This is a genomic window from Zwartia vadi, assembly GCF_030410375.1.
Lineage (GTDB): Bacteria > Pseudomonadota > Gammaproteobacteria > Burkholderiales > Burkholderiaceae_B > Zwartia > Zwartia vadi.
Genome location: NZ_JAUHHE010000004.1, coordinates 1 through 114,301, shown reverse-complemented (window position 1 = coordinate 114,301; position 114,301 = coordinate 1). Strand labels below are relative to the sequence as shown.

Genomic DNA, 114,301 nt, shown 5'->3' with positions numbered 1-114,301 from the left:
ATATTGAAGGTATGGGCGGCTTTGAGGGTCGCTTCGTAAGCGGGCAAGGCGAGCGGAACTTCCATCAGGCGCTTTGCAAGGGTCTCGTAATCGCTGAAGTGGCGGAACAGCGTCTGCGCATCGGAGTGTTCGAAGTTGTAGGTGGACTGTTCGACTTCATTTTGATGAAAGACATCGCGGTAAAACACTCGTCCATTCGGGCCCTCTGTCCAGATGAGATCGTAGACGCTCTCAACGCCTTGCAAGTACATCGCCAGGCGTTCGAGTCCATATGTAATCTCACCGGTCGTCGGGGTGCAGTCCAGGCCGCCAACCTGCTGAAAATAGGTGAACTGAGTGACTTCCATGCCGTTGAGCCAGACTTCCCAGCCCAGACCCCAGGCTCCCAAAGTCGGATTTTCCCAATCATCTTCAACAAAGCGAATGTCGTGCTCGGTTGGGCGAATACCCAGTGCCTCAAGGGAGCCGATGTAGAGGTCCAGAATATTTGGAGGTGCGGGTTTCAGCACCACCTGGTACTGGTAGTAGTGCTGCAGGCGGTTAGGATTTTCACCGTAACGCCCGTCTTTGGGGCGCCTCGAGGGTTGCACGTACGCAGCCCGCCAGGGTTCGGGACCGATTGCCCGTAAAAAGGTGGCGGTGTGGGAGGTGCCGGCGCCAACCTCCATATCGTAGGGCTGGAGCAGGGCGCAACCTTGTTGATCCCAATACTCCTGCAGGCGCAGGATAATTTGCTGAAACGTGATCATGAAAATTTGTACGCATGAAAGGCGAAATAAGGGTTCATTTTAGCTTGGGGGCGAGATGTGTGCGCTCTGAAGAGGGGGGGCTGGAGACTGTTTGGCCATGAATCGCCTATGATTTGAAAAATACAGCCACTTTTATTGAATTTTCTGCCTTTTTCCTAAGGAGTACTCATGTCAAGTCTGGTCAGTGTGGATTTCACCGAAGGTATCCTGATCATCACGATCAATCGCCCTGAGGCGCGAAACGCCATCAGTTTCGACACGGCCCAGCAGCTTTCCGCGGCGTTCGATGAAATGGATGCCAGAGAGGACGTGAGAATTGGCATTTTGACCGGAGCGGGCGGCACATTTAGCTCGGGCATGGATCTCAAGGATTTCGCCAAGACGCGCAAGCGTTCGGCGGTCGAAGGCAAGGGGTTCGGCGGACTGAATGAAGCGCCTCCACAAAAGCCTTTGATTGCCGCCGTCGAGGGCTATGCCGTCGCGGGTGGTTTCGAGATGGTGTTGGCCTGTGATTTGATTGTGGCGGCCAACAACGCGAATTTTGGTTTGCCTGAGGTCAAGCGTGGACTTGTGGCGGGTGCGGGCGGTCTGGTGCGTTTACCGCGCCAAATTCCTTACCATATTGCAATGGAAGTTCTGCTCACTGGCGACATGTTGTCGGCACAACGCGCCCATCAGTTTGGACTCGTGAATGTGATGGCAGATCCTGGTCAGGCCTTGTCTGAAGCGATCGGTTTGGCTCGCCGAATCTGCGAAAATGGACCTTTGGCAATCCAGACAGTCAAACGTGTGGTGAATAAAGGACTGGATTTTCCAGCCGCCGACATGTTTGATTTGCAGCGTCCGTTGATCGAGCACATTTTTATGTCTGAAGACGCGAAAGAGGGCGCGACGGCATTTGCTGAGAAACGCAAGCCTGTCTGGAAGGGCAAGTAAGCGCGAAGTAATCGCGTTAAATGACAACAATTGATTCAAGACACTAAACGTTTTAAACATAGATAGGTATCTCCATGTCCATCACCATTCAAGAAGAAGATTTCGTCAATTCGATCGCCGATGCGATCCAGTTCATCAGCTATTACCATCCTGCGGATTACATCAAGCATCTGGCACGTGCGTATGAGCGCGAAGAAAGCCCGGCTGCCAAGGATGCGATTGCTCAGATCCTGACCAACTCGCGCATGAGCGCCGAAGGACGTCGACCGATTTGTCAGGATACCGGCATCGTCAATGTGTTTCTGAAAATCGGTATGGATGTGCGCTTCAACTCCAAAAAGAGTATTCAGGAGCTGTGTGACGAAGGTGTGCGTCGCGGCTATCTCAACCCTGACAATCCGCTGCGCGCCTCGGTGCTGGACGATCCAATTTTCTTGCGCAAAAACACTAAGGACAATACGCCCTGTATCGTCAACGTTGAGCTGGTTCAGGGCAACACCGTTGACGTTCAGGTGGCTGCAAAGGGCGGTGGTTCGGAAAATAAATCCAAGCTTGCGATGCTCAATCCCAATGATTCGATTGTCGACTGGGTATTGAAAACCGTACCAACAATGGGTGCCGGCTGGTGTCCGCCAGGGATGCTCGGAATTGGCGTGGGTGGCACAGCAGAAAAAGCGGTGCTGATGGCTAAGCACTCCCTGATGCAAGATCTGGATATGTATGAGCTGCTTGAGCGCGGGCCAAGCAACAAACTTGAAGAGTTGCGCATAGAGATTTATCAAAAGGTGAATGCGCTCGGAATCGGTGCGCAGGGCCTCGGTGGTTTGACGACCGTGCTCGATGTGAAAATCGAGACTTTCGCCACGCACGCTGCATCGTTCCCGGTTGCCATGATTCCAAATTGCGCCGCGACACGTCATGCGCACTTTGTGCTGGATGGCTCGGGTCCCGCTCATTTGCATCGGCCTTCTTTGTCAGACTGGCCCGATGTGCATTGGGCACCGGACTACAAGTCATCCAAGCAAGTTGATCTGAATAAGCTGACACGCGAAGAAGTTGCGAGCTGGAAGCCCGGTCAGACCTTGTTGCTGAATGGAAAAATGCTGACGGGTCGTGATGCGGCACACAAGCGCATTCAGGACATGCTGGCCAAAGGCGAGCCTCTCCCAGTGGATTTCCACGGCAAGATGATTTACTACGTCGGTCCCGTTGACCCCGTGGGCGACGAGGTGGTCGGACCGGCCGGCCCCACGACGTCCACGCGCATGGATAAGTTCACCGACATGATGCTGGAGAAAACAGGCTTGTTCGCCATGATCGGCAAGGCCGAGCGCGGTCCAGCTACGATCGACTCGATTCGCAAACACAAGTCGGCGTATCTGATGGCAGTGGGGGGAGCGGCCTACTTGGTGTCCAAGGCGATACGCGGCGCAAAGGTGATTGGCTTTGAGGATCTGGGCATGGAAGCCATCTACGAATTCGATGTCGTGGATATGCCTGTCACGGTTGCGGTGGACTCCAATGGCACGTCGGTCCATACTACCGGGCCCAAGGAGTGGTCGGCTAAGATTGCCGGGATTCCGGTTGTAGCAGGCTAATAGACTGGCGTACAGAGAGGCTCAGCGCGACGCGCCGAGTCTTTCTTGTGCCATCTCGCGTAATTTGACGCGCTGGAACTTGTCGCCATTCGCACTCGCTGTGGCGGGAAATGCGTCGATGAACCATAGATGTACCGGGACTTTGAAGGCTGCAAGTTGGCTCGAAAGCCTTGAGAGGATGCGAGCAGGCTCCGTTGTGACGGCCGTTTCATCTATATCTCGCGCTGTTGAAGCAATCACAAACGCAACGGGCCTGAGTTGTCCCTCTATCTCCACGCCAACGACTTGCGCGCTTTTAATTTCGGGCTGTTCTGCTAAAACCTGCTCAATTTCAGTCGGGTCGACCAAAAAGCCACCCAAACGCATGGTGTCACCCATTCTTGACTGATAGACAAAGCTGCCATCTGTCCTGACATACCCCAAATCACCTGTTTTAAAAAATCCATCCTCAGTAAAGACCTGTCGAGTTGCCTCTGGATTGTTGAAATAGCCTTTGAATAAAGTTGGCGAATGGATTTCAAGCTCGCCCGAGACGCCTGACGCACAGAGATCCCCCGAATCGGGGTCGCGTGCGCGCACGCTTGCGAGCGCCCCTGCTGCGGGACGTCCGCCACCGAGAGCCCGTTCTTCAATCGGGAGGTCGGGGTCTTGCAAAGAGAAGAGCGCTAGCACCTCACTCGAGCCATACAGCCCGCGCATTGGAATACCGCGAGGAATAAGAGTTTTAGCTAGGTCGATGAAACGCGGACTGAAGGCTGCAAAGCCGAATGTTTTAAGTGAGGGGAACGGCACGGGGTCGGCTTGTTCAATCAAGCGTCGCAACATTTCATCGCTGCCAAATACGTGCGTGATCTGTGTATGTTGAATCAATGCAGCCGCAGCGCGTCCCTCAAAGAAATCCATTAGGACAACCGGCATGCCTGCGGCAATGGCGGCGAGCGCACTGTTTAAACCAAAGACACCACAAAGCGGCAGAGCCGCAAGCAGTTTGTCACCGGACGCACCGAATGCATAACCAGACGCCACATGACGCGCATGTTCACTGAGCGTGCGTTGCGTGTGCATGACAAGCTTGGGACCTTTAGTAGTCCCGGAGGTCGTAAAGAACGCGATGTTTTGATCTGCGAGCGCAGGCGTTTCAACACGCTCTCGCTTGGCGGTTAAAGGAACGTCTGCATTTGACTGGTCAGGCTGCGTTCGGTGCGATCCGTAGGCGATCACAGGGCGATTCAGCAGGCGTGCGGGCGTTGTGTCATTCGCATCCAGCATGATGACTCGGCGCAGGTGTAAAAGGGCGTCTGGATCAACTCCTTCAACAACAGCTGCAAAGTCGATTTTCTTGAAATTGAGTTGCAAAATAAGCGTGGTCGCTTGAGAGTTGGTCAAGATATATTGCAACTCATGCGCACGGTATTTTGTGTTGACGGCGACAAGTGTCGCGCCGATTCTGGCAAGCGCAAAAAGCAGAACAAGCCATTCAACACGGTTGACCAGCCACACTGCGACATGATCACCCGGTTCAATTCCCTTTTCCCTGAGCCAGGCGCTTGTTGCCTGAACCTCTTGCTCAAACTGTCGATAGGTCGTCGTAAGACCTTCCTGAAGGAGCATGACGGCGTTTGGGTTGCGCTCTAGATGCTTCTGATAGATCGAATAAAGCGTACCCGAATGCGACATATCAATACAATTCCATCAGTTCAGTGTTGTTGCTGAATGCCTCTGGCGAGCCTTCACGAATGATTTGACCCGATTTCATGACGATGACACGATCTGAAATTTTCAGTGCTTCGCGGACATTTTGCTCAACAATCAGAATCGACATTTTGCGTTCTTGCTGCAGGGCGCGGATCGGACCAGCCAGATCTTGAAACAGTTTAGGTGCCAAGCCGATTGAAGGTTCGTCGAGTAACAAGCAGCGAGGCTGGCTTAACAGCGCGCGCCCAAGCGACACCATCTGCTGCTGACCACCCGAGAGGGTGCCGGCTCGTTGCGTATAAAAACGTTTGATCATGGGTAATACATTCATCACCCATTCGAGACGAGCGGTTTGTTCACCGGCGGGAATATTATTCGCCCAGAAGCCAAGCTTCATGATTTCGGCCACAGTCAGACCCGGAAAAATGCCGCGACCTTCAGGGACAAGTGCGATCCCCGCGGCGCTGAGTTCCCGGGGATCCGGTTTGTTGATTGCTTTGCCTTCAAGCGTCAGTGAGCCATGCTCGAGTGGCACGAGTCCAAACAAAGCTTTCAGCAGCGTGGATTTACCTGCGCCATTGTGACCAATCAGACACAAGACTTCGTTGTATTGAAGACTAACGCTGAAGTCTTCGAGAACAGGACGTCCGCCGTAGCCGACGCGCAGATTGTGTGCTTCGAGAAACGGGCCTTGGCTCATGAGCGGTCTCCAAAATAAATCGCCGCCAAATGCGGGTCTTTCAAGATGTCTTGCGAGCTGCCTTGCGCCAGCAACTTGCCTTGATCCAGAAAGGCCACACGGTCTGAGAGTTTGATCACGATGTCAAGATTGTGTTCGATGATGCAGATGGTGATGCCGCGTTTGGCGTAGTCGCGCAAGAGCGTGACAAATCGTTCGAAAGAGCGCGGGTCGAGCCCGGAAGCCGGTTCATCAAGCAACCACAACTTGGCTTCGCTTGCCATGATCCTCGCGAGACTGAGAAATTTACGCTCAGCATAAGCAAGGTCCACAGCACGCTCTTGACGTTTATCGCTAAGCTGGGTCTCTTCGAGAATCTCCGTCACGCGTTGTTCGGCGGCTGCTTGGCCGCCTTGCCAGAGCCAACTGCTGCGCTCCATCACGGTCATGATGTTTTCTTCGACCGTCATTTGATTAAAGAGCCGCAAGTCTTGAAACGTGCGCGCAATACCCATGCGCGCGATGCGCCAGGGCTCGATGCCCTTTAACGGTTTGCCAAGCCAGTGAACAGTACCGCTTGTGGGCACCAAGTGTCCAGTGATGAGGTTAAAGAGTGTTGTCTTGCCCGCGCCATTCGGACCGACTAGCGTCGTGATGACACCGGCGGGCAAATCCATCGTGACATCAGAGATGGCCTGCAGTCCGCCAAAGTTCTTATTCAACGCACGAATTTCAAGAAGGATTTCCTGGCCGGGTGCGTCAGTCATTTTTTCTTTCGCCGAGGCGTCCGAGAGAGGTGTTGCCGTCGCGTGCATCATGCTGCTTTCCCCTTGGTTCGACCGCCAACCAGACCACCCGGTCTATACATCATGAGCAAGACCATTGCCAGGCCGTAAATGATTTGCTGAATGGTGCCGAGTTCCGAAGGCGGTAGAAAGGGAAGGTAGGTCAATGCTGCGGGTAAAGACATCAGCAAAGCCGCACCTACAATCGGACCGAACAAGGTGCCTGTTCCTCCAATAATCACCATGGCCATCAACAGAATCGACATCTCCAGCATGAAGCTCTCAGGGTTGATAAAGCTCATATAAAAAGCATAGAGAGAGCCCGCGACGCCGGCGAGACCGGCAGACACCGCAACGGATAGAGTCTTGACTGCATTCACGTATTTGCCATAGGTTTGCGCAGCCGACTCGCTGTCTCGAATTGCCATCAGGCTGCGTCCAAAGCTTCCCCGGACCAAGAGTGCCGTGATGCCGAGGACGAGCAGCAAAATGACAAAGGCAAGAGCGAGAAAAGCAGTGTCATTATTGAAGACATAGCCAAACAAATTCGGACGAGGAATCCCAATCATGCCACCGAGTCCGCCCGTGACCGATTTCCATTCGGAAAAAATGGTGACACCGATCACTTGCAAACCAAGCGAGGCGGCAACGAAATACTCGCCTCTGACGCGCAGTGCCGGGAGTGCGAGCGCCATGGACAGCACTGCGGAAATCGTTGCTGAAGCCAGCAGGCAAAGCAACAGTGAATCGCTATAGTTCAGCGCAAGGTAGGCCGTCGCATAAGCGCCCACTCCAAAGAAGATTGCGTGCGCGAGGGAGAAAATTCCCGCATACCCCATGATGAAGTTCAAGGTCAGAGCGAGGATGCCGTTGATGCAAAAAAGGACCGCGATGTTTTGTAGATAGGCAATCATGAGGTGTCCTTCCTTAAGTAACCGTAGCTCGACCGTACACGCCACCGGGACGGAACAGGATGAACAGGAATAAAATCACGAACGTGACGGCTTCGCTCCATTGGGGATCGATAAAGGCGAGACAAAGATTCTCTGCCAGTCCGAGCAGCAGTCCCGCGACAGCGGCGCCCCTCAAACTACCGACTCCTCCGACAATGGTCGCGGCAATACTGATGAGCATGATGTGATGCCCCATCGCCGGGTTCAGTCCTGACGTGGCTGCCGTCAAGATCGCCGCGGGCACAACAAGAATGGAACCAATCAGAAAGACATATTGAGAAAGGCGTCGGGGGGTAAGACCGTAGACTTCGATCAGTGCGGGATTTTCACCCAGCGCACGCAGTGCGATACCAAGATTGGTCCGGGTCAGGAGCCATTGCAGCAAAGCGAAAGAGACGATTGCGCAGACAAACACCACACCCGCAATCGGCGCGATGAAGAGCCCTGGAACCAGCTCTATACTTTTGCTCAAGGGTGTGCTGACAGTCACCATGCCTCGCCCAAAGACGATCGAGATCACGTTTTGGACAACGATGGCTGCGCCAAACGAGGCGACGAAAACGGTAAAGAAAGAACCTTCATGGCGCTGGATGACTGCATAGACCCAGCGATCCAGGAGGATGCCGAACAAACCTGCTGCGGCGGCTGAGGCAAGCGCGGCGAGTGGCCAGGCCCAGCCGAGCACAGCGTAGCATTCATAAAAAACAAAGCCCGCGATCGTAAAGGTTGCGCCATGCGCGGCGTGAAAAATTCGGGTCATGCCGAAAATCAGCGAGAACCCCGCCGCAATCAGTGCATACAGTGCACCGGTTTGCAGCCCATTGGCGAGCAGTTGGGCAAACAGCATGGATCAGTTTCCTGGTAAGACAAAAAGGACGCGTGGGCGGATATCCCCCACGCGTTGACTGACTCGAGTCTTTATTTGCTCGTTGTGATCAGTTTGCTTGTGCCGTCACCTACGATTTCATTGATCTGGATCGGTGACTTGACGGTGCCATCATCAGCAAAGGAGACGGTTGCGCCCACGAACTGAAAGTTTTTGGTGGCTTTGCGCTGTGCAAGCAGATTTTCGCCTGTCACAGGCTTACCAGCTTTTTCAAGCGCGGCAGCCAACTCGGCAAAGGTCAACACGGCGTTGTAGTAATTGAGCACATACATGTTTGGCTCTTTGCCGTATTTCTTTTTATAGTCTTCTTCGACGCGCTTGGTCAGAGGATCATTTTTATCAAGCGAGACTTGCTGACTGGTGTAGACGAGACCTTTGGCTTCTGGAAGCTTCAGGATCGAGGGTAAAGACATGGCCGAATAGCTTGCCAGAGGTTGGCTAACGCCATTGTCACGCAGTTGCTTGACCAGTTGAACCTGCTGGTTGCCATAGGTTGCGATGTAAACGGCATCGGGTTTTGTGTCACGAATGCGGGCGGCAACACCAGAAAACTGTTGCGCGGTGGTTGGGATAGAAAAAGATCCGACCACTTCGCCGCCAGCTGCTTTGACTTCCTTGGTCAGGTCCTTCAACACAGCTTGACCGAGTGGATCGTCAACATATACGAGTGCAATCCGCTTGTAACCTTTTTCCTTGACCAGGTATGGCACCATCGCGGTGACTTCAAAGTTGGCCAGTGGAATGGTGTTCCAGAAGTAGTCGCCGAGCATGGCGAGGTCAGGACCGACGCCGCCACCATTGACCATGACGGTCTTGGTGCGCGCACCAATTGGAGCCATCGCCTTGGACACGCCTGTAAACGCTGACAAGACAAAAGGCACCTTGTTCACGTTGATCAGCTTGTTGGCTGCAATGACACCCTGAGCCGGCAGTGCCTGACTGTCCTCATATACGGCCGTGAGTTTTCCGGACAATTTTTTGTCGGCGTTGATGTGCTCGACAGCAAGGTCAACGGCTGAGCTAAAAACCTGACCGTACTCGGCGTTGGCTCCACTCAGGGGAAAGGCGGCTCCAATGACATAGTCTTTGGCAAGCGCGGGGGTGGCAAGTGCTGCGTGCAATAACGTTAAACCAACAAGTAGTTTTTTCATTCTTTTTGTCTCCGAGTTTATAAATAAACTAAATTGAATCGTGCGTTGTAGTTACTCATGCAGAGGTGTGTTTAGGGTGCACGCCCCAGCAATTCTTTTAGAATTTCATCGGTGTGCTGCCCTAAAAGAGGGGCTGCGCGTTTGTATTGAACGGGTGTTGCCGAAAAAATCATGGGGCTCGCTGTGGTCGGCGATGTACCGCCCGTGGGATGTGGAATGTTTTTCCAGATCTCACGCGCCTTGACTTGCGGATGATCAAACACTTGGTCAATTGTTTGGATGGGACCGCAAGGCACGCCGACGGCTTCGAGTTTGGCGATCCATTCATCGCGCTTTCCGGTCTCCATGATTTTCTCAAGGACAGGGATCAACTCGCTGCGATGAAGAATGCGCTGGCGATTGGTGACGAATCGCGGGTCTGTCGCATACTCCGGTATCCCGATCGCACCGCAAAAGGAGCGGTACTGGGAGTCGTTACCGACTGCAACAATCATGAAACCGTCAGAAGTTTTAAAGACCTGATAGGGGACGACGTTCTGATGGGCATTTCCTGCGCGTCCCGGCGCGACGCCTGACGTCATGTAATTCAGGTTCTGGTTCGCAAGCATTGAGATATGGCAGTCCAGCAACGCAATATCCAGGTGCTGTCCCAAGCCGCTGCGATTGCGCTCTTGCAGTGCAGCCAAGATTGCAACAGAGGCGTACATGCCTGTAATAATGTCTGTGACGGCGACACCGGCTTTTTGTGGTCCGCCGCCCGGCAAATCATCACGCTCCCCAGTAATGCTCATCAGGCCACCCATGCCCTGAATCATAAAGTCATAGCCAGGACGCTCGGCATAAGGTCCGGTCTGGCCAAAGCCCGTGATGGAGCAATAAATGAGCTGTGGAAACTCATCTTTCATGCTTTCGTAATCGAGGCCGTACTGTTTGAGGCCACCAACCTTGAAATTTTCAACCAGAATGTCGCAGTGCTTGGCAAGCTCTTTGACGAGCTTGATGCCCTCGGGGCTTGCCAAGTCGATTTCAATGGAGCGTTTGTTTCGATTCGTGCTGAGGTAATAGGCTGCTTCAGTCGTATCCTGACCGTTCTGGTCTTTAAGAAACGGCGGTCCCCATGCCCGCGTGTCATCACCAAGCTTTGGACGTTCGACCTTGATGACATCGGCTCCCAGATCGGCGAGATTTTGTGTGCACCATGGACCCGCCAATACTCGGGACAAGTCCAAGACTCGAATACCCTCGAGCGGAGCACGGCGCTGAGGGGTGTTCTGCTGTTTCACATCAGTGGTCATGCTTTGATTCCTGCGAAGCCATGGCTTAAAACGACTACATCGCGTTCGGCGACTTTCGCCCGAAAGCGTACAGCATCCTTGCCATCGCGCCAAATCTCGCAGACCAAGGTTTCGCCGGGAAAAACGGGAGATGAAAATCGGGTATGCAAGGCTGTGAGCTTTGAGGCATCGTTGTCGCAAGCTGCTTGAACGATCGCGCGCGCTGCCACCCCATATGTGCACAGGCCATGCAGGATGGGGCGCGGATAGCCCGCGCGTTCGGCAACCGCGGGATCTGCGTGCAACGGATTGTTGTCCGCGCACAAACGGTAAATCAACGCCGCTTGAGGCAAGGTGGGCAGTGAGCAGGTCATGTCGGGCACACGATCCGGGGTTGCTTCCAAGGGTGGCGGGCTGTCATCTGAATGGCTTAAGCCACCGTCACCCCGACAAAACGTAGTTTGTCCAAGTGTGACCAGATGATTACCCGCGCCATCGTGCAGGGTGCGTTCCGAGAGTACGAGCGCACCCTTGTCCGCACCTTTGTCGATGACATGCGTGATGCGTGTGCGACCAATGATGCGCCCGGCAGGGGGCAAAGGCTTATGAATAGTCAGGCGTTGCTCGCCATGCACCAGTTTGACCCAGTTAATGCCAGCCTTTGGATCTTTCATCCAGAATCCAGGATAGCCGAGAACTACTGCCATCGTAGGAAAAGCCTGCATGTTCTGTTCGTACACATACTTCAAATGATGCGGATTAGTAGGTTCTTGACCAAAGCCAATGCCCAAGGCGTACAAAATACTATCGTTTTCTGTATAGGTGCGATCGACTTCCGGGAACACCCAGTTTTTAATCAGCTGATAGTCCATGATTAGATGGGATCCCAGTCAATGGCATCAGGAGATCGTTCCAGCGCCATAAAGTGATGACGCATGGCGGGTGCTGCGATTTCAGCGATCGCTTCCGGCGTCCAGCCAGTGCTCATGTGAACGGAACGGATGGGGCGAGGCTGGCTAAATAACATGATTTCATTGGCGCGCACGCCGAAAATCTGACCCGTCACATCTTTAGCCTGTTCGCTGGCAAGATAAACAGCCATCGGGGCGATTTTGTGCGCTTCCATTTTCTGGAGTTTGGTGACGCGTGCCTTTTCCTCATCAGTATTAGCGGGAATCGAACTGGTCATACGGCTCCAGGCGAATGGCGCGATACAGTTTGAGCGAACATTGAAGCGCTGCATGTCGAGCGCAATTGACTTGGAGAGCGCGGCGATACCGAGTTTGGCGGCAGAGTAATTGGCCTGCCCAAGGTTGCCGATCAGACCGGATGTCGAAGTCATGTGCACGAAAGCGCCTGATTCTTGTTCACGATAATAGTTGGCGGCTGCACGGCTGACAAAGAACGTACCGTTGAGGTGGACATCAATGACCTGCCTCCATTCTTCCTCGCTCATCTTGTGAAAGAGACGATCGCGCAAGTTGCCCGCATTGTTGACAACGATGTCGATACGGCCAAACTTCTGAACAGCTGTTTCGATTATGTTGTGGGCGCTATCACGGGCGGCGACGCTGTCCGTGTTAGGGACGGCTTGTCCGCCAGCCTTGATGATTTCGTCGGCGACTTGTTGTGCTGGCCCTGCACCGGAACCCTCTCCAGCCAGGCTGGCGCCGATATCGTTGACAACAACCTTGGCACCGGCAGCAGCCATGGCCAACGCGATCCCACGTCCGATGCCACCACCCGCACCGGTGACGACTGCGACTTTACCTTCCAACATTCCAATCATAAAGCACTCCAATAATTGATTTCTAAATTTTTAAAATAGTCGCTTGATTTTTTTTAGTTGGGATAGATATTGCCCTTTGTGATGACGTCTTCCCACATTTTGTACTCGCTATCGATGCGAGCGCTCAAGGCCTTGGCATCACCCTTGTCGAGGGAATAGCCACCAGCTTCCACGGCTTTGATGAACTCGGGATTTTTCTTGACGGCATCGACTGCAGCAGTCAGTTTGGCCACGATAGGCTGGGGGATGTTCTTAGGGCCAATGACAGCAAACCAACCCAGGACTTCGTAGTCGGCAATGCCGGCCTCGATCATGGTTGGAATGTTGGGCATGCTTGGGTTGCGCTCTTTAGAGGTGACCGCGAGTCCGCGTGCTTTTCCACTATCGATAAAGGCCTTGCCGGTGCTTGTGATGTCAAACATGAACGTCACCTTGCCACCAATCACATCCACCATGGCGGGTGCATTGCCCTTGTAGGGGACATGCAGCATTTCGGTTTTGGTGGACTGTTTGAGAAGCTCGGCTGATAAATGATTGGAGCCTCCGAATCCGGCGGAACCAAAACTGACTTTTTGGGGATTCTTGCGTGCGTAGTCCACCAACTCACCAACAGTTTTGGCCGGAATTTGCGGGCCGATCAGCAACACGTTCGCATAGTTCACAATGGGACTGATGAGCGTAAAGTCAGTACGCGGGTTAAAGAGCTTGCTGCGCTGGACAATCGGCGAGATAGTCAGGCTCGGGCTCGCGACAAAGTTCAGCGTGTAGCCATCCGGAGTCGCTTTGGCAGTTGAGTCCGCGCCAATCATTCCGCTGGCGCCCGCTTTGTTTTCAACCACAACGGTTTGCTTGAGTTCGTCGCCTAGAAAGCGCGAGAAGATGCGTGCGGTGGTATCGACTGGGCCGCCGGGTGAGTAGCCGACGATTAGTTTAATCGGACGATCAGGCCAATTGGCTTGAGCAAGCGCTGATGTGGTGGCACCAAAGGTGAGCGTTAACCCACATGCGATTTGTAAGGCCTGGGTAATAGCTGATTTGAATAATTTGTGAGTCATAGTCGTTCCATTTCAAAATTAGTTTATTTTTGCACCAGAGTCTTTCACTGCTTTGTTCCACTTAACGAGTTCAACTTCAATATGTTTGCCAAATTCGGCGGGTGTTGATCCAACCATCTCGTATCCATTTGCATTGAGTTGTTCTTTGATTTTCGGATCGGCGGCGACTTCGGCAAAGGCTTTGCTCAAATTGTCGACAATCGCTGCAGGTGTTCCGGCAGGAGCCAAAATACCGTACCACACATTCACTTCAAAGCCTGGCAAGGTTTCCGCGACTGTTGGGACGTTTGGCAAAATCGACGCGCGCTGAGCGCCTGTGACAGCGATCGCCTTGAGCTTGCCGGTTTTGACCTGCTGGTAAGAAGTTGAAATACTGTCAAACATGAAATTGACTTCATTGCCGAGCATGGCGATGACAGCAGGACCACTACCCTTGTAGGGGATGTGTGTCATCTTGGTGCCAGTCTGAGATTTGAACAACTCCACAGCCAAGTGACTGGTGTTGCCGTTGCCCGCTGAGGCATAGGAAAGTTTGTCAGGGTTCTTCTTAGCGTACTCGATCAGTTCTGTGATCGTATTCGCAGGCGTCGCCAAGGGGGCGGCAACCAGTAAAGGCAGTGTGGCCACAAGAGATACCGGGGCGAAATCCTTGCGGGTATTGTAGGGAAGCGAGGGGTATAGGGCATCGTTGATCGCGTGGGCAGTCAACACCATTAGAATGGTGTTGCCATCAGGTTTGGCGCGAGCCAAAGCTTGGGTCGCAATCGTTCCGCCAGCGCCCGCTTTGTAATCGAGCACAACGGTACGACCGAGTTTCTTTTGCAACTCGGGCAGCATGGGGCGCGCAAGCATGTCGGCGCTGCCGCCGGGAGGGTAAGGAATAATCAGTGTGAGTGGTTGACTCGAGGAGCTCTGGGACAATGCCAGACTGTGTGCGACGAGGGTCACCGCGCCTAAAGCCAGACGCAGGCCAATTGAAAAACTTTTCTTCATGTGTTGTCTCCTGGTTGACTGAACCCAAATGGGACCCAGTGCAAATGAGCGTGTGCCCGCCCTTGATGTGTAGTTATTGTGAACCATACTCCATTGCGCGCTATTGATGACTACCCGTAGTACGGGTTGCCTTGTGCGTCGCGGCGAATTGTCGAAAGCTTGGCCGACGCTTTCAGCGGAGCACCTGTTTTTTTCTGCAAGGCATCCATTGAGAGCCCTTCCACGATTGCACGCACTTCGAAACCACCAGGCGTGACATCGATAATTGCCAAGTCAGTGTAGATCTGATCGACCACGCCCGCTCCGGTCAGCGGATAGGTGCACTGTTTCATCAGCTTGGGTGATTGATCTTTGAGTACATGTTCCATCATGACGATGACATTGCGCGCACCGATCGCGAGGTCCATTGCGCCGCCGATTGCTGCGATCGCATCGGGCCCTGAGGTGATCCAGTTCGCCAAATCGCCGTTCTCCGCCACTTGAAAACCACCCAGTACAGAGTAATCGAGGTGACCACCACGCATCATCGCGAAAGAGATCGTGTGCTCAGTGATGGACGCACCATCCAGTAGGGTGACGGGCGTCCGGCTGGCGTTGATCAGATCGGTGTCGATCTCGTCTCCAACTGCTGCGCGCCCCATCCCTAAAATTCCGTTTTCGCTATGAAGCAGTATTTCGCGGTCTTTTGGTAAAAAATCAGCGACCTGTGTGGGCATGCCAATGCCAAGATTGACGACCGAGCCATCGGGAAAGTCATGGGCGACAAGATAGGAAATTTCGGCGCGCGAAAGCGGTTTGAATGTATTGGCTGCGGCTGTGCTCATTGCTCGCCTCCGATTGAGACAACTGATTGAACAAAAATTCCGGGGGTCATGACGTGTTCCGGGGCCAGTTCACCAAGCGGCACAACGCGGTTGACTTGGGCGATGGTGTGTTTGGCTGCCATACACATGACCGGTCCAAAGTTGCGGGCGGCCCAGCGGTAGGTCAAATTGCCCCAACGATCGCCAAGATCGGCGCGCACAAGCGCGAAATCCGCTGAAAGAGGCTGCTCGAGTATGTAACCCTTGCCATCGATTACGCGTTGTTCTTTACCTTCGGCGATGAGTGTGCCGTAACCCGTTGGGGTGAAAAAGGGTCCGAGTCCTGCGCCCGCGGCACGTAAACGCTCTGCAAGAGTGCCTTGCGGCATGCACTCGAGCTCGACCTGGCCTGCTCTGTATGCGTTGGCAAACACATCCGAATTGGCTGGGCGGGGGTGCGAGCAAACGATCTTGCGTACGCGGCCGGCCTTGATCAGTCCTGCGATGCCAGTCTCGTGTGTGCCTGCATTGTTACTGATGATGGTGAGTTCGCGCAGTCCTTTATCGAGGACAGCTTTCATGAGTTCAAAAGGAATGCCCGCATCCCCAAAACCGCTCACCATGATGGCTGCGCCATCTTGAATAGGATCGATGGCTTCTTGCAGGGACGCTTTTATTTTATTGAGCATGCTGTCTCCATGTCAGGCATTTGGTTGAAAAGAACGCATAGACGTCTTGTATTAGGGTTTTCATCAATATGAATGCACTGAAGATAAAAAAGGGGCTTTCATGAATCTTTCGGATTGTAGGGGGATTTTTACAAGGCGGAGGCGGGCGGGCATTTTCACTTGCTGAATGCGGACTTCCAAAATGACAGACAAGTCCAAGGCTCGAGGGCGTTAACATATCGTGCACAGGAGAACACTCATGGACTTGACTTGGACCCCAGAAGAGCGCGCCTTTCGTGAAGAAGTGCGCGCGTTCGCACAGGCAAAATTACCCGCCGATTTACGCGCAAAGACTTTTGCCCATCATCGCATCAAGCGTGACGATTATTTACGCTGGCATCGTATCTTGGCTGAGAAAGGTTGGGGGGCACCAAGCTGGCCCAAGGAGTATGGCGGTACCGGCTGGAATGCCGTTCAACGTATGATTTTTGAAATCGAATGCTTTAAAGCAGGTGCGCCGCGTTTATTGCCTTTCGGTTTGGGAATGATTGGCCCTGTCCTGATCAAATATGGCAGTCAAGCGCAAAAAGACCGATTTTTGTCCCGCATCATCAACGTGGATGACTGGTGGTGTCAGGGTTACTCGGAACCGGGCTCTGGATCCGATTTGGCTTCGCTGAAAACTCGCGCCGAGCGCGTAGGGGATCGCTACATCATCAACGGCCAGAAAACCTGGACGACACTGGCGCATTATGCGGACTGGATGTTCTGTCTGGCGCGCACCGACCCTTCTGCCAAGGCGCAACGCGGCATCTCAATGATCCTGATTGATATGCGCCAACCCGGCGTGCAAGTCAGGCCGATCAAGACGCTTGATGGTGGCGCCGAAGTCAACGAGGTCTGGCTCGAAAATGTCGAGGCACCTCTGGAAAATCTGATTGGCGAGGAAAACAACGGTTGGACCTACGCAAAGTATTTGCTCGGACACGAGCGTAGCGGCATCGCCGGTATTGGACACTGTCATCGCGAGCTCGCCATCCTCAAGTCGCTCGCTGAACGAACGATGGCAAGTGGTGAGTCTCTGAGCCTGAATCCTCGTGTGCGCGACAGTATCAATCGTGTCGAGGCGCAAGTCCTCGCACTCGAGATGATGGTGTTGCGCGTAGCGGCCGATGAGTCAAGCGACCCGGGACCAAAAGCCTCCATTCTTAAAATCCGCGGCTCCGAGCTGCAGATGGAGTTGGCCAAGTTGCAAATGCAAGTCGCCGGTGCGGATGCCTGGCCTTACGATCCTGAATGGATGTTGGCCGAGTCTGATTTTCACGGTCCGGGACCGGAGTATTCGGCCGCTGCAGCCGCCGCTTATTTCGACATGCGCAAAACGGCCATTTATGGCGGAACCAACGAGGTTCAAAAAGGCATTATCGCCAAGCAAATTATTGGGGTCTAGGACACATCATGGATTTTTCATACTCAGAAGAGCAACGGATGTTGACGGACAGTCTGCGTCGTTTGATCGCGGACAACTGGACTCGACCTAAGCGCCGCGCGCGTCAAGAAGCAGGTAAGTTGGATGTCGCGGCGTGGAATAGTTTGGTTGAACTCGGCGTAGGTGGTTTGTTGGTACCCGAGGCGTTTGGCGGTTTTGGTGAAACACCTGCCACGATGCTGGCTGTTCATCAAGAACTCGGACGGGGTCTGGTGAGTGAGCCCGTGATTTCCAGCGCGGTGATGGGTGTCACGCTTCTTGCACAGAGTGAGAATCAGGCTCTCAAAGAGAAGTGGCTGACTGCGCACGCCGAGGGCGAGGCGATTCTCGCGTTGGCATGGCAAGAGGAAGGCGAGCGCGATGCGCAGCGCCCATTGTCGACGCGCGCTTCCGCCCATCAAGGCGGCTTCCAGTTGGATGGTAAAAAGATTTTGGTCTGGCATGCGGCGGGTTCTGATGCCTTGCTGGTCTCAGTTGTGCTGGATGGCGAAACGGCAGTGTTGTTAGTGCCGACAGACACCGCAGGCGTCACGGTGACGGACTTCCCCACTTTCGATGGTTCACGTGCAGCAACCGTTGTGTTCGAGCGGGTGGTCGTCCCCGCCGGGAATCTGGTTGTAAAAGGTTCCGCCGCCGAAGCGGATCTCAGAGCGGCCTTGGATTTCGGTATTGTCGCGCTTTGCGCGCAGGCGTGTGGCGCGATGGCTTATCTGACAGATAGCACTATTCAATACTTGAAAACGCGTAAGCAGTTCGGACAGCCTCTGGCGAATTTCCAGGTGCTCCAGCATCGTTTGGGTGACATGCTTATTCAGTCCGAAATGGGTTTGTCAATGACCTATGTGGCGGCGATTGGATTGAGCGAAACCGATGCGGACAAGCGCAGCCGCCTGGTGTCAATGGCCAAAGTCGAGGTGGCCGCTGCCGCACGCTTTGTAGGTGAAGCCTCTGTCCAGTCCCACGGTGGTATGGGCGTCACGGATGAGCTTGAGGTTGGCGATTACTTCAAGCGTTTGACCTACCTTGATCTGTTACTGGGCGACACCAACTTTCACTTGCAGCGCATGCAGGATCTGAGTGCTTAACAAGGAAAATGAGATGTCGACGACCGATTTAAATGCCTGGCTAGGCAAGTCCCAGACGGTAGTGGATCGTATGGATCCAGGTCATGCCGCTTGTATTGCCGCGACCCTGGGTGAACCGACCCCGCAAGTTGGCCAGCACGTGCCACACCTGTGGCATTGGGCTTTTTTCCTTGAGACGGTTCCGCTTGCTCAGACGGGTCTGGATGGTCACCCTGCGCGTGGGAGTTTTTTGCCTCCTGCCGACAATCGCAACAGGATGTGGGCGGGTGGACGCGTATCTTTTAATGAGGGACTGCGTGTTGGAATTGAGGCGCAAAAAACCTCAACTGTGTTGGCCATTAAAGAGAAGCAAGGCCGGACTGGTTCCTTGTTGTTTGTCACGGTCAAACACGATATCGTGCAGGAAGGCAAGCTTGTCGTGAGCGAGGAGCAGGATATCGTCTACCGCGAACCTAGCCCGCCAAAACTGCAGGGCACTGAGCCTGCTCCCGCAGCGCAATGGAAAGAGCCCGTCGATCCAAGCCCGGTTCTGCTGTTCAGATACTCTGCTGTCACGTTTAACAGCCATCGCATCCATTACGATCATCCCTATGTCACCCAGACTGAGGGCTATCCGGGCCTGGTTATTCATGGTCCTTTGATTGCGACGCTGATGTGTCGTGCATTTGTCAAAGCCAACCCCAAGATGCGGGTGCGCCATCTCGCTTATCGCGGATTGCGTCCGCTGATCGCACCGACGCCATTCTCTGTCGCCGGTATGATTGCTGGGCCTGGCGAAGCCAAACTCTGGGCTGAGCAAGATGGCACGCTCGCCCACCAAGCAGAACTGAGGTTTGAATCATGAACAAAGCAGGTCCTCGCCCACTCGATGGGATCACTGTTGTCAGTTTGGAACATGCGATTGCCGCGCCTTTCTGTACCCGGCAGCTCGCTGACAACGGTGCGCGTGTCATCAAGGTAGAGCGTCCCGGTGTCGGTGACTTTGCTCGCAAGTATGATGAGCGAACACGCGGAATGGCCTCGCATTTTGTCTGGACCAATCGGTCCAAAGAAAGTCTCACGCTGGATTTAAAACATGAGGACGCGGGTCCGATCTTAAATGAGTTGCTCGCCGAGGCGGATGTGCTCGTTCAAAACTTGGCGCCAGGTGCTGCGGCTCGGATGGGTTTGTCTTTTGAGGCGTTGCATGCGCGTTTCCCGAAGCTGATCGTGTGCGATATTTCCGGCTATGGTGAAGGTGGACCTTACGAAACTAAAAAAGCCTACGATTTGCTGATTCAGAGCGAGAGCGGCTTTATCTCAGTGACGGGCTCACCCGATGCGCCTGCAAAAGCAGGTTGTTCGATCGCGGATATCGCAGCAGGCTCCTATGCATATTCCAGTATTTTGAATGCTTTGTTGTTGCGTCACAAGACCGGTTTGGGGAGCCATCTTGATGTGTCAATGCTCGAGAGTATGGTCGAGTGGATGAGTTTCCCGCTTTACTACGCGTTCGAGGGTCAGCCACCTCCACCTCGTGCGGGTGCAGCCCATGCGACCATTTATCCGTATGGCCCTTTCCCTGTAGGCGATGGCAGCAACGTGATGCTCGGTTTGCAAAACGAGCGCGAGTGGCAAGTGTTTTGTGACAAGGTTTTAAATCAACCCGACTTGGCCAAGGATCCCCGTTATGACTCGACTTCCAAGCGCGTGGCCAATCGTGATGGCTTGCGTGGCTTGATTGTTGACGCTTTTTCAAAGATGACGATTGATCAAGTGATCGACGCCTTGGAAAAGGCGCAGATCGCCAATGCGCGTGTCAACGAAATGAAAGACGTTTGGGCGCATCCACAACTCAAGGCTCGCAATCGCTGGACAGAGGTGCAGACACCTGTTGGTGCTCTGCCGGCATTGTTACCTCCCGCCACGAGCAGCGCTTTCGATGCTCGCATGGATCCCATTCCGGCGATTGGCGAGCACACTTTGTCGATTCTCAAGTCTTTGGGCGTGAGCGATGAGGTGATTGCCAGGCTCGAGGCAGATAAAGCGATTTAAAGCGATAGCGGCCAGACTTTCTGGTCGCGACATTGCTCGAGCAGGTCTGGGATCGTCCCTTGCTCAAGCGCCAAATCAGTCGTGAGCTCACTCAGGGGCTTCAGTACAAAAGCCCTGTTGTGCATGCGAGGGTGGGGCAGTGTCAGTCTGGGTGTATCCATGCTGACACCTTCGTACCAGAGCAAATCCAGATCCAGGGTACGCGGGGCGTTGCGAAACGGGCGCTCGCGCCCGTGAGCCTGTTCAATCGCCTGAAGGACATCCAGTAACGCCAGCGGTTCCAGAGTGGTGGTGAGTCGAGCCACCGTATTGATGAAAGTCGGTCCTTGTGCCTCAACAGGATCACTGCAGTACATTCTTGCCTCAGTGACAGAGTCGATGCCCTGTGTGTGCCTGAGCGTCCCAAGAGCATGCTCGATTGTCTCGCGAGCCTTTCCCAGATTGGCTCCCAACCCCACGAATGCCTGCTTGGCCATCATTTAGTTGTCTGAGTGCGCATCAGAGGAAGAGGAGCGCTCTTTGCCTGCCGTATTCCCGCCACCAGAGCCAGAACTGCGTTTGCGACGACGACTTCTCGCGCGAGGACCTGTTGCGCTTGACTCACGGGGCAGCTTGCTTAGCTCTTCGAGCATGTCTCGGCGACCTTCCTCATCGGCATTCGCCAGATCCATCCACCACTGTGCTAATACACTGTCAAACTGATGGGCAGCCGCGCGCAACTGAAGAAAATCAACAGCTGCTCTAAAACGTGGTTGTTCAAACATTCGCCAGATCGATTTCGGCAGACGCTTTTCAAAACGGGGCTGCATGAACCAGATTTCACGCATGTCGGCACTAAAGCGTTTCTGGATGGCGAGTTTCTCTGTCTGCTCGTCGAGCACGGAGTCAGCAGCCTCCATCAGCGCCTGAATCGAAGGCTCGCCTGCGGCCACCCGCTTTTTCCATCTGATATCGACTTGATGCCAAAGAAGCGCCGCGAATAAAAAGCTTGGGCTGACGGTTTTTCCGCTGCGAACACGGTGATCGGTACGGTCCAACGCCAACTCAATGAAGGCCTCGCCGCCGGGTTGTTCGAGCACGACATCGAGCAAGGGCAAAATGCCTTGATGCAAACCGTCCTGTCGTAATTGCGTCAGGCACTCCATCGCCTGACCACAGGTCAGCAGTTTGAGCATTTCATCGAACAAGCGGGAAGCGGGGACGTTCTCGATGAGGTTGGCCATCGAAGAAAGCGGTTCTTTAGTATCAGGCTCAATTTTCCCCTTCAACTTGACGGCGAATCGCACGGCACGGAGCATCCGCACAGGGTCTTCGCGGTAGCGTGTCCGAGGATCGCCAATCATTCGCACGATGCGATGTTTCAGGTCGTCGACGCCATTGTGATAGTCGATGACTTCTTCGGTCGTGGGATCGTAGTAAAGGGCATTGATCGTGAAGTCACGACGCGCGGCGTCTTGCGCATGGGTGCCGAACTCATTGTCCCGCAAAATTCGACCATGCCCGTCGGTTGATTGCGATTCGGAAGCCGGCGCCCTGAAGGTGGAGGTTTCAATAATCTCCTGACCAAACACGACGTGGACAAGCTGAAAGCGTCTGCCGATAATCCGCGCACGCCTGAACAGCGGACGGATTTGCTCGGGAGTGGCATTGGTCGCCACATCAAAGTCTTTGGGCTCGAGTCCAACGATCAAATCCCGGACGGCACCTCCAACGATATAGGCTTGATAGCCTTCGTGCTGCAAGACTTCGCAGACTTTGATGGCATGGCGTGAGACAAAGCGGCGATCAATGCCGTGCTTGTCTTTACTGATTCGCTTTAAACCCTGTGATTTCTGGCCTAACAGTCGGCCAACAAAGCGTTTAATGGTGTCTGTAAGCATCAGGATTTATCGTCGTCTAGCTTGTTAAAAAGATTCAAAACCGGCCATTTGCGCTGTTGTGCAACTGCCAGCAGACTCTCGCTCGGGTTGGTCACGATTGGATGCGTGACGACCTCAAGCAAGGGTAGATCGTTGATCGAGTCACTGTAAAAATAAGACTCGTCGAAATCGTGCAGTCGCTTGCTTAAGCCTTCGAGCCAGCTGTTCACCCGCAGGACTTTGCCATGTTTGAAACTGGGCGTGCCTAAAATTTTTCCTGTGTAACGACCTGCGATATATTCGGGATCGGTCGCGATCAGAGTGGGGACGCCAAAGGCTCGCGCGATCGGAGCTGTCACAAAACTATTGGTGGCTGTCACGACCGCGCAGAGATCCCCTGCTGCCAGATGCTGTTGGACGAGGTCGATCGCCTGCTTTGTCATGGCGGGTCGAATCACCTTTTGCATGAACTCCTCATGCCAGGCAGCGAGCAAATGCGGAGGATGGGCGGCAAGTAAACCCAGCATGAATTCGGCGGCCTGTTCGGCGGTCAATTCACCCGCGTTGTAGCGGTCCATCAGTTCTTCGTTACGGCGCAAGGCTTCGACGGGATCGCCCGCACGACCGGATTGAGCCATAAAGACGGCCCATTGATAGTCACTGTCAAGCGGCAGCAGTGTGTGGTCAAGATCAAAAAGTGCAAGTCGTCTGGAAGTCATGATTGTAAGAATTCTCGGTCTGTCAGCATTTGGCGAACAAGCGGCACGGTGACGTTTCGGTGTTTGGAGAGTGAATATCGGTCCAATGCGTCCACAAGTGCGAAAAGTTGCCGAATGTCTCGTGTGTAATACGTCAACATCCAGTCAAGGACCTCTTCGGATAACGGCAGTCCGCGTCTGAAAGCGTAAGCCGTCAGGGCTTCGCGCTTTTCCGCATCCGACAGGGGTTCGAGGCGAAATACCAGGTCCCAGCCCAGACGGGTGCGCAAATCTTCGCGCAAGGGCATCATCATCGGCGCACGATCGCCCGCGACAACGAGTCCAAAAGCGTGTTGCGTCGCACCGAGTTCGCGCCAATGATTGTACAGGGCAAACACTGCCCCCTGTTGATCGGCGCTCATTTCCTGAATGTCGTCGACCGCGACGAATTCGGCTTGCCGGAGAGGGTCGATCGGGTCCAGTGGCCGCGTGGCAAGCAACATGATTTCATCGGCTGGGGTGTTCAGGTCGAAGAAATATGCCTGTTTGTCTTTTATGATGGCATGAAGAAGGTGGCTGCGCCCACAGCCGGGCGGTCCCCATAAATACAACGCACGCCCCGGTGACAAGCCCTTTGCCGCATCGATTGCCGCGGCATTTGCGCCCGCCACGGTGTTGTCCAAACTAGGACTTTGGGTGGGGGTGATTTCTAGAAGTAACTGTCGACTCATCGACTCATCGTAAAATTAGTAAAAATACGGACGAAAGTCCACAATTGTCACACAACCACGGCTTTTTCCCATGACTCAACCTCAAGCACCCCTCACTTACCGCGACGCTGGCGTCGATATCGATGCGGGCGACGCCCTTGTTGACCGTATTAAACCCTTGGCGGCACGCACGATGCGCGAGGGCGTTCTGGCCGGTATCGGTGGCTTTGGCGCGCTTTTCGAGGTGCCTAAGCGCTACAAAGAGCCTGTACTGGTCTCTGGTACAGATGGCGTTGGCACCAAGCTCAAACTGGCCTTTGACTGGCAACGTCATGACACGGTTGGTATTGATTTGGTGGCCATGAGTGTCAATGACATTCTCGTTCAGGGTGCCGAACCCCTCTTTTTCCTGGATTATTTCGCCTGCGGCAAGTTGTCGGTGGATGTTGCCGCGCAGGTCGTGGGCGGGATCGCCAAGGGGTGTGAGCTCTCTGGCTGCGCGTTGATTGGTGGTGAGACGGCTGAAATGCCCGGCATGTATCCAGACGGCGAATACGATTTGGCAGGTTTTGCCGTTGGCGCGGCTGAAAAGTCTGCGTTGATTGATGGCAAATCCATCCAGCCCGGAGATGTGGTGTTGGGACTGGCATCAAGTGGTGCGCACTCCAACGGTTACTCTTTGCTGCGTAAGATCTTGCAGCGTGCGAACGCCCGTCCCGAGCAGGACTTTCATGGCCAGCCCTTGGGCGACGTGGTCATGGCGCCCACCCATTTGTATGTCAAGCCGGTGTTGGCGGTATTAAAGGATTTTGGCAAGCAAATCAAAGGCTTGGCCCATATCACCGGTGGTGGCTTAGTCGATAATGTTCCGCGCATTCTGCAGCCGGGCTTGCAGGCGCGCCTGCACCGCGATGCCTGGCAGATGCCAAAGTTGTTTAGCTGGTTACAACAACAAGGTGGTGTGGCGGATGCTGAAATGTATCGGGTATTCAATTGCGGCATTGGTATGGTGGCAGTCGTACCTGCTGGACAAGCGCAAGTCATAAGCGAGGCGTTGCGGGCGCAAGGTGAGACGGTTTATCAGCTTGGCGAAATCGCAGAGTGCGCGCAAACCGATGCGCAAACAGTTGTTCTGTAATTTTTCTGACAGTGATGAATCAGGAAACAATCGTCCGGTCATCAATCAGCTGACCGACGATTGATAAAGCGTGTTCGCATGCCCCGGGCGCATCGGCCTTGACGGTTAGGCGGTTGGGCAGACTCCTTAACCAAGTCAGTTGCCTTTTAGCGAGCTGTCTGGTGGCAGCGATCGCTTGTTCTCTTGCCAGGGCGGGTGTGACTTCTCCTTCCAGCATGGACCACAATTGTCTATAGCCTACGCACCGAATCGAGGGCAAGTTTGTGTGTAAATCACCCCGAGCGTGCAGAGCCTCGACCTCGTGAAGGAAACCCTGTTTCAACATGTCATCAAAACGCTCAGCAATACGCTGGTGCAAGTGACGGCGCTCGACTGGCTCCAGACTCATTGTGATCGTTTGAAGAGGCTGATCAGTTTGCTCGGAAGCGTTCAGAAGTACTGACATGGGTTTGCCACTGATCCGCCAGATTTCTAGGGCACGTTGAATACGTTGACTGTCGTTTGGTGAGAGTCGAATGGCGGTTGCTGGATCGACCGCATGTAATTGGGCATGCATGGCGGGCCAGCCGATTTTTGCCGCCTGCGCTTCGAGTTCTTTTCTGATTTCAGGATCGGCTGTGGGCAGATCATGTAGTCCCTCGCGTAAGGCTTTGAAATAAAGCATCGTGCCACCAACTAGTATCGGGATACGCCCGCGTGCACGGATTTGAGCCACGCAGTCAAGGGCATCGCTTCTAAACGCTGCAGCCGAGTAGGACTCGAGTGGATCGAGAATATCTAAAAGATGGTGGGGGATTGAGGCACGCTCTTCACCAGATGGTTTTGCAGTCCCGATATCCATGCCGCGATAAATCGTGGCTGAATCCACATTGATGATTTCACAGGGCCATTTTTGGGCGATCGCACGGGCTATCGCGCTCTTGCCACTGGCTGTCGGGCCGGCAATGCACAATAGTGACGGTGCGTGTGACGATATCTCAGGAGCAGAGAGCGTTGTCATTGGCCGCGTAGAAACAACTTGTCCAAATCCGACACGCTCCAGTGAATCCAGGTTGGTCGACCATGATTGCACTGGTCCGCCCGTTCAGTTTGTTCCATTTGGCGCAGTAGTGCGTTCATTTCTTCAATTGTCAGTTGTCGATTGGCGCGCACAGCACCGTGACAGGCCATCGTGGCGAGCAGCGTGTTGCGTTGTTCTGTGAGCAGCTGGCTGGCGCCGATCTGCTCAAGGTCGCGAAGAATACCTCTTGCAAGCGCCTCGAGATCGCCGCGTACGAGCATCGCCGGGACAGCGCGCAGTGCCATCGCTTGAGGACCCACGGCAGCCATTTCAAAGCCCAGTTTGTTGATTGTCTCTTCATACTCTTGAACAAGAGCGAGTTCTTTTTCAGTGACTCGAAATACAACAGGCACAAGCAATGTTTGTTGAGGCAGTGACTGTGCGTCCAGAGCGTGTTTCAGTTGTTCGTAGACGACGCGCTCGTGGGCGGCGTGCATGTCGATCAAGGCGAGACCAGAGCTGGTTTGCGCGAGGATATAAATACCGTGCACTTGGGCCAATGCGCGCCCCAACGGCCAGTCGGGGACTGGCTCCTCGAGCGGAGCGTAGAGCGTCTTCCAGGCTTGGGCCGATATGGAGGAATTGGGCGCACCTGTCTCACGTAATGTAAAGGACTGCTGGACGGAGGTTTGCCGAGGTGAAACTGGAAAATCGGACGTAATGTAAGAGGCTTGGGGGGGCAGTGCCGAATCTGTGACTGTTTCGAGAACGCCTGCCGAGACTTGCTGCGCGCCCGCAACGCCGGCGAGTGCCTGAGTGACTGTCTGTTGAACAAAACGATGGACGGCACCAGAGTCTCGAAACCGAACTTCGTGTTTGGCCGGGTGCACGTTGACGTCGACTGCGGTAGGCTCGACTTGTAAAAATAAAACATAAGCGGGCTGGCGGTCGCCATGCAATACATCGGCATACGCGCTGCGCAATGCGTGCGAGACCGTACGATCACGCACGTGGCGACCGTTGACGAATAAGAACTGACGATCCGCACGGGCTCTTGCAGCAGTTGGCCGCGTGACAACGCCCATCAGCGAGATCAAGCCTGCCTGGGCGTTGACTTCAATGCCGTGTTCGTTGAATTCAGGGCCGAGCACATCGCTGATGCGTTTCAGGGCGGAGGTGGGGAGCCATTGTCGGACCGCGCGGTCATTATGAAAGACTCTGAATCCAACTTCCGGAAAGGCGAGGGCGATACGTTCGATCGCATCGATGCAATGACCGAATTCAGTCGCTTCGGCACGTAAAAATTTACGCCTTGCAGGCACGCGGTCAAACAAATACTTCACATCGACTGTTGTGCCCAGAGCGCCGGAGGCTGCGGTCGGTTTGTCAGCGCCCGGCTCCAGACACCAAGCATGCTCGGCTTCTTTCGGACGAGAGATTAATGTGAGCTGTGAGACGGCTGCAATCGAAGCGAGCGCTTCACCGCGAAAACCCATTGAATGCACCGACTCCAGTTCTTCGAGTGAACTGATTTTGCTAGTGGCGTGGCGAGTAAGCGCCAAGGCGAGCTCATCTTTGGCTATACCATTACCATCATCGATGACGGCGATGCGTCGGATACCGCCTGCTTCGAGGCGAATTTCAACAGTTTGCGCACCCGCGTCCACGGCGTTTTCCACCAGCTCTTTGAGCACGGAAGCGGGGCGTTCGATGACCTCGCCCGCTGCGATTTGACTCACAAGCAGGTCGGGTAGGGCACAGATGGGGCGACGGATCGACATAATGCACACGAACAAAAGAGAACCTCTATTCTAGAGGCTTGTCCGGGCAGATGTTCGTATTGTTGACTTAACCGACGTGTGCCAGATGGGGATTGGCTCTGAAAAACTGCTGAATCCCCGTGTGCATGGCCATCGCGAAGCGCTCTTGGGTTTGCGGGCTTCTTAGCATTTGTTCTTCGGTTGGGTTGCTGATAAAAGCAGTTTCAACCAAAACAGAAGGCATGTCAGGTGCGCGCAACACAGCGAAACCGGCATTCTCAACTTGAGGTTTATGCAGGCGATAGATCCCGCGTAGTTGATCCAGCATGGTCGAGGCCAGTTGGGTCGAGTCTTTGATCTGAGCTGAGGTTGACAGGTCGAGCAAGATTTTCGCGACTTGTTTGTTTTGTGCCTGAATATTGAGACCGCCAATCAGATCCGCTGAGTTTTCTTTTTCAGCCAGCCACTTTGCCGCGGTGCTGGAAGCGCCACGTTCAGACAGGACATACACGGAGCTGCCCCCAGCTGTGGGTCGGGGAAAGGCGTCTGCGTGAACAGAGACAAATAGGTCTGCTTTGACGCGTCGCGCTTTTTCCACGCGCACATGCAGAGGCACAAAATAGTCGCCGTCACGAGTCAGGTAGGCGCGCATCCCGGGCGTGGCGTCAATTCGGGCTTTGAGTTTTTGCGCGATCGCCAGAACGACATCTTTCTCACGCGTGCCACCTTTACCAATTGCGCCAGGATCTTCACCGCCATGTCCGGCATCAATCGCGATCGTTACCATGCGACGACGACCCAATGGTGTCGGGCTGGGACTCGGACTTGGCGCGCTTGAGCCAACTGGGGGCGCAACTGAATTCGGGATGACTGGCATCGCTGTCATGCCCGTGCCTTTGGGATTTTTACTGATATCGCTTAGCACACGCGCAAGCGGATCTTCATCCAGCTTTTTCTGAGGCATTTTTTTGAGCAAGGCAGCCAGAGGATCCTGCGCGACTTTTGGGTAGAGATCAAGCACCAAGCGGAACTTGTAGTCCCCGACAGGTTTGAGTGTAAAAACCTGAGGCGCGATGGCCTGTTTCAAGTCAAAGACGATGCGAATGACGTTAGCTCGATTCTGCGCAACCCGCAGTGAGCTAATGTATGGGTCATCGGGCCGGACTTTGCGGACCAATTCGTTCAGGGCGGGACTCATCTCCATGCCCTGAATATCCATCACTAGTCGATGAGGATTTTCCAGTGTGAAGTGTTCCGCACGCAATTCGCTGTCGAGCTCGAGCGTGACACGCGTGTAATCTTCGGCCGGCCACGTACGCACCGCGAGCAGCTTTGCTGCCATCGCGACGTTTGGGAAAACAGGTAAAAGTAAAAGTGTGGCGGCGCCCAACAGACGACGACGAGCAGGCGCTTTCAGTCCGGCTGAGCGTCCATCATTGTCTGAGGTAAAGCGTCGATCCATTGAAGCCCTTTAACTGTATATGCACTGAGTGTTGCGATCCGACCATGCTCCGCATAAGCCAGCTGAATAAGCAGATCCGGATGTCCTAATAAATCACCTGCCCGCTCAGGCCATTCAATCAATACAAGCGCCTGATCGTTGAGTAAATCCCTGAACCCTGCCTCTAGCCATTCTGCTGGATCGCTAAATCTATAGAAATCAAGATGATACAAGTATAAGTTAGAAACTTCATAAGATTCAAGTAGTGCGTAGCTTGGACTCTTAATTCGACCGGAAACGCCACACTGTCGTAAAAAAGCCCTGGCTAAGGAAGTCTTTCCTGCTCCCAGGTCTCCTTGCAAATGAATACGTCCTCCAGCCAAGGGTCCGGGAACGTATCCAGACGGGCTTGCACGCAGGTCGGCTGCCAGCCGGGCAAGAGATTGCCCCAGCCTGTTGGTTTGGGCTTCGTCAGGCAAATTTAGAGAAATTGATTTCAAAACTGGCGTGGACATGTGTGGTGAACTTTCTCGCAAATAAACGAATGGCAATCCGTAAACTGCATGGGTGGCCAATGCTACTATTATTTTCTCTTATCGCGTTGTTGCCTTTTCATGAGTGTTCAGGAATCAAGCGCAGTCAGTGCCTTCATCGATGCCGTCTGGCTCGAAGACGGATTGGCCGCCAATACACTTTCGGCATATCGACGTGATTTGTGCGCTTTTGAGCAATGGCTGCGTGCCGAACGAGGCATCGAAATCGATGCGGCCACGCACACCGACATCGAATCATGGTTTGCCGCGCTGCATGCCCAGACCAAGCCCAGCACCGCGAACCGGAGATTGGCGACGCTCAGGCGCTATTATCTCTGGGCGATTCGTCACCAGCGTGTATCGGCCGATCCTTGCCTGCAGTTGACGGCTGCGCGACAGCCTTTGCGCATCCCCAAGACCTTATCTGAAGCTCAGGTCGAGGCACTGCTCAAGCAGCCTCCTGTGCATACTCCGCGAGGCTTGCGCGATCGCGCCATGCTCGAGGTCTTATATGCAACAGGTTTGCGGGTATCCGAACTTGTCAACATTGGTGTGTTAGAAATCAGCATGTCCGACGCCGTGATCCGGGTGGTTCAAGGCAAGGGTGGAAAGGATCGCCTGGTTCCACTTGGGGCCGAGGCGGCACATTGGATTGCAACCTACATGCAAGAAGCAAGGCCCGTCTTGCTCGGGCCACGCACGAGCCCCGCCATGTTCGTGACCGCCCGTGGCACTCCCATGACCAGACAGTCATTTTGGTTGCTGATTAAAAAATATGCTGTACTTGCGGGTGTGCGTGCACCCTTGTCGCCCCACGTGCTGCGTCACGCGTTTGCTACCCATTTACTCAACCACGGCGCAGATCTGCGGGTGGTTCAAATGCTTCTTGGTCATGCTGATATTTCGACCACCCAAATCTATACTCATGTGGCGCGCGAGCGCCTGAAAAGCCTGCACGCGCAGCATCATCCGCGAGGTTAAGGGCCTGCGCAGTGCGACACCCGCATACTTGCTAAACTAGCAAATACGCCGCCGTAACTCAGTGGATAGAGTACCTTCCTCCTAAGAAGGGAGTCGGACGTTCGATTCGTCTCGGCGGCGCCAAACTACTCACTTTCTTTTGCCTGAGTCTTTCATGACGCAAACGCACAGCACAGCCACAGACCCCGGAAAGCTTCTGGACAATCCGCTGGCTTTCCGAACGATCTTGATTGGCACGTTTATCGTGCTGTTGGCCATGGGCATCCGCGCCACGATTGGTTTGTTCATCCAGCCGATGGGTCTTGAGCGAGGTTGGGGACGCGAAGTATTTTCGCTCGCGTTTGCCGTACAAAACCTGGTGTGGGGCTTTGGTGCGATTGGTGCGGGCATGATGGCGGATCGTTACGGATCAGGCCGCACCATCGCATTGTCGATTGTCTTTTACGCCTTGGGTTTAGTGGGGACTCGCTTGGCGAGTAGCGAGATGGAGTTTTATCTCGCTGCAGGTGTATTCATTGGTTTGGGACAGGCTGGAACAACCTTTGCGGTGGTTCTGCCCGTGATCGCCCGCACAGTGCCTCTGGCGCATCGCAGTACGGCTATGGGCATTGCGAGTGCAGGCGGCTCCCTTGGTCAGTTCCTCGTCGTGCCTGCTGGTCAAGTGTTGATCGACACGCTCGACTGGACAGGCGCTTACTGGGTCATGTCGGCCGTTTTCGCCGCGACGCTGCCACTCGTTTGGTTTTTACGCGGCAAACCAAGTGCGACGTCGGGCCCGCAACAATCCATGCTTTCAGCGATCTCGCAAGCCTTACATCATCCGACCTTTCACTTTTTGTTTTGGGGTTACTTTGTATGCGGGTTTCACACGGCCTTTATTACCCTTCATCTACCGGCTTTTGTGGTTGATAAGGGACTCAACGCCGGTACGGGAGCCATTGCGATTGGCTTGATCGGGTTATTCAACGTATTCGGCTCCTTTACGGCTGGCAAGCTAGGTGGTATCTACAGTAAAAAGAATTTACTGGCGGGTATTTACGCCATGCGCTCGGTCGGACTCATCTGGATTTTGTTGATGCCAACGACGCCGTTGGTCCTGTATGTATTCGCCGCCTGGATGGGGGTATTTTGGCTGGGTACCGTACCACTGACTCAGGGTCTGATTGCGCAAATTTATGGTTTACGTTTCGCTGCGACACTCTCAGGCATGGTGTTTCTGGGGCATCAGCTAGGCAGTTTTATTGGTGTTTGGCTGGGTGGCAAGGTACAGTCCACTACAGGTAGCTATGATCTGGTCTGGTGGATGGCGATTGCTCTGTCACTTGTCGCAGCCGCGCTCTGCCTGCCCGTTCGAGAAAAACCCATCGCCATCAAGCTGCCCGGCATGGCGAGTCCACAAGCGAGCGCATGATGAGCACACAGACGTCTCAGAGCCCATTGTCCCAGCCTCCGCAGCGGCGCAACAAATGGCTGCGTGTCTCGCTTGCCGTGGCGTTTGTCGTGGTACTCGCCGTGGGTTTCATGGGCTATCTGACGCCAGCGATGCGAGTCAGCTGGGAGGCCGTTGCATCGATGTGCGGCTTTTAAATCTAAAAGCCTGGATTCATGACCACTCTTGATGAACGACCCCGAGTCTCTTTCGTCACATTGACACAACGACCGGCTGGTGGGGTGACTGTTCTCACGGTCAATAACCGCCTGGCCAGGCGGCTGGTTCAAGAGTACGCACAGCAAACCCGGGCGCTGTGCTCGGTTGGTGAGATGCCTCAGATTGTGCCCTGGTCGGGTTGGGTGTCACAACAGCTTGTGCTGGCTGGATTTCACGACTCCCTGCCCACGCATCAGGTCCTGCTCGATACTTTTGGTTCACAGCTTCTTTGGGGGCGTGTCATTCAAACATTGGAGGCGCAGGCTCCGCTGCTCGATACTCAGCAGGCAGCCGCCGCGGCACAGCAGGCAGACAGACTCATTGACGAGTGGAAAATCGAGGTTGATTCCTCGTCAACCACTGAAGAATACCAGCACTTCATGCTGTGGAGAGAACATTACAGGGACGCGCTTGAACGCCTCGATGCCCTTGACCCGAATCGTGCGATCGAACGCCTGATCGAACTTGTGCGATCAGGATTGCCGGTCAAATCGGAACTACTGCTTGCCGGTTTTTCTGAAATCACTCCTAGAATGTCCGAGTTGTTCGACGCACTTGAGGAGCGTGGTGTGTCGATTTCGGTCTTGGAACAGGAGGCCTTGTCACAAACGAAACTATCCCGCATGTTGCTCGACACTGCGCAACATGAATGGTTGGCTGCAGCCCGCTGGGCACGCGCAAATTTAGCGGCACAGCCAGAGGGGCGCTTCGCCATTGTGGCGGTCAGCCTTGAGGCAGAGGTCGCATTTGCTCGCCGCACCTTGGACAGAGTGTTGAGTGATGAGAGCGATGCCGATCCTGATGGCACGCACACTTTCTCTTATAACGTGGCCGTTGCGCGTCCATTATCTGAGTGGCAAGCCGCGCGTGCGATGTTGGCGTGGTTGCGCACTTTTGTTCTTTTCAAAGAGCAACGCAAGGTGCGTGCCAGTGAGTTGGGCACGGCTCTTTTGGCGGGCTATTGCGCGGGCGATCTTGCCGAGCAGGGTGAGCGCGCGAATATCGATGCAGGGTGGCGTCATCACCAAGTGAGCGAGCTCAGTGTGACGGGCTGGTCAAAAAAAATCGAGTCACTTAAACAGCTTTCTCCAGCGTGGCATCTGGCTTGGCAGGCATGGACTGAATTGCCGCGTCATGGCTCTGTTCGTTTTTGGTCCTCAGCCTTTAGACAAACACTGTCCACACTTGGCTTTCCCGGACGTACCAAACAGAGCTCGACGGTTTATCAAGTGCTTGAGGCCCTTGATCAACTTTTTGAGCATTTTGATTCTCTGTCTCCGCTTTTGGAGCAGTTATCGGCGTCTGAGGCGTTGAATGTGTTGGGAAGATTGGCTCGTAGCACACCCTTTCAGCCTCAGCGTGATGTCAGTGCGCGCCTGGATGTGCTGGGCATGCTCGAAGCGGAGGGGGGGCAGTGGGATGGTGTGTGGGTGTTGGGACTAACCGACGAGGTTTTTCCAGCGATTGCAAAACCGAATCCCTTCGTTCCGTTATCTGAGCTAAGACGCGTCGGGGCTCCGCGCGCCACACCCGAGCGCGAAAGAGAGTGGGCCGCTCACATGTTTAGCCAGCTTTGCGCACTCGCACCCTCTGTTGTGTTGAGCTCGGCCAAGCACGAGGGTGAGCGTGGACTTAGACCTTCTCCGCTCATGCAGCATATTGAAGTGACTCCAGCCGATTCTTTGACTTTTAACGAGGTGCCGCAGAGCGAACCTGTCGAGTTTGTTCAGGATGAGCAGGCACCGGTTTTGCGCGCCGAGGAAAATGTGAAGGGCGGTATTGCTCTGCTTGAAACGCAGGCGCGTAACCCTCTCTGGGCGTTTATGCGTTACCGCTTGGGTGCCTACGGTCTGCCTGCCTATTCGGATCTTGCCCCGGCTTCTGCACGCGGTATGTTTTTGCACGCGGTCATGGAAGCTGTTTGGAAAACCTTGGGCTCGCAGCAAGCGTGTCAGCGAGCGATGGCGTCTGGTGAACTTGAGGACATCCTAGGCGCAGCGATTCGCCATGCTTCGGATCTGGAGCTTATTGATTTCAACCCGGCATTGCGGGCGCTCGAGGAAAAGCGTGCCTTCAGGATTGTCAGTGCCTGGCTGATTCTCGAATGCGAAAGAGAGCCATTTGTGGCTGCGCAGGTCGAGGAAAGGCACGCGATTGTGACAGATGGGCTCACCCTCAGCGTACGTCTGGATCGAATGGATCAGCTCGATGACGGCAGCAGGGTTGTGATTGATTACAAAGGCGGAGGCAAGCTTCCTGCGGTCGTCACGGATTGGCAGCGCGAGCGCCCTGTGCACTTGCAGTTGCCCGCTTATGCTGCCGTTTTGGCTCAAGAGGGCGTATTAGACAGCATTGCCGGTTTGGTGTTGGTGCGATTGCACGCAAGCGGGCAACCTCCAGTCGGTTTGTTACGTCAGGATATTGGATTAGAGGGACCAACCCTTTTTGAGAAAGCCAATTATCAGGATGCTGACTGGTCAGTGACCATGCAAAGACTAAAGGATGTGGTCTATGCGCTGATTGGCGAATTCACTTCGGGGCGGGCGAGCAATCAATCATGGTCTCGTACCGATATGCAGTTTTGCGATGTACCTGCTTTGCTGAGATTTTATGACGATGACCAACAAACGCTTGAAGAGATCGCGGATATTGAGGGTGATCGGTTAGCAGGGGAAGGCGATGTCAACTAAGCAACCGAGCGACTGGGCTGTTCGGCTGCGCGCCACCGATCCGAGGCATTCCTTTTTGGTGCAAGCGCCCGCAGGCTCGGGTAAAACGGAATTGCTCACTGATCGTATCCTGGCTCTGCTTGCGACTGTCGCGCGCCCCGAAGAGATTGTTGCCATTACCTTTACGCGAAAAGCCGCAGCAGAGATGCACGAACGCGTGCTTGAGAAACTGCGGCGCGCACAAGATCCCTCACCGCCAGATACCGCGCATGCGCTTAAAAGCTGGACACTGGGTCGTGCTGCGCTCGAGCGTGACCGCGAGTTTGGCTGGGCTTTGCTAGAGCATCCCGCTCGTCTTTCCATACGCACGATCGATGCGTTTTGTGCTTCGCTGGTCAGGAATATGCCCTGGCTTTCTTCGATGGGGGGGGTGCCAAAGCTCGTTGATGACGCCCGCATGCATTATCTCGAGGCAGCACGTCTGACGCTTGAAATGGTGGGAGAGTCTGCCCCGGTCACGCGTCTGCTTGAACATATGGATCTGGACGTAGCGCAAACATGTGAAGCGCTGGCGGATATGCTGGCGCAGCGGGATCAATGGCTGCCACTTTTATCCGAGGGTGACGATCGTCATGTTCTTGAAGAGAACTTCAATGATGCCGTTCGCCAGGATCTGAGGGGCTTGCGTGCGTTGATGCCGGTTGGTTGGGCGCAGCAGTTGGCGCCGATTGCGCATGCTGCGGCAGAGGTACTGTCTCAATCGGACCCATCGCATCCAATCGTGGCATTGTTGGATTGGGATGGCGAGGTTTTTGAAACTGAGGCAGACGCGCTTGATTGCTGGAAAGGGCTTGCTGCTCTTTTGCTGACGAGTGCTGGAAGTTTGAGAAAGACTGTCAATAAAAATCAGGGCTTTCTGCCTAAAACGCCGCATAAAGATAAGTTGCTTGAATGGCTGCGCAGTCACGAGTCTGAACAGCTCGCGCCATGGGTAGTGAGACTGCAGTCGATCATAGAAATGCCCCAGCCCGTCTTTTCACAGGAGCAGTGGGAAATTCTGCAAGCGCAACTCAGTTGTTTGCGAACAGCTGCTGCACAGTTGATGTTGAGATTTATGGAGGTCGGGGAGGTCGACTTTATTGAAATCGCCCGCCGCGCGGACCAAGCGCTTGGGCGTGTTGAGGAGCCGACTGAACTCTTGCTCAAACTCGATGCCAATATCCGTCATTTGTTGATCGATGAGTTTCAAGATACCAGTCAATCGCAGATTTCCTTGATTGAAAAAATCACTGCCGGCTGGCAAGAGGGAGATGGTCGGACCTTGTTTTTGGTTGGCGATCCCATGCAGTCGATCTATCGTTTTCGTAAAGCGGATGTCGTGTTGTTTCTCCGCGTCAGAGACGAGGGTTTGGGGTCGGTCCGACCAGAGTGCCTGACCTTGACGGATAATTTCCGTTCACAAAGCGGAATTGTTGAATGGGTCAACCAGACTTTTTCATCGCTGTTTCCAGCGCAAGATGACCCGGCTGCGGGGGCGATCGCTTACGCACATTCGACTGCCTTCAAAGAAGCGACCTTGACTCCAGCCGTACGCTTTCATGGTGTGTGCCCTGAGTCGGGTCAGCGTGCTCGAGATGTTGTGTTGACTTTGGTCAAGGAGGCTTTGGCTGCGTTTCCCGACGCGGAACATCCTGTCGCAATCTTGGTTCGCGCGCGTTCTCATTTGAAAGACGTGACTCAATTGCTCGCACAAGAGGGGATCGCGTGTCGAGCGGTTGAATTAGTGCCGCTGCACTTGCGCGCGTACGTTGTCGACCTGGTGCAAATTATTCGTGCCTTGGCCCATCCTGGGGATCGGGCGGCATGGCTATCCGTCTTGCGTTCGCCATACTGCGGTCTGCGTCTGGAGAGTCTGCATGTTTTGTTTGGCATGGATCGTATCAGTACGATTCCAACACTGCTTGAACAGGCTTTGCGCGCAACGGGGCCGGAATCTATCAGCCAGGCGCAACGCTTGCTTGCCCCGGACGAACATCAGCGGCTCTGTGCAGTCGCCCCCGTTTTACTCCAGGCGCTGGTTGAGGATGATCTTCTCCCCTTGGCGGCGAGAGTCGAGCGTGTCTGGCGGTTGCTGGGTGGCGTTGCACTGGCGCGCACGGCGACTGATTTGCAAGATGCTGAAAGTGTGTTCGCGCTGATTGAAAAAATCGCGCCGTATGGTGGGCTCGATGTGGATATCCTGGACGCAAGGCTGACGCGATTGTTTGCTTCGCCCGAGTCGGGTGCGCGCAGCGTTGAGGTCATGACCATGCACAAGGCCAAGGGTTTGCAGTTTGAGTCTGTCATTCTTTTTGGTTTGCATCATGCGCCGGTTGCGGATCGCGCCCCCTTGGTTCGAATCGAACAGGTCGCGGACAAGGTGATGCTTGGACCGATCAAGGCACGTGCGCTCAAGGAACAGGATGAAATCTCTAAATATCTTGCCCAGCGCGACAAGCGTCGCAGTGCGTTTGAAGTAGACCGATTGTTGTATGTGGCGGCTACGCGCGCCCAACAAAGCCTGCATCTTGTCGCAGAACTGCAGCGAGACCCCGAGACGGGAGAATATCTGGCTGCCCGGGCTGGCAGCCTACTAGAGCGTTTGTCTCTTCATATCAAGATGCCAGAATTGCCGCCTCATGTTCAGTTACCTTCTACTCTCCAGCAGAATGTCCCGGCTTTTTCAGTGCCACGTTTGATGCGCCTTCAACATCGCAAGCCTCGGCAATTTGAATCGACTCACGCTCAGGATTCAATTCAAACAAGGATGTCTTACACGTGGAGGGCGCAAGCAAACGATGAGCGCCTGATTGGAGTGCTGGTACATGGTTGGTTGGCGCACATAGGTGAACAGGGGGCCGCGAGTTGGTCGCCTGAACGCTTGGAAAAGCAGCGTGACCGCATTGCCCGTCAGTTCATGCAAATGGGTTTGGTCGGACAGACGTGCAAGGATGCGACCCAAGAGGTGTTCGATACGCTCGTCGCCATGCTTGAAAGCGATCGTGGCCGATGGTTGCTGAACCAAGCACAGGCTCGACGTGAGTGGGCCTTGCTCGATGATAGCGGACAGATATCGGTGCTCGACTATGCGATCAGAGACGAGACTGGCTGGTTGGTCGTTGATTTCAAGACAAGTCGACCGGCTGCCGACGAGTCGGCAGAAGCCTTTGGTCAGCGGATGATGTCGCGCTACAGGCCACAGTTAGAGCGGTATTGTGAAAAATTACGCGCCTTTGATGGCGCTGCCGCCCGAGCAGCCTTATATTTTCCGCGTGATCAGCTTTGGTTTGAGTATGTTCCCGTGGTCTGAGGCAAGCCCTGCTAAAATTGCTGTTGGCGGGCCCCTTCGCATGGTTCGGCGGCAAACCTGGTCAGGTCGGGAACGAAGCAGCCATAGTCGTGCAGAATCAGTGCCGAAGTCAGGCTCGCCTCTTCAATTTCCGTCTGTGGTCGGTAAAACTTATGAGCTATCTGGTCCTTGCGCGTAAATGGCGCCCTCGCTCGTTCGATACGCTGGTCGGTCAAGATCACGTTGTCCGCGCCCTGACGCACGCCTTGACTACCCAGCGCCTGCATCATGCCTGGCTGTTCACCGGAACTCGCGGTGTCGGTAAAACAACGCTTTCGCGTATTTTGGCTAAATCGCTAAATTGCGAAACAGGTATCACTGCGACCCCTTGTGGCGTTTGCCAGGCTTGCACTGAGATTGATCAAGGGCGTTTTGTTGATTATCTTGAGTTGGATGCCGCTTCCAATCGGGGGGTCGATGAAATGACCCAGCTTCTCGAGCAGGCAGTCTATTCTCCCAGCGCAGGACGGTTCAAGGTCTACATGATCGACGAAGTCCATATGCTCACGGGACACGCCTTTAATGCGATGCTCAAAACGCTCGAAGAGCCGCCACCCCACGTCAAATTTATTCTCGCGACCACCGATCCACAAAAAATACCCGTAACGGTTTTGTCCCGTTGTTTACAGTTCAACCTCAAGCAAATGCCTGGCGAAGCGATTGTCGGTCACCTTGAGAGTGTCCTGGGTTCGGAGCAAATTCCCTTCGAAGTACCCGCGCTGCGTTTACTCGGACAGGCAGCCGCAGGTTCGATGCGCGACGCATTGTCCCTGACGGATCAGGCGATCGCCTACAGTGCTGGCAACCTGACCGAGGAAGCTGTCAGAGGTATGCTCGGGACTATCGATCAAAGACATTTAGTGCGATTGCTTGATGCGCTGCAGTCTGGTCAGGCAGCCGCAGTCCTCGAGATTGCCGATGAGCTTGCAACACGTGGTCTATCTTATCGGGCGGCGCTTGCCGATCTGGCGGTCTTGTTGTCGCGTATTGCGATTGCACAACGCGTCAGTGCCGCAGTCGATGAGACGGATCCTGTTGCCATGGATATCCGTCGCTTTGCGAAATCGCTGCATCCGGACGCCTTGCAGTTGTTTTACACCGTAGCGGTTCACAGTCGTTCCGAGCTTGCTATCGCACCTGACGAATACGCGGGTTTTGTGATGGCATGCCTACGGATGCTTTCATTAGGTGGCGCGTCAGGTGTTGCAATGCCTGAGGCGGATTTGACCCAACCTTCTGCATCGGCATCTGCATCGGCATCTGCATCGGCATCTGCATCTGCATCGGCATCGGCATCGGCATCGGCATCCGCGCCAGCAGCTGCTGTCGCAAAAGCCGCCACACTGAAAGCTGCCACACCGAAAGCTATTGCAAAATCTGAGTTCGCACCTAAATCTGCACCTGCACCTGCACCTAAGCCTGCACCCGCATCTGCAACCGCAAAAGCACCAGAGCTCGAGCCTGAGTCGTCAATAGAACCCGAGGATGGCTTTGACTTCCGGGCCGACGGCTCCGATGATGCGTACACGCTGAGTGCCGAGGATTTTGCGCGTTTGCATGCCCAAGAGCAGGCGGGCCTCAATGTGGCCAAGCCTGCCGCGCAAAATTCTCGTGCGCCCTCGGCAGGATCCTCACAGTCTGTCGCTCCCGATATCCTCGTTCTGCCCGAAGACTGGGCGTCCTTCGCTGCTAAATTACCCCTGTCGGGTATGGCTCAGCAGCTTGCCAGACAGTCAGAGTGCGTGGCGATAGAAAAGCATCAACTGACTTTGCGTGTGCCCAGTAAGGCCTTATCCGAGGGCGCACCTGTTGAACGTTTGCGTAGCGTGCTGAGCGATTACTTTGGTGTCAGAGTCGCGCTCGTTTTTGAAATTGGCGCGGGAGAAGGGCTGTCAGCCCATGCGCTTGATCAAGTTGCTCAACACGCGCGACAGCAGGCCGCAGAGATTGCTATTGAGCAGGATCCTTTTGTGCAGGCACTGATTCAAGATTTTGGCGCCAAGGTGGTGCCAGGATCCGTTCGGCCGAGTCCGCCTGTTTAAGCGGCGGCACCCGGACATTTTTTAATTGTTTTTCAGGAAAATTCATCATGATGAAAGGTCAAATTGCTGGTCTGATGCGACAGGCGCAACAGATGCAGGAAAACATGAAAAAGGCGCAGGATGCCTTGGCGGATATTCTGGTTGAAGGTGCTTCCGGCGGTGGTTTGGTCAAGGTCACGATGACTTGCCGCCATGACGTAAAGCGCGTCGCCATTGATCCGAGCTTGTTGGCTGACGATAAAGACATGCTGGAGGATCTGGTGGCCGCAGCTTTCAATGATGCCTTGCGTAAAGCCGAGTCGACTTCCTCGGAAAAAATGGCTGCCGTGACAGCTGGCATGCCCTTGCCACCCGGAATGAAACTGCCTTTCTGATGACTACACTCTGATGTCCAAACTCAACTCCGAACCTCAACCGCTCCTCGCACTGGTTGATGCCTTGCGTCGCTTGCCGGGGGTGGGCGTTCGGACTGCGCGTCGTATGGCGTATCACTTGCTTCAGCACGATTTGCAGGCAGCTCAACAGCTTGGCCAGGCTTTAACTGAGGCGGTCGAGCGTTTGCAGCATTGTGAACAGTGCAACGGTTTCACCGAGGTGCCAGTTTGCGCGACATGTGAACATCCCGAGCGCGATACGTCCTTGTTATGTATCGTTGAGACACCAGCCGATCAAAACTCGATCGAAGCGACACACGGATACTCCGGCTTGTATTACGTGCTGATGGGAAGTCTCGCGCCCTTAGAGGGTAGGGGGCCGGACGAGCTTGATTTTGGGCGCGTCCTGAAAAGAGCTGGCAATGGTGTCGTAAAAGAAGTGATTTTGGCCACCAACTTCACTGCCGAAGGCGAGACCACCGCGCATTATCTGTCGGAGTCCTTGCGTGCGCTGGGTATCAAGGTGACGCGTCTGGCGCGCGGTGTGCCAGCAGGGAGCGAAATCGAATATGTCGATGCAGGGACGGTGGCATGGGCGCTCATGGAGCGCCGCCCCACATAGACGCAAGCTCAGCGTTGCGCTTCGATCAGTTCATCGAGTTTGCGAGCATCCGCCACAAAGGCGCGTATGCCCTCAGCCAGTTTTTCGCTGGCCATGGCATCTTCATTCAACAGAAAGCGGAAATTTTGCTCATCACAGGGTAGGGCTTGAGGCTGGCTGGCACGTGCGCCTTCGGGCGTGAGCGCGGCAGCTAGATTGCCTTGCGTTTCACTTAGACTGCCTAGAAGCTCCGGACTGATCGTCAGCAAGTCGCAGCCTGCAAGCGCAAGAATCTGGCCCGTATTGCGAAAGCTCGCACCCATGATTTCAGTGGGGATGCCGAAATACTTGTAGTAGTTGTAAATTTTAGTTACAGAGCGCACACCCGGGTCATTGAGACCGCTGTTTACTGTCTCATTCCACGCGCTTGCTTGTTGTTTCTTGTGCCAGTCATAAATCCGGCCGACAAAAGGTGAAATCAGCTGAACGCCCGCGTCAGCGCAAGCAACCGCTTGCGACAGAGAGAATAAAAGCGTCAAGTTGCAATGAATGCCTTCCGATTCGAGGACACGAGCGGCTTGGATCCCTTCCCAGGTCGCGGCGATTTTGATCAGCACGCGCTTGCGTGGGAAACCGACCTGCTCATAGAGGGTGATAATCCTGCGCGCACGGTCGATCGTCGCGCGCGTATCAAAAGACAATCTGGCATCAACTTCCGTTGAGACACGGCCAGGCACGATACTAAGTATCTCTTTTCCAAAGGCGACCAATAAGCGGTCAACGAGCTCATCGGGTCGCGCTTTGGGATGGGCCTTGACGCATTGCGCGAGCATGGGGCGGTAGGCATCTTGCTGGACGGCCTTCAGGATCAGGGACGGATTCGTGGTTGCATCGGTCGGCTGATAGCGTTTCATGCCCTCGAAGTCGCCAGTATCGGCTACAACAGTAGTGTGGGAACGTAAAGATTCGAGAAGATTGGCCATCGGGTTATACTTCCAAGGTTTGCTTACAAGATTTTGATGCCGGGGTTAATTGTGCTGCCTAATATATTTACTGAAATAGAGCTTGAAACCCCCACAATTGCGATTCTAGCGCTCGCGGATGGTACCGTGTTTAAAGGCATCTCGATTGGTGCGCCTGGGCACACTATTGCAGAGGTGGTCTTCAACACCGCAATGACAGGATACCAAGAGATTCTGACAGACCCGAGTTACAGCGGTCAGATCGTCACACTCACCTATCCGCACATCGGAAATACCGGGGTGAACCTCGAGGACGTCGAGTCGACCAAAATTCACGCTGCAGGATTGATTGTGCGCAACTGTCCCGCGCGCGTCTCCAACTTTCGTTCGACCCAGTCTTTGCCAGACTACCTCAAGTCACAGGGAATTGTCGCGATCGCTGAAATCGACACGCGCAAATTGACACGCATACTGCGCGAGGGTGGCGCACAAGGTGGTTGCATTTTTGTTGGTGACGATGCCGAGCAGGCTCTCAAACTCGCTGCGTCCTTCCCAGGCATGACCGGTCAGGATTTAGCCAAAGTTGTTTCTGCGACAAAAAATGCGAACTGGACCGAGTCCACCTGGCAGCTTGGCCATGGTTACGGAACAAACGACAGTCAATCGCCTCACGTTGTGGCGTACGACTTTGGTGTGAAATCGAATATCTTGCGCTTGCTGGCCGAGCGCGGTTGCCGGATCACAGTCGTGCCAGCCCAGAGTTCGGCTGAGCAGGTTCTGGCACTGAAGCCGGATGGTATCTTTTTGTCCAATGGCCCTGGCGATCCGGAGCCTTGCGACTACGCCATCGCAGCTACCAAGGTATTTCTTGAACGCAAGATCCCCACTTTTGGGATCTGCCTGGGACACCAGATCATGGGCCTGGCAATTGGCGCCAAGGCCCTCAAGATGAAAACGGGTCATCATGGCTCTAATCATCCTGTACAGGATCTCGCCACCGGTCGTGTTTTTATCACCGCACAAAATCACGGCTTTGCTGTCGATGCCAAGTCGCTTCCCGCCAATGCCCGCGTGACCCATGTTTCGTTGTTTGACGGCACCCTGCAGGGCTTTGCGCTCACGGACCGCCCAGCATTTTGTTTTCAAGGGCACCCCGAAGCTAGCCCCGGACCCCACGATATAGTGGTCCTGTTCGATCAATTCATGAGCCTGATGGCCGGTAAATATTAAAGAGTCACCATGCCCAAGCGTACAGACCTAAAAAGTATTCTCATCATCGGCGCAGGTCCGATCATCATCGGACAAGCCTGCGAGTTCGATTATTCCGGTGCTCAGGCTTGCAAAGCCCTCAAAGCCGAGGGTTACCGCACCATTTTGGTCAACAGCAATCCTGCGACCATCATGACAGACCCTGAGACAGCCGATGTCACGTACATCGAGCCCATCACCTGGCAAGTTGTCGAAAAAATCATCGAGAAAGAACGTCCTGATGCTGTCTTGCCCACAATGGGCGGTCAGACTGCGCTCAATTGCGCACTCGACCTCGACAAGCATGGCGTACTTAAAAAGTACAACGTTGAATTGATCGGTGCCAATGCGCACGCCATTGAAAAGGCGGAAGACCGTCAAAAGTTCAAGGTTGCGATGAATGCGATCGGTCTGGAGTCCGCCAAATCAGGCGTGGCCCATAGCCTCGAAGAAGCCTGGGAAGTTCAAAAGCGGATTGCCGCCGAAATTGGTTCCTCTGGCTTCCCGACCGTGATCCGACCTAGCTTTACGCTTGGCGGCAGCGGCGGCGGGATCGCCTATAACGCCGAAGAGTTTGAAACGATTTGTCGTCGCGGCCTTGAAGCCTCGCCAACAAGCGAGCTGCTGATCGAAGAGTCTTTGCTCGGATGGAAAGAGTTCGAGATGGAAGTCGTGCGTGACAGCGCGGATAATTGCATCATCGTTTGCTCCATCGAAAACCTTGATCCAATGGGCGTGCATACCGGTGACTCGATCACCGTCGCCCCTGCGCAAACGCTGACTGACAAAGAATATCAAATCATGCGTAACGCCTCGATCGCGGTGTTGCGTGAAATCGGTGTGGATACGGGTGGCTCCAATGTGCAGTTTGCCGTCAATCCCGACAACGGCCGCATGATTGTCATTGAAATGAACCCGCGCGTGTCCCGCTCCTCGGCACTGGCATCCAAGGCAACGGGTTTCCCGATTGCAAAGGTCGCTGCCCGTCTGGCAGTTGGTTACACGCTCGACGAGTTGAAAAACGAAATCACGGGTGGTGCCACTCCTGCATCGTTTGAGCCGACCATCGATTACGTGGTCACCAAGGTGCCGCGTTTTGCGTTTGAAAAATTCCCTACTGCCGATGCGCGCTTAACGACTCAAATGAAGTCTGTTGGCGAAGTCATGGCGATCGGTCGCACTTTCCAGGAGTCTTTTCAGAAAGCCCTGCGCGGACTTGAGGTGGGTGTGGATGGTCTGAACCAAAAGACCACCGACCGTGAAAAAATCCAAGTCGAACTGGGTGAACCGGGTCCCGAGCGCATCTGGTATGTAGGCGACGCTTTTGCGCAAGGCTTTACGCTTGACGAGGTCCATCAGCTCACCAAAATTGATCCCTGGTTCTTGTCCCAGATCAAAGAGATTGTTGACATCGAGCTCAAGCTTGAGCAACGAACGCTGGCAGACCTCGATGTTGAAACGCTCTTGCAACTCAAGCGCCGTGGTTTCTCTGATCGTCGCCTTGCCTTCTTGCTTGATACCGTCGAAGCCGAAGTCCGTAAGCTGCGTCATCAATTTAATGTGCGCCCTGTTTACAAGCGCGTCGACACCTGCGCGGCCGAATTCGCGACCAACACGGCTTACCTCTACTCGACCTACGAGCAAGAGTGTGAGTCCGAGCCTACTGATCGCAAAAAGATCATGGTGCTCGGGGGCGGGCCGAACCGCATTGGTCAAGGGATTGAGTTTGATTATTGCTGCGTGCATGCGGCATTGGCACTGCGCGATGATGGCTACGAAACCATCATGGTGAACTGCAATCCCGAGACCGTATCAACGGACTACGACACCTCTGACCGTTTATATTTCGAGCCTCTGACTCTTGAGGACGTCCTGGAGATTGTCCACAAGGAAAAACCTGTTGGCATCATTGTCCAGTACGGCGGTCAGACGCCTCTTAAACTGGCGCGTGCGCTTGAGGCGAACGGTGCGCCGATCATCGGTACCAGCCCCGAGTCGATCGATGTGGCCGAGGATCGTGAGCGTTTCCAGAAACTGCTCAACAAGCTTAACTTGCGTCAGCCGCCCAACCGCACTGCTCGGACCGAGAGCGAGGCGCTCAACCATGCCCAAGAGATCGGGTATCCCTTGGTTGTTCGCCCAAGTTATGTGTTGGGTGGTCGTGCGATGGAAATCGTTCACGAGCAAAATGATCTCGAACGCTATATGCGTGAGGCCGTCAAGGTCAGCAATGACTCGCCAGTTTTGCTTGATCGCTTTTTGAACAATGCAATTGAAATCGACGTTGATTGCTTGTGTGATGGTCAAGAGGTCTTTATCGGCGGCGTGATGGAGCACATCGAACAGGCGGGCGTCCATTCAGGCGACTCCGCGTGTTGTCTGCCCCCATACTCTCTGTCACCCGAAATGACAGAGGAAATTAAGCGTCAGACCGCTTTAATGGCGCGTGCCTTGAATGTCAAAGGATTGATGAACGTGCAGTTCGCCGTGCAAAACGGTGATGTGTATGTCCTCGAGGTCAATCCCCGTGCTTCCCGGACTGTGCCGTTCGTTTCCAAAGCGACCGGTCTGCAGCTTGCAAAAATCGCCGCACGCGCGATGGCGGGCCAGACGCTTGCCGCACAAGGCATCACCAAGGAAGTCGTTCCGCATTACTTCTCTGTAAAAGAAGCCGTGTTCCCCTTCGTGAAGTTCCCGGGTGTAGATACGATTCTCGGCCCTGAGATGAAGTCGACGGGTGAAGTCATGGGCGTGGGCGAGACCTTTGGCGAAGCTTTCGTCAAATCTCAGATGGCCGCAAGCGTCAACTTGCCGCAGTCTGGCACCGCGTTCATCAGTGTGAAAAACGCCGACAAACCGAAAGCTGTCCAAGTTGCGCGTGGCTTGCATGCGTTAGGCTTCAAAGTGGTTGCCACGCGCGGGACTGCCGCAGCGATCCAAGAAGCGGGTATTCCCGTCCAGTTGGTGAACAAAGTCGCCGAGGGGCGTCCGCACATTGTGGACATGCTTAAAAACGGTGAGGTCTCTCTCGTGATCAATACCGTCGAAGAGCGACGCAACGCGATCACCGACTCACGGGCGATCCGCACGCAAGCCTTGGCGGCGCGCGTGACTTACTACACGACCATCGCGGGCGCGCTGGCCGCTGTCGAGGGCATGCAATATCTGCGCGAAGGTCTTGGCATCAAAGTCTATTCACTGCAGGACTTGCACCGCTCGCTGCTTTCTTAACTTGTCACATAGGTGGACTGGCTGATGATTCTTCCTTACACAGGGTTACGTGTTTTAGACATCAGCCAGGGAATCGCTGGCCCCTATTGTGCGCACATTTTGTGGCAGCAGGGTGCGGACGTGATCAAGGTTGAGCCACCCGCAGGTGACTGGATACGTTTTGTGGGGGTGACCAAAGGTGACCATAGCGCCTACGGTATTCAGAACAGCGCGGGTAAAAAAGCACTGGCACTTGATGCGCGGACAGAGCCTGGCCGGAAAATTTTGCGCGATATGGCGATGCAGGCGGATGTCATTGTGCAAAATTTTCGTCCGGGGGTCGCGCAGAGGCTGGGTATCGGGTTTGACGAAATATCCGCCCTCAAGCCAGATCTTGTGTATGTGTCGATTAGTGGCTATGGACCGGATGGTCCTTATGCCGATGCGCCGGCCACGGACTCCGTGATGCAGTCTGATAGTGGTTTGATGTTTTCCAATCAGGATGAGCGCGGCACACCCCGTCGAATCGGATTGCTGGCTGCGGACATCATGACGGGTCTCTATGCTGCGCAAGGGGCGGCAACCGCCCTGTATCAGCGCTTGGCGCGTCAGCAGGGCACTCATGTGGAAGTGAGTCTGTTCGAGGCCTGCGCATCGTTTCAAGGGATGTGTTTTATCGAAGAAGCAATCGCCGGCAAGCGTCCGTTTGGCTCTGTTAGTGCGCCAAACGGCGTTTTTGATACCGCCGATGGCAAAATTTCTGTTGTGACAGTCCATACCGAACATTTTCATCACATTTGCGATGCAATGGGTCGGCCAGAATGGAAGACTGACTCACGGTTTATCGACAATCAGACGCGCTTTGATCATCGGGCGGCTTTGCATGAGTTGATGAATCAACAGCTGCGCGGACAGTCGACCGAGCACTGGACGACGCTATTCAAAAAGCACGACGTCCTGCATGCTGTCGTGCGCGACTATCAAGGTGTGCTGAATCATCCCCAGGCTCTGCACCTGAAGTTGGCGCAAATGCTTGAGCAGCAGGGCGTGGGAATGATCCCCTACATTGGCCTGCCGACACATCCCTATCGTCGTCCTGTGGAGAGTTCACCACGTATCGGCGAGCACTCGATCGAGATTCTTCAGCAGATGGGGATGACACAAGAGACTATCGAGCAATTGCTCGCCTCGGGTGTTGTTAAACAGGCTGGTCGCTAATTCATGTCGGTCTTCATCACCGGGGCAAGCAGCGGCTTGGGTGCAGCCCTCGCACGTCACTATGCGGGTGAGGGGCATACCCTCGGGCTGTTGGCGCGTCGGGGAGAGCGTCTGGAAGCCCTCGCTGGCAGTTTGCCTGGCACACATTACCTTTACGTTGTGGATGTGCGCGATCGGCAAGCTTTGCATCAGGCAGCGGAGGACTTTATTCAGCGGGTCGGACAAGTCGATATCGTGATCGCTTCAGCTGGGATTAGCGCAGGGACACTGACCGAACAACAAGATGATTTTGATGTGTTTAAAGCGATTATCGATACCAATGTCCTGGCGACTGTCTCGAGCTTTGAACCCTTCGTCAATCACATGAAACAAGCCCGCGCAGGCACCTTGGTTGGTATCGCCTCGGTTGCCGGGGTGCGTGGACTGCCAGGAGCAGGTGCCTACAGCGCTTCAAAAGCCGCAGTCGCAACCTACTGCGAGAGTTTGAGGCTTGAGCTTCAGCCCAATGGGGTGAGTGTGGTCACGATCGCGCCAGGCTACATTCGCACCGAGATGACCGCCCAAAACCCCTACAGCATGCCATTTTTACTCGATGCGGACGTGTTTGCGACACGCGCGGCGCATGCGATCGCACGCAAAAAGTCATATATCGTGATTCCCTGGCAAATGGGGGTTGTCGGCAAAATCATGCGTGCCTTGCCAGACTGGCTGTACGACAAACTAGCTGTGAACGCCCCACGCAAGCCACGCAAGCACAGCGAGCAAAAAGCCTAAGCTTGTCACAACCTAGGCTGTCACGTCCGTTTGAGCGCCACCGCCCAGATGGTCGACCTCGCCCCAGCTCAAAATTTCCCAGCGGGCTGGGGAAATTTTCAGGCGGTTCAGGCTGGCGTTTAGAAGCGGAGCTTCACGTTTAGCCTGCAGACCCACTTGACTGGCGTGTCTCCAGATGATGTCCATCGCCCCCCCATGACTCACTACCATCACACGCTCGCCTGCGTGCTTTTGAGCAAGCTGGTTGAGTGATCCGACTACGCGGCGGTGAAAAACGCCCAGAGACTCGCCTTTTGGAAGCTCAGCTTCGGGATCCCGGCTGCGCCAGATACGTGTCGCTTCGGGCTCATGATGATCCATCTCGCTGTAAATCAGACCTTGAAGCACACCAAAATGCCGCTCTCTAATGCCGGGCTCGACAGTCAAAGGCAAGCCGACCGTTTCGGCAACGATACGCGCGGTGTGGTGGGCGCGCTGCAGGTCGCTGCTGTAGATCGCATTGAGATGCGTACCCGTCTCACTCAAGCGCTTGATATGACGTGCAAGTGAGCGCGCCTGTTCAATGCCGTTTTCATTCAGACCGATGTCTTCCCAGCCTTGTACGCGACCCTCAACGTTCCACGGCGTTTCCCCGTGTCGAACGAGCCAGATTTCAGTCATGCTATGTGTCAATCCTCAAAAATGTATAGCCAGTGTACTGCCTGCTCATTGCTCAGCGAAGGCGCGTTCGATCACGAAGTCACCGGGACGCGTTGTGTTGCCCTCGTTAAAGCCGCTTGCTTCCAGCATCGCTTTAAGATCACGCAACATTCCGGGACTGCCACAAATCATGATGCGATCTTGTTCACGGTCCAGCGAGGGCACATTGAGGTCGGAAAATAGTTGTCCGTTTTCGATGAGAGAGGTGATTCGTCCGGTATGGGCATACGCTTCACGCGTCACAGTCGGGTAGTAGCGTAATTGTTTGCTTACCATCTCGCCTAGGAATTCGTGCTGAGGCAAGGTTTGGGTCAAATAGTCGTGATAGGCGAGCTCGGCTACCTCGCGTACACCATGCACCAGAACGACCTCTTGGAATTTCTCATAGGTTTCTGGATCACGGATCACACTCATAAAGGGCGCCAGGCCCGTGCCTGAGGCGAATAAATACAGACGCTTGCCGGGGAGCAGATAATCGATCAGCAAAGTGCCGGTGGGCTTGCGGCCCACGATTATTGAATCACCCACTTGAATATGCTGCAGGCGGGAGGTGAGGGGACCATCCTCGACTTTGATGCTCAGAAACTCAAGGTGCTCTTCATAATTGGCACTGGCGATACTATAGGCGCGCAGCAAGGGTTTGTCGTTGACGCGCAGCCCGATCATGGTGAAGTGTCCATTACTAAATCTCAATGAGGGATCCCGAGTCGTCGTAAAACTAAAAAGTCGGTCAGTCCAGTGATGCACACTAAGGACTTTTTCTTCGTTGAAGGCACTCATGGGGGATTTTCTTTCAGGCGGATAATAAAAAACTATAACAAATATGGCAGACATCTTCGGTGAACACATGCGATAAGCAAGCTTTGAGCGTGTGATCTCTTCATTTTGTTTAACGTTTTTTCTCTGTAAGGCTATAGTGGCTGTTCGCCGGAGTGCATGGCCCTGATTTTGAAATATTGCTGGAGCATAACTAATGAGTCGACCGACCCCGTTCAAGTGGCCCCGTTTATTGTGGCAGACTGCAGCAGCGCTGGCATTTTCCTCTGCCGCGCTTGCGCAAGGCACCATTAAAATCGGAGAGATCAACAGCTACAAGGCGCAGCCTGCATTTCTGGAGCCTTACAAAAAAGGCATGGAGCTCGCGGTTGAGCAGATTAATGCGGCCGGTGGGCTGAACGGCAAGAAAGTCCAGCTCATCACCCGCGATGACAATGCCAATCCTGGCGATGCCGTACGTGTAGCCGAAGAGCTGATTTCGCGCGACAAGGTTGATGTGCTGACGGGCACTTTTCTGTCTCATATTGGTTTGGCTTTGACCGATTTCGCCAAACAGAAAAAAATATTTTTTCTGGCGAGCGAGCCGCTGACCGATAAGATTGTCTGGCAAAACGGTAACCGTTATACCTTTCGTTTGAGAGCTTCCACTTACATGCAGGTTGCCATGCTGGTGCCCGAGGCCGCAGCGATGAACAAAAAGCGTTGGGCAATTGTGTATCCCAATTACGAGTATGGTCAGTCTGCCGCGGCGACTTTCAAAACACTACTCAAGGCGGCACAGCCCGATGTCGAGTTTGTCGCTGAACAGGCGCCACCATTAGGCAAGCTTGATGCCGGTAGTGTTGTACAAGCGCTGTCTGATGCAAAACCCGATGCGATTTTTAACGTGCTGTTTGCGGCTGACCTGGCCAAGTTTGTGCGTGAGGGCAATACACGCGGCTTGTTCAAGGGGCGCGAAGTCGTGAGTTTGCTGACGGGCGAGCCTGAGTACCTCGACCCGCTTAAGGACGAGGCCCCGGAAGGCTGGTTGGTGACTGGCTACCCCTGGTATGGCATCAAAACGCCCGAACACGAAGCTTTCCTCAAAGCCTATCAGGCGCGCTTTAAGGATTACCCAAGGTTGGGTTCGATCATTGGCTACAGCACGATCATGTCTTTGGCGGAAGGCATCAAAAAAGCCAAGAGTACGGACGTCGAGGCGTTGATCGCGGCGTTTAAAGGTTTGCAGTTGATGACGCCATTTGGACCGATCACTTACCGTCCGGAGGATCATCAGTCCACCATGGGTGCGTTCGTGGGCCGCACCAAAAACGAAGGCGGTAAAGGTGTGATGGTCAATTTTCGCTACATGGATGGCGCCAACTTTTTGCCCACAGCCGCTGAGGTGAAAAAGCTTCGACCGGCTGATTGAACGCGCTGAGCGCATCGTATGGATCTTGCGAGTTTTATTGTTCAACTCCTAAACGGCCTGGCCGGCGCCTCCTCCTTGTTTTTGGTGGCGGCCGGTTTGTCGTTGATATTCGGTGTGACACGCATCGTTAATTTTGCCCATGGTTCTTTTTTCATGGTGGGCATCTATGTCGCCTACACACTGGTCACGAAATTTTCCACTGTGATTGGTTTTTGGCCGGCGATCCTTGGGGCGGCGCTATGTGTGGGTGTGCTCGGCGCAGTGGTGGAGTTCACCCTGATGCGCCGCATTTATCGCGCGCCAGAGTTGTTTCAGTTGCTCGCGACCTTTGCGCTGGTGTTGGTGATCAAAGATGCCGTGTTGTGGATCTGGGGTCCTGAAGAGTTGCTTGGACCACGAGCGCCCGGATTCAAGTCCGCGGTGCAGATTCTGGGCCGCAGTTTTCCGAGTTATGACTTGCTATTGATTGTGCTAGGCCCGCTCGTGCTGGGCTTGTTATGGCTGTTATTGACCCGAACACGCTGGGGGACCTATGTGCGTGCCGCCACACAGGATCGCGAAATGGTCTCGGCTCTGGGCGTCAATCAGGCCTGGCTGTTTACCAGTGTTTTTGCTCTGGGCGCTTTCTTGGCGGGTCTTGGCGGTGCGTTGCAATTGCCTCGCGAGCCTGCGAGTTTGGAAATGGACCTCAACATCATTGGCGCGGCCTTTGTAGTGGTCGTTGTGGGCGGGATGGGATCAATACCTGGCGCCTTCGTGGCAGCGCTTTTGATTGCTGAAATCAAGGCGATCTGTATCTGGTTGGGTGTGGTTGAACTGTTTGGGGTTGAGATTTCTTTTTCGAAGCTCACACTTGTGGTTGAGTTTTTGGTGATGGCGACGGTTCTCATGCTCAGACCCTGGGGACTCATGGGTCGGCCGCAAGCCCTGGCGCGACACGCGGGGCATAGCGAGCAGCCTTTGCGTGCAGGGAATGAATGGGCGCGTCGTTTCTGGCTTGTTCTGATCGCCTTGCTCGTGGCCTTGCCCTGGCTGACACCATCGTTGCCCTACGTGACGATATTGAGTATCGACCTACTTGTCGCCGCGCTTTTTGCAGCGAGTTTGCATTTCATCATGGGTCCTGCAGGCATGCATTCATTTGGCCATGCTGCGTATTTTGGTTTGGGCGCATATGGCGCTGCCTTGCTCTTGAAATATGCTGGTATCCCGATGGAGGGCACCCTCGTGCTTGCACCGGTTGTCGCTGTTCTCGGCGCGGCACTATTCGGCTGGTTTAGTGTGCGCTTGTCAGGTGTGTATCTGGCGATGCTGACGCTTGCCTTTGCGCAAATCACTTGGGCTGTTGTTTTCCAATGGGATGGCTTTACCGGCGGCAGCAATGGTTTGACAGGTGTCTGGCCCGCTCAATGGCTGACAGAAAAAAAACATTATTACTGGTTGACACTCGCGCTTGTCGTCGTCGCTGTATGGGGTCTTAGACGGATCTTGCATGCGCCTTTTGGCTACGCGATGCGTGCTGGGCGGGACTCAGCCTTGCGAGCTGACGCCATTGGAATCGATGTTAAACATATTCAATGGTGCGCGTTCATGATTGCTGGCGGTGTTGCGGGGCTGGCAGGTGTGTTGTTCGCTTTCTCCAAGGGCAGCATATCTCCCGAGGTTTTGCACGTGAGCAAATCAGTCGATGGTCTGGTCATGGTTCTCCTAGGAGGTATTCAAACACTGGCTGGTCCTCTGGTGGGCGCCTTGTCTTTTACGTGGTTACACGACACAGTCGCACGTAACACGGAGTATTGGCGAGCTATGCTCGGTGCGATTATTTTGTTGCTGGTGTTGTTATTTCCCGAGGGGCTCGCTGGCGCAGCGCGTCGCATCTTTAAGCGGGGTGATCGATGAGCCTGCTTGTCGTGAACAATCTGGGTAAGTCTTTTGGCGGTCTTGCCGCGGTCGATGATGTGAGTTTTTCAATCCGTCCGGGTGAGTTGCTGGCCTTGATCGGCCCGAATGGCGCAGGCAAAACCACCACCTTTAATATGATCAATGGGCAGCTGGCCGCCGATAGGGGTTCGGTGAGTTTGTCCGGTCAAGAGCTGCTTGGTCGGGCGCCGCGTGAGATTTGGCGTGCGGGTGTGGGCCGCACTTTTCAGATCGCCGAGACCTTCTCTTCGCTGACCGCACTGGAAAATGTGCAGATGGCCTTGCTGTCTCACCAGCGACGAATATTTTCTTTTGCAACGCCCGCAAGAGAGTTTGCGCAAGCGCGCGCCCGAGCCCTGCTTGAGCAGGTTGGCATGGCAGACCAGGCCGAGCGCGCCTGTAGCGAACTATCCTATGGCGACATCAAGCGCGTCGAACTCGCGATGGCTCTGGCTAATGAACCCAAGCTTTTGCTGATGGATGAACCCACGGCGGGCATGGCGCCCGAAGAGCGTCACGCGCTGATGGCCCTGACTAAGCGTCTGGTGGTCGAGCAGCACATCGCGGTCTTATTCACTGAGCACAGCATGGATGTTGTTTTTGCATTCGCGGACCGCGTCATCGTGCTGGCCAGGGGTCGTCTCATCGCCGAAGGTTCTCCTGCTGAAGTGCGGGCCAGTCCCCTTGTCCAAGAGGTGTATTTTGGCTCGGGTGCGACTTTTGTGGCACCTGAAACAAGTGCTACATCTCCCTCAGATCAATTCATTCAGGAGCCTAAAACTTCGCCTAAACCTCAGCAGCCCGCGCTGTTGAGTGCCGAAGGTTTGTGTGGCTGGTATGGTGCCGCGCAGATTTTGTTCGATGTCGATCTCGAGGTCAGGCGCGGTGAGGTGGTTGCGCTGATGGGGCGTAATGGCGCAGGTAAATCGACCACGATCAAAGCCCTCATGGGCTTGTTGAGTAAAAGAACGGGCCGTGTGCGTTTCACGGATCGAGACATCTCAACACTTGCACCCTATCAAATCGCTTCCCTCGGTCTGGGCTTTGTTCCAGAGGATCGCAGGGTCTTTACCGACTTGACCGTACTTGAAAATCTCGCGGTCGGCCAGCAGCCTGTCCGTTCTTGGCCCGATGCAAGCCCCGCGCCAGCCTGGACAGTTGAACGGTTGTTCGCGTTGTTTCCCAACCTGGCGGAAATGCCTCAGCGGCTGGGTGGAAAAATGAGTGGCGGGGAACAACAGATGTTGACGGTTGCACGAACGCTAATGGGAAACCCTTTTTTGGTTCTGCTAGATGAGCCCTCCGAAGGCGTGGCCCCGATCATTGTTGAGCAAATGGTGGCCATGATTCTCGCACTCAAGCAACAGGGAATGAGTATTTTGTTGTCTGAGCAAAATATGCACTTTGCGAAATTGGTTTGCGATCGTGTGTATGTTTTAGAGAAAGGCCATGTGCGTTTTTCCGGGACTTTTGGCGAGCTTGATCAACAATCACGGCTCAAGCAGGAATATCTGACGATGTGATGATTCCCGAAGGTCTCCCGACAGTCAAAATCTGAGAAGCTTGCATTTACTGCCAACTTTGCTCACAATAGAGACTTGATCACCACCCCGGCTTCGCATCGATCCGGGGTTTTGCTTTTTGGGAAAAAATACGATGGCCACTATTCCTCTTACCGCACGTGGGGCCGAGCGTTTGCAAGCTGAGTTGCATCGCCTCAAGCACGTTGAACGTCCTGCCGTGATTAACGCGATCGCCGAAGCGCGAGCCCAGGGTGACTTGTCTGAAAACGCCGAGTACGATGCTGCGCGCGAACGTCAGGGTTTTATCGAGGGTCGCATCAGCGAGCTCGATGGTACGCTCTCCAATGCTCAGATTATCGACCCGAGTGCGATTGATGCCGATGGTCGTGTGGTGTTTGGTGCGACAGTCGAGATCGAAGATCTCGAATCGGGTGAAAAGGTGACCTATCAGATCGTGGGGGATGTCGAGGCTGACATCCGCGCCAACCTGATTTCGGTATCAAGTCCCGTCGCGCGGGCCTTGATTGGAAAATACGAAGGCGATGTGGTCCAAGTGCAGGCGCCTTCCGGTATCAGAGAGTTTGAGATCGTCGATATCAAATATCTCTAATACAGTTGATGATTTAATGTTTTGGGGCAGGGCGTTTGCGGGCAGTCAAACCAGGTGCGCCACGACGCGCACCGGCCCGCAGAGAGAGCGCACTGCGACGCGGGATCCCATGTGCTGTATCCTTGGAGCCTGTCGCACGGGTACTTGGTCGTGCGGGACGGTCCCCAGAAAAGACACGCGGACGGTCAAGCTCCTCAGCGTTATCCCGCTCGGCACGGGTACGGCGGGTAGGTTTTTCAACCTTCTTTCCAAGCGCGGCGAGTTTTTTCGGTGTGTGAGGCTCTGAGGGTTTGCGTTTGGCTGGCGTGCTGGGTTCTGGCGTGGGCTTGAGATAAGTCCCTTTTGCTCCATAGCGATACAGGATGAGCATCTTGCCGAGATGATGCACGGCAGCGCAGGAGAGCGTTTCGCAAATCGTGCTGAGCATCGCGTCGCGCTCGTCCCGATCAGCGGTGCCGGCCCGGACTTTGATCAGCTCGTGAGCCGACAGATTCATGTCGATTTCTTTGAGGACTGCCTCGGTCAAGCCGTTGTCACCAATCAGGACAACGGGGCGCAGTGGATGGGCAGCGGCACGAAGAGCGCTGCGTTCGCGTGGGGTGAGTTCCATAATAGTCATAAGGTAGATTGTACGGGAATGGCCAAAAACAAATTTTCAAAAGAGTGGGTGATGCAACACATCAACGACCCATTCGTCAAATTAGCCACTCAAAAGGGCTATCGCGCCCGTGCGGCCTTCAAATTAACCGAAATCCTCGACGCAGAGAAGCTGATGCGCCGCGGCGATGTGATTGTGGACCTCGGTTCTGCGCCCGGTAGCTGGTCGCAGGTTGCGCGAGAGAGGCTTGTCGGCAAAGGAGGCGTGATTGATGGACGTATTCTGGCGCTCGATATATTACCGATGGAGCCGATCGCTGGGGTCGAGTTTATTCAAGGCGATTTCAGCGAGGACGAGGTACTTGAAACACTGAACACAATGCTGGCAGGGGCTAAGGTAGATTTGGTTATGTCGGATATGGCACCTAATTTGTCTGGCGTGGGGAGTGCGGATTCGGCTCGAATCCAGCAAATTGTTGATTTAGCCCTTGAATTTTCGCTTTTACACCTCAAACCTGATGGTGCACTGATCGTGAAGGCGTTTCATGGAAGTGGATTCTCCCAGATTGTCGAAAGCTTCAAACGTCACTTCAAACGCGTGGTTGAGCGCAAGCCCAAAGCATCGCGTGATCGTTCGTCTGAAACTTTTCTGATCGCAAAGGGTCGAAAGTAGTAGCAAAAAAGTCGGTTTCTGATCCCTCGAGGACGTAGGGGAACGAGACCGACCGACGCCCGGAACGGGGTAGAATTAGGTATAGTCAATTCGCGAAATCCCCTTTAGGCCATTAGGGTGATCGCTTGTCGGAATTACAAGCAGGAGATCGGCCTTGAACAATTCGTTTTCGAAAGTCGCAGTCTGGATGGTGATCGCCTTGGTGCTGTTTACTGTTTTTAAACAGTTTGACAGCCGCGCGCCTACCCAGGATTCGGTCAGTTACACCCAGTTTATGGACGATGCCAAGGCTGGCAAAATCCGCAAAGTGGATGTGCAGAGTGATGTGTTGTACGTCACGCCTGATACGGGCCGCCCATACACGCTGACTTCCCCCGGCGATCTCTGGATGGTCTCTGACCTGATGAAGGCTGGTGTCCAGGTTTCAGGCAAAGCGCGCGAAGAGCCCTCATTCCTGATGAGCATTTTCGTCTCATGGTTCCCGATGCTGTTGCTGATCGGTGTCTGGGTATTTTTCATGCGCCAGATGCAGGGTGGCGGCAAAGGCGGTGCCTTCAGCTTTGGTAAGTCCCGCGCCAAGATGCTTGATGAGAGCACAAACATCGTGACCTTTGCCGATGTGGCCGGTTGCGATGAGGCCAAAGAGGACGTGCAGGAGCTGGTTGACTTTTTGCGCGACCCAACAAAGTTCCAGAAGCTCGGCGGACATATTCCCCGCGGCGTGCTGATGGTCGGTTCGCCTGGTACAGGTAAAACATTGTTGGCTAAGGCGATTGCCGGTGAGGCCAAGGTTCCGTTCTTCAGCATTTCGGGCTCCGACTTTGTCGAGATGTTTGTCGGTGTGGGTGCCGCGCGTGTGCGTGACATGTTTGAAAACGCTAAAAAGCATTCCCCTTGCATCATCTTCATCGATGAAATCGATGCGGTAGGTCGCCAGCGTGGCGCAGGTCTCGGCGGTGGTAACGACGAGCGTGAACAAACACTGAACCAGTTGCTGGTCGAGATGGATGGTTTCGAGTCTGGCGTAGGCGTGATCGTGATCGCCGCCACGAACCGTCCTGACGTGCTTGATCCTGCTTTGCTGCGTCCAGGTCGCTTCGATCGCCAAGTGGTCGTTCCGCTACCGGATATCCGTGGCCGCGAACAAATTCTCAAAGTTCACATGCGTAAAGTGCCTGTTGCACAAAACGTTGATGCGCACGTGTTGGCTCGTGGCTGCCCTGGCTTTTCCGGTGCGGACCTGGCCAACCTTGTCAACGAGGCCGCCCTGTTTGCTGCCCGCCGTAATGGTCGCACGGTTGACATGTCTGACTTTGAAAAGGCGAAAGACAAGATCATCATGGGTGCTGAGCGTCGCTCCCTGGTGATGCCCGAAGAAGAGCGTCGCAACACCGCTTATCACGAGTCAGGTCACGCGGTGGTTGCAAGAATGTTGCCCAAGACTGATCCAGTCCACAAGGTCACGATTATTCCTCGTGGTCGCGCACTGGGTGTCACGATGCAGTTGCCAGAGGGCGACCGTTACAGCATGGATAAAGAACGCATGTTGTGCACGATCGCTGTGCTGTTTGGTGGCCGTATCGCCGAAGAGTTGTTCATGAATCAAATGACGACTGGCGCTTCCAACGACTTTGAACGCGCGACGGCAATGGCGCGCGACATGGTGACGCGTTACGGCATGTCCGAAGAACTTGGTCCAATGGTCTATGCGGAAAACGAGGGTGAGGTTTTCCTGGGTCGCAGCGTGACTAAAACAACCCATATGTCCGAAGACACGATGCAAAAAGTTGATCAGCAGATTCGCAAGATCATCGACGAGCAATACGCAGTAGCCCGGACGATTCTGGAAAATAACCGTGAAAAAGTTGAAGTCATGGCGAAATCCCTGCTCGAGTGGGAAACCATTGACTCGGATCAGATCAACGATATTATCGAAGGCCGTCCTCCCCGTCCACCCAAAGTCCCTGATGCACCGATGGATTCGACAGGCTCGCCTCCAAGCGGGACTGCCCCAGGCACGACTGATCCTGCCGCGGTTGTTTAAGTTTGGCAGTGCCAAGTTTGATAGCTGAACGTTGGACATGCGGGCGCTTTGAGTTTGAGCTCAAGCGCCCGATTCTTATGGGGATTGTCAACGTCACGCCCGATTCATTTTCGGACGGTGGACAGCATGCACGAACCGAGTCGGCTATCCGCCATGCCCATACTCTGATTCAAGAGGGTGCGGAAATACTCGATATCGGGGGAGAGTCGACACGGCCTGGCGCGTTGCCAGTATCTGTGCAGGATGAACTCACGCGTGTGATGCCAGTGATCAAAGCCCTGCTGCATAGCGGCGTGGCAATCTCTGTGGATACTTGCAAGCCAGAGGTGATGCAGGCGGCGCTCGATGTGGGTGCTGACATCATCAATGACGTGACAGGGATGCGCGACGAGGCGGCCCAGCGGATTGTCGCGCGCCATGGACAATGTGGCATATGCGTGATGCACATGCAGGGCGAACCTCGCACGATGCAGCAGCACCCGCATTACAACGATGTTGTGCTCGACATCAAAACGGAGTTGCTACAACAGGCGCGGATCCTTGAGGCGCAGGGTGTTGCAGCGGCCCGTATCAGTTTGGATCCCGGTTTTGGTTTTGGTAAAACAGTTGAGCAAAACTATCGATTGCTCGCCAATTTGAATGTAATCGCCAATGCGGGTTATCCTGTCGTCCTTGGCGTTTCGCGCAAGTCCATGATCGGAGCGGTCACTGGACGCCCAGTTGATCAGCGAATATGCGGCAGTATTGCTGCAGCGCTTGCAGGCACACTGCGCGGCGCACGTGTGTTGCGGGTGCATGATGTCAGGGAAACGCGAGATGCCTTGTCAGTTTGGCAGGCGGTAGAGGATGGTGAAAAATAAAATGTCAAAAAGAAAATATTTCGGCACCGATGGTGTGAGAGGCTTGGTAGGCGGTGAGGTGATTAACGCTGAATTTGCCTTGCGTCTTGGCTATGCCGCGGGCAAGGTGTTATCTGAATCTCACGTCAGTTCGAGCGGTCGCAGCGGACGGCCGACAGTGTTGATTGGCAAGGATACTCGTATCAGTGGCTACATGCTTGAGTCGGCACTCGAGGCAGGCTTTGCTTCGGCTGGCGTGGAGGTCTTGCTGGCAGGACCTTTGCCCACGCCAGCTGTGGCATATCTGACGCGGACATGGCGCTTGGTCGCGGGTATCGTGATTAGCGCGTCGCACAACCCTTACCATGATAATGGCATCAAGTTTTTCTCTTCAAAGGGCATGAAACTGCCCGACGAAACAGAAGCGGCCATTGAAGCGGCGATTGACGAGCCCATGGTGTGCGTGCCTTCAGAAAAGCTTGGCCGGGCTCGTCGGATTGACGATGCACCGGGACGTTATATTGAGTTTTGCAAAAGTACGTTTCCTTCGGATCTTGACTTAAAAGGTCTCAAGCTTGTGATTGATGCAGCCAATGGTGCGGCCTATCACATCGCCCCGCATGTGTTTCGCGAGCTGGGTGCCGAGGTACACGCCATCGGCGTTTCTCCAGATGGTTTCAATATCAACAAGGATGTTGGCGCATTGCATCCCGAAGGCCTGGCGGCAGAAGTCCGTGCCCGAGGCGCTGATCTTGGTATCGCGCTGGACGGAGACGCGGATCGTTTGCAGATGGTTGATGCCACGGGGCGCGTGTTTAATGGCGACGAATTGTTATACGCCGTGGTGCGTGAACGTTTGGCGCGCGGTCCGGTGGCGGGAGTGGTCGGAACACTGATGACTAACTTTGGTCTGGAGAAACAGTTAAGCAAGTTGGGCATCCCTTTTGAGCGTGCCCAAGTTGGCGACCGATATGTGCTCGAACAGTTGCGCAACCGCGGCTGGCTATTCGGAGGTGAAAGCTCCGGACATCTTTTATGTCTGGACGCACACACCACGGGCGATGGCATCGTGGCCGCTTTGCAAGTGCTCGCGGCGCTCCAGCGCAGCGGCGAAACCTTGCCTCAATGGCTGCAAGGGCTCAAGATGTATCCGCAAACCATGGTCAACGTGCCCTGGGTTCCGGGTAAAAACTGGGCCGATCATTCTGGACTGCAGGCCGCCAAGGCTCAGGTTGAGGCGATGCTCGGTGATCGTGGGCGCGTGCTGATTCGTGCCTCGGGTACCGAGCCAAAACTGCGCCTGATGGTTGAGGCCGAAGATGAGCGTTTAGTCGAGCAGGGCATTGCCATGCTGACAGCTGTCAATCTGGGTTGAGCTCAGACGAGAATCAGCTCAAAATCAAAACCGACTTTGCTCCACTCGGATTCCTCTCCGTGCAGAGAGAAATCGGTCAAAGGATGCGTAGCAAGCCATTTTTTGTCGACTCGGCACACAATCGAGTTGCCGTTCACGCTCACCGACAGAGGTAAACGCGTCACATCCTCCCGGCGTCGACAAAGCAACACGGCCAAACGTAAACATAGGATGGTGAGCCATTGGTCTCGACCTTTGACGAGCGATTGCGCTTTTGCAAGTTTGCCCGTGTGGACCAGCGCGAGTAAACCAAGGTGGAGCTGGTCGACGCGCGAAAAACCTGGCATGTCGGCGTTGTTCAAAATATACGCGCTATGTTTGTGATAGCCCGCTTGCGCGATCGATAAACCGACCTCGTGCAAATCGGCGGCCCAGCTCAGCGTATGGCGTAGTTCGTCTTGCTGACTGCGGTTGGGAAATAAGCTTTCAAACAAACTGAGTGCGGTGCGTTTGACACGATTCGCTTGACGCGCGTCCACGTGATAGCGCTTCATGAAAGCTGACACCGACTCATCGCGACGGTCATGAGATTCTTCGCGTCCGGCCAGGTCAACAAGTACGCCCAAACGCAAAGCACCGTCACCGGTGGTCATGGTTTCGACACGCATTTCGTCAAAAAACGCGCTCATGATGGCCAGGCCGCCAGTCAACACATCCGCCCGATCAACTTTGATCCCGGGCAGCTCATCGGTGATGACGCGCCCAGAGCGTATGAGTTTGGTTTTGAGTCGTTCCAGGCCGTCGCGGGTGATGCCGCCGGTGGTGAGTTTGCCGTCGGTCAAAATAGCCAGCAGTGCTTTTGCTGTGCCGGAAGAGCCGTAGGCGGCATCCCAACCCATTTTTCGGTAGGGTTTAGTGATCACTTCGATTTCGCGCCGGGCCGCGAGCTCGGCTTGTTTCATCCCTTGCGCATCAATCCGACCGCCGGGGAAAAACTTTTGGCTGAAACTCACGCAACCCATGTAGAGCGAAGAGGTCAAAATAGGCTCGTCGCCTTTGCCGATGATGACCTCGGTCGAACCACCGCCAATGTCGATCACTAGCCTTTTTTCAGCAGAAATGGGGAGTGTATGACTGACGCCCGTGTAAATTAGTCGGGCCTCCTCGCGTCCGGCAATGACTTCGATTGGAAAACCAAGCGCGGCTTCGGCCAGAGGTAGGAATTCCGAAACGTTACGGGCGACGCGGAATGTATTGGTGGCGACTGCACGGACACGATCAGGGTGAAAGCTGCGCAGTCTTTCACCAAAACGCTGCAAGACTTCTACGGCCCGATCGATGGCCTCTTGATTGAGGTTTTTGGAGGCGTCCAAACCAGCAGCCAGACGCACAGTTTCCTTCAGCCGATCGATCTGATAGATGTGTTTGGCGCCATTTTGCTCGGCAACCCGACCGATTGACAGCCTAAAGCTGTTGGATCCCAGATCGACTGCAGCCAACAGGTGTTTCATACAATTTAACCAGAATGCGATGTGGATATTATAAAAGGCTATCTTGTAAAAAGTTTGTCATACAGGCAGGATAAGCTTAAACCACGAAAATGCCGCTATCATGTGCTCAAAAGCATTGAATTGCGCCACTCCATACCTATTTACAGGTTCTAACCCAGATGCCCGCCAGAAAGAAAGCCGAACCCCTTTATTTCAATCGTGAGCTGTCGCTCCTGCAATTCAACGAGCGCGTGTTGGCGATGGCTGAACGGCCCGATACCCCTGCGCTGGAGCGGTTGCGTTACGTCTGTATTGTCGGCTCGAATCTGGATGAGTTTTTTGAAATCAGAGTCTCGAGTCTCAAGGCCCAGATCGCGCAGCATCCTCATTTGATGGGGCCGGATGGTCTCACCACTGAAGAGGCTTTTGAGCGCGTTCAGCAAGCTGTCCACGTGTTGGTGGATCGGCAGTATGCGCTGCTGAACGAGCAGGTTTTGCCTGCGCTGAAGGCCGAGGGCGTGGTACTGCACCAGGCAGCCGATTGGAATGCCGCCCAGAGAAAATGGGCCCGCGAAGTCTTTCATCGTGACGTGATGCCGTTGTTGACGCCGATCGGTCTGGATCCCGCCCATCCATTCCCCAGGGTTTACAACAAAAGCTTGAATTTCATCGTTCCGCTCTCTGGAGTGGATGCGTTTGGTCGCAAGTCAACGATTGCAATCGTGCAGGCTCCCAGGGCTTTGCCGCGCCTGATCAAAGTACCTCCCGCAGTATCGGGGCATCCGCACGGATTTATTTTATTAACCGGATTTCTGCGCGCTTTTGTGGGCGACTTGTTTCCCGGCATGCATATGGAAGGCTGTTACCAATGGCGCGTGACGCGCAACAGCGATTTGTTCGTCGACGAAGAAGAGGTCACCAACTTGCGGCAGGCCTTGCAAGGTGAGCTTTCACAGCGTAATTTTGGTTCTGCCGTGCGTTTGGAAATCGATCACAACACGCCTGCGCACATTGAACATTTTTTACAGAAAGAGTTTTCCCTGACGGCAGCGGATACCTATCGCGTAAATGGTCCCGCAAACGTTGCGCGGCTCATGCAGATCTGTAATATCGTCAAAGCACCGGACCTGCTGTTTCCGGAGTTCAAAGCTTGCGTCCCCGTTCCCTTTGACAGTTTGCCCGCGCGCTCTCCAGCGATCTTCGAGGCGATCTCCAAGCAAGATCATCTGTTGCATCACCCATATCAGTCTTTCAAGCCTATTCTGGATTTTTTGACTGCAGCTGCTTTCGATCCTGATGTGGTGGCAATCAAGCAAACGATTTATCGGACTGGCGAGGACTCGGAGCTGATGCACCTGCTGCTCGCCGCAGCGAAAGCCGGTAAAGAGGTCACCGTTGTGGTGGAGTTGATGGCCCGTTTTGACGAACAGACCAACATCAACTGGGCTGCTCGCCTCGAAGAGGTGGGTGCCCACGTTGTCTATGGTGTAGTGGGACATAAAACGCATGCAAAGATGGCGTTGGTGTTGCGCCGGGAAAAAGGACGTATCCGTCGTTACGGACACATGGGCACAGGCAACTACCATTTGCGCACAGCGAGTCTCTACACGGATTTTGGCCTGCTCACGGCCGATCCCAAGCTCTGCGAAGACATGGACTTGGTGTTCTCTCAGCTCACCGGGCTGGGGGAGCGTCGCAAATTAAAAATGTTGTTGCAGTCACCATTCACCATGCACAGCACTGTGATCAACATGATCCGTGCCGAAACGCGTGCGGCGCGTGCGGGTAAAAAATCTCGTATTTTGGCCAAAATGAACTCTTTACTTGAGCCTTTGGTGATCCAGGAGCTCTACAAGGCCAGTCAAGCTGGCGTCAAAATTGATTTGATCGTACGAGGTGTCTGTGCGTTGCGATCTGGTGTGGCGGGTTTGTCGGACAACATCACTGTTCGATCGATCGTAGGCCGTTTCCTTGAGCACTCGCGGGTGTTCTATTTTTATGATCAAGGAAAAGAGTCTGTTTATCTGTCTTCGGCCGACTGGATGGATCGTAATTTTTTCCGTCGTGTTGAAATCGCCTTTCCCGTCACGCAGCCCGCCTTGAAAAAGCGAGTGATAGAAGAGGCGTTCACTTACGCACTGCGTGATAATCAACGCGCCTGGCTGCAGCAGCCGGACGGAACCTACGCGTTGATTCGCAATCGTCGCGCGCCGTTTTCGCTTCACCAGCACTTGATGGACAAGCTTGGCTAATTAAGAGCTAAGATTTTTTTGAAACAAAGACTGCTTTTCTAAAAAAAGCCTGGTTTTTCCCTAAAAGTCAGTATTGTCATGAATTCGTCATTTTCGATCCTTAAGATTCGGTCTGTAGTGAACAGCTATTTACATTAATAGATTGATTGAGGATTTAAAAATGATCAAACGCGTACTGACCTCCCTGACAGCGGGTCTCGCCATGAGCGCAGCCGCCCTGAGTGTGCAGGCTGCCGATATCACCGGCGCAGGCGCCACGTTCCCATACCCAATCTTCGCCAAATGGGCAGAAGTCTATAAAAAAGTTGAAAACGTAGGTTTGAACTATCAGTCAATCGGCTCCTCCGGTGGCTTGCGTCAGATTCGCGCAAAAACCGTGACCTTTGGTGCGTCTGATGCGCCTGTCAAGGGCGACCAGCTTGAAAAAGACGGTATGGTTCAGTTTCCAGTGATTCTCGGCGGTGTGGTGCCAGTAGCCAACCTCGAGGGCTTTGCGCAGGCTGAACTCAGACTGACCGGTCCAGTATTGGCCGATATCTTCATGGGCACCATTACAAAATGGAACGATCCCAAGATCACCGCTCTCAACCCAGGTAAAAAACTGCCTGATCAGTCCATCACAGTCGTTCACCGTGCGGATGGTTCTGGCACAACCTTTATTTTTACCGACTATTTGAACGAAGTCAGCAAGCCCTGGGCAGACAAGGTTGGCAAGGGTGCCGCAGTAAAGTGGCCAGCTAGCAGCTCGGTCGGTGGCAAGGGTAACGAAGGCGTGGCCGCAAACGTTACGCGTGTGAAAGGTTCGATTGGTTACGTTGAATACGCCTACGCCAAGAAGAACAACATCAAGTACCTCCAATTGATGAATAAAGATGGTCAGTATGTGGCACCAAGCGAAAAGACCTTTGCCGCTGCCGCAGCAGGTGCAGACTGGTTCAGCGTGCCTGGGATGGGGATTTCCCTGGTTGAGCAAAAGGGTGCCGCAGCCTGGCCCATCACCGGCGCTTCATTTGTCCTGATGTACAAAGAACCTGCCAACAAGCAAGCTTCAAAAGACGTGATCAAGTTCTTTAGCTGGGCCTTTAAAGATGGTCAGCAACTGGCGCTAGACTTGGACTACGTGCCACTTCCAGATGTGTTGACCAAGGCAATCGCAGATAAAGTCTGGTCGCAGATCAAACACTAAGTAAGAATCACGATCCAAACTGAGATGTTGTGTACAGTCTCAAATCAGTCTGTCCAGGCCCTTTGGGCCTGGACATTCGGTTCTAAGGAGTAGTAGATGGGTACGCACCCAACGACGAGTGGCATGTTGGACCCGCATATGATGGCGGTGGTTAAAAAGCAGCGTATTCAGGACTTTTTATTCCACAAAGTCACGATGGTGTTTGCAATGCTGGTTTTGGTCGCCCTAGCGGCCATCTTAGTGTCGCTGATGATTAGCGCCTGGCCGGCATTTAAGAAATTTGGGATCGATTTTATTTGGACCGTTGAGTGGGACATCATCAACGAGGACTTTGGGGCCGCGATCGCCATTTACGGCACGCTCGTGAGCTCTGCGATCGCGCTCTTGATCGCTGTACCGCTGGCCTTTGGTATCGCCTTGTTTTTAACGGAAATGTGTCCGGTGTGGCTGCGCCGCCCTCTGGGCACTGCGATTGAACTGCTTGCGGCTGTTCCCTCAATTATTTACGGTATGTTTGGCTTGTTTATTTTTGCGCCGCTATTTGCCGAGTATGGTCAGCCAGCCTTGCAGTCCACGCTTGGACAGATGCCGCTGATCGGTCCCTTGTTCGGTGGCGCGATGAACGGCATCGGTCTGTTGGCGGCAGGTATCATCCTGGCGTTCATGGTGCTTCCCTTCATCGCGGCGGTGATGCGCGACGTGTTCGCAATTGTTCCGCCTATTTTGCGCGAGTCGGCCTACGGCCTGGGCTGTACAACCTGGGAAGTGGTGCGCTACATCGTCTTGCCTTATACACAAAAGGGCGTGATTGGTGGCATCATGCTCGGCCTCGGCCGCGCGCTGGGTGAAACAATGGCGGTCACGTTTGTGATCGGTAACTCTCAGCGCATCAGCGAGTCCTTGTTTGCGCCGGGTACTTCGATTGCTTCGACGCTTGCCAATGAATTTGGCGAAGCCGACGAGTTTCATTTGTCCACTCTGTTCGCACTCGGATTTCTCTTGTTTGTCATCACCTTCATTGTGCTGTCGATTGCCAAGATCTTGATTTGGCGTACTGAAAGAGCTCAAGGGGCAAAGACCTAATGAATAGCAACCTTTATCGACGCCGCAAGTTCGTCAATATCCTTGGACTGTCGCTATCCATGTTTGCGATGGCGCTTGGTTTGTTCGTTTTACTATGGATCCTTTTTATCCTGTTTAAAAACGGGTTCGCCGGTTTAAGCTGGGCGATTTTCACCGAATCGACACCGGCTCCGGGGACACCCGGCGGCGGACTGGCGAACGCCATAGTTGGAAGTTTGATGATGGTGGGCGTGAGCGTCTTGATCAGTACCCCCATTGGAATATTTGCGGGTGTTTATCTGGCGGAGTTCGGTGACGGCAACAAGTTGGCCTCTGTGACGCGCTTTGTGACCGACATCATGTTGTCTGCTCCGTCCATTGTTTTAGGCCTGTTTGTCTATGCCGTCCTGGTTGCTCAGGTCAAGCATTTTTCAGGTTGGGCTGGTTCGTTCGCACTCTCTCTGATCGCGATCCCTGTTGTTTTACGCACAACTGAAAATATGTTGCGCCTGGTGCCAGGTAGCTTGCGCGAAGCCGCATTCGCACTCGGTGCACCGCGCTGGAAAGTCACAAGCTATGTGACTTTGCGTGCCGCGCGTGCTGGCGTGATGACGGGCCTGCTGTTGGCGCTCGCTCGCATCAGTGGTGAGACCGCACCCTTGCTTTTTACCGCACTCAATAATCAGTTCTTTTCAGCTGATATGAACGCGCCTCTCGCCAATCTGCCTGTCGTGATCTTCCAGTTTGCGATGAGTCCCTATGATAACTGGGTCAAGCTCGCCTGGGCTGGTGCCTTGTTGATTACGCTGACTGTATTAGTGCTTAACATTATTGCGCGCGTCTTGTTCCGCGAACGCAACGCTGGTTAACTTTCTGGATTCTCTATGAATAGTCAAGCAAATGTAGTGTCCCTGAAAAATGCTCTTGAGGTGCGTGGACTCAACTTTTTCTACGGAAAATTTCAGGGTCTGAAAAATATTGATTTGAATATTGCCGAGCACAAGGTCACGGCTTTTATTGGTCCGTCAGGCTGTGGCAAGTCCACTCTCTTACGCGCACTCAACCGCATGTACAGCTTGTATCCCGGCCAGCGTGCAGAGGGTCAAGTCAATTTCTACGGTGAAAATATTTTGGATCCCAAACAGGATCTGAATATGTTGCGTGCGCGGATCGGCATGGTGTTTCAGAAGCCGACGCCTTTCCCGATGTCAATTTATGACAACGTGGCCTTCGGTGTGCGTTTGTATGAAAACTTAAGCAAGGGCGATATGGACGCGCGGGTTGAATGGGCGCTGACCAAGGCCGCCCTGTGGGGCGAGGTCAAGGACAAGCTCAATCAAAGTGGTTTATCCCTATCAGGTGGTCAGCAGCAACGCCTTTGTATTGCCCGCTCCGTCGCGGTCAAGCCTTCGGTTATTTTGTTTGACGAGCCGACCTCGGCTCTTGACCCGATTTCCACTGGCAAGATCGAAGAGCTGCTCCATGAGCTGAAATCTGATTACACCGTGGCGATCGTCACCCACAACATGCAGCAAGCCGCCCGCGTTTCGGACTTTACGGCCTTTATGTATCTGGGCGAACTGGTGGAATTTGGTCAGACGGACAAGATTTTCGTCAAACCCAAGCGCAAGGAAACCGAGGATTACATCACCGGCCGCTTTGGCTGATTTTTAAATTTCTGGTATATTAGCGGTCTTCGGGGCGTAGCGCAGCCTGGTAGCGCATCTGCTTTGGGAGCAGAGGGTCGTGAGTTCGAATCCCACCGCCCCGACCAGTCATACCAACGGGTTACAGATCAAAAGTCTGTAACCCGTTTTGTTTTGTTCAACTCTGATTTTGCAAGGATTGTGTCGTTGGCTCAGCAATCTTAGATGCCAAGACTTTATCGATCGTTTTTCTATCCATATCCATGATTTCAAATTGCCAGCCTTCCCAGGTGACCTTGTCGCCTTCGATCGGGAGTTTGCCGCTGAGCAGCATAAACATCCCGCTGAGGGTGTGATAGCGACCTCTTTCCTCTTCGGGCACGACCGACAGCTCGAGGCAGTCCTTCAATTCGGGGATCGGGATGTGACCGTCTAACAGCCAGGTCCCGTCGTCGCGTCGGACGGCCCAGGATTTGGATGGATCTCGAGGGGTGAACTCACCAGTAATTGCTTCGATCAAGTCTTGCAAAGTGACCAGACCGAGTATTTCGCCGTACTCGTCCACGACAAAAGCCATTTGCCGGCCTGATGAACGAAAGTTCGCCAGTAATTCCATGCCGGTGATGGTCTCAGGCACATACAGCGTTTCTTCGACTCCTTTCGCCAGCTCGTATTTTTCACCTTTGGCGATCTTTGAAAGCAATTTTCTTGCATTCACAATACCCAGCACCTGATTGAGTTCGCCATTGACCAGCGGGAACCGTGCATGGTCTGTGAGCTCAATCGTTTCAAGGTTTTTTTCTATGGAGTATTGAATGTCGAGATAAATGATGTCGGCGCGAGGCACCATCAATGAGGCGATCTGTCGATCATCGAGTCGGAACACATTTTTGACCATCGTGTGTTCATGGGATTCGATGAGACCGGCTTCTGTGCCTTCTTCGAGGACAGCCTGAATTTCTTCTTGTGTGACTTCCGGCTGGTTTCTTTCCTTGACACGTAAGATACGCAGCACAAACTTGGTCGAACCAGACAACAGTTTGACAAAGGGGCGCGTGGCCATCGCCAGAAAGGCGATCGGTCTGGCCATCAGACGTGCGATCGCTTCGGGATTGGACTGACCGAGCCGCTTGGGTACCAGCTCTCCGATCACAATGGAAAAATAGGTGATCAATAGCACAACCACACCTGTACCGAGGTAGTTGGAGTAAACCACATTCACGCCGAATTCCTGAAACCAAAGCGCGAGTGGTTTGGCAAGCGCGGCCTCACCGACAATACCGCTTAACACGCCGATAGAGGTGATTCCTACCTGTACGGTAGAAAGGAATTGGTTGGGATCCGCCGCGAGCTTCAGTGCCGCTTTTGCTGAAGCATCACCCGCCTCAGCCGCCTTTTGGAGCTTTGAACGTTTGGAGGTGATGAGAGCGATTTCAGACATCGCAAACAGACCATTTAGAACAATCAATGCGACAAGTATCAGTATGTCCATAAGGTGGCACGTAAAGCGTGCCGAAAGTAATGAAGAAAGTCCATTCTAATTTAAAACAGTCATCCTGTACCCACCGGCACCCCGAACACATCAGGCGATTGATAAAACCTTACTGTTGGTATGTTTTCCGAATGAGATAAGTGGGCCGGCGTTTTGACTCCAAATAGGTGCGACCAATATATTCACCGAGAACGCCAATGCCAATGAGCTGTACGCTGCCTAAAAATAATATAGCGACGAATAAGGATGTATAACCGGGAAGGTCCACGCCAAAAATCATCGTGCGAATGACAATGAACAGTGCATAAACAACCGTGATCAATGCACCGATCACCCCCATATATGTCCAGACCCTAAGAGGCAGGGTGCTAAAGCTTGTGATGCCTTCCAAGGCGAAATTCCAAAGTTTCCATCCTGAAAACTTGGATTCTCCGCTTGCCCGAGGCTGGCGAACATATTCGATTGTCATGGTCTTGAATCCCACCCAGGCGAAAAGACCTTTCATGAAGCGTTGCTTTTCGGGAAGCTGCTTCAAGGTGTCAACGACGACACGGGTCATGAGTCGGCAATCCCCTACGTTTGTAGGGATCTTGATATGTGCAAGAAAGTTATACGTGTCGTAGAAGGCGGCCGCACTCAATCGTTTGCCTAGGGTGTCGGATTGCCTGTTCGAGCGTTTCGCTAACACCACATCCACGTCGTGCTCTTCCCAGGTTTGGATGAGCTGACTAATTAAGGATGGCGGATCCTGAAGGTCCGAGTCCAGCGGGATGATCAAATCGCCTTGCGCCAGATCGAGTCCGGCAGTCAAGGCGGCCTCTTTACCAAAGTTTCGGGATAACTCAACAACCTTCATTCTTGGGTTGATTAGGCTCAAGGCAATGAGATGTTTGAGTGTGACGTCCTCGCTGCCATCATCCACACAAATCAACTCGAAATCGTAGCGATCAAGCTTTGCAATTTCTTGAGTCACCGCTTCGTAAAAAGCGTTTACGCCCGATTCCTCATTGTAGAAAGGACAAACGAGACTGACTAATTGTTTTGAACTCATAGGTTTTTATTGGCCAGAGTGATTGGCAGCGATGAAATTACCTGGTGGCGTAAAAAACATGTAAAGATTTGTTTTGGACTTATCCGGTGCATCAAGATTAGCAAACGAAACCTTCCATTCCTTACCTTTTTTTCCGTCTACATAGGTAATCGATTCGTGCTTGATCGGCCCCCAGCTTTTATCGAGTTTCCCGTTTTTCACTAGCGTGTCTTTGCGTTGCTGCGCGCACTTCAGAATGGTTGCTTCAGCCGCGGGCTTGGATCCGTGAAAATGGCAGCTTCCGCCTGGGTCTGCGTAGGAGCTGAGCGGTGTCAACGCAGAAAAAGAGAAAAGAGAAAAAAGCGCTGCGTGAATCAATGATTTCATGATGATTCCTTAAAATTAAAGAGTATTCCGACTCTGATCCGTCGTATTTTTGACGTCGAGATCTTCGTGCGCGTGCTGGTGCTCTTCGGTCGGAAACCGGAAGAGTTCGCCGTTTACATCGTGTTGGTAACCGTGAAGCTGTACGAACAGTAAATAGATGCCCGCCAGGATGAGAGCAAGGTTCGCTGTGTAGCTGAATTTTTCAAAGTGTGACGTTTTACGCCATAGGGATAAGGCGGCAACCATCACGGCGAGGGCCACGATTTGACCGAGTTCGACCCCGACGTTGAAGCTCAGGATTCTGAGAATCATATGGACGGGATCATCGCCAAGGGGCAATTGCTGAAGGCGGGTGGAGAGTCCAAAACCGTGTAACAAACCAAAGGCAAAAACCATCTTGAGAAGATTCGGTGAGACCATATTGAAGTGGCGCTGGAATCCTCCGTTGTTATCAAAGCCTTTATAGATGACACTCACGGCAATAATCGCGTCAACCAGCCAAAAGTTCCAGGTGATTTTGAAATAGGTGGCAAAAATTAACGTGATGCAATGGCCGATCGTAAAGACCGTGACAAACTTCACCACATCCTTGAAGGTGTTCAGAAGGAAAACGACACCGAGCAAAAATAGGAGATGGTCGTAGCCGGTCAGCATGTGACTGGCGCCTAGCCAAATGTATTGGACGTAGCCGCCGTCCAGCATGCGTTGCTTGTCTTCGTCGCTGATACCGTGCGCGAAGGCAAGCAGGGGGAGCAGGGCGAGTGACAACATTCCGAGGTGACGGGAAGAGAGAGCGCTCATTGGATTTCCTCAAGCAGTCAGATACAGTCGGGCGCAAAACATCCGCCCGAAATTGTTCAAAACTAGACTCTGGAGCGAGGAGGGCGAAGTGGGCCGTCTAAATAGACCGAAGAAGGCTCTTTGGCATGAGACACCCTTAAGGCATCTGCAATGTTGGCGCATGCAAAAGTGGCAGACTCAGAGGCGAGACCGACTGACTGAGAATAATCACTCGTGTGGTGATGCCCAGATTCCCCATTGTGATGGTCTAAGTGCGTTGAAAAAGCATCGTGGTGGTGGTGATCAATCACCTGATCGTGAGCGATGGATTGATGAATTTCGTCATTCGCAACATTAAAGACCTCCACAGCTGAGGCCAGTGAGATCTGGCAGCTGAGTAAGATGGCGATCAACAGAGACTTTAGTTTGCTCACTCAATCATTATAGGGAAATTTCAAGACCTGACCAGCATGCCCTTCTAATCAAGCTGTGAATGCTTTCCCTTTCATATCCTTATAATGAACGGATGACTGATCCTGCCCAATTGTTAAATCATTCTTGTTATTGCAAAACGCTTAACAAAGAAACGCTCCAAAAGCACATCGAGCGCGATCCTGACGTGAGCGGCATCATGGCGGATCTTTGGAAGTCCCGCCCCAACCTGTTTTCCTCAACGGTCGTGTTTATCTCTGCAGAGACTAATCGACTCATGGTTGAGGCAATCGAGGCTTTTGAGCGAGTGATCGCACTTCCTGCCTATGAGTCGCTGGCGCTTGAGCACGCACCAGCGATTGCCAGGCAACGGTTTGGACCGAAAGGTGTATTCCTCGGGTTTGATTTTCATCTGGATGCTTCAGGTCCCAAGCTGATCGAGATTAATACCAATGCGGGTGGCGCCTTGTTGAATGCTGTGTTGGCGGGAGCCCAGGAGGCTTGTTGCAAAGAGATGGCATGGGCGGATCACCCAACGCAGAGCGTGGCTGCTCTGGAGCAGCAGTTTGTCGACATGTTCAAACGTGAATGGGGTCTGCAACGTGGCGAGGCGCCATTGCGTTCGATTGTGATTGTGGATGACGACCCGTATCAACAATATCTGGCGCCAGAGTTTGAGCTTTTTAGACTGATGTTTAACAAAGCTGGTATTGATGCGCATATCGCAGATCCTGCCTCGCTGAGTTGGCGTGAGGGAACGTTATACCTGGAACAACAACCCGTGGACATGCTCTATAACCGTCTCACGGATTTTTACCTGCAAGAGCCTGCGCATCAGGCAATCAATCAGGCATACTCGCTTGGTCAAGTTGTGCTCACTCCCGATCCGCATGCGCATGCCTTATACGCTGACAAACGTAATCTGATCGTGTTTTGTCGTGATGAGTTGTTAGCGCAGTGGGGTGTTTCAGAGGCTGATCGCGCAATATTGAATCAGACCGTCCCGCAAACAACGCTTGTGCGCGCCAGTCAGGCAGAGACGCTCTGGGCGAATCGGCGCAATCTATTTTTCAAGCCGGTGGCGGGGTATGGATCCAAAGCAACTTACCGTGGCGACAAACTGACTAAAAAAGTATGGTCGGAAATTTTAGATGGTGACTTTGTCGCGCAGGAATTAGTCAGACCAAGCGAACGTCTGATTTTGCAAGACGAGGTCCTGACCGAACTCAAGTTTGATGTGCGTGCGTATGCGTATGCAGGGCGAATCCAGTTATTGGCCGCTCGCATGTATTCAGGTCAGACGACCAATTTCAGGACTGCCGGGGGTGGCTTTGCCCCCGTTGTCGTGTTGCCGGATTAAGTGGCTTATTTCGAGCGAAACACTTCAACCCCCACGCCAGCACAATCCGGATAAACGTCTGGTTTTTCCGTTGACACACGCGTGGCGTAGACCAGTGGATGCGCGAGCATGCGTTTGACGATTTCGTCGCAAAGGGTTTCTTGCAGATGAATATGCCCCGGCGCAATGATATCAGCGATGGTTTGACGCATAAAGTCGTAATCCACCACCTCGCTTAGGTCGTCCTGGCTAGGCGTATTGCTCTGAAGCGGCACATACAAGTCGATATTGACGATGACACGCTGCTCCCCTTTTTTTTCGAATTCGTGCACACCGATATTCATGTTGATCTCGAAGGCTTTCAAGAACAAACGGCGGCAATGTGTCAGGTCGAGCTTTTGGGTAGGGGAGGATGTCATTGGTCAGTTGTATCGGTCAAAATTTCAAAAAAGGCTAGGATTGATGCGCGTTACGATGTCAAAAACATCACATCACGATCTGATGATTTCAGGTGCTGGCCACCATCCACATACAGCGTCGTGCCGGTTATGGCGTGTGCGCTGGCAAGAAATACCGCAGCGGCGGTAATGTCCTCGGGTGTGGAAGACCGGCCAAGAGGCGTCATGTTGTGGGCCTGCTGGAAACCCGCCTCAGTCTGATCTCCGGAGACGAGGGTAATGCCCGGGCCCAGTCCGACTACGCGCACATGCGGGGCCAGTGCTTGTGCCAGCAGACGCGTCGCTTCGAGCAGTGCGGCTTTTGACAAGGTATAGGATAAAAAGTCCGGATTGGGGTTGATCAGCTTTTGATCCAGCAAATTGATCACGACTGCCGGATGATTAAAAGTATGTTGTTCCGTGATCCGTTCGCAGCGGGCTCGATAGAGATCGCGCGCCAGGGCGACGGGCGCTGCGACATTGATGTGCATATGTGTGGCAAGACGACCATAGCTAAAAGTCTTGGCCTCGTCATAGTCAAAGAGCGAGGCATTATTGACGACACAGCTCGGCAGCCCAAGCTCTTGGGTGCAACGCGCCACCAGAGTAGACACGGAGTCCTCGATTTCGAGGTCGGCTTGCAGTGCCACGGCGCGACGACCGAGTGCCTCAATATCCCGTATTGTTTGTTCAGCATCCGCGGCGGAGGTTCTGTAATGTACCGCCACATCCCAGCCAGCCTGAGCCAAACCCAGGGCGATGCAACGCCCCAGACGCTTTCCGGCGCCTGTGACCAGGGCAATTTTTTCTGATTGAATTGAGGACACGTTCTTTACGCCTGAGCAAGCTGGGGCGTCCCAAATGGGCACCACGACATTCGCCATATTAACTTGCCCGGCTCAAACAAGACCTATGCACCCTTTAGCAGTGGGCTCAACACTCTTGAATATTGACTCGCCAAGTCATAGGCGTGCCCAAGTTGCAAGACTTCGAGGTCGTGTTGCAAAGGACCGATGACTTGAATGCCGGCTGGCATCCCGGTGGCGCTGAAGCCAGCGGGCATGCTGAGCGCAGGCAGTCCCGCCATCGTGGCTGGGATCACCGACTGCATCCAGCGATGGTAGGTATCCATTTTTTGGCCCTGAATCTCTTTTGGCCAGTGCTGCTCAGCCTCAAAAGGGAAAATTTGACTTGTCGGCATGACGAGGAAATCGTAGGTTTCAAACAGTCTGCGCAGCTCTTGATACCATGCTGTGCGGACCTTGGCAGCCACAAAGACTTCGGGACCGGACAGTTTCAGGCCGCGTTCGATTTCCCAGACGGCTTCAGGCTTGAGTAAGGCGCGACGTTCAGGCGCTTCGTAGTGCTGCACATTGCCACCGGCGAAGGTAAAGCTGCGCAAGGTGATCCAGGCACGCCACAATTGTTCGAGATCGAAAACCGGTTGAACGTCCTCAACCGAGCAGCCGAGTGTTTTGAAATGCTCAAGTGCGCGTGTCGTAACCGCGAGCAATTCGGGATCCATGGGCAGATGACCGTTCAGATTACCCAGCCAACCTATTCGTTTGCCTCGCAGATCGGTCTCAAGTGGTTGCGTGAAGAGTCTGGGATCGTCCTGGCGACGGGTTAGTGGCAAGCGCTGGTCGAAACCGGCTTGAACAGCCAATAGCATGGCCAGATCGGGGATGTTGCGCGCCATTGGACCCGTGACGCTGAACTGCTGGAAAAAAACCTCCTCACCGGGGCCGTGCGGCACACAACCAGGCGAAGGACGAAAACCAAACACATTGTTAAAAGCTGCTGGCGTGCGCAAGGAGCCCATCATATCGGAGCCATCTGCGACGGGCAGCATGTGCAGCGCGAGTGCCACGCCCGCGCCACCACTGCTGCCACCCGCTGTGCGCGAGGGGTCGAACGCATTGCGGGTAATGCCGTAGACAGGGTTATAGGTATGCGCGCCCAAGCCAAACTCTGGAGAGTTGGTACGACCCACAAAAATGGCCCCGCCCGCGCGTACGCGACCGTTGGCCACGGAATCCACCTTGGTGATTTGTCCCTTGAAGATGGGCGAGCCGTTCGTCGTCACCATGCCCGCGACAGGCGCGATATCCTTGGGTGCTTGAGGAAAGCCATGCAGCGGTCCCATACTGTGATTGCGCGCGAGTTGCGCATCGCGTTCTTGTGCCTGGGTGCGCAGCGTCTCGCGGTCTTGCATAGCGACGATGGCGTTGACTGCAGGATTGTGTGCATCAATTTGCGCTAAAAAAGCATCCATCACCTCCACACAGGAAAGTGCTCGACGGTGGATGGCACGAGACAGGCTCGTCGCGTCCATTGAAACAATATCCCAGTGGCTGTTGCGGTTCGAGGAGGGTGGTGTACGCATGGTGAATGAAGAGTCAGAAGTAGTGTGTAAAAGGGCGTTGCAAGCGGTGTGATAAAGGTCAACACAGTCGCGCGCTTACTATTGTGCAATAAAATCCACCTTCACAAGCCCCAAGACCGGGACAGGAGCGAAATGAGTCTATTTTCTTTGCAGGGCAAAACGGCGTTCGTGACTGCCTCTGTGCGCGGGCTCGGGTTCGAGATTGCGCAGGGATTGGTCAAACAGGGGGCACGCGTGCTGCTCAACGGCCGTGACGAGGCTGCGCTTGCTCAGGCTGTGACGCGGTTGCGCGCGCAAGGTGGGGAGGTTGAGGCGATGGCGTTCGATGTATTCGATGTGTCTCAGTTTGAGGATGTCATGCGTCAGATCGACAAAACCGTTGGCCCGCTGGATATCTTGGTCAACAACGCCGGTATGCGGGACCGGCGCGACGTGTTTGCGTTTGAGCTCGAGGCTGTCAGGCAAATGTTCGAAGCGAATCTGGTTGCGCCCTTTGAACTGTCGCGTCAGGTTGCCCAGCGCATGGTGGCCCAGCAGCGGCCAGGACGCATCATCAATATCACTTCGATTGCAGGACCGATTTCACGCGCTTCTGATCCTCTTTACACGACGGCCAAAGGCGGACTCGCTGCCATGACGCGAGCTTTGGCGGCTGATTTCGGTCGCTATGGCATCACTGTCAATGGCGTGGCGCCAGGCTTTTTTGCCACAGAGGCTAATACAACGATGGTGCAGGATCCCGCTCTTTCAAAGATGCTTGAAAAGCGAACCTCTCTGGGGCGCTGGGGGCGTCCCGAGGAAATCGCGGGTGCTGTTGCGTTCCTCGCTTCAGATGCCGCTTCCTTTGTCACTGGCGAAGTCATCGCCGTTGATGGCGGGTATCTCGCGCATTTTTAACCGAGTCGCACTATCAACCAAGTCTATTGGAGGACGCGCGACTCGCGAGGTTGGCCGCCCAAAATAGCAAGGTCAACAACACGGCGGCACCGACCTGTGCGATCAGCACAATGTCGTAGGATTGATCGATCGCCCAAAGCCAGGCCGCCACGACTGGACCAATTGCGCGCGCGATGATTGTCGGGACAGTAATCAGCCCATTGAGCGCACCATAGGCGTGGGCACTCAGCATTTCCGGAACAACTTGTGAGCGTACGATCGTAAAGACGCCATTGGCTAAGCCATAGATCCCGAATAATGCCGCCACAAGTTGAAAGCTTAACGAATCGAGTAAGAACGTCGCAAAGACAAAGGGAAAAATGCTCAGCATGATGGAGCCCAGCGTGCGCATGGACACACGTGTGGCAAAGCGACTAATGATGATGCGCCCGAGTACTTGAGCAGGACCGATGATAGAAATCGCCCACACGACTTCGTTGGTTGGAAGGTGCTTGTCCAGCAACATCGGATACATGTGAAATGTAAACACTGAAAACACCATCGAGTAAGTCGTCAGTGCGATGAGCAGGAGCCAAAACACCGAGCTGTGAAAAGCTTCGTGGACGATATGTTTGTCGCGTGCGATATTTTCAGCTTTGCTTGTGGCAGTGTGTGTGGCGTTGACTGCATCGAGTTCAGGTCTGATCCAGTGCCAGTAGCCTGCGGCGCACGCGATGTTCACGAGCGCGAGAACCCATAGCGAGGCGCGCCAGCCCCAGCCATCCAATAAAAACTGTTCAAGAGGGATAAAGACCGTACTCGCAAAACCCGCCCAGAGCGTGATGGTGGTGATGCCTGCGCGCGAGTTTTGTGGACCCACGCGGCGTGCCAGCAAGGCAAAGGCAGACTCGTAGAGAATAGCGGCCTGCAGCGAGCCCATTGCCGCAGCAATCAAATAAAAGATAAACAGGCTTTGGACAAATGACCAGGCAATGAACAAGACTGCCGCAGTCAGCGAGCCCCACACCATCACCCGCTTGCCGTGACCACGATCGATCGCCAAGCCAACCGGATAAGCGAGCGCCGCAGCCAGTAGCAGGCCAATCGTCAGCGCACCATAGACGTCCGATTTAGACCAGCCCAGTTCACGTTGCATCGCCACGACAATCAGTGGAAATGCGTAATAAATGGTGCCGTAAGAACAGATCTGAGCAATGCCCAGAAAATGAGCCAGCCCGTGGACTTGACCCGTCGCAGAGGGGGTGGACTGGCTTTGCATTACTCGCCTACGCGAACTAGACCGTCTACCGCCAGCACCTTGTTTGCCTGGACAAAGAGCGGATTGATTTCGGCTTCAAGTACGTTGACGCCTTTAAGGACAGCGAGCTTGGAAAAGGCCACTACTGCTTGCGCCAGCGCCTCGCAATCGCCTTTGGGCAGGCCGCGGAATCCTCTGATGAGTTTGGTGATGCGTACCTCTTCAATCATCGCGTGGGCTTGTTCAAGCGAAACGGGAGCCAGGCGGATTGCAAAGTCCGGCGATAGTTCTGCAGTAATCCCGCCCGCGCCCAGAATAATCGTGGGGCCTACTAGTGGATCGTTGCGATAGCCGAGAATCAGTTCCAACAGGCGCGACTCCATTGCCTGAACCAGAAAGCCATCGATTCGCGCCTGTGGTGCATAGGCTTTCACGTTGCGTTGAATGTCCTGAACTGCGGTTTCAAACTCAGATGCGTTAAGCAGGCCAACCTTCACACCGCCGGCTTCGGTTTTATGCGGAATATCGCGCGAGGAGATCTTGACCACAACAGGGTAGGGGACTGAATGCGTCGTTGCTTCAACGCTGATCAGCTGAGCCTGCGCCGTTTGTACACCAAGTGTTTTAAACACTTGACCTGCTTCGTATTCTGTCAGCAGGCCCTGTTTGGGGAGATCGGCCGGCCAGTTCGTCGCAGGTATTGCGGGAGGTGCGTCGATCTGCTTCTGAAAGAACACAGACAGGGCATCGGCGCAAGACTCGGGTGTTCGAAAAGCGGGAATGCCCCCTTGTTGTAGCAAGCTCAACGAGGCCATTGCTTCGGGAGCTAAAAAGACAACTAGTGGTTTGGTATCGGGCTTGTCCGATTCAACCAGTGGTTTGACGGCCAGCTCGGGATGAAACTGTGCAGACGAACCGACCACGCTTAACACTGCATCGCACCAGTCTGTGCGCAGGAGTTGTTCGAGCAGGTCTTTGTATTGAGCGCTTGTTGCAGCGAGGGTTAAATCGATAATAGTGGTTTCACGGATTTTCATGCCGCGTTGCGCCATGTGTGCCACGAACGCTGGTGGAGGCGGCACCGCCACCATGCCGAGCAGGCCGAGGTTGTCAACCACTGTTGCCGCTCCGCCGCCAGTTGTCGTGATGACTGCCACGCGCGCAGGGTGGGGGTGGGGAGCGGTTTTGCCAAGATATCGCTGTGCCAGAGGCGCGATTTCAAAAAGTGTCTCAAGGTTACGGACGCGCAACACGCCATGGGCGCGCAAAAACGCATCAACGGCGACGTCGTTTCCAGCCAAGGCTCCTGTGTGTGATTGCGCCAGGGCATCGCCTTGTTCGGAGCGACCAATCTTGTAGGCGATAACAGGTTTGTTATGCGCGCGTGCGCGCTCAAGCGCGCGCGCCAGGGTCGGTGCGTCGCGGATGGTCTCCAGAAAAAGCAGGATGACCTTGGTGTTGGAATCATCGACTAACGCATCGATGATCTCGCCCACGGTCACATCGCTTTCGTTGCCGACGGAAACTGATTTAGCAAAACCAAAACCCCGAGCGGCTGCACGCGCCATCAGCGAGCCCATCATGGAGCCACTTTGCGAAACTAGGCTCAAGCCCCCTGAAATGAGTGTCTCGGCCTCGAAGGCTGCATTAACAGACAAAATCATGCCACTGTGCAAGTCTGCCAAACCAATACTGTTGGGACCGATAATCCGCACGCCGAGTGACTTGGCTCTGGCGATGAGGGCCTCCTGGGCCAGCATGCCCTCGGGACCCGTTTCGCCAAAACCATCTGAATAAATGGTGATGACTTTCGCGCCTGCTTTGGCACAGGAGTCAATGAGCGGGAGCACGAGGTCGCTGGCCACCATGACGAAGGCCTGATCAATCGGTCCGGGCAGATCGGCGAGGTCTGCATAGGCGGGCTCACCCATGATTTCAGTTTGGGTGCGGTTGATGGGGTAAATCTTTCCTTGAAAACCATGTTTGCGCATAAAGCGCATCGGCCGCGCTGTGTTTTTTTGTAAGTTGCCAGAGGCTCCAACGAGCGCGATCGCGCGTGGAGAAAAAAGAGCTTGGGCAAAGTCAGCGGCAGAGACGGTTTTGTTCATCTTCAATGTAGTGTTTCAAAGGGGTCTATATAAGTGAAATCTATTTTTCATTACGATACAACAAAGAATCACAGGGATTTTTCAACCGTCTATCCTACAATCAAACCTAGTCATTGAAATCTGCTCATATCAGGAGGGGACAGTCCCATGGGTAAGGAAAACAACCAAAAGCGTGTCAAGACGCCTGAATCTTTGCGTAGCGCGCGATGGTTCGCACCAGACGATTTACGTTCTTTCGGGCACCGTTCCCGCACCATGCAAATGGGTTATGCACCAGAAGACTGGGTGGGTAAGCCTGTGATCGGTATCGTCAATACTTGGTCAGACATCAACCCCTGTCATAGCCACTTTAAACACCGCGTCGAAGACGTTAAGCGCGGCATTTTGCAAGCCGGTGGTTTTCCGATTGAGTTACCAGCGATTTCCCTCGCAGAACAGTTCGTCAAACCCACCACCATGCTGTATCGCAACATGCTGGCCATGGACACCGAGGAGTTGCTGCGTTGTCATCCTATCGACGGTGCGGTGTTGATGGGTGGTTGCGACAAGACGACGCCCGCTCTCTTGATGGGCGCCACGAGTGCCGGTTTGCCTTGTATTTACGTGCCCGCTGGTCCGATGCTGCGGGGAAATTGGCATGGCAAGGTTTTGGGATCCGGCTCTGATGCCTGGAAATTCTGGGATGATCGCCGCGCCGGCTTGATCAACCAGAAAGAGTGGACTGAGATTGAGGGTGGTATCGCACGCAGTCATGGCACGTGCATGACGATGGGCACAGCTAGCACCATGACCGCGATTGCCGAAGCCCTTGGCATGACCTTGCCCGGCGCCTCTTCCATTCCTGCACCGGACTCAAACCATTTGCGCATGAGCGCCGAGTCAGGACGCCGGATCGTGGAGATGGTCTGGGAGGACTTGACCCCCAACAAAATTCAGACACATGCGGCATTTGAAAACGCAATCGCCGTGGCCATGGCGATGGGGTGCTCCACCAACGCCATCATTCACGTGATCGCTCAGGCCAAACGCGCAGGCTGTGACATCAGCCTCACCGACTTTGACCGGTTCAGCCGTTTTGTCCCGGTCATCGCGAATGTGCGTCCGAGCGGCGAGACCTACTTGATGGAGGACTTTTTCTATGCAGGCGGTCTGCCGGGCTTGATGACGCGTATCAAGCAGCATCTGCATCTCGATGCCCTGACCGTCACCGGTCAGACACTTGGCGAAAACATTGAAGGTGCAGCCGTTTATAACGATGATGTGATCCGCCCAATCGACAATCCAATCTATGCTGAAGGTGCGCTGGCTGTTCTCCGAGGCAATCTGGCACCGGACGGCTGTGTGATCAAGCCAAGCGCTTGCCCCGCGCACTTGCATGTCCACACCGGCCCCGCACTGGTATTTGATGATTACCCTTCAATGAAGGCCGTCATCGACAGCGATGATCTGGATGTGACGCCCGACCATGTGCTGATCTTGCGTAATGCGGGTCCACAAGGCGGTCCCGGCATGCCGGAGTGGGGCATGTTGCCCATGCCGAAAAAGCTCCTGAAACAGGGCGTGCGAGACATGTTACGCATGTCAGACTCACGTATGAGCGGGACAAGCTACGGTGCCTGTGTATTGCATATTTCCCCCGAGTCCTTTATCGGAGGTCCGTTGGCGCTTGTCAAAACAGGCGACATGATTTCGGTGAACGTGCCAGAGCGCACGATCAATCTGGATATCTCCGACGAGGAGTTTGCCCGACGCAAGGCCGCGTGGAAGGCGCCTGAGCCTAAATACGAGCGTGGCTATGGTTGGATGTTTTCCAAGCATATTCAGCAGGCAAACGAAGGCTGCGATTTTGACTTTTTGCGTACTGACTTTGGCAAGGCCGTACCCGAGCCCGATATTTACTAATATCACTTGAAACAATCATTCAGAGAAAAAACAATGAGTAAACTATCCGCTACCACACGCGAAAAACTCATGAATGTGAGTACCGCCACATTGGCGACCTGCCTCTATAAACGCGGCTTGCGTTCGCAATTTATTCAAAATGTCCAAAAGCTCTCGCATGCCAAGAAAAACATGGTGGGTGAGGCCTATACGTTGCGCTACATCCCCGCGCGTGAAGATTTAAACGGGATCGAGGTGTTCAAGGACCGCGCCCACCCGCAGCGCAAGGCCGTGGATGAGTGTCCAGCTGGCGCAGTGATGGTGATCGACAGCCGCAAAGACGCCCGGGCCGCCTCGGCTGGCGGGATTCTTGTGGGTCGGCTCATGGCGCGCGGGGCAGCTGGCGTGGTCACCGATGGCGGCTTCAGAGACTCGGCGGAGATTGCCGAGCTCGGTATTCCTGCCTACCATCAACGTCCATCCGCCCCCACCAATTTGACGCACCATCAGGCGATCGATATCAACGTGCCGATTGCCTGCGGCGATGCGCCTGTGTTTCCCGGGGATGTTATTGTGGGCGATGCTGACGGCGTGCTGGTCTTGCCCGCTCATTTAGCCGAGGAATTAGCCAATGAAGCGACGGAAATGACGGTGTTTGAGGATTTTGTGACGCAAGAGGTCAAGACAGGACGTTCGATTTTGGGCTTGTATCCAAATACAGACCCTAAGACAACCGAAGACTTTCAGGCTTGGCGCAAGAAAGTTGGCCGTTAAGTTGGCCGTTTAATCAAGCTGGCTCGAATTTTCGGAGAATAAAAAAGCCCTGCAGGGCAGGGCTTTTTAGGAAAACTGTGTTGGGGTGAGCGACGGGGCTCGAACCCGCGACAACCAGAATCACAATCTGGGACTCTACCAACTGAGCTACGCCCACCACAGAAGCAAAATTCTATCATGTTTGTGCGCCCCTCGTGATTTAGAAACACCAAGGCCCCTTTATACCTAGGCAACATCTTATGGCTCGACTCGAAGAAATAGCGCTTGAATACTGGCCTCATATCCTGCTGGTGATTTCGATTGTCGCCAGCGCGGTAGCGTCCGTGCATGCTGCCATGACCAAACAAGATGTGCGAGCGGCCATCGCCTGGGTGGGCGTGATCCTCTTTTCTCCCATTCTCGGTGCTTTTTTGTATCTTGTGGCAGGAATCAACCGGATTCGCAAAGATCGCGTGTTTGCCCGACGGGCTCACACTCTTTACGATCAGGAGTTGATTGACAAAATCATTGTCGACGATGTTGCAGGTATTTCTGGGCCTCAATTTGCCTCACTCAAAACGCTGGGCGACCAAATCAGCGACTTCAAGGTGTTGGGGGCCAATCAGATCAAAATGCTCAAGGGGGGCGACGAGACTTATCCCGCCATGCTTGAAGCCATTCGCGGCGCAAAGCGTTCCATTGCGCTGCAAAGCTATATTTTTGATCACGATACGGTCGGTAAAGAGCTTGCGCAGGCCTTGATTGATGCCCATCACCGCGGAGTCCAGGTGCGGGTGTTGATCGATGCCGTGGGTGCCAAATACTCCCATCCGCCTATTACGGCTCTGCTGAGAAACGGTGGGGTCAACACTGCATTATTCATGCAGCCTGTGATCGGTATCCGGTTGGTCTATGCCAATTTGCGCAGTCACAGAAAGCTTTTGGTGATTGATGGTTTGCATGGTTTTACGGGTGGAATGAATATCCGCGAAAGCTTTGTGACGGCTATTGCCAAAGCAGCCGTCACCCATGACACACATTTTCAGGTCAGCGGCCCGGTGGTCTATCAGTTGATGACCAATTTCGCACACGATTGGCAATTTACGACCCAAGAAAAACTCACGGGTGAAGAGTGGTTTGCTCCTGCGACGACCGAAGTCACTCCAAACGGTGTGGCGCTGCGCTGTGTCCCTTCAGGGCCGGATGCGACACTGGGCAGCACCCACAATATGTTGCTTGGTGCCTTGGCCATCGCACAGAGACACGTGCGGATCCAGTCGCCCTATTTGTTGCCTGACATGGCCTTGATTGCTGCCTTGGCGACAACAGCCCGCAGAGGCGTCACCGTTGATATTGTGGTGCCTGGTGCCAACAACCTAAAGCTCGTGAACGCCGCGATGATGGCGCAGATCGACCAGTTGATCTCGACAGGCTGTCGAGTCTGGAGAGCCTCGGGTACTTTTGATCATTCCAAACTCTTTACCGTCGATGGGGGCTGGTCCTACATCGGGTCTTCCAATATTGACCCGCGGAGTTTGCGCCTGAATTTCGAGCTTGACCTCGAGGTATATGACCCCGGGATCGCGCAAGAGATCGAGACGAAAATCGATCAAATCATCGCGCAAGCCGAGCGCATCACCTTGCGCACGGTACGCAGGGATCCATTTTGGATCCGGTTGCGCAACAAGGTGGTCTGGCTCGCGTCACCCTATTTATAGGGACGTGTTGTGCGTGGTTTTCACAGGTGGTCTAGAGGGTCCTGATTTGGGTCGGCAGCCAGACCCACCCCTGCGCCTTGAATGCCGTGGCGCGTCATGGAGGCTTTGACCATGCCGCTTGCTTTCATTTCTTCGACAAAAGCTCGCAAAAAGGTCGCAGCTGCAGGGCCTTTTGATTTGGGAACACCCATCGCCTGATTGATCACCATGAAGCGCTCACTCAGAATGCGCACACCCGTCATGCCCTGCGTATCGGCTTCAAGCTGCTGCTTCACACCGGCAGCGACCTCGATCTGTTGTGCCAGAAAATCTTGCACCACAGTTTGCGAGGAGGAGGCTCTCACAATCGGCGACTGTTTAAGGTGACGGGTTAGGAACAAATCATAGGCACTGCCTTTACCCACTACGACGCGATTGCCGGGCGCATCGACTTGCTCATTGCGTGTGATGGGCGAGTCGGTGCGCACGAGGTAGTAGCCCTCGATCAGAACATAGGCTGCAGTAAAGGCGATTTCTTTGCCGCGCTCAGGATCCACGGCGAAAAAGCCGATATCTGCACGTCCGGCTTCCACTGTCGCGACAGACTTGCCAGCAGTTTCATTGACGATCAGTTCGACCGGTACACCGAGCTTTTGACCGAGCGCCTGCGCTAAATCTATTGAAATGCCAAAGGGCTTGCCGCTGGCATCGAGATTGGCCAGCACTGGGTTGCCAACGTTGAGCGAGGCGCGCAGGGTACCGGTGGGTGCAAAAGCTTGAATGATTTCGGGTGTGACGACGTTCATAATGTGTTGCTCCGTATCAAGCTGCGCTCAATGCAGCTATTTTTCGTCAACATAACAGAATCGGGCGTGTTTCGCAGACTCGTCTGATCACTTGTTTAAGCGCTTGGTTTTTCTGATTCAAGAGTGTGCATCTGCAGGACAGCGCCTATAATCAAGTGTCATTTCTAAAACTTATTTAGCTTAAGACGGTTCCTCATTATGATATTTGCTTCGTTCAAATCCTCTGCGGTCTGTGCTTTATTTTTGCTGGCGACTGCCGTGTCGCACGCCCAGCCTAAGGCGGCCTCAACGGCCAATACGCCAGCCAATCCTCAGGGAGCTGTCATGGCGACTGTCAATGGTGTGGCGATTCCCGAGTCTTTGCTGGAGCAAAATGTACGGGCCAATGTGGCGCAAGGCCAGCGAGATACGCCCGAGTTGCGCCAAGTGCTCAAGGAGGAACTCATCAGTCGAGAGATCTTGGCTCAGGAGGCGGCCAAGCTTGGGCTCGACAAGACTGCAGAAGCCAAGACTCAGATGGCGCAGTTGCGCCAGACTTTGCTCGTGGAGCTTTTACTCAACGACAATTTGAAAAAGAACCCTGTGACGGATGTAAAAATCAAGGCTGAGTACGACCGTCGCGTCGAGGCCCTCAAAAACGAGGAAGAGTATAAAGTGGGTCTGATTGTGACCCAAACCGAGGATGAAGCAAAATCAATCCTTGCGCGTCTGAACAAGGGTGAGCCTTTTGACAAAATCGCGACTGAAAAGTCTATCGATCCCAGTAAAACAAGAGGCGGCGATGTGGGTTGGGTATTACCAGCGCAGATTTTGCCTGCGATTTCAAATGTACTGGTGAATCTGAAAAAAGGCAGTGTCGCTGTCGCACCCATCCGGACGCAGGCCGGTTGGAACATTATCAAACTCGAAGACAAGCGTGCCTATCAGCCGCCAAGCCTGGATAATGCTAAAAATGACATCCGACAAGCTTTGATCCAACAACAGCGGGCCGATCTCGTCAAGAAGCTGCGGGATGCCGCTCGGGTTCAGTAAGTGCTAAGGTAGGTCTAAAGTGGCGCCCCCGGCGAGAATCGAACTCACAACCACCCGCTTAGAAGGCGGGTGCTCTATCCAATTGAGCTACGGGGACGACGCGGCGTTATTCTAACCTTCTAATTTGGTCTGCGCTTCGATGTCTCAACTCTTTGTCGTTCATCCTGAAAATCCCCAGCCTCGCCTGCTTAAACAGGCGGCTCAGCTTTTGCACAATGGCGGCCTGGTCGCCGTGCCAACCGACTCTAGTTACGCGGTGGTTGCAAGGCTCGATGACCGGGCTGCAGCCGAGGCATTACGCAAGATGCGTGGCCTCGACGATCGTCATCATTTGACAGTCTTGTGCCGGGATATGGCGGCGATCAGTCAGTTCGCACGTGTCGATAATGCTCAGTTCAGATTGCTCAAACAGGCGACCCCCGGGCCGTGGACTTTTATTCTGGAGGCCTCACGCGAGGTGCCGCGTCGGGTCTCACATCCCTCACGCAAGACAATCGGCATCAGGGTGCCAGATCACCCCGTCACCCTCGCCTTTCTGGAAAGCGTGGATGCACCTTTACTCTCGACCACGTTGATACCAGAGGGCGAGGAGCTGCCCCTTAATGATCCTGAGGAAATTCGTGCGCGCTATCAGCATGCCCTTGCCGCGGTCATTGATGCAGGGGCCTGTCCTTTTGAGCCCACAACGGTGATCGATTTGACAGGCGCCGCACCCGAGCTCATTCGCCGTGGGCGTGGTGACCCCGAATCTATTGGAATTGTTTAGCGTTACATGCTCGATAAACCTCTACAATCAGCTGCATGAACGAAATTATTCAAACGCTGACGCTTTATGCCCTTCCGGTGATATTTGCCATCACGCTGCACGAGGCCGCTCACGGCTACGTGGCCAGACTGTTCGGTGATCCTACTGCCACGCAGCTCGGCCGAGTGACTCTCAATCCCATCAAGCACATTGACCCAATGGGTACGATCGCAGTTCCGATCGGCATTTTATTGATGTCCAAACTGGTAGGCGGTCCATTCCTGCTGTTTGGTTGGGCCAAACCCGTGCCGGTTGACTTCGGGCGTCTGCGCAGACCCAAGCGCGATATGCTTTGGGTCGCCTTGGCCGGTCCGGCCGCTAATCTTTTCATGGCGATCCTCTGGGCCGTTTCCTTACGATTGCTGTTTGAGTCTGGCGACCGGAGTAGTTTCTGGTTTCAGATGGCACAGATTGGAATATCGATCAATCTGACGCTGATGGCGCTGAATCTGCTGCCGATTCCGCCTCTTGATGGGGGCCGGGTTCTTTTTAGTTTATTGCCGAACCAGCTTGCCTGGCAGTTTGGGCGGATCGAGCCTTTTGGGCTTTGGATCGTGATTGCCTTACTCGCAACCGGTACGCTCGCCACTCTGATCGCCCCAATGATGTCATTAGGAGAATGGGTTGTCAGGTTAGTGCTCTGATGTGCCACGATTCCGGTACACTTTTACAATGTTTGATTAATGGCGCGATCGCGCCCCGACCAGCGATCTGGATCTAATTATGCCCACGAATTCATCTTCTCACGGACCTCTGTTTCAAGGCAGTATTCCTGCTTTGGTGACTCCGATGCACCCTGATGGCAGCATCGATTACAAGAGCTACAAAGCCTTGATCGATTGGCATGCCCAAGAAGGAACAAATGCGCTGGTGATCGTCGGGACTTCAGGTGAGTCGCCTACGGTCAATGTGGACGAACACGCTGAACTCATCCGCGTGGCGGTGGAACATTCGGCCGGGCGTCTGCCGATCATCGCGGGTGTTGGGGCCAACTCTACGAGCGAGGCCATCCATCTGGCTGAACATGCACGCAAGGTCGGTGCGCAGGCAGGCTTGTCAGTGGTGCCTTACTACAACAAACCCTCGCAGGAGGGCATGTACCAACATTTCAAAGCCGTTCAAGAAGCGGTCGACTTGCCGACCGTGCTCTATAACGTCCCCGGTCGTACGGTTGCTGACCTGTCACACGAGACCGTTCTCAGGTTGGCTCAGATTCCAGGCATTATCGGCCTCAAGGATGCAACGGGTGACATCGGTCGCGGCGCTTTGTTGATCCGGGATGTGCCTGCGCACTTTCAAATTCTGAGTGGCGACGACGCGACTGCCGCCGCACTGATCCTGCTGGGCGGCCGTGGCAATATTTCGGTGACGGCCAATATCGCTCCACGCCAGATGAGCGAGTTATGCAAAGCCGCCATTGCGGGCGATGTTCCGAAAGTCAGACAATTAAATAGTTTGCTGGGTCCTCTGAACAAACTTTTGTTTGTCGAGGGGAATCCGATTCCAGTCAAGTGGGCGTTAGCGCAGATGGGGCGTATACCTTCTGGCATCCGCTTGCCGCTTGTGGAGTTGGGCGCTCAGTATCACGCTCCTTTGCGGGCTGCAATGGTTCAGGCGGGGTTGCTCTGAGATGAAAAGTTTGTTGAATAAAAAGAACGCGCTGGTAGTCTCGGCTCTGATCGTTGCGATCGGGCTGAGCGGCTGTTCGTCTCTTAAAGAAATGTTAAGTGGTGATGACTCGGTCGACTATAAAAGCGTGGTGCGCACCGATCCCTTGAGTATTCCGCCAGATATGACACAGGCTGCGAGCGACCCGCGTTTCCGTGCTCCCGACTCTGGTGCAACGACTTTTTCTCAGTTTCAAAAATCGGGTCAGGCCAGTCCCGCGGCCCAAGCCTCAAGCGCCCAAGCAGCCGTGCTGCCCACTCGTGGGGATATGCGCGTCATGCGTGATGGTGATCTGCGCTGGCTGTCGATCGATTGGCCCGCCGACCGCGTTTTTTCGTCAGCGGCTGATTTCTGGACTGAAACAGGTTTTACGCTTGATGTGACCGATCCCAAGGCTGGCTTGATCATCACAAACTGGTCCGAAAATCGTGCCAACATCCCCGATAGCTGGATCCGCCAGTTGATTGGCAAAGCGATTCCGGGCGCTTGGGATAGCGGTACGCGTGACAAGTTCCGTACGCGCATCGAGCGCAACGGAAACAGAACTGAGGTTTACATCACCCATCAACATATGGTTGAGGAAGCGATCGGTCGAACGACTGGCGGTACAACTGCTGATATCCGCTGGACGATCGGCAAGGAAGATCCTGGGCTGAATGCCGCCATGCTCGCGCGAATGATGGTGTTCTTCGGTGAAGATGTGGATGGTGCGCGTAAAAAAATGGCACAAGCCAAAGCCGACCCCCAGTCACCTAAGGTTGTCGCACCGGATGGTGACAAAACAAAGTTGGTGATAGACGAGTCGTTTGACCGTGCATGGCGTCGTGTGGGTGTCGCGCTTGATTCTGGCGGCTTTGCCGTGGATGATCGTGATCGCTCGACAGGTGAGTATTACGTGCGTTACGTTGATGTTGACACTGGCATGAAGCGTGAAGAGCCTCACTTCCTTGCACGTTTGTTTGGTGCGAAAGACGCACCGAAAGCGCCGACCTATCGTATCCGCCTGACCTCGGTTGGTTCACAAACTGAAGTCACCATATTGGATGACAAGGGTGCGCGCGATACAAGTGCCACGGCTCAGCGTCTACTAGGCGTGCTGTCAGACAAGATCTAAACATCTTTTTACTCATTACAAGCAGGCCCCCTCACACTTAGGGGGCCTGTTTTTTCATGCGCTCACGGTTTTGGTGCGTGGCCCCCTCTTTTTTGCACCAAGGCGGTGCTGATGATGCATGACCTGCGCACATTTTTGCCCTGAGCAGACTGATTTGGATCGGGCATCATTATTGCTAGGGTTTGATGCATGAACCGTCCTGAGTCCCCTGTCGCCTCGAGCTGGCTTGCCCGTCTCGATCTTGATTTTCACGTTGCTTGTGATGCAAGCCACGCTCCCCCAGCTGGCTTGCAATCCCGTACGCTCCTCAAGCATCGGCACCTGGGACCGTTGCGCATACAAAAAGCGCTCTATCCGGAAGGTCCCTCCCAATGCCACGCCATCATTGTTCATCCACCCGGTGGTATTGCGGGTGGGGATCGTCTTGAAGTGAACATTCAGAGCAAGGTGCAGAGCCAGAGTCTGGTGACGACACCCTCTGCCGCGAAATGGTACGGGACGGATGCAGCCATCCCTGCCACGCAGCGCGTTGAGATCGATTTGAGCGGTCAGTTTGAGTGGTTGCCACAGGAGACGATTGTGTTCGATCGTGCCATGGTCGAATCCGAGCTGTCGATTCGGGCAGCGGGCACGGGAGCCATGCTGGGCTGGGATCATTTGATTTTTGGACGACGCGCCGCAGGAGAGTCGTTTGACACGGGACGTTTTGCGCAGTCTCTCAAGGTCACGTTGTCTGAGTCGCTCGTTTGGCATGATCGCATTGTCCTCAACGGAGGAGATGCGTTATTTCATTCGCCGATCGGCCTGAGAGGTCATCATGCGATGGCCACGCTCTGGGCGATTATGGCCGAGCCACAGACATGGACGGAGTGCTTGACGGATACTGTCCGTCTGCAAAGTCCGCAGGTGTCTTGGACCGTGTTGCATCCCAGATTACTTGTGGGCCGCTTGCTCACAGAACCGCTCAAACTCAAGGGTTTGCTCGAGCAGGCGTGGTCGACATTACGTCCGCTTGTCTTGAACCGTATCGCACTCGAGCCCCGTCTTTGGGCCACTTGAATTTAGGAATAATGATGGATCTGACCCCTCGCGAAAAAGATAAATTATTGATTTTCACAGCAGCCTTGCTTGCCGAGCGACGCTTGGCGCGTGGGCTGAAACTCAATGTGCCCGAGGCTATTGCCTTGATCACGGCTGCCATCATGGAGGGGGCGCGCGACGGCCAAACTGTCGCCATGCTGATGTCATCCGGCCGCAGTGTTCTTAGTCGTTCGCAGGTGATGGATGGCGTGCCAGAAATGATCCCCGACATTCAGGTCGAGGCGACCTTTCCGGATGGCACCAAGCTCGTCACCGTTCATCAACCGATTCAGTAAGGAGTGCGCATGGATACGATTCCAATGATTCCAGGACAGGTGCTTGTGCATGCCGGTGAGGACATCGAAATCAATGTTGGGCGTCCTGTATTGAGTCTGACTGTGGCGAATACGGGCGATCGCCCCGTGCAGATTGGTTCTCACTTTCATTTTGCCGAGACCAACGCAGCCTTGCGTTTTGATCGTGCGGCAGCCAGGGGTTTTCGCTTGAATATCGCAGCAGGGACTGCGATTCGTTTCGAGCCGGGACAAGAGCGTGAGGTCGAACTCGTTGCGCTCAGCGGTGATCGCATCGTGTTCGGATTTTCGGGGGGGGTGATGGGGGGGCTGGACCAATGAGAATTTCAAGACAAGCCTATGCCGAAATGTTTGGTCCGACCACAGGCGATCGCATCCGCCTAGCCGATACCGCGCTCTTTGCCTGTGTTGAAAAGGACATGACGACCTATGGCGAGGAGGTGAAATTCGGTGGCGGCAAGGTCATTCGGGACGGCATGGGGCAGTCGCAGCGGATGAGCGCGGACTGCGTCGATACGGTGTTAACCAATGCATTGATCATTGATTATTGGGGCATCGTTAAAGCCGACATCGGGATTAAAAATGGCCGTATCTCCGGTATCGGTAAAGCCGGCAATCCGGATATCCAGCCAGGCGTGACAATTGTCATCGGGCCCGCGACCGAAGTGATCGCTGCAGAGGGCATGATCGTGACCGCAGGCGGAGTGGACAGTCATATTCATTTTATTTGCCCGCAACAAATCGAGGAGGCCTTGTGCTCGGGCGTGACCACGATGATTGGTGGCGGCACCGGTCCCGCAACGGGGACGTTTGCGACGACTGTCACACCAGGACCTTGGCATCTCGCGCGCATGCTGCAATCGCTCGAATCCTATCCCATCAACATCGGATTGCTCGGCAAAGGCAACGTCTCTTTGCCCGGTCCATTGCATGAGCAAATCGAGGCCGGGGCAGTCGGCTTGAAACTCCACGAGGACTGGGGCAGTACGCCTGCCGCGATTGATAATTGTCTGACTGTCGCCGATCAGACCGATACGCAAGTCGCGATCCACACCGATACGCTCAACGAGTCGGGCTTTGTTGAAACAACCTTAAAAGCCATCGATGGCAGAGTGATCCACACCTATCACACCGAAGGAGCAGGTGGCGGTCACGCGCCCGACATCATCCGCGTGTGCGGTGAGCAACACGTCCTGCCGTCATCGACCAACCCAACACGCCCCTATACGGTCAATACGCTGGATGAGCATCTGGATATGCTGATGGTTTGTCACCATCTTGATGCATCCATTGCAGAGGACATTGCGTTTGCGGAGAGTCGTATTCGTCGGGAAACGATTGCCGCCGAAGACATTCTGCACGACATTGGCGCGTTCTCGATGATTTCCTCGGACAGTCAGGCGATGGGGCGTGTCGGCGAGGTCATCATGCGAACCTGGCAGACTGCGCACAAAATGCGTGAACAACGCGGCTCCCTGAGCGAGGCTGGATTTTCCGATCCTTCTCATAGCGACAATGCCCGCATCAAACGCTATATCGCCAAATACACCATCAATCCCGCTCTGACGCACGGGATGGCTCACGAGATCGGCTCGATCGAAGTCGGCAAGTGGGCGGATCTGGTACTTTGGCGTCCGGCATTTTTTGGTGTCAAACCCTCGACCGTGATTAAAGGCGGACAGATCGCGATGGCGGCCATGGGAGATCCCAACGCCTCTATTCCCACGCCACAGCCTGTCCATTTCCGACCTCAATTCGGCGCCTCTGCGCGCGGGATTCAAGCCAGTTGTATCACGTTCATGTCGGGTATTTCTGTCGAACGCGGCTTGCACCAAGAGCTTGATCTGCGACGTCAGATCGCGACCGTCAAGGGAACGCGCACGGTGACCAAGTCGGATATGAAATTGAACAGTGCGACGCCGCACATCACAGTGAGTCCGGAAAACTACAAAGTCTATGCCGATGGTGTCTTGCTCGACTGTCCGCCGGCAAGTGTGCTGCCGATGGCGCAGCGCTACTTTTTGTTTTAACGCTCAGGAGTAATCATGGCGATCATGCTGACACAGCGGATACCTGCACAGCTGCAGGACAATATCCCGGAGCCTTCGCAGGTGCTGCCTGTGCTTGAATTAACACTTGCAGATCGTCAACGTTCCCGCTTGGCTGCAATGTTGCCAAATGGGCGTGCGGTAGCGGTCATCTTGCCACGTGGCGAGTCCATGCAGCATGGTGATGTACTGTGTGGCGAGAGTGGCGAACGCATCTTGATTCAGGCGGCGGCTGAAGAGCTTTTGTTGATTCGTGCTGAGAATGCCTTTGAACTGATGCGTATTGTCTATCATCTTGCGAATCGCCATGTACGTGCGATGTTGCAGCCAGAGGCCGTCTTGATCGAACCCGACCCAGTGTTGGCCGGGCTTATTGTCCGACTGGGCGGGACCGTTGAGAAAACTTTGCAACCGTTCTTGCCCGAGGGTGGTGCTTATTCAGGTACTCCGGGACATCACCATCATGCGCATCCAAGCGAATGCGGTCTCGAAGGTCAGGACGAGGCGATGGGTCAGGTCGGCGAACAACTTTCCATCCAAGCGCATGCGAAATCTAAAACTTAACGGGCTGCTCACGGCTTTACACCTGGCGAGTCCCGCTCTGCCAGTTGGAGGTTTTGCCTATTCGCAAGGTCTCGAGCAAGCGGTCGAGGATGGATGGATCACTGACCGGGAGCAGGCTTATGTCTGGATACGCGATAGCTTGCTGCTTAATTTGGCCCGTCAGGAGTTGCCCTGGTGGTTGTACTGCCATGAAGGGGCCGCGCAACAGAATTGGGCAGCTTTGATCGAGGGTAATCAACAACTGAGCGCCTTGCGCGAAACCGCCGAGCTGCGACTCGAGTCCAGGCAGATGGGTTATTCGATGGCAAGATTGTTTGCGCAATGGCCGTCCGCACAGGTACTGGCGGGATTTAAGGACATGATTTGGTCTTATCCTGCCGCCTATGCCGCGCTTGCGGCTTGTTCGGACATCGACGCAGAGACCGCACTCACTGCATATCTTTGGAGCTGGGTGGAAAACCAGGTTCTGGCTGCAATGAAAACCGTACCCCTTGGACAGATCGAGGGTCAGGCGCTGTTACATCGGCTCAAAGAAGACATCGTTGATGCTTGTCAGATCGCCCGACAGATCCCACTGTCCGAGGCTGGTTCCGCAGCGTTTGGCCTGGCGCTGGCGAGCGCACGACACGAGACGCAATACAGTCGTTTATTTCGAAGTTAAAAATCCCTGACTTCAGGTCATTTCACCTCAGGAAAACAGCATGACACAACATTCCAATCCTTTGCGCGTCGGTATCGGCGGTCCAGTGGGTTCAGGCAAAACGACTTTGGTCGAAGTGCTTTGCAAAAAAATGCGGGATCAATACAAACTTGCAGTGGTGACGAACGATATCTACACCAAAGAAGACGAACGTTTGTTGGTGGCTGCGCAAGCGCTGTCAGCCGATCGCATTATGGGCGTGGAGACTGGGGGGTGTCCGCATACAGCGATTCGTGAAGACGCATCGATTAACCTCGAAGCCATTGATCGGATGCAGCAACGCTTTCCCGATCTTGATTTGATTTTTATTGAATCTGGCGGCGACAATCTTGCTGCTACCTTTAGCCCTGATCTGTCAGATCTGACAATCTATGTGATCGATGTGGCAGGTGGAGAAAAAATTCCCCGAAAGGGTGGCCCAGGTATTACGCGTAGCGATTTGCTTGTGATCAATAAAACTGATCTCGCGCCTTATGTCGGGGCCAATCTCGATGTCATGCGACACGATACCGCGCGTATGCGCGTAGAGCGTCCCTGGGTCATGACCAACTTAAAAACAGGCGAGGGTTTGAATGAAGTGATCCGCTTTATTGAAAAAGCGGGATGTCTAGCGCCTGATTAATCGCACCCAGCCATCATCGATCCAGTCCGCCAAAGTCTCCAGCGCCTGGGGTGAGAGACGCTTTGCCAAAGGATCGGTGCCAGCGAGCTCTCGATCATCGGCGAGTTTTTTCAGACCTGCTTCGGCTTTCACTGGCGCTGGCTCGCCGTTGATAAATAACTGCTGATCTCGGTAGAGCATTCTGGTGCGCCGATCAAGGGCCCAGTGCGTGTAGGCGTCAGGGTGACTGGCGTTGGCTTCAAGCGCTGCATCCATTTCAATCAGAGGGCTGTCAAACACCGCGGATTGATTGGGTTCGGTTAGCCAGCATCCCAGAAATCGTGTCGCCAGCGCTCGGTCAAAACGGATTTTGTTAGCCGCCGCCATCGCAGCCTCAGTCAGGCGGTCGGGCAGTTCAGCGGGGTGCGCCACAGCGGGCTGGCCTGGATCTCTATAAAATTTATTCAGTACCGGCCCGGGCAGCGGAGGTTCACCATAAGGACCGCTCGCCACGCCCGCACGAGACAAGATTTGATCGGCAGCGGCCTCGAGCATGCCACGTGCAAGCGCTGCCTCATCCGGTGCACGAAATCCGATCGAAATCGTCATGCAGTCATCGAGCGCAATACCGTCATGTGCGGCGTGAGGAGGCAGATACAGCATGTCGCCTGGCTCCAATACAAACTCCTGCTCAGGCTCGAAGTTTTGCAAAATCTTTAGGGGTAAACCGGGTACGAGAGATAGGTCTTTTTGCTGACCGAACTTCCAGAGGCGACGGCCCTGGGCCTGCAAGAGAAACACATCGTAACTGTCGAAATGCGGCCCCACACCACCACCTTCGGTCGCCATGCTGATCATCAAATCATCGAGTCGTGCATCCGGTACGAATCGAAACTGATTCATCAACGCACAGGCTGCATCGTCATGAATATCCACGCTTTGAACTAGCAGGGTCCAGTGCGTTTCAGACATTTTAGGCAAGCGACTAAACGGGCCAACCTCCATATTCCACTCGCCTTGATCTTGCCAAACGAGTCTGGATTCCACCTCATCGCGCTTGCACATTTTTTTGAGCGTTACCATCGAAACAGGCGGTTTGAAATTTTTGAAGGCCTGACGGACAAGCAAGGGCTTACGCTGCCAGTAAGTCTTCATAAATTGGGAAGGGGTCAGTCCACCCAACAGGGCGAGGGGCTGGTCAGTATGCATAAAAAAACCTAAGGTAGTAAATTTTTGAGTTGATAGAGCGCGTCGAGTGCTTCGCGTGGACTGAGCGTATCGGGGTCGAGTTCAGCGACCGCTTGTTGCAAGGCTGCTTGCGCATGCGCGAGTTCGGTCGCGATTTGGGTTTGAGTTTCTGTTTCGCTTATTTCGCCAAACAGACCCAGTTGAGGTGTGGGAGCACCCTGAGATTCGAGTCGCTCGAGTTCGCGCGTGGCATGACGAATCACAGCCGCCGGTATGCCGGCGCGTTGTGCAACCTGAATCCCGTAGCTTCGGCTTGCTGGTCCGTCTTTGACTTCATGGAGAAACACGATGCCGGAAGGTGACTCGGCAGCTGCCAAGTGCACGTTTGCGGTGTTCGGCTGCTCGTTGGGCAAGCGGGTGATTTCAAAATAGTGTGTGGCAAATAGTGTTAAAGCACGATTATGTGACACCAGGCGTTGCGCAATCGACCAGGCCAGGGCCAGACCGTCATAAGTCGACGTGCCCCGACCGATTTCATCCATCAACACCAGACTATGCGCCGAGCTGGACGCCAAGATCGCCGCCGCTTCAGTCATCTCCATCATGAAGGTCGAGCGACCACCGGCTAAATCGTCAGCTGCCCCGATGCGGGTAAATATCCGATCCAGCGGGCCGATCGAGGCCGCGCGCGCCGGAACGAAGCTGCCGATGCGCGCAAGCAAGGCGATCAAGGCGACCTGACGCATATAGGTGGATTTTCCACCCATATTGGGCCCGGTAATGACCAGCAGTGCGCGGTGTGGATTCAAGCTGCAACTGTTGGGTGTAAAACGTTCGATGGATCTTTCTACGACGGGATGCCGACCTGCCGTGATTTCAATGGCAGTATGCTCAAGCAGCGTGGGAGCGACCCAGTCATGATGTTGCGCGTGATGGGCAAGCGCAACTAGCACATCGAGCTCCGCGCAGGCACTCGCGCATTGTGACAAGGCTTGCGCCATCGGCAGGAGCGCTTGAAGCACTTGTTCGTAAAGCCATTTTTCCCGCGCAAGCGAACGATCCTGGGCGGAGAGGACTTTATCCTCCCAGGATTTCAATTCAGGCGTGATGTAGCGTTCGGCATTTTTAAGTGTCTGGCGACGACGATAATCCTCGGGTACCTTATCGGCCTGCGCACGACTGACCTCGATAAAAAAACCATGTACGCGATTGAACTCGACCCTTAAGGTGGGGATGCCGGTGCGCGCCCGTTCGCGCGCCTCCAGCTCAAGGAGATAGGTGCCGTTATCGCTTGAAATGGCTCTTAGCTCGTCAAGCTCTGCATCGTAGCCCGTTGCGATCACGCCACCGTCGCGGACCTGTACGGCGGGCTCAGTCTCAATGGCGGCGGCAAGCAGACTCTGCATGCCGGGTGGCGGCAACAAATGCTGAGCGATTGATATCAGTCGGCTGTTAATGGCATCAGCACCGTCCGTGCCCTGCGCGGACAGGGCTGTGGCGATGAGTACTTGCAATTGCGGCAAGGCTCCCAATGCCTCACGCAAGCTCGCGAGCTCGCGCGGTCTGACGGATAACAAGGCCATGCGCGTGGCAATGCGTTCCAAATCGGGCAATGCGTGCAAGGTTTCGCGCAGTGCCTGCAAGACCGAGGTCGTGTGCAGTCCGTCATGACGCGCATCGTTTGCCCGCATCAGTGCGCCAATCGCCTGCTGGCGTGCGAGTACCGGAGCATGATCGCGTAAGGGGTGATGCAGCCAGCGTCTGAGCAGGCGCGAGCCCATTGGGGTGCGGCAACTATCCAGAATCGAAAACAAGGTAGGGGCTTCTTCGCCCGATAGCGTGCGGGTGAGTTCGAGATTGCGTCGTGTTGCCGGATCCATCAGTACATATTGGCTGGCCCGATCCGCGCTCAAACTTTGAATGTGTGCCAGCCCTTGCGACTGGGTGCGCGCCGCGTAACGCAGCAGCGCACCGGCGGCGCAGATCGCCGTGGGTAAGTCATCGACGTCAAAGCCCGCTAGAGACTGGATCTTGAAATGCGCAAGCAGTTGAGCCTGGGCTTGCTCTGCTTCAAAATGCCACGGGGGGACCCGAGCGGTTGCGCAATTCAGTGTGAGGTCGATTGCGGCATCCTCAGAGAAAATCACCTCTGCAGGCTCGATTCGGTGCAGTTCGGAGTCCAGCGCTTCAGGTGCGCATTCAGTGATTTTGAATTCGCCGCTCGCAAGGTTGAGCCAGGCGAGGCCTGCGCGTGCAGTTTTGCCTGTGGCGCTTGTCAAGCTGCCCATGCCACTGTGCTTGCCACCGCGGGAGGAGACAAATACTGCCGCGACGCAGCGATCTGCTTTGGCGGGTAGCAGTGCCTCGTCGGTAAGTGTGCCGGGCGTGACAATGCGGACGATTTTGCGCTCAACGGGTCCTTTACTGGTAGCAGGGTCGCCGATCTGTTCGCAAATCGCGACAGAAACGCCTGCGGCGACGAGTTTTGCAAGGTACTGTTCGGCTGCATGATAAGGCACGCCAGCCATTGGAATCGGAGCGCCATTCGAGGAGCCTCGACGGGTCAGTGTCAGGTTGAGCAGGCGTGCGCCTCGTTCGGCATCCTCGTAGAACATCTCATAGAAATCACCCATGCGATAAAGCAGAAGCAAGGGACCCGCCTCGGCCTTGAGACGCAGGTATTGCTGCATCATCGGCGTGTGCGACTCAGTATTGGCGGACGTCAGGGCGTGGTCTTGCATGGCGTTTGTTCAGGGTCTTGCGGCGCGTCAGGCGAAGCCTTTAGTGTAAGCCACGGGGATCACAGACTTCTCTATAATCGATCAAATATATTCGTCTGGTAACAAGGTGATACAAACATGATCTCTAAAATCGTGCCCGATTTACAGGCTGCCATGGCTGGCATTCAGGATGGTTCGACCGTTCTGATCGGCGGCTTTGGCGGTGCGGGGCAGCCGCATGAATTGATAGACGGTCTGATTGCTCAGGGCGCGCGCGACCTGACGATTGTTTGTAACAACGCGGGCTCGGGCGATACCGGGATCGCTGCGCTTCTGGCTTCTGGACAGGTACGCAAGGTTGTCTGTTCGTTTCCCAGGCAGGCTGACTCGTATGTGTTTGATCGCTTGTATCGTGCCGGCAAACTTGAACTGGAACTTGTTCCCCAAGGCACGCTCGCCGAGCGTATCCGAGCGGGTGGTGCGGGCATTGGTGGTTTTTACACGCGAACCGCTGTAGGCACACAACTGGCCGAGGGCAAAGAGGTTCGTACGATTAATGGTCAGGATTATGTGCTTGAGGGGCCAATCACCGCAGAGGTCGCGATTATTCGTGCGCATCGTGCCGATCGCTGGGGTAATCTGGTTTATCGCAAGACTGCCCGTAATTTTTGTCCCGTCATGGCGACCGCAGCCAAACTCACCATCGCTCAAGTCAATGAAATCGTCGAGCTCGGCGAGCTTGATCCCGAGGCGATCGTCACGCCCGGTGTTTACGTCAAACGCGTCGTGCGCATTCCAGCTAAAGGTTAATCCATGAAACGTATCTCCAGAGATGAGATCGCCGCACGCGTGGCGCGCGATATTCCAGAAGGCGCAGTCGTCAACCTTGGTATCGGCTTGCCGACCAAAGTCGCCAACTATTTACCCAAAGACAAAGATATTTTTTTGCAAAGTGAGAATGGGGTCTTGGGTATGGGCCCCGCCCCTGAAGCCGGTCAAGAGGATTGGGACTTGATTAACGCAGGTAAACAGCCTGTGACCTTGTTGCCGGGCGGCAGTTATTTTCATCATGCCGATTCCTTTGCGATGATGCGCGGTGGTCACCTTGATATTTGTGTACTCGGTGCGTTCCAGGTCGCTCGCAATGGTGACTTGGCAAACTGGTCGACTGGCGAACCTGACGCCATTCCCGCTGTCGGCGGCGCGATGGATCTGGCTGCTGGCGCGCGCGATGTATTTGTCATGATGGAATTACTCACCAAAGAGGGTCAAAGCAAGTTGGTCGAGCGCTGCACGTATCCTCTGACAGGCTTGGGTTGTGTTTCGCGTGTCTATACCGATTTGGCGGTTTTTCAGATCGAACCGGGTGGCGTGGTGCGTGTGGTCGACGATGTCTCTGGTGCCGGCGCAGACGAGTTGCGTCGCCTGACAGGTCTTGATCTGGTGTTCTAGTAAAAGCCCTGATTACTCATCTACGAGTTTGGTGAGCTTTTTTGTATCCAAGGGCGGTGAGGCATCCTGAATTTTGGAACCCATCGCCTCAAGTGACTGACACAGGTTAGATATGCGCGCATCTTGCCTGGCGACATGAGTGATCAATTCATTTAACACTTTGTTTAACGGGTCACTCGCACCGGGATCGACCGCGTAAGCACTGAATCCAGTCGTTTCCTGACCCGTGGAAGAGCCTTTATTGAGGATCGCCTGTAAAGGTGCCGCGTCCCAATCTGAGTCGCAAGGTGAAATCTTTGTCGAAGTGTTTGTAATATTCACGACAATCTGATTCACCTGAATATCGGCTGCCGATTCAGTCGGATTTGTCTGTGCGGACACTGGTTCGGTGGACTTTTCAATAATGCGTGCGGGGTTGCCGACAGCGGTCGCATGCGCGGGCACAGGTTTGACCACTACCGCGTTTGAACCGATTCTGGCCCCATCGCCCACGAGAAAGCCGCCAAGCACTTGCGCGCCGGCACCTACCACTACACCTTTGCCAAGTGTCGGGTGACGTTTGGCGCCCTTGTAGAGCCGTGTACCGCCAAGCGTGACACCCTGATAGATGGTGCAGTCGTCGCCGATTTCAGCCGTCTCTCCGATCACCACCCCGAAGCCATGATCGATGAACACGCGACGACCGATTTTTGCACCGGGGTGAATTTCAATACCGGTCAGGATACGGCTTAAGTGAGAAATGAAACGACCGAGCCAAAAAAAATTAGCCTGCCAAAGGCGGTGCGCGAGACGGTGCGCCATGATGGCGTGCAAGCCTGGGTAACAAGTGACAACCTCAAGCTTGCTGCGCGCGGCAGGGTCTCGCTCCAGGATGCAGGCTATGTCTTCGCGTAGGTTTTTAAACATGGGTTTGATGCTAACGCATAGGTGAATCTCAATGCATATTAACCAGTTTAAGCAGATGGTTTGTGTCGGCGGGCAGTTTCGATCATCGCCGTACACACCCCGCGCCACATGTCTACCTCGTCGCGACTCAGATCAGAGCGGTTGAATAGATGACGCATGCGTGGCATCAGTTTTTTGGGATGTGCCGGGTCGAGAAACCGCACGGCTTCGAGCGCCTCTTGCCAATGAGTCAGAAGCGCCTGGATGGCTTCGCTGCTGGCTGGCTGACTACCTGAGTCCTTGGGGGGCGACACAGTGCGCGCGCGGGCCGCATGGCTCTCCAGCAAGGCATAGCGCAGCTCCCAGGCCCCAAGTTGCATGGCTTGGGAAACATTGAGTGAGCTGTAAGCCGGGTTGGCAGGAATATGGCACACACGGTGACAGAGTGCGATGTGTTCGTTCGTCAAGCCGGATCGCTCGGTACCGACCACCAGGGCCACGCAGCCGTCCGGGTGTTCGCTGAGGTGAGCCTGAGCCATGTGCGCGGCTTCGCGAATGTCGCAGGCAGGCGGACCGAGCTCGCGTTCCCGCGCGGTCAGGGCAAAGGCCAGGGTGACCGGGGCCAAGGCATCTTTAAGTGTGCCAAAGATTTGAGCACCCGCAAGCACATCGCTAGCACCGCTCGCCAAGGCGATGGCCTCTGCCTGAGTGTTGATTTCAGGGGTTTTCGGGGCGACCAGGACGAGTGTTTCGAAGCCCATGGTCTTGATCGCGCGAGAGGCTGAACCGACGTTTCCAGGGTGGCTGGGCTCGGTCATAATGAAACGAACACGGGAAAAATCGGAAGTCATTTAAAATTCTGCTTTGCTTAATAGAAAAAACTACGCTCATGCACCCGATGCTTAATACCGCCATTAAGGCGGCCCGGCGCGCCGGAACCATTATCAACCGAGCGAGTCTCGAACTTGATCGCTTGCAAGTCGCCCGTAAAGGGCCCAGAGATTATGTCACGGAAGTTGACCGTGCCGCCGAAGAAGCCATCATTGAGATGCTTCGTACGGCATATCCCGATCACGCCTTTTTGGGCGAGGAGTCAGGCTATCAGCGTGGCGATACGCCCGAGGGGGAGTTGCCTGCCAATGAATGGGTGATTGATCCCCTCGATGGCACGACCAACTTCATCCATGGTTTTCCTACCTATGCGATTTCCATCGCGTTGCGTCAGTTTGGTCAAGTGACTCAGGCCGTGATTTACGATCCGGCACGCAACGAGTTGTTTTCAGCGAGTCGGGGAGGCGGCGCATTTTTGAATGACCGCAGGATGCGTGTCTCCTCTCAGTTGAAATATCACGATGCGCTGCTCGGTGCGCGCTGGCCGGGCTCGATTGGTCCGGACGAGGCTTCCCAGCCGCGCTTTCTCGAAATGGCGCGTCAGTGCGCCGGTGTGCGTCGCACCGGTTCGGCCGTACTGGATTTGGCATACGTGGCAGCGGGACGCTTGGATGGCTTTTGCGGACTGGGCTTAAAAGAATGGGATATGGCAGCTGCCAGTCTGATGGTGCTTGAGGCAGGTGGACTCATCGGCGACCTTCAGGGCGAACAGACCTGGATGGAAACCGGTAATGTCATCGCTGCGACCCCTAAAATCTTCACGCAAATGCTGGGTCATCTGCGGGCCTAGGTCTCGGTGCTGCCGACTTTGGTCTTGTATCGAGGTCCGAATATAAATTAATCCTTAGCTTCGTGAGGTGCCCACTGAGGGTGATCAGTTAAGATAGAAGGCTGATCAACTCTTGGAGCCCTCGATGGAGTGGCTGCTCGACCCAACGATATGGGTCGGTCTTTTAACGCTCGTGGTGCTTGAGATCGTTCTCGGCATCGATAATCTGATCTTTATTGCCATCCTCGCGGACAAGCTCCCACCTGCGGAGCGCGAACGTGCCCGTGTGATTGGACTCTCGCTTGCTTTGCTCATGCGACTCGGCCTGCTGGCGGGCATGTCCTGGCTAGTGCAACTGACGACACCTCTTATCGCATTTTTTGGTGTTCAGCTTTCCGGCCGGGATCTGATCCTGATCGTTGGCGGCTTTTTTCTCTTATTCAAGGGTACGCTTGAGTTGCACGAGCGACTTGAGGGCAAACGCCTGGAGGCACTCAATACGCGCGTCTATGCCAGTTTTTGGGTGATTGTGACGCAGATCGTTGTGTTGGACGCTGTGTTCTCTATCGATGCCGTAATCACGGCGGTAGGCATGGTGGAAGAATTGTCGGTCATGATGACAGCCGTTGTTATTGCGATGGTCATTATGTTGCTGGCATCCAAGCCCTTGACGCGTTTTGTGAACGCGCATCCTTCTGTGGTGGTGTTGTGTCTGGGCTTTTTGTTGATGATCGGTTTTTCCCTGGTGGGTGAGGGTTTCGGCTTCAAAATACCCAAGGGTTATCTATACGCAGCGATCGGTTTCTCAGTATTGATTGAGTTCCTGAATCAATTGGCGCGTCATAAAGGTCTCAAACTCGAGTCCAAGCGTCCAATGCGTGAACGCACCGCTGAAACAGTGTTGCGGATGCTGGGTAAGCGTCTGCCCGATGAAGTGATTGAGGCTCAACCGACCCCTCAGGGTCTGCCAGAGCCGATTGCCTTTGGTGTAGAAGAGCGCAACATGGTGAGCGGGGTGTTGACGCTGGCGGAGCGTTCCATTCACTCGGTGATGACACCTAGGACTGAGATTTCCTGGGTCAACCTCGATGATGATCCTCAGGAAATCCAAAAGCAGATCGCTATGGTGCCGCACAGCTTTTTTCCAGTGTGCCGGGGGTCTGTGGATGACGTGGTCGGTATTGGCCGTGCCAAGGAAATGATTGCCGATCTTTTGACGCACGGCAATATCCGTCGCGCGGGACTGCGTGAGCCCATTATCGTCCACGATACGATCAGCATTATCCGACTGATGGACACTCTCAAGCGTTCGCGCGGTCAGCTGGTTCTTGTAGCCGATGAGTTTGGCGCGATTCAGGGGCTGGTCACACCGATTGATGTGTTTGAGGCCATTGCAGGTGAGTTTCCGGATGAGGACGAAACCCCGGACATCGTGCCAGATGGTGAAGGGCAGTGGCGGGTGGATGGTGCCGCAGACTTGCACCATCTTGAGCAAGTGCTTGAGACCGAGGGGCTTGTCAACGAAGATCAGGAATATACGACTTTGGCCGGTTACTTACTGGCCAGATTTGGTCAGTTGCCTGTGCGAGGAGATCAATACGAGTTTCAGGGTCAGCACGCGCGTTACAGATTCGAGGTCATGCAGATTGATGGCCGTCGAATCGCACAAGTCAAAGTTCAGCGCCTAGTTGATGAGAGCGAGGACAACACGGGTTAGGCGTTGAGCGCGTCTCCCGTCAGGTCCGCCTCAGTTCAGATCAAGATCAAATAGGGCGGGACCGTCTTCGTCGATAACCATCCAGCCACCGCGCATCTTGCCCTCGCCCTCGGAGGACTCGCAGTCCCAGTCGGGCAATACCCAGCGTTCACAGATTCGGCCGTCGACATTCAAGACGTTGCGACCCGGACGATGCGTGTGTCCATGCACCACGAGAGACACCCCTGCGCTGCGAATCGCCGAGGCGACTGCGTCGGGATTGACGTCCATGATTTCCATGGATTTGGTCTGGTTGGCAACCATACTCTCACCGCGTGCTTGCGCAGCAAGACTTAGTCGCTCGGGTATGCTCTTTGCCAGAAAGCCGGACTGCCAGGCGGGGTTGCGTACCATCGCCCTAAACTGCTGATAGGCCGCATCATCGGTGCAGTATTCGTCACCGTGGCTCAGCAGCATCGTACGACCGGCAATGGTCACCAATACCTGCTCAGGAAGAAGTTGCGCGCCAAGACCCGCCGCGAGCGCACCGCCCATCAGAAAGTCCCGATTGCCACGCCCGAGCCAGACGGGGATCTGCGCCGCGCAGGCTTTGATCGCCATGAGATCCTGGGCGAGCCAAGGTGGGGCGACCACCGCGACATCGTCTCCAATCCATGCATCAAAGATATCGCCTGGAAGCAGCAAGGCCGAGGCCTCACTGGCGGCGAGTTTCAGAAAGTCACGGAATGCTTCTGCGGTGCCGGTCGTATGCTGGCCCAGATGGACATCCGAGGCAAGCCAGACCGGACCCTTGAGTTCTATCTTATTCAAGGACAACAGCCTTTGTAATCACGAGATCATTGGTGGGCACGTTCTGATGAAAGCCGCTGTTGCCAGTGGGCACGCCTTTCATCTTGTCGATCACGTCCTGACCTTCGACAACCTCGCCAAACACGGCATAACCCCAACCTTGGGCCGTCGGCGCAGTGTGGTTCAGGAAGTCGTTGTTGGCGACGTTGATAAAGAACTGGGCAGTTGCTGAATGGGGATCACTTGTGCGCGCCATGGCGAGCGTGTATTTGTTGTTTTTCAAACCGTTGTTGGCTTCGTTTTCAACAGGTGCTTTGGTGGGCTTTTGCTTGAGGCCAGGTTCAAAACCGCCGCCCTGGATCATGAAGCCATCGATGACGCGATGGAAAATCGTGCCATCAAAAAATCCGTCTTTGACGTAGGCAAGAAAGTTGGCCACGGTTTTAGGGGCTTTTTCAGCATTCAGGGAAATAATGAAGTCGCCCTGATTGGTGGACATTTTGACGCGAGGTGCTGTGCTCATGGAAGTGACGCCTTGTTTTTGAGTCGAGTTGGAAGGAGATGCCGCTTGGGCAGTTAAGGACACCAGCGGAATCATACCGACCAGTGCAAGGCAGCGCAGCGCGCGCAGCCCGAAAGATGTCATGCTCATTTGGTTGAACCCTCAAGTAGTTCTTTGACACGATTGATTTTGGGTGCCAGACCGGGCACACCTGCCTGCGCAGCGTTTTGGTATGCACGCAGGGCTAAATTAAGTTGAACATCCCCGAGATTGGCTTGCGCAATCGAGTATTTTGGATTGATCATGATGGCCATTTCGAGGGCGCGTCTGGCCTGATCCAGTTCGTTACGCTTGACGTAAAGCGCGGCGAGATTGTTCCAGGGCTCAGGCAACTCCGGAAAACGCGAGGTCATCTGCAGATAAATCGCCTCGGCTTCGGCAGGTCGTTTCATCTCGGCCAAAATACGCGCATGTAAAAACATTAATTGGACATCCGTGCCCGGCGTGTGGCGCAACGCCTCAACGGCCTGACGAGCCTCGACGGACTTCAGGGCTTCTTCCAGACGTCCTGCACGGATCAACGCATCGATCCGGTTAGAAATCTCAGTCGGGCTCAGTGGGATGCTCGTATCAACGGAAGGCGCAAGTGCTTCGAGTAGCTTGGCCAAGCCATCCCAGCCCCCATCAGGCACCTTGTCACCTAAGATCGCATTAGGTCCGACAGGGATGGCGGAGGGAAGGTTGTCGCGTTGAGTTCTGTTGGCGGAAGTATCGGTCGGGTCGCTGGCAAGCGGATTGAGCGTGGCCGGCGTCGTGCCACCAAGAGGGTTCGTCTGGGCGAGCGCGGGGAGGTGGGCGAGTACGGACAGGCATACCACAGCTGCGGTCGCAACACCTAGGGAAATGGTCGTGATCGCGCGCGTTTTTTTAACCAGCTTCAAGTCGTAGAACCCTCAATTGCTATACTTGTCGATCTGCATTTTAGCCCTGCTTTTGACTGATCACACGCATGCTACAGATATACGACTCATTGTCCCGCTCCAAACGTCCCTTTCGCCCTGTACAGCCAGGCAAAGTAGGGTTATACGTCTGTGGCATGACGGTCTATGATTACTGCCATCTCGGCCATGCCCGGATGCTGGTGAGTTTTGACGTCGTGCAACGGTGGTTGCGTGCTTCGGGCCTTCAGGTCACGTATGTCCGCAATATTACCGATATCGATGACAAAATTATCCGTCGCGCCGTGCAAACCAATCAGCGAATTGGTGAGGTGACGGCATTTTTTATTGACGCCATGCATGCCGATGAGCGAGCCTTGGGCGTGCAGTCCCCCGATCAGCAGCCGTGCGCCACGCAATATGTGGGCGAAATGCTCGACATCATCAACAAACTCGAACAACGCGGTCTGGCCTATCACGCGGAAGATGGCGATGTGAATTTTGCCGTCCGCGAGTTTCCCGAGTATGGCAAGTTATCTGGCAAGTCGCTGGATGATTTGCGTGCTGGCGAGCGCGTGGCTGTTGCGTCGTCCAAGCGCGATCCGCTTGATTTTGTCTTGTGGAAATCCGCTAAAGAGCATGAACCCGCCGATACACGCTGGGACTCTCCTTATGGCTGGGGGCGTCCAGGCTGGCATATCGAGTGCTCGGCCATGAGCAAGTCACTGCTTGGGATCCCTCTGGATATTCATGGTGGTGGCCCGGACCTCAAATTCCCGCATCATGAAAATGAAATCGCCCAGACTGAAGGCGCGTTTGGCGGCACATTGGCAAACAACTGGATGCATTGTGGCCCGTTGATGGTGGATGCTGACAAGATGTCCAAGTCCCTGGGCAATTTCCGTACGATTCGACAGACTATTGGCGTGCAGAGTGATGAAAACGACTCACCCTCCGCTGACTATCAGGTCAATCCCCGCGAGGCGGAGATGTTGCGTTTTTTCATTGTGCGCAATCATTACCGTAGCGCCCAGAATTACGCCCCGGACAATTTGATTGATGCCCAATTGTCACTCGATCGTTTGTATCAGACCTTGCAGAACGTTCAGCCGGCCTCGCACGCTGCGACGATAGACTGGACTGCTCCGCAGGCAATCGCCTTCAAGGAAGCGATGGATGATGACTTTAATAGTGCGGGTGCTGTGGCCGCGTTGTTTGAGCTCGCCAGCGAGGTCAATCGCAGCAAAAACTCAGCGCTGTCGGGCCAGCTAAAAGCCTTGGCCTCATTGTTGGGCTTGTTACAGCTTGACCCAGTCACTTATTTTCAGAGCCCAACGCGTTACACCCGCCGTGCGATTGAACAATCTCAAGCACAAGCCCAAACACAGGCCTCAGACGCTACAACGCTGACCGAGGCGCAAATCGAGAGTTACATTGCCGCACGCGCGGCTGCCAAGGCCGCAAAAAAGTTTACCGAAGCGGACCAGATTCGTGCAACACTGAAAAACGCAGGTATCGAGCTTGAAGACAAGCCCGGTGGCTTGACTCAGTGGCGTCGCGCCTAAGGTCCTACATATGCCGAGTTCTAAAACCGTTGCGGTCCAATCCAACGTGGTCAAGCCACCTTACTGGGACGAGGCGATCGCTCAGCTGATGCGGCGCGACCGCATCATGAAAAAACTCATCCCCAAGCATCCGGATGTTTTTCTCAAGACGCGCGGCAATCCTTTCATTACCTTAGCCCGCTCGATCGTGGGCCAACAAATCTCGGTGAAAGCCGCTGAGTCAGTTTGGCAAAGATTTTTACTGGAATGCGGCAAAAGGCCTACGCCTGCTTCGGTTCAAAGCGCTGGGATGGAACGATTGCGTGCAGCCGGACTTTCGGGACGCAAAGCTGAGTACATCCTTGATTTATCGACACATTTTCTCGACAAGCTGGTGCACCCTCAAAAATGGGCCAGTATGCAAGACGAGGAAGTCATTACAGAGTTGACTGCGATCCGGGGCATTGGCCGCTGGACGGCGGAGATGTTTTTGATTTTTAATCTGCAACGGCCAGACGTTTTGCCGTTGGATGATGTCGGCTTATTAAAGGCAATCTCGTTACACTACTTTAGTGGTGAGCCTGTTTCCCGTTTCGAAGCCAGAGAGGTGGCCCAAGGGTGGCAACCTTGGTGCACGGTCGCAACTTGGTATTTGTGGCGTAGTTTGGATCCCGTCCCGGTGGAATACTAAAATACGCCTGATTGAATGAGCACACACAGACATGCGCAATACTTTTCTAGAATTTGAACAACCTCTCGGCGAGCTCGAGGGCAAGATCGAACAACTGCGCTATGTGCAGGCGGACTCGGCTGTCGATATTTCTGATGAAATCAGCCGGCTCCAACAAAAAAGCCAGAGCCTGGCTAAAGACATCTATTCCAAGCTGACCCCTTGGCAGACCTCAATGGTTGCGCGCCATCCACAGCGCCCATACACCCTGGATTATGTGCGCGAAATCTTCACCGATTTTCATGAGCTGCACGGTGACCGGATGTATGCCGACGATTTATCCATTGTGGGTGGTATGGCGCGTTTTAACGGCACACCCTGCATGGTCATCGGCCATCAAAAAGGCCGTGACACCAAAGAACGTGCCGCGCGTAACTTTGGCATGCCGCGTCCCGAGGGCTATCGCAAAGCCATGCGCCTGATGCGTCTGGCAGAAAAATTCAATTTGCCCGTCTTTACCTTCGTCGACACCCCGGGTGCCTATCCGGGTATTGGTGCCGAAGAGCGGGGCCAATCCGAAGCCATCGGTCATAACCTGTATGCCATGGCTGAGCTCAAAGTTCCGATCATCTCGACCATCATCGGCGAGGGCGGCTCGGGTGGTGCGCTCGCGATTGCGGTGGGCAACGTTGTGTTGATGTTGCAGTATTCGACTTACTCAGTGATTTCTCCCGAGGGTTGCGCCTCGATTCTTTGGCGCAGTGGCGATAAGGCTCCCGAGGCTGCAGCCGCTCTGGCGATTACCGCGGACCGTCTCAAAGAGTTTGGTTTGATCGACAAGATTGTCAATGAGCCTGTCGGGGGCGCACATCGCGATCCCCGCGTGATGGCACGTCTGTTGCGTCGCTCGCTCTCCGATGCGCTGCGTTCGCTCTCCGGCATGACACCGCAGCAGTTGATCGATCATCGACTCGAGCGTCTGTTGTCCTACGGTAGTTTCCAAGAGGTGCGCGCCTAGGGGCTCCTACCCCAGCGCCCACTCCTGCATCGACTATCCGCGTCCCTATGCAACATGCCTGGCCTGATGCCCCCGTACGGGCACTCCAGCAGGCGCTGGCTACGATCCCTCCTGAACAACCTGTTGCTGTCGCACTCAGTGGCGGCACAGACTCAGTCGCGCTCGCTTTGGTAGCGACCCAGCTATGCACCCGGCCATTATATTTTTTTCATATTCATCATGGCTTGATGCGCGAGGCGGATGCCTGGGTTGAGCGCTTGGAGGAGTTGGCCCGCGTATTGGATATTCCTCTTTTTGTACGCCATGTTCAGGTTGATCTGGGACAGGGTTTGGGCACGGAGGCGTCGGCGCGCGAGGCGCGCTATCAGGCGCTAGCGGCTCTCGCGCGTGAACACCAGGTTGCCGCCATCCTGCTTGCGCATCATCAGCAAGACCAAGCCGAGACTGTGCTGTTGCGTCTGCTGCGCGGAGCAGGGGTGTCGGGTATGCGTGCCATGCAAGACGATACTGTGCGCCAGGGGATGCGACTGTTGCGTCCCTGGCTTCAAATTGAACGCGCTGATCTTGTGCAAATTGTTCGAACCTATACGGAACGCACGGGTTGGCATGCTGTCGAGGATCCAAGTAATGCGGATCCTCAATACAAACGGGGGGCGTTCAGGACGCAGCTTATGCCTGTGCTTGATGCGCATTGGCCTTCCTGGCGACAAACCTTGGTCAGGCATGCGAAGCAGGCGGCTGAGGCCACGCTTATCTTGCAAGAAGTCGCTCAAGCGGATTGGCATGCTTTAGAACCGGATGAGACGGGTAGGAGTTTTGATCTCAAGGCTTGGCGATTATTGAGCCCAGCTCGACAGGCGCTGGTGCTGCGGTTTTGGCTTGAACAGCAGCAAGTTTCCATGCCCGGTGAGCGACGCCTCGCTGATTTAATGCGCCAGTTGAGGCAATTACATGCCCTCGGATATGACCGGGAATTGCTTTGGCAACATGGTTCCCATACTGTGCGCTGCGCGCGCGGGCGGGTATCGCTTTCTTCGGGCTAAAATAGAGGACTTTGCATCTGCCTATCCGTTTTTACCCTAAACCATGTCACTAATCGTTCATAAATACGGCGGGACCTCGATGGGCTCTGTCGAGCGCATTAAAAACGTCGCACGCCGCGTAGCTAAATGGCACGCCGCCGGCCACCAAGTCGTTGTCGTGCCCTCCGCCATGTCCGGCGAGACGAATCGCCTGCTAGGTCTGGCCCGTGAGATTTCAGAGTCTGCCGATGGTCGCGAGCTCGATATGATTGCCGCCACGGGTGAGCAAGCTTCGAGCGGTCTGCTAGCGATCGCGCTTCAGGCCGCGGGCTTGCAGGCGCGCAGCTATGCAGGATGGCAAGTTCCCGTGCGCACGGATTCCGCTTACACCAAGGCACGCATCACCGGCATTGACGACGCACGCATTCGCGCCGATCTGGATGCGGGGCGAGTTGTTGTTGTCACGGGTTTCCAAGGTGTCGATGACGCGGGCAACATCACAACGCTCGGCCGTGGTGGCTCGGACACCTCGGCTGTCGCAGTAGCCGCAGCGCTCAAAGCCGACGAGTGTCTGATTTACACGGATGTTGATGGCGTCTATACGACTGACCCGCGCGTCGAGCCCGACGCCCGCCGCCTGAATGTCATCTCCTTCGAAGAAATGCTCGAGATGGCCTCACTTGGCTCCAAGGTTTTGCAGATCCGTTCAGTTGAGTTCGCCGGCAAATACCGCGTACCCACCCGCGTGCTGTCATCGCTGACCGATCCCGACATACCGCTGGACGAAGAAATGCGTTCCGGCACCCTGATTACTTTTGAGGAAGACGAAAAAATGGAAGCAGCTGTTGTCTCGGGCATCGCCTTTAGCCGCGACGAAGCCAAGGTTACTTTGTTGGGTGTGCCTGATAAGCCGGGCGTTGCCTACTCGATCCTGGGTAAAGTCGCCGACGCCAACATCGACGTCGATATGATCGTGCAAAACCAGTCCGTGGCTGGCACAACCGACTTTTCCTTTACGGTCCATCGCAACGAATTCGCTCGCACGCTGGCCTTGCTGAACAGCCAGATCGCACCCGCTGTAGGTGCTCGCGAGATCGTCTCGGACGACAAGGTCGCCAAGGTTTCGATCGTCGGTATCGGCATGCGTTCGCACGCTGGTGTCGCAAGTCTGATGTTTAAAACGCTTGCCGCAGAAAACATCAACATTCAGATGATCAGCACCAGCGAAATCAAAACCTCAGTCTTGATCGAAGACAAATACATGGAGCTGGCTGTGCGCGCCCTCCACAAGGCCTTCGGTCTGGAAACCGCAGCACCGACCAAGGTCTAAGGCTGATCCGAGATCAGCTAAACAGTCAAAAAAGGCGCTATTCGTCATGCTAGAATAGCGCCTTGGTTTGGAGGCGTGCCCGAGCGGCTGAAGGGGCTCCCCTGCTAAGGGAGTATATGCGCTAAAACGTGTATCCAGGGTTCGAATCCCTGCGCCTCCGCCAAACCTGTTTTTGCAAACCAAGCACCTTCGTGAACTGACCCCATAAAGTTGGACAGTTTAAAAGCGGATTAGGGCCTCAAGGGTTGAGTTCTGTATTGCACAGGACTCAGCCCTTTGAGTTTTGTCTTGATCCGGTCGTTGTTGTAATAGTGAATAT

General features: G+C 54.4%; 104 protein-coding genes, 5 tRNA genes, 1 other RNA gene and 1 pseudogene (1 of these 111 cut by a window edge). 63 read left to right on the top strand and 48 right to left on the bottom strand.

Annotated features, from left to right (window positions below):
- Nucleotides 1-749: the 5' portion of a glycine--tRNA ligase subunit alpha gene (gene glyQ, locus QWY27_RS04775; RefSeq protein ID WP_290195241.1), read on the bottom strand. 154 nt of this gene lie to the left of the window's left edge; only the first 749 of its 903 coding nucleotides appear in the window; it begins with the start codon at nt 747-749; the stop codon falls past the left edge of the window.
- 168 nt (nt 750-917) lie between these two features.
- Here glyQ and QWY27_RS04770 point away from each other — a divergent pair, with 168 nt between their 5' ends.
- Nucleotides 918-1,685, top strand: coding sequence for a crotonase/enoyl-CoA hydratase family protein (locus QWY27_RS04770; RefSeq protein WP_290195239.1), 768 nt, complete (start codon nt 918-920; stop codon nt 1,683-1,685).
- Nucleotides 1,686-1,759: 74 nt separating this feature from the next.
- Nucleotides 1,760-3,283, top strand: coding sequence for a fumarate hydratase (locus tag QWY27_RS04765; protein WP_290195237.1), 1,524 nt, complete (start codon nt 1,760-1,762; stop codon nt 3,281-3,283).
- A 21-nt stretch (nt 3,284-3,304) separates the two neighbouring features.
- Here the strand turns inward: QWY27_RS04765 and QWY27_RS04760 are convergent, their stop codons facing one another.
- From QWY27_RS04760 to QWY27_RS04700, 13 genes are all read right to left on the bottom strand, one after another.
- Nucleotides 3,305-4,960, bottom strand: coding sequence for an AMP-binding protein (locus QWY27_RS04760; protein WP_290195235.1), 1,656 nt, complete (start codon nt 4,958-4,960; stop codon nt 3,305-3,307).
- Nucleotide 4,961: 1 nt separating this feature from the next.
- The gene (locus QWY27_RS04755; RefSeq protein WP_290195233.1) at nt 4,962-5,678 is read right to left on the bottom strand and encodes an ABC transporter ATP-binding protein; all 717 of its coding nucleotides are present in this window, start codon (nt 5,676-5,678) and stop codon (nt 4,962-4,964) included.
- Complete coding sequence (locus QWY27_RS04750; protein ID WP_290195231.1) at nt 5,675-6,475, bottom strand: ABC transporter ATP-binding protein; 801 nt, start codon at nt 6,473-6,475, stop codon at nt 5,675-5,677. Before QWY27_RS04750 ends, QWY27_RS04755 begins: the two co-directional genes overlap by 4 nt.
- On the bottom strand, nt 6,472-7,356 hold the full coding sequence (locus tag QWY27_RS04745) for a branched-chain amino acid ABC transporter permease (protein WP_290195228.1): 885 nt from the start codon (nt 7,354-7,356) through the stop codon (nt 6,472-6,474). The genes QWY27_RS04750 and QWY27_RS04745 overlap by 4 nt, the downstream gene beginning before the upstream one ends.
- Before the next feature lie 13 nt (nt 7,357-7,369).
- Complete coding sequence (locus QWY27_RS04740) at nt 7,370-8,242, bottom strand: branched-chain amino acid ABC transporter permease (RefSeq protein ID WP_290195227.1); 873 nt, start codon at nt 8,240-8,242, stop codon at nt 7,370-7,372.
- A 71-nt stretch (nt 8,243-8,313) separates the two neighbouring features.
- Nucleotides 8,314-9,432: an ABC transporter substrate-binding protein gene (locus QWY27_RS04735; RefSeq protein ID WP_290195225.1), complete on the bottom strand. Its 1,119-nt coding sequence runs from the start codon at nt 9,430-9,432 to the stop codon at nt 8,314-8,316.
- Nucleotides 9,433-9,503: 71 nt separating this feature from the next.
- On the bottom strand, nt 9,504-10,727 hold the full coding sequence (locus QWY27_RS04730) for a CaiB/BaiF CoA transferase family protein (RefSeq protein WP_290195223.1): 1,224 nt from the start codon (nt 10,725-10,727) through the stop codon (nt 9,504-9,506).
- Entirely contained in the window at nt 10,724-11,578 is an 855-nt protein-coding gene (locus QWY27_RS04725) for a MaoC/PaaZ C-terminal domain-containing protein (protein ID WP_290195222.1), read from the bottom strand. Before QWY27_RS04725 ends, QWY27_RS04730 begins: the two co-directional genes overlap by 4 nt.
- Before the next feature lie 2 nt (nt 11,579-11,580).
- The gene (locus QWY27_RS04720; protein WP_290195220.1) at nt 11,581-12,495 is read right to left on the bottom strand and encodes an SDR family NAD(P)-dependent oxidoreductase; all 915 of its coding nucleotides are present in this window, start codon (nt 12,493-12,495) and stop codon (nt 11,581-11,583) included.
- 53 nt (nt 12,496-12,548) lie between these two features.
- Nucleotides 12,549-13,550 carry a Bug family tripartite tricarboxylate transporter substrate binding protein gene (locus QWY27_RS04715; protein ID WP_290195218.1) on the bottom strand — a complete coding sequence of 334 codons (1,002 nt, stop codon included), beginning with the start codon at nt 13,548-13,550 and terminating at the stop codon, nt 12,549-12,551.
- A gap of 18 nt (nt 13,551-13,568) precedes the next feature.
- Nucleotides 13,569-14,543 carry a tripartite tricarboxylate transporter substrate binding protein gene (locus QWY27_RS04710; protein WP_290195216.1) on the bottom strand — a complete coding sequence of 325 codons (975 nt, stop codon included), beginning with the start codon at nt 14,541-14,543 and terminating at the stop codon, nt 13,569-13,571.
- 110 nt (nt 14,544-14,653) lie between these two features.
- On the bottom strand, nt 14,654-15,367 hold the full coding sequence (locus QWY27_RS04705; protein WP_290195214.1) for a 3-oxoacid CoA-transferase subunit B: 714 nt from the start codon (nt 15,365-15,367) through the stop codon (nt 14,654-14,656).
- A complete protein-coding gene (locus QWY27_RS04700; protein ID WP_290195212.1) occupies nt 15,364-16,035 on the bottom strand; it encodes a 3-oxoacid CoA-transferase subunit A in 672 nt (223 codons plus the stop codon). Before QWY27_RS04700 ends, QWY27_RS04705 begins: the two co-directional genes overlap by 4 nt.
- Before the next feature lie 238 nt (nt 16,036-16,273).
- Between QWY27_RS04700 and QWY27_RS04695 the strand changes: the two genes are divergently transcribed.
- Genes QWY27_RS04695 through QWY27_RS04680 form a run of 4 tightly spaced genes read left to right on the top strand, consistent with a single transcriptional unit; the run spans nt 16,274 to nt 20,622 of the window.
- Entirely contained in the window at nt 16,274-17,464 is a 1,191-nt protein-coding gene (locus QWY27_RS04695) for an acyl-CoA dehydrogenase family protein (protein WP_290195210.1), read from the top strand.
- A gap of 8 nt (nt 17,465-17,472) precedes the next feature.
- The gene (locus tag QWY27_RS04690) at nt 17,473-18,588 is read left to right on the top strand and encodes an acyl-CoA dehydrogenase family protein (RefSeq protein ID WP_290195208.1); all 1,116 of its coding nucleotides are present in this window, start codon (nt 17,473-17,475) and stop codon (nt 18,586-18,588) included.
- A 13-nt stretch (nt 18,589-18,601) separates the two neighbouring features.
- The gene (locus tag QWY27_RS04685) at nt 18,602-19,432 is read left to right on the top strand and encodes an HTD2 family dehydratase (RefSeq protein ID WP_290195206.1); all 831 of its coding nucleotides are present in this window, start codon (nt 18,602-18,604) and stop codon (nt 19,430-19,432) included.
- Nucleotides 19,429-20,622, top strand: a complete 1,194-nt coding sequence (locus QWY27_RS04680; protein ID WP_290195205.1) for a CaiB/BaiF CoA transferase family protein — start codon at nt 19,429-19,431, stop codon at nt 20,620-20,622. Before QWY27_RS04685 ends, QWY27_RS04680 begins: the two co-directional genes overlap by 4 nt.
- Here QWY27_RS04680 and folK read toward each other — a convergent pair.
- The 4 genes from folK to hda are packed head-to-tail and all read right to left on the bottom strand — an operon-like array spanning nt 20,619 to nt 23,910.
- Nucleotides 20,619-21,098 (bottom strand): 2-amino-4-hydroxy-6-hydroxymethyldihydropteridine diphosphokinase, encoded by a 480-nt coding sequence (gene folK, locus QWY27_RS04675; RefSeq protein ID WP_290195463.1) that lies wholly within the window; start codon nt 21,096-21,098, stop codon nt 20,619-20,621. The genes QWY27_RS04680 and folK overlap by 4 nt on opposite strands.
- A gap of 3 nt (nt 21,099-21,101) precedes the next feature.
- Entirely contained in the window at nt 21,102-22,502 is a 1,401-nt protein-coding gene (pcnB, locus tag QWY27_RS04670; protein ID WP_290195203.1) for a polynucleotide adenylyltransferase PcnB, read from the bottom strand.
- A complete protein-coding gene (locus QWY27_RS04665; RefSeq protein ID WP_290195201.1) occupies nt 22,502-23,200 on the bottom strand; it encodes an HAD family hydrolase in 699 nt (232 codons plus the stop codon). Before QWY27_RS04665 ends, pcnB begins: the two co-directional genes overlap by 1 nt.
- Nucleotides 23,197-23,910 (bottom strand): DnaA regulatory inactivator Hda, encoded by a 714-nt coding sequence (gene hda, locus QWY27_RS04660; protein ID WP_290195199.1) that lies wholly within the window; start codon nt 23,908-23,910, stop codon nt 23,197-23,199. The genes QWY27_RS04665 and hda overlap by 4 nt, the downstream gene beginning before the upstream one ends.
- A gap of 70 nt (nt 23,911-23,980) precedes the next feature.
- On the opposite strand from hda, the gene purM reads away from it, so the two are divergent.
- Nucleotides 23,981-25,027, top strand: a complete 1,047-nt coding sequence (gene purM / locus QWY27_RS04655; protein WP_290195197.1) for a phosphoribosylformylglycinamidine cyclo-ligase — start codon at nt 23,981-23,983, stop codon at nt 25,025-25,027.
- A gap of 19 nt (nt 25,028-25,046) precedes the next feature.
- Here purM and miaA read toward each other — a convergent pair whose 3' ends face one another.
- From miaA to tsaE, 4 genes are all read right to left on the bottom strand, one after another.
- The gene (gene miaA, locus QWY27_RS04650) at nt 25,047-26,027 is read right to left on the bottom strand and encodes a tRNA (adenosine(37)-N6)-dimethylallyltransferase MiaA (protein ID WP_290195195.1); all 981 of its coding nucleotides are present in this window, start codon (nt 26,025-26,027) and stop codon (nt 25,047-25,049) included.
- Nucleotides 26,024-27,808: a DNA mismatch repair endonuclease MutL gene (mutL, locus tag QWY27_RS04645; protein ID WP_290195193.1), complete on the bottom strand. Its 1,785-nt coding sequence runs from the start codon at nt 27,806-27,808 to the stop codon at nt 26,024-26,026. Before mutL ends, miaA begins: the two co-directional genes overlap by 4 nt.
- A gap of 67 nt (nt 27,809-27,875) precedes the next feature.
- Nucleotides 27,876-29,249, bottom strand: coding sequence for an N-acetylmuramoyl-L-alanine amidase (locus QWY27_RS04640; RefSeq protein ID WP_290195191.1), 1,374 nt, complete (start codon nt 29,247-29,249; stop codon nt 27,876-27,878).
- Nucleotides 29,201-29,743 carry a tRNA (adenosine(37)-N6)-threonylcarbamoyltransferase complex ATPase subunit type 1 TsaE gene (gene tsaE / locus QWY27_RS04635; protein ID WP_290195189.1) on the bottom strand — a complete coding sequence of 181 codons (543 nt, stop codon included), beginning with the start codon at nt 29,741-29,743 and terminating at the stop codon, nt 29,201-29,203. The genes QWY27_RS04640 and tsaE overlap by 49 nt, the downstream gene beginning before the upstream one ends.
- 99 nt (nt 29,744-29,842) lie before the next feature.
- On the opposite strand from tsaE, the gene xerD reads away from it, so the two are divergent.
- From xerD to recR, 10 genes are all read left to right on the top strand, one after another.
- Complete coding sequence (xerD, locus tag QWY27_RS04630; RefSeq protein ID WP_290195187.1) at nt 29,843-30,742, top strand: site-specific tyrosine recombinase XerD; 900 nt, start codon at nt 29,843-29,845, stop codon at nt 30,740-30,742.
- Between the two features lie 47 nt (nt 30,743-30,789).
- A tRNA-Arg gene (locus tag QWY27_RS04625) sits at nt 30,790-30,865 on the top strand.
- 31 nt (nt 30,866-30,896) lie between these two features.
- Nucleotides 30,897-32,153 (top strand): MFS transporter, encoded by a 1,257-nt coding sequence (locus QWY27_RS04620; protein ID WP_290195185.1) that lies wholly within the window; start codon nt 30,897-30,899, stop codon nt 32,151-32,153.
- On the top strand, nt 32,150-32,329 hold the full coding sequence (locus QWY27_RS04615; protein WP_290195184.1) for a hypothetical protein: 180 nt from the start codon (nt 32,150-32,152) through the stop codon (nt 32,327-32,329). The genes QWY27_RS04620 and QWY27_RS04615 overlap by 4 nt, the downstream gene beginning before the upstream one ends.
- An 18-nt stretch (nt 32,330-32,347) precedes the next feature.
- Nucleotides 32,348-35,080, top strand: a complete 2,733-nt coding sequence (locus QWY27_RS04610) for a PD-(D/E)XK nuclease family protein (protein ID WP_290195182.1) — start codon at nt 32,348-32,350, stop codon at nt 35,078-35,080.
- The gene (locus QWY27_RS04605) at nt 35,070-38,408 is read left to right on the top strand and encodes a UvrD-helicase domain-containing protein (protein ID WP_290195180.1); all 3,339 of its coding nucleotides are present in this window, start codon (nt 35,070-35,072) and stop codon (nt 38,406-38,408) included. The genes QWY27_RS04610 and QWY27_RS04605 overlap by 11 nt, the downstream gene beginning before the upstream one ends.
- Nucleotides 38,409-38,433: 25 nt before the next feature.
- An RNA gene (gene ffs, locus QWY27_RS04600) (signal recognition particle sRNA small type) lies at nt 38,434-38,531 on the top strand.
- A 29-nt stretch (nt 38,532-38,560) separates the two neighbouring features.
- A complete protein-coding gene (dnaX, locus tag QWY27_RS04595; protein ID WP_290195178.1) occupies nt 38,561-40,489 on the top strand; it encodes a DNA polymerase III subunit gamma/tau in 1,929 nt (642 codons plus the stop codon).
- 47 nt (nt 40,490-40,536) lie between these two features.
- Nucleotides 40,537-40,863, top strand: a complete 327-nt coding sequence (locus QWY27_RS04590; protein WP_290195176.1) for a YbaB/EbfC family nucleoid-associated protein — start codon at nt 40,537-40,539, stop codon at nt 40,861-40,863.
- 13 nt (nt 40,864-40,876) lie between these two features.
- Complete coding sequence (recR, locus tag QWY27_RS04585) at nt 40,877-41,485, top strand: recombination mediator RecR (RefSeq protein WP_290195174.1); 609 nt, start codon at nt 40,877-40,879, stop codon at nt 41,483-41,485.
- An 8-nt stretch (nt 41,486-41,493) separates the two neighbouring features.
- Here the strand turns inward: recR and tal are convergent, their stop codons facing one another.
- Nucleotides 41,494-42,447: a transaldolase gene (gene tal / locus QWY27_RS04580; RefSeq protein WP_290195172.1), complete on the bottom strand. Its 954-nt coding sequence runs from the start codon at nt 42,445-42,447 to the stop codon at nt 41,494-41,496.
- A gap of 54 nt (nt 42,448-42,501) precedes the next feature.
- Between tal and carA the strand changes: the two genes are divergently transcribed.
- Genes carA through QWY27_RS04560 form a run of 4 tightly spaced genes read left to right on the top strand, consistent with a single transcriptional unit; the run spans nt 42,502 to nt 48,876 of the window.
- Nucleotides 42,502-43,656 carry a glutamine-hydrolyzing carbamoyl-phosphate synthase small subunit gene (gene carA, locus QWY27_RS04575; RefSeq protein WP_353958764.1) on the top strand — a complete coding sequence of 385 codons (1,155 nt, stop codon included), beginning with the start codon at nt 42,502-42,504 and terminating at the stop codon, nt 43,654-43,656.
- Between the two features lie 9 nt (nt 43,657-43,665).
- The gene (gene carB, locus QWY27_RS04570) at nt 43,666-46,905 is read left to right on the top strand and encodes a carbamoyl-phosphate synthase large subunit (protein WP_290195168.1); all 3,240 of its coding nucleotides are present in this window, start codon (nt 43,666-43,668) and stop codon (nt 46,903-46,905) included.
- A 24-nt stretch (nt 46,906-46,929) separates the two neighbouring features.
- Nucleotides 46,930-48,102 carry a CaiB/BaiF CoA transferase family protein gene (locus QWY27_RS04565; protein ID WP_290195166.1) on the top strand — a complete coding sequence of 391 codons (1,173 nt, stop codon included), beginning with the start codon at nt 46,930-46,932 and terminating at the stop codon, nt 48,100-48,102.
- A gap of 3 nt (nt 48,103-48,105) precedes the next feature.
- Nucleotides 48,106-48,876, top strand: coding sequence for an SDR family oxidoreductase (locus QWY27_RS04560; protein WP_290195164.1), 771 nt, complete (start codon nt 48,106-48,108; stop codon nt 48,874-48,876).
- A gap of 12 nt (nt 48,877-48,888) precedes the next feature.
- Here QWY27_RS04560 and QWY27_RS04555 read toward each other — a convergent pair whose 3' ends face one another.
- Both QWY27_RS04555 and QWY27_RS04550 read right to left on the bottom strand, forming a co-directional pair.
- Nucleotides 48,889-49,536, bottom strand: a complete 648-nt coding sequence (locus QWY27_RS04555; RefSeq protein WP_290195161.1) for a histidine phosphatase family protein — start codon at nt 49,534-49,536, stop codon at nt 48,889-48,891.
- 45 nt (nt 49,537-49,581) lie between these two features.
- The gene (locus QWY27_RS04550; RefSeq protein ID WP_290195159.1) at nt 49,582-50,355 is read right to left on the bottom strand and encodes a ferredoxin--NADP reductase; all 774 of its coding nucleotides are present in this window, start codon (nt 50,353-50,355) and stop codon (nt 49,582-49,584) included.
- Nucleotides 50,356-50,548: 193 nt separating this feature from the next.
- On the opposite strand from QWY27_RS04550, the gene QWY27_RS04545 reads away from it, so the two are divergent.
- The 5 genes and pseudogenes from QWY27_RS04545 (at nt 50,549) to greA (ending at nt 55,816) form a co-directional block, all read left to right on the top strand.
- A complete protein-coding gene (locus QWY27_RS04545; RefSeq protein ID WP_290195158.1) occupies nt 50,549-51,763 on the top strand; it encodes an ABC transporter substrate-binding protein in 1,215 nt (404 codons plus the stop codon).
- Between the two features lie 18 nt (nt 51,764-51,781).
- Nucleotides 51,782-53,662, top strand: coding sequence for an ABC transporter permease (locus tag QWY27_RS04540; protein ID WP_290195156.1), 1,881 nt, complete (start codon nt 51,782-51,784; stop codon nt 53,660-53,662).
- Nucleotides 53,659-54,405 (top strand): annotated as a pseudogene (locus QWY27_RS04535) (ABC transporter ATP-binding protein); the annotation flags it as partial. The gene QWY27_RS04540 and the pseudogene QWY27_RS04535, both read left to right, overlap by 4 nt.
- Before the next feature lie 42 nt (nt 54,406-54,447).
- Nucleotides 54,448-55,206, top strand: a complete 759-nt coding sequence (locus QWY27_RS04530) for an ABC transporter ATP-binding protein (RefSeq protein WP_290195461.1) — start codon at nt 54,448-54,450, stop codon at nt 55,204-55,206.
- Between the two features lie 133 nt (nt 55,207-55,339).
- Nucleotides 55,340-55,816, top strand: a complete 477-nt coding sequence (greA, locus tag QWY27_RS04525; RefSeq protein ID WP_290195154.1) for a transcription elongation factor GreA — start codon at nt 55,340-55,342, stop codon at nt 55,814-55,816.
- 13 nt (nt 55,817-55,829) lie between these two features.
- Here greA and QWY27_RS04520 read toward each other — a convergent pair whose 3' ends face one another.
- The gene (locus QWY27_RS04520) at nt 55,830-56,435 is read right to left on the bottom strand and encodes a YhbY family RNA-binding protein (protein WP_290195152.1); all 606 of its coding nucleotides are present in this window, start codon (nt 56,433-56,435) and stop codon (nt 55,830-55,832) included.
- Nucleotides 56,436-56,453: 18 nt separating this feature from the next.
- On the opposite strand from QWY27_RS04520, the gene QWY27_RS04515 reads away from it, so the two are divergent.
- The 4 genes from QWY27_RS04515 to glmM all read left to right on the top strand — a co-directional run bounded on the left by QWY27_RS04515 (nt 56,454) and on the right by glmM (nt 61,344).
- Nucleotides 56,454-57,086 (top strand): RlmE family RNA methyltransferase, encoded by a 633-nt coding sequence (locus QWY27_RS04515; protein WP_290195150.1) that lies wholly within the window; start codon nt 56,454-56,456, stop codon nt 57,084-57,086.
- Nucleotides 57,087-57,240: 154 nt separating this feature from the next.
- Nucleotides 57,241-59,130 (top strand): ATP-dependent zinc metalloprotease FtsH, encoded by a 1,890-nt coding sequence (gene ftsH / locus QWY27_RS04510; protein ID WP_290195147.1) that lies wholly within the window; start codon nt 57,241-57,243, stop codon nt 59,128-59,130.
- A 20-nt stretch (nt 59,131-59,150) separates the two neighbouring features.
- Entirely contained in the window at nt 59,151-59,990 is an 840-nt protein-coding gene (folP, locus tag QWY27_RS04505; protein ID WP_290195459.1) for a dihydropteroate synthase, read from the top strand.
- Between the two features lies 1 nt (nt 59,991).
- A complete protein-coding gene (gene glmM / locus QWY27_RS04500) occupies nt 59,992-61,344 on the top strand; it encodes a phosphoglucosamine mutase (RefSeq protein WP_290195145.1) in 1,353 nt (450 codons plus the stop codon).
- A 2-nt stretch (nt 61,345-61,346) separates the two neighbouring features.
- Here glmM and ppx read toward each other — a convergent pair whose 3' ends face one another.
- The gene (ppx, locus tag QWY27_RS04495; protein WP_290195144.1) at nt 61,347-62,834 is read right to left on the bottom strand and encodes an exopolyphosphatase; all 1,488 of its coding nucleotides are present in this window, start codon (nt 62,832-62,834) and stop codon (nt 61,347-61,349) included.
- Between the two features lie 158 nt (nt 62,835-62,992).
- Here ppx and ppk1 point away from each other — a divergent pair, with 158 nt between their 5' ends.
- The 6 genes from ppk1 (at nt 62,993) to QWY27_RS04465 (ending at nt 69,087) form a co-directional block, all read left to right on the top strand.
- The gene (ppk1, locus tag QWY27_RS04490; protein WP_290195141.1) at nt 62,993-65,065 is read left to right on the top strand and encodes a polyphosphate kinase 1; all 2,073 of its coding nucleotides are present in this window, start codon (nt 62,993-62,995) and stop codon (nt 65,063-65,065) included.
- A 160-nt stretch (nt 65,066-65,225) separates the two neighbouring features.
- On the top strand, nt 65,226-66,251 hold the full coding sequence (pstS, locus tag QWY27_RS04485; protein ID WP_290195139.1) for a phosphate ABC transporter substrate-binding protein PstS: 1,026 nt from the start codon (nt 65,226-65,228) through the stop codon (nt 66,249-66,251).
- Nucleotides 66,252-66,347: 96 nt separating this feature from the next.
- Entirely contained in the window at nt 66,348-67,334 is a 987-nt protein-coding gene (gene pstC / locus QWY27_RS04480) for a phosphate ABC transporter permease subunit PstC (protein WP_290195137.1), read from the top strand.
- Nucleotides 67,334-68,182 (top strand): phosphate ABC transporter permease PstA, encoded by an 849-nt coding sequence (gene pstA, locus QWY27_RS04475; protein WP_290195135.1) that lies wholly within the window; start codon nt 67,334-67,336, stop codon nt 68,180-68,182. Before pstC ends, pstA begins: the two co-directional genes overlap by 1 nt.
- A 15-nt stretch (nt 68,183-68,197) precedes the next feature.
- The gene (pstB, locus tag QWY27_RS04470) at nt 68,198-68,980 is read left to right on the top strand and encodes a phosphate ABC transporter ATP-binding protein PstB (RefSeq protein WP_290195134.1); all 783 of its coding nucleotides are present in this window, start codon (nt 68,198-68,200) and stop codon (nt 68,978-68,980) included.
- Nucleotides 68,981-69,010: 30 nt separating this feature from the next.
- A tRNA-Pro gene (locus QWY27_RS04465) sits at nt 69,011-69,087 on the top strand.
- 50 nt (nt 69,088-69,137) lie between these two features.
- Here the strand turns inward: QWY27_RS04465 and QWY27_RS04460 are convergent.
- The 5 genes from QWY27_RS04460 to QWY27_RS04440 form a co-directional block, all read right to left on the bottom strand.
- Complete coding sequence (locus QWY27_RS04460; RefSeq protein WP_290195132.1) at nt 69,138-70,451, bottom strand: hemolysin family protein; 1,314 nt, start codon at nt 70,449-70,451, stop codon at nt 69,138-69,140.
- Between the two features lie 109 nt (nt 70,452-70,560).
- Complete coding sequence (locus QWY27_RS04455) at nt 70,561-71,502, bottom strand: glycosyltransferase family 2 protein (RefSeq protein ID WP_290195130.1); 942 nt, start codon at nt 71,500-71,502, stop codon at nt 70,561-70,563.
- Nucleotides 71,503-71,508: 6 nt separating this feature from the next.
- Entirely contained in the window at nt 71,509-71,868 is a 360-nt protein-coding gene (locus QWY27_RS04450) for a DUF6488 family protein (RefSeq protein ID WP_290195128.1), read from the bottom strand.
- A gap of 15 nt (nt 71,869-71,883) precedes the next feature.
- Nucleotides 71,884-72,669 carry a HupE/UreJ family protein gene (locus QWY27_RS04445; protein ID WP_290195126.1) on the bottom strand — a complete coding sequence of 262 codons (786 nt, stop codon included), beginning with the start codon at nt 72,667-72,669 and terminating at the stop codon, nt 71,884-71,886.
- A 62-nt stretch (nt 72,670-72,731) separates the two neighbouring features.
- Entirely contained in the window at nt 72,732-73,082 is a 351-nt protein-coding gene (locus tag QWY27_RS04440) for a hypothetical protein (protein WP_290195124.1), read from the bottom strand.
- A 92-nt stretch (nt 73,083-73,174) separates the two neighbouring features.
- Here QWY27_RS04440 and QWY27_RS04435 point away from each other — a divergent pair, with 92 nt between their 5' ends.
- Nucleotides 73,175-74,440, top strand: a complete 1,266-nt coding sequence (locus QWY27_RS04435; RefSeq protein ID WP_290195122.1) for a hypothetical protein — start codon at nt 73,175-73,177, stop codon at nt 74,438-74,440.
- A gap of 5 nt (nt 74,441-74,445) precedes the next feature.
- Here QWY27_RS04435 and QWY27_RS04430 read toward each other — a convergent pair whose 3' ends face one another.
- Genes QWY27_RS04430 through QWY27_RS04420 form a run of 3 tightly spaced genes read right to left on the bottom strand, consistent with a single transcriptional unit; the run spans nt 74,446 to nt 77,242 of the window.
- A complete protein-coding gene (locus QWY27_RS04430) occupies nt 74,446-74,838 on the bottom strand; it encodes a dihydroneopterin aldolase (RefSeq protein WP_290195119.1) in 393 nt (130 codons plus the stop codon).
- Between the two features lie 50 nt (nt 74,839-74,888).
- Entirely contained in the window at nt 74,889-75,740 is an 852-nt protein-coding gene (locus tag QWY27_RS04425) for an SDR family oxidoreductase (protein ID WP_435433445.1), read from the bottom strand.
- 26 nt (nt 75,741-75,766) lie between these two features.
- On the bottom strand, nt 75,767-77,242 hold the full coding sequence (locus QWY27_RS04420; protein ID WP_290195116.1) for an amidase: 1,476 nt from the start codon (nt 77,240-77,242) through the stop codon (nt 75,767-75,769).
- A 132-nt stretch (nt 77,243-77,374) separates the two neighbouring features.
- On the opposite strand from QWY27_RS04420, the gene QWY27_RS04415 reads away from it, so the two are divergent.
- Entirely contained in the window at nt 77,375-78,139 is a 765-nt protein-coding gene (locus QWY27_RS04415) for an SDR family oxidoreductase (protein WP_290195114.1), read from the top strand.
- Nucleotides 78,140-78,152: 13 nt separating this feature from the next.
- Here QWY27_RS04415 and QWY27_RS04410 read toward each other — a convergent pair whose 3' ends face one another.
- The gene (locus tag QWY27_RS04410; RefSeq protein WP_290195112.1) at nt 78,153-79,397 is read right to left on the bottom strand and encodes an MFS transporter; all 1,245 of its coding nucleotides are present in this window, start codon (nt 79,395-79,397) and stop codon (nt 78,153-78,155) included.
- Nucleotides 79,397-81,484, bottom strand: a complete 2,088-nt coding sequence (locus QWY27_RS04405) for an acetate--CoA ligase family protein (RefSeq protein ID WP_290195110.1) — start codon at nt 81,482-81,484, stop codon at nt 79,397-79,399. Before QWY27_RS04405 ends, QWY27_RS04410 begins: the two co-directional genes overlap by 1 nt.
- Nucleotides 81,485-81,631: 147 nt before the next feature.
- On the opposite strand from QWY27_RS04405, the gene araD reads away from it, so the two are divergent.
- Nucleotides 81,632-83,386, top strand: coding sequence for an L-arabinonate dehydratase (gene araD / locus QWY27_RS04400; RefSeq protein WP_290195109.1), 1,755 nt, complete (start codon nt 81,632-81,634; stop codon nt 83,384-83,386).
- A 33-nt stretch (nt 83,387-83,419) separates the two neighbouring features.
- Nucleotides 83,420-84,139 (top strand): ribonuclease activity regulator RraA, encoded by a 720-nt coding sequence (locus QWY27_RS04395; RefSeq protein WP_290195107.1) that lies wholly within the window; start codon nt 83,420-83,422, stop codon nt 84,137-84,139.
- 81 nt (nt 84,140-84,220) lie between these two features.
- On the opposite strand, the gene QWY27_RS04390 is transcribed toward QWY27_RS04395, so the two are convergent.
- A tRNA-His gene (locus QWY27_RS04390) sits at nt 84,221-84,296 on the bottom strand.
- A gap of 82 nt (nt 84,297-84,378) precedes the next feature.
- On the opposite strand from QWY27_RS04390, the gene QWY27_RS04385 reads away from it, so the two are divergent.
- Nucleotides 84,379-85,836, top strand: coding sequence for a phospholipase D-like domain-containing protein (locus QWY27_RS04385; protein ID WP_290195105.1), 1,458 nt, complete (start codon nt 84,379-84,381; stop codon nt 85,834-85,836).
- Between the two features lie 20 nt (nt 85,837-85,856).
- Here QWY27_RS04385 and QWY27_RS04380 read toward each other — a convergent pair whose 3' ends face one another.
- The gene (locus tag QWY27_RS04380) at nt 85,857-86,621 is read right to left on the bottom strand and encodes an ABC transporter substrate-binding protein (protein ID WP_290195103.1); all 765 of its coding nucleotides are present in this window, start codon (nt 86,619-86,621) and stop codon (nt 85,857-85,859) included.
- A 258-nt stretch (nt 86,622-86,879) separates the two neighbouring features.
- Here QWY27_RS04380 and QWY27_RS04375 point away from each other — a divergent pair, with 258 nt between their 5' ends.
- The gene (locus tag QWY27_RS04375) at nt 86,880-87,653 is read left to right on the top strand and encodes a peptidylprolyl isomerase (protein WP_290195101.1); all 774 of its coding nucleotides are present in this window, start codon (nt 86,880-86,882) and stop codon (nt 87,651-87,653) included.
- A gap of 20 nt (nt 87,654-87,673) precedes the next feature.
- On the opposite strand, the gene QWY27_RS04370 is transcribed toward QWY27_RS04375, so the two are convergent.
- Nucleotides 87,674-87,750, bottom strand: a tRNA-Arg gene (locus QWY27_RS04370).
- A 42-nt stretch (nt 87,751-87,792) separates the two neighbouring features.
- On the opposite strand from QWY27_RS04370, the gene QWY27_RS04365 reads away from it, so the two are divergent.
- From QWY27_RS04365 to ureG, 11 genes are all read left to right on the top strand, one after another.
- Nucleotides 87,793-88,419, top strand: a complete 627-nt coding sequence (locus QWY27_RS04365) for an L-threonylcarbamoyladenylate synthase (RefSeq protein WP_290195099.1) — start codon at nt 87,793-87,795, stop codon at nt 88,417-88,419.
- 35 nt (nt 88,420-88,454) lie between these two features.
- Nucleotides 88,455-89,102 (top strand): site-2 protease family protein, encoded by a 648-nt coding sequence (locus tag QWY27_RS04360; RefSeq protein ID WP_290195097.1) that lies wholly within the window; start codon nt 88,455-88,457, stop codon nt 89,100-89,102.
- Between the two features lie 79 nt (nt 89,103-89,181).
- Nucleotides 89,182-90,087: a 4-hydroxy-tetrahydrodipicolinate synthase gene (gene dapA / locus QWY27_RS04355; protein ID WP_290195095.1), complete on the top strand. Its 906-nt coding sequence runs from the start codon at nt 89,182-89,184 to the stop codon at nt 90,085-90,087.
- A gap of 1 nt (nt 90,088) precedes the next feature.
- A complete protein-coding gene (gene bamC, locus QWY27_RS04350; protein ID WP_290195094.1) occupies nt 90,089-91,240 on the top strand; it encodes an NlpB/DapX family lipoprotein in 1,152 nt (383 codons plus the stop codon).
- A gap of 189 nt (nt 91,241-91,429) precedes the next feature.
- The gene (locus QWY27_RS04345; RefSeq protein ID WP_290195092.1) at nt 91,430-92,299 is read left to right on the top strand and encodes an urease accessory protein UreD; all 870 of its coding nucleotides are present in this window, start codon (nt 91,430-91,432) and stop codon (nt 92,297-92,299) included.
- Between the two features lie 14 nt (nt 92,300-92,313).
- On the top strand, nt 92,314-92,616 hold the full coding sequence (locus tag QWY27_RS04340) for an urease subunit gamma (protein ID WP_290195457.1): 303 nt from the start codon (nt 92,314-92,316) through the stop codon (nt 92,614-92,616).
- A gap of 24 nt (nt 92,617-92,640) precedes the next feature.
- Nucleotides 92,641-92,955 (top strand): urease subunit beta, encoded by a 315-nt coding sequence (locus tag QWY27_RS04335; RefSeq protein WP_290195455.1) that lies wholly within the window; start codon nt 92,641-92,643, stop codon nt 92,953-92,955.
- The gene (gene ureC / locus QWY27_RS04330) at nt 92,952-94,664 is read left to right on the top strand and encodes an urease subunit alpha (protein ID WP_290195090.1); all 1,713 of its coding nucleotides are present in this window, start codon (nt 92,952-92,954) and stop codon (nt 94,662-94,664) included. Before QWY27_RS04335 ends, ureC begins: the two co-directional genes overlap by 4 nt.
- Nucleotides 94,665-94,679: 15 nt before the next feature.
- Entirely contained in the window at nt 94,680-95,246 is a 567-nt protein-coding gene (locus QWY27_RS04325) for an urease accessory protein UreE (RefSeq protein WP_290195088.1), read from the top strand.
- Nucleotides 95,227-95,907, top strand: coding sequence for an urease accessory protein UreF (locus QWY27_RS04320; protein ID WP_290195086.1), 681 nt, complete (start codon nt 95,227-95,229; stop codon nt 95,905-95,907). Before QWY27_RS04325 ends, QWY27_RS04320 begins: the two co-directional genes overlap by 20 nt.
- Before the next feature lie 40 nt (nt 95,908-95,947).
- Nucleotides 95,948-96,568 carry an urease accessory protein UreG gene (gene ureG / locus QWY27_RS04315; protein ID WP_290195084.1) on the top strand — a complete coding sequence of 207 codons (621 nt, stop codon included), beginning with the start codon at nt 95,948-95,950 and terminating at the stop codon, nt 96,566-96,568.
- On the opposite strand, the gene QWY27_RS04310 is transcribed toward ureG, so the two are convergent.
- Together QWY27_RS04310 and mutS are read right to left on the bottom strand one after the other, a co-directional pair.
- Nucleotides 96,554-97,756 (bottom strand): cupin domain-containing protein, encoded by a 1,203-nt coding sequence (locus tag QWY27_RS04310; RefSeq protein WP_290195082.1) that lies wholly within the window; start codon nt 97,754-97,756, stop codon nt 96,554-96,556. The two genes, ureG and QWY27_RS04310, sit on opposite strands and share 15 nt — an antisense overlap.
- Before the next feature lie 8 nt (nt 97,757-97,764).
- Nucleotides 97,765-100,476 carry a DNA mismatch repair protein MutS gene (gene mutS / locus QWY27_RS04305; protein WP_435433444.1) on the bottom strand — a complete coding sequence of 904 codons (2,712 nt, stop codon included), beginning with the start codon at nt 100,474-100,476 and terminating at the stop codon, nt 97,765-97,767.
- A gap of 117 nt (nt 100,477-100,593) precedes the next feature.
- Between mutS and QWY27_RS04300 the strand changes: the two genes are divergently transcribed.
- Complete coding sequence (locus QWY27_RS04300) at nt 100,594-101,265, top strand: 3-oxoacid CoA-transferase subunit A (RefSeq protein ID WP_290195081.1); 672 nt, start codon at nt 100,594-100,596, stop codon at nt 101,263-101,265.
- Between the two features lie 3 nt (nt 101,266-101,268).
- Nucleotides 101,269-101,907, top strand: a complete 639-nt coding sequence (locus QWY27_RS04295) for a 3-oxoacid CoA-transferase subunit B (protein WP_290195079.1) — start codon at nt 101,269-101,271, stop codon at nt 101,905-101,907.
- Between the two features lie 12 nt (nt 101,908-101,919).
- On the opposite strand, the gene cysE is transcribed toward QWY27_RS04295, so the two are convergent.
- Both cysE and QWY27_RS04285 read right to left on the bottom strand, forming a co-directional pair.
- The gene (gene cysE / locus QWY27_RS04290; protein ID WP_290195077.1) at nt 101,920-102,813 is read right to left on the bottom strand and encodes a serine O-acetyltransferase; all 894 of its coding nucleotides are present in this window, start codon (nt 102,811-102,813) and stop codon (nt 101,920-101,922) included.
- Between the two features lie 47 nt (nt 102,814-102,860).
- A complete protein-coding gene (locus tag QWY27_RS04285; RefSeq protein ID WP_290195075.1) occupies nt 102,861-103,643 on the bottom strand; it encodes an RNA methyltransferase in 783 nt (260 codons plus the stop codon).
- 38 nt (nt 103,644-103,681) lie between these two features.
- Between QWY27_RS04285 and QWY27_RS04280 the strand changes: the two genes are divergently transcribed.
- The gene (locus tag QWY27_RS04280; RefSeq protein WP_290195074.1) at nt 103,682-104,473 is read left to right on the top strand and encodes an inositol monophosphatase family protein; all 792 of its coding nucleotides are present in this window, start codon (nt 103,682-103,684) and stop codon (nt 104,471-104,473) included.
- A 124-nt stretch (nt 104,474-104,597) separates the two neighbouring features.
- The gene (locus tag QWY27_RS04275; protein ID WP_290195072.1) at nt 104,598-106,169 is read left to right on the top strand and encodes a TerC family protein; all 1,572 of its coding nucleotides are present in this window, start codon (nt 104,598-104,600) and stop codon (nt 106,167-106,169) included.
- A 30-nt stretch (nt 106,170-106,199) separates the two neighbouring features.
- Here the strand turns inward: QWY27_RS04275 and QWY27_RS04270 are convergent, their stop codons facing one another.
- From QWY27_RS04270 to QWY27_RS04260, 3 genes are read right to left on the bottom strand one after another with little or no spacing between them, the layout of a single operon-like run.
- Nucleotides 106,200-106,979, bottom strand: a complete 780-nt coding sequence (locus QWY27_RS04270) for a UDP-2,3-diacylglucosamine diphosphatase (RefSeq protein ID WP_290195070.1) — start codon at nt 106,977-106,979, stop codon at nt 106,200-106,202.
- Nucleotides 106,972-107,610, bottom strand: a complete 639-nt coding sequence (locus QWY27_RS04265; protein WP_435433443.1) for a peptidylprolyl isomerase — start codon at nt 107,608-107,610, stop codon at nt 106,972-106,974. Before QWY27_RS04265 ends, QWY27_RS04270 begins: the two co-directional genes overlap by 8 nt.
- Nucleotides 107,607-108,401, bottom strand: coding sequence for a tetratricopeptide repeat protein (locus tag QWY27_RS04260; RefSeq protein WP_290195068.1), 795 nt, complete (start codon nt 108,399-108,401; stop codon nt 107,607-107,609). The genes QWY27_RS04265 and QWY27_RS04260 overlap by 4 nt, the downstream gene beginning before the upstream one ends.
- Before the next feature lie 68 nt (nt 108,402-108,469).
- Here QWY27_RS04260 and cysS point away from each other — a divergent pair, with 68 nt between their 5' ends.
- The 6 genes from cysS (at nt 108,470) to QWY27_RS04230 (ending at nt 114,145) form a co-directional block, all read left to right on the top strand.
- Nucleotides 108,470-109,963 carry a cysteine--tRNA ligase gene (gene cysS / locus QWY27_RS04255; RefSeq protein ID WP_290195067.1) on the top strand — a complete coding sequence of 498 codons (1,494 nt, stop codon included), beginning with the start codon at nt 108,470-108,472 and terminating at the stop codon, nt 109,961-109,963.
- A 10-nt stretch (nt 109,964-109,973) separates the two neighbouring features.
- The gene (locus QWY27_RS04250; protein WP_290195065.1) at nt 109,974-110,633 is read left to right on the top strand and encodes a DNA-3-methyladenine glycosylase family protein; all 660 of its coding nucleotides are present in this window, start codon (nt 109,974-109,976) and stop codon (nt 110,631-110,633) included.
- 31 nt (nt 110,634-110,664) lie between these two features.
- Complete coding sequence (locus tag QWY27_RS04245; RefSeq protein WP_290195064.1) at nt 110,665-111,630, top strand: acetyl-CoA carboxylase carboxyltransferase subunit alpha; 966 nt, start codon at nt 110,665-110,667, stop codon at nt 111,628-111,630.
- 47 nt (nt 111,631-111,677) lie between these two features.
- A complete protein-coding gene (gene tilS, locus QWY27_RS04240) occupies nt 111,678-112,673 on the top strand; it encodes a tRNA lysidine(34) synthetase TilS (RefSeq protein WP_290195062.1) in 996 nt (331 codons plus the stop codon).
- Between the two features lie 43 nt (nt 112,674-112,716).
- Complete coding sequence (locus tag QWY27_RS04235; protein ID WP_290195060.1) at nt 112,717-113,982, top strand: aspartate kinase; 1,266 nt, start codon at nt 112,717-112,719, stop codon at nt 113,980-113,982.
- A 69-nt stretch (nt 113,983-114,051) separates the two neighbouring features.
- Nucleotides 114,052-114,145: transfer RNA gene (locus QWY27_RS04230), tRNA-Ser, on the top strand.
- 67 nt (nt 114,146-114,212) lie between these two features.
- Here the strand turns inward: QWY27_RS04230 and QWY27_RS04225 are convergent.
- Nucleotides 114,213-114,301 (bottom strand): IS3 family transposase (locus tag QWY27_RS04225; protein ID WP_290195450.1); only part of this gene is annotated, 89 nt, incomplete at its 5' end.

What these genes read in the sequence shown, in the direction of transcription:
- QWY27_RS04770 (WP_290195239.1), top strand. Translation starts at nt 918, where the DNA reads ATGTCAAGTCTGGTCAGTGTGGATTTCACCGAAGGTATCCTGATCATC.
- QWY27_RS04765 (WP_290195237.1), top strand. Translation starts at nt 1,760, where the DNA reads ATGTCCATCACCATTCAAGAAGAAGATTTCGTCAATTCGATCGCCGAT.
- QWY27_RS04760 (WP_290195235.1), bottom strand. Translation starts at nt 4,960, where the DNA reads ATGTCGCATTCGGGTACGCTTTATTCGATCTATCAGAAGCATCTAGAG.
- QWY27_RS04755 (WP_290195233.1), bottom strand. Translation starts at nt 5,678, where the DNA reads ATGAGCCAAGGCCCGTTTCTCGAAGCACACAATCTGCGCGTCGGCTAC.
- QWY27_RS04750 (WP_290195231.1), bottom strand. Translation starts at nt 6,475, where the DNA reads ATGATGCACGCGACGGCAACACCTCTCTCGGACGCCTCGGCGAAAGAA.
- QWY27_RS04745 (WP_290195228.1), bottom strand. Translation starts at nt 7,356, where the DNA reads ATGATTGCCTATCTACAAAACATCGCGGTCCTTTTTTGCATCAACGGC.
- QWY27_RS04740 (WP_290195227.1), bottom strand. Translation starts at nt 8,242, where the DNA reads ATGCTGTTTGCCCAACTGCTCGCCAATGGGCTGCAAACCGGTGCACTG.
- QWY27_RS04735 (WP_290195225.1), bottom strand. Translation starts at nt 9,432, where the DNA reads ATGAAAAAACTACTTGTTGGTTTAACGTTATTGCACGCAGCACTTGCC.
- QWY27_RS04730 (WP_290195223.1), bottom strand. Translation starts at nt 10,727, where the DNA reads ATGACCACTGATGTGAAACAGCAGAACACCCCTCAGCGCCGTGCTCCG.
- QWY27_RS04725 (WP_290195222.1), bottom strand. Translation starts at nt 11,578, where the DNA reads ATGGACTATCAGCTGATTAAAAACTGGGTGTTCCCGGAAGTCGATCGC.
- QWY27_RS04720 (WP_290195220.1), bottom strand. Translation starts at nt 12,495, where the DNA reads ATGATTGGAATGTTGGAAGGTAAAGTCGCAGTCGTCACCGGTGCGGGT.
- QWY27_RS04715 (WP_290195218.1), bottom strand. Translation starts at nt 13,550, where the DNA reads ATGACTCACAAATTATTCAAATCAGCTATTACCCAGGCCTTACAAATC.
- QWY27_RS04710 (WP_290195216.1), bottom strand. Translation starts at nt 14,543, where the DNA reads ATGAAGAAAAGTTTTTCAATTGGCCTGCGTCTGGCTTTAGGCGCGGTG.
- QWY27_RS04705 (WP_290195214.1), bottom strand. Translation starts at nt 15,367, where the DNA reads ATGAGCACAGCCGCAGCCAATACATTCAAACCGCTTTCGCGCGCCGAA.
- QWY27_RS04700 (WP_290195212.1), bottom strand. Translation starts at nt 16,035, where the DNA reads ATGCTCAATAAAATAAAAGCGTCCCTGCAAGAAGCCATCGATCCTATT.
- QWY27_RS04695 (WP_290195210.1), top strand. Translation starts at nt 16,274, where the DNA reads ATGGACTTGACTTGGACCCCAGAAGAGCGCGCCTTTCGTGAAGAAGTG.
- QWY27_RS04690 (WP_290195208.1), top strand. Translation starts at nt 17,473, where the DNA reads ATGGATTTTTCATACTCAGAAGAGCAACGGATGTTGACGGACAGTCTG.
- QWY27_RS04685 (WP_290195206.1), top strand. Translation starts at nt 18,602, where the DNA reads ATGTCGACGACCGATTTAAATGCCTGGCTAGGCAAGTCCCAGACGGTA.
- QWY27_RS04680 (WP_290195205.1), top strand. Translation starts at nt 19,429, where the DNA reads ATGAACAAAGCAGGTCCTCGCCCACTCGATGGGATCACTGTTGTCAGT.
- folK (WP_290195463.1), bottom strand. Translation starts at nt 21,098, where the DNA reads ATGGCCAAGCAGGCATTCGTGGGGTTGGGAGCCAATCTGGGAAAGGCT.
- pcnB (WP_290195203.1), bottom strand. Translation starts at nt 22,502, where the DNA reads ATGCTTACAGACACCATTAAACGCTTTGTTGGCCGACTGTTAGGCCAG.
- QWY27_RS04665 (WP_290195201.1), bottom strand. Translation starts at nt 23,200, where the DNA reads ATGACTTCCAGACGACTTGCACTTTTTGATCTTGACCACACACTGCTG.
- hda (WP_290195199.1), bottom strand. Translation starts at nt 23,910, where the DNA reads ATGAGTCGACAGTTACTTCTAGAAATCACCCCCACCCAAAGTCCTAGT.
- purM (WP_290195197.1), top strand. Translation starts at nt 23,981, where the DNA reads ATGACTCAACCTCAAGCACCCCTCACTTACCGCGACGCTGGCGTCGAT.
- miaA (WP_290195195.1), bottom strand. Translation starts at nt 26,027, where the DNA reads ATGACAACGCTCTCTGCTCCTGAGATATCGTCACACGCACCGTCACTA.
- mutL (WP_290195193.1), bottom strand. Translation starts at nt 27,808, where the DNA reads ATGTCGATCCGTCGCCCCATCTGTGCCCTACCCGACCTGCTTGTGAGT.
- QWY27_RS04640 (WP_290195191.1), bottom strand. Translation starts at nt 29,249, where the DNA reads ATGGATCGACGCTTTACCTCAGACAATGATGGACGCTCAGCCGGACTG.
- tsaE (WP_290195189.1), bottom strand. Translation starts at nt 29,743, where the DNA reads ATGTCCACGCCAGTTTTGAAATCAATTTCTCTAAATTTGCCTGACGAA.
- xerD (WP_290195187.1), top strand. Translation starts at nt 29,843, where the DNA reads ATGAGTGTTCAGGAATCAAGCGCAGTCAGTGCCTTCATCGATGCCGTC.
- QWY27_RS04620 (WP_290195185.1), top strand. Translation starts at nt 30,897, where the DNA reads ATGACGCAAACGCACAGCACAGCCACAGACCCCGGAAAGCTTCTGGAC.
- QWY27_RS04615 (WP_290195184.1), top strand. Translation starts at nt 32,150, where the DNA reads ATGATGAGCACACAGACGTCTCAGAGCCCATTGTCCCAGCCTCCGCAG.
- QWY27_RS04610 (WP_290195182.1), top strand. Translation starts at nt 32,348, where the DNA reads ATGACCACTCTTGATGAACGACCCCGAGTCTCTTTCGTCACATTGACA.
- QWY27_RS04605 (WP_290195180.1), top strand. Translation starts at nt 35,070, where the DNA reads ATGTCAACTAAGCAACCGAGCGACTGGGCTGTTCGGCTGCGCGCCACC.
- dnaX (WP_290195178.1), top strand. Translation starts at nt 38,561, where the DNA reads ATGAGCTATCTGGTCCTTGCGCGTAAATGGCGCCCTCGCTCGTTCGAT.
- QWY27_RS04590 (WP_290195176.1), top strand. Translation starts at nt 40,537, where the DNA reads ATGATGAAAGGTCAAATTGCTGGTCTGATGCGACAGGCGCAACAGATG.
- recR (WP_290195174.1), top strand. Translation starts at nt 40,877, where the DNA reads ATGTCCAAACTCAACTCCGAACCTCAACCGCTCCTCGCACTGGTTGAT.
- tal (WP_290195172.1), bottom strand. Translation starts at nt 42,447, where the DNA reads ATGGCCAATCTTCTCGAATCTTTACGTTCCCACACTACTGTTGTAGCC.
- carB (WP_290195168.1), top strand. Translation starts at nt 43,666, where the DNA reads ATGCCCAAGCGTACAGACCTAAAAAGTATTCTCATCATCGGCGCAGGT.
- QWY27_RS04565 (WP_290195166.1), top strand. Translation starts at nt 46,930, where the DNA reads ATGATTCTTCCTTACACAGGGTTACGTGTTTTAGACATCAGCCAGGGA.
- QWY27_RS04560 (WP_290195164.1), top strand. Translation starts at nt 48,106, where the DNA reads ATGTCGGTCTTCATCACCGGGGCAAGCAGCGGCTTGGGTGCAGCCCTC.
- QWY27_RS04555 (WP_290195161.1), bottom strand. Translation starts at nt 49,536, where the DNA reads ATGACTGAAATCTGGCTCGTTCGACACGGGGAAACGCCGTGGAACGTT.
- QWY27_RS04550 (WP_290195159.1), bottom strand. Translation starts at nt 50,355, where the DNA reads ATGAGTGCCTTCAACGAAGAAAAAGTCCTTAGTGTGCATCACTGGACT.
- QWY27_RS04545 (WP_290195158.1), top strand. Translation starts at nt 50,549, where the DNA reads ATGAGTCGACCGACCCCGTTCAAGTGGCCCCGTTTATTGTGGCAGACT.
- QWY27_RS04540 (WP_290195156.1), top strand. Translation starts at nt 51,782, where the DNA reads ATGGATCTTGCGAGTTTTATTGTTCAACTCCTAAACGGCCTGGCCGGC.
- greA (WP_290195154.1), top strand. Translation starts at nt 55,340, where the DNA reads ATGGCCACTATTCCTCTTACCGCACGTGGGGCCGAGCGTTTGCAAGCT.
- QWY27_RS04520 (WP_290195152.1), bottom strand. Translation starts at nt 56,435, where the DNA reads ATGACTATTATGGAACTCACCCCACGCGAACGCAGCGCTCTTCGTGCC.
- QWY27_RS04515 (WP_290195150.1), top strand. Translation starts at nt 56,454, where the DNA reads ATGGCCAAAAACAAATTTTCAAAAGAGTGGGTGATGCAACACATCAAC.
- glmM (WP_290195145.1), top strand. Translation starts at nt 59,992, where the DNA reads ATGTCAAAAAGAAAATATTTCGGCACCGATGGTGTGAGAGGCTTGGTA.
- ppx (WP_290195144.1), bottom strand. Translation starts at nt 62,834, where the DNA reads ATGAAACACCTGTTGGCTGCAGTCGATCTGGGATCCAACAGCTTTAGG.
- ppk1 (WP_290195141.1), top strand. Translation starts at nt 62,993, where the DNA reads ATGCCCGCCAGAAAGAAAGCCGAACCCCTTTATTTCAATCGTGAGCTG.
- pstS (WP_290195139.1), top strand. Translation starts at nt 65,226, where the DNA reads ATGATCAAACGCGTACTGACCTCCCTGACAGCGGGTCTCGCCATGAGC.
- pstC (WP_290195137.1), top strand. Translation starts at nt 66,348, where the DNA reads ATGGGTACGCACCCAACGACGAGTGGCATGTTGGACCCGCATATGATG.
- pstA (WP_290195135.1), top strand. Translation starts at nt 67,334, where the DNA reads ATGAATAGCAACCTTTATCGACGCCGCAAGTTCGTCAATATCCTTGGA.
- pstB (WP_290195134.1), top strand. Translation starts at nt 68,198, where the DNA reads ATGAATAGTCAAGCAAATGTAGTGTCCCTGAAAAATGCTCTTGAGGTG.
- QWY27_RS04460 (WP_290195132.1), bottom strand. Translation starts at nt 70,451, where the DNA reads ATGGACATACTGATACTTGTCGCATTGATTGTTCTAAATGGTCTGTTT.
- QWY27_RS04455 (WP_290195130.1), bottom strand. Translation starts at nt 71,502, where the DNA reads ATGAGTTCAAAACAATTAGTCAGTCTCGTTTGTCCTTTCTACAATGAG.
- QWY27_RS04450 (WP_290195128.1), bottom strand. Translation starts at nt 71,868, where the DNA reads ATGAAATCATTGATTCACGCAGCGCTTTTTTCTCTTTTCTCTTTTTCT.
- QWY27_RS04445 (WP_290195126.1), bottom strand. Translation starts at nt 72,669, where the DNA reads ATGAGCGCTCTCTCTTCCCGTCACCTCGGAATGTTGTCACTCGCCCTG.
- QWY27_RS04435 (WP_290195122.1), top strand. Translation starts at nt 73,175, where the DNA reads ATGACTGATCCTGCCCAATTGTTAAATCATTCTTGTTATTGCAAAACG.
- QWY27_RS04430 (WP_290195119.1), bottom strand. Translation starts at nt 74,838, where the DNA reads ATGACATCCTCCCCTACCCAAAAGCTCGACCTGACACATTGCCGCCGT.
- QWY27_RS04425 (WP_435433445.1), bottom strand. Translation starts at nt 75,740, where the DNA reads ATGGCGAATGTCGTGGTGCCCATTTGGGACGCCCCAGCTTGCTCAGGC.
- QWY27_RS04420 (WP_290195116.1), bottom strand. Translation starts at nt 77,242, where the DNA reads ATGCGTACACCACCCTCCTCGAACCGCAACAGCCACTGGGATATTGTT.
- QWY27_RS04415 (WP_290195114.1), top strand. Translation starts at nt 77,375, where the DNA reads ATGAGTCTATTTTCTTTGCAGGGCAAAACGGCGTTCGTGACTGCCTCT.
- QWY27_RS04410 (WP_290195112.1), bottom strand. Translation starts at nt 79,397, where the DNA reads ATGCAAAGCCAGTCCACCCCCTCTGCGACGGGTCAAGTCCACGGGCTG.
- QWY27_RS04405 (WP_290195110.1), bottom strand. Translation starts at nt 81,484, where the DNA reads ATGAACAAAACCGTCTCTGCCGCTGACTTTGCCCAAGCTCTTTTTTCT.
- araD (WP_290195109.1), top strand. Translation starts at nt 81,632, where the DNA reads ATGGGTAAGGAAAACAACCAAAAGCGTGTCAAGACGCCTGAATCTTTG.
- QWY27_RS04395 (WP_290195107.1), top strand. Translation starts at nt 83,420, where the DNA reads ATGAGTAAACTATCCGCTACCACACGCGAAAAACTCATGAATGTGAGT.
- QWY27_RS04385 (WP_290195105.1), top strand. Translation starts at nt 84,379, where the DNA reads ATGGCTCGACTCGAAGAAATAGCGCTTGAATACTGGCCTCATATCCTG.
- QWY27_RS04380 (WP_290195103.1), bottom strand. Translation starts at nt 86,621, where the DNA reads ATGAACGTCGTCACACCCGAAATCATTCAAGCTTTTGCACCCACCGGT.
- QWY27_RS04365 (WP_290195099.1), top strand. Translation starts at nt 87,793, where the DNA reads ATGTCTCAACTCTTTGTCGTTCATCCTGAAAATCCCCAGCCTCGCCTG.
- QWY27_RS04360 (WP_290195097.1), top strand. Translation starts at nt 88,455, where the DNA reads ATGAACGAAATTATTCAAACGCTGACGCTTTATGCCCTTCCGGTGATA.
- dapA (WP_290195095.1), top strand. Translation starts at nt 89,182, where the DNA reads ATGCCCACGAATTCATCTTCTCACGGACCTCTGTTTCAAGGCAGTATT.
- bamC (WP_290195094.1), top strand. Translation starts at nt 90,089, where the DNA reads ATGAAAAGTTTGTTGAATAAAAAGAACGCGCTGGTAGTCTCGGCTCTG.
- QWY27_RS04345 (WP_290195092.1), top strand. Translation starts at nt 91,430, where the DNA reads ATGAACCGTCCTGAGTCCCCTGTCGCCTCGAGCTGGCTTGCCCGTCTC.
- QWY27_RS04340 (WP_290195457.1), top strand. Translation starts at nt 92,314, where the DNA reads ATGGATCTGACCCCTCGCGAAAAAGATAAATTATTGATTTTCACAGCA.
- QWY27_RS04335 (WP_290195455.1), top strand. Translation starts at nt 92,641, where the DNA reads ATGATTCCAGGACAGGTGCTTGTGCATGCCGGTGAGGACATCGAAATC.
- ureC (WP_290195090.1), top strand. Translation starts at nt 92,952, where the DNA reads ATGAGAATTTCAAGACAAGCCTATGCCGAAATGTTTGGTCCGACCACA.
- QWY27_RS04325 (WP_290195088.1), top strand. Translation starts at nt 94,680, where the DNA reads ATGGCGATCATGCTGACACAGCGGATACCTGCACAGCTGCAGGACAAT.
- QWY27_RS04320 (WP_290195086.1), top strand. Translation starts at nt 95,227, where the DNA reads ATGCGAAATCTAAAACTTAACGGGCTGCTCACGGCTTTACACCTGGCG.
- ureG (WP_290195084.1), top strand. Translation starts at nt 95,948, where the DNA reads ATGACACAACATTCCAATCCTTTGCGCGTCGGTATCGGCGGTCCAGTG.
- QWY27_RS04310 (WP_290195082.1), bottom strand. Translation starts at nt 97,756, where the DNA reads ATGCATACTGACCAGCCCCTCGCCCTGTTGGGTGGACTGACCCCTTCC.
- mutS (WP_435433444.1), bottom strand. Translation starts at nt 100,476, where the DNA reads ATGCAAGACCACGCCCTGACGTCCGCCAATACTGAGTCGCACACGCCG.
- QWY27_RS04300 (WP_290195081.1), top strand. Translation starts at nt 100,594, where the DNA reads ATGATCTCTAAAATCGTGCCCGATTTACAGGCTGCCATGGCTGGCATT.
- QWY27_RS04295 (WP_290195079.1), top strand. Translation starts at nt 101,269, where the DNA reads ATGAAACGTATCTCCAGAGATGAGATCGCCGCACGCGTGGCGCGCGAT.
- cysE (WP_290195077.1), bottom strand. Translation starts at nt 102,813, where the DNA reads ATGTTTAAAAACCTACGCGAAGACATAGCCTGCATCCTGGAGCGAGAC.
- QWY27_RS04285 (WP_290195075.1), bottom strand. Translation starts at nt 103,643, where the DNA reads ATGACTTCCGATTTTTCCCGTGTTCGTTTCATTATGACCGAGCCCAGC.
- QWY27_RS04280 (WP_290195074.1), top strand. Translation starts at nt 103,682, where the DNA reads ATGCACCCGATGCTTAATACCGCCATTAAGGCGGCCCGGCGCGCCGGA.
- QWY27_RS04275 (WP_290195072.1), top strand. Translation starts at nt 104,598, where the DNA reads ATGGAGTGGCTGCTCGACCCAACGATATGGGTCGGTCTTTTAACGCTC.
- QWY27_RS04265 (WP_435433443.1), bottom strand. Translation starts at nt 107,610, where the DNA reads ATGAGCATGACATCTTTCGGGCTGCGCGCGCTGCGCTGCCTTGCACTG.
- cysS (WP_290195067.1), top strand. Translation starts at nt 108,470, where the DNA reads ATGCTACAGATATACGACTCATTGTCCCGCTCCAAACGTCCCTTTCGC.
- QWY27_RS04250 (WP_290195065.1), top strand. Translation starts at nt 109,974, where the DNA reads ATGCCGAGTTCTAAAACCGTTGCGGTCCAATCCAACGTGGTCAAGCCA.
- QWY27_RS04245 (WP_290195064.1), top strand. Translation starts at nt 110,665, where the DNA reads ATGCGCAATACTTTTCTAGAATTTGAACAACCTCTCGGCGAGCTCGAG.
- tilS (WP_290195062.1), top strand. Translation starts at nt 111,678, where the DNA reads ATGCAACATGCCTGGCCTGATGCCCCCGTACGGGCACTCCAGCAGGCG.
- QWY27_RS04235 (WP_290195060.1), top strand. Translation starts at nt 112,717, where the DNA reads ATGTCACTAATCGTTCATAAATACGGCGGGACCTCGATGGGCTCTGTC.